115 protein-coding genes, 4 tRNA genes and 1 riboswitch are annotated in these 109,774 nt (G+C 52.3%); of the genes, 96 read left to right on the forward strand and 23 right to left on the reverse strand.

Annotation, left to right across the window (positions count from 1 at the left end; genetic code table 11):
• From tnpA to E0L13_RS03455, 5 genes are all read left to right on the forward strand, one after another.
• Positions 1–402 (forward strand): IS200/IS605 family transposase (gene tnpA / locus E0L13_RS03435; protein WP_168060332.1); only part of this gene is annotated, 402 nt, incomplete at its 5' end.
• Positions 403–715: 313 nt separating this feature from the next.
• Positions 716–1,651 (forward strand): 3-hydroxyacyl-CoA dehydrogenase family protein, encoded by a 936-nt coding sequence (locus tag E0L13_RS03440; protein ID WP_206081495.1) that lies wholly within the window; start codon positions 716–718, stop codon positions 1,649–1,651.
• Between the two features lie 27 nt (positions 1,652–1,678).
• Complete coding sequence (locus E0L13_RS03445; protein ID WP_198947382.1) at positions 1,679–2,527, forward strand: 3-keto-5-aminohexanoate cleavage protein; 849 nt, start codon at positions 1,679–1,681, stop codon at positions 2,525–2,527.
• Between the two features lie 16 nt (positions 2,528–2,543).
• Positions 2,544–2,732: an excinuclease ATPase subunit gene (locus tag E0L13_RS03450; protein ID WP_168060334.1), complete on the forward strand. Its 189-nt coding sequence runs from the start codon at positions 2,544–2,546 to the stop codon at positions 2,730–2,732.
• 38 nt (positions 2,733–2,770) lie between these two features.
• Positions 2,771–4,150 carry a TIGR00366 family protein gene (locus E0L13_RS03455; protein ID WP_168060336.1) on the forward strand — a complete coding sequence of 460 codons (1,380 nt, stop codon included), beginning with the start codon at positions 2,771–2,773 and terminating at the stop codon, positions 4,148–4,150.
• 260 nt (positions 4,151–4,410) lie between these two features.
• Here the strand turns inward: E0L13_RS03455 and rpsD are convergent, their stop codons facing one another.
• Positions 4,411–4,998 (reverse strand): 30S ribosomal protein S4, encoded by a 588-nt coding sequence (rpsD, locus tag E0L13_RS03460; RefSeq protein ID WP_087476848.1) that lies wholly within the window; start codon positions 4,996–4,998, stop codon positions 4,411–4,413.
• A gap of 402 nt (positions 4,999–5,400) precedes the next feature.
• Between rpsD and E0L13_RS03465 the strand changes: the two genes are divergently transcribed.
• Genes E0L13_RS03465 through araA form a run of 4 tightly spaced genes read left to right on the forward strand, consistent with a single transcriptional unit; the run spans position 5,401 to position 10,624 of the window.
• The gene (locus tag E0L13_RS03465; RefSeq protein WP_168060338.1) at positions 5,401–6,792 is read left to right on the forward strand and encodes a sugar porter family MFS transporter; all 1,392 of its coding nucleotides are present in this window, start codon (positions 5,401–5,403) and stop codon (positions 6,790–6,792) included.
• Between the two features lie 36 nt (positions 6,793–6,828).
• Positions 6,829–8,433 (forward strand): FGGY-family carbohydrate kinase, encoded by a 1,605-nt coding sequence (locus tag E0L13_RS03470; protein WP_168060340.1) that lies wholly within the window; start codon positions 6,829–6,831, stop codon positions 8,431–8,433.
• Positions 8,434–8,454: 21 nt separating this feature from the next.
• The gene (locus E0L13_RS03475) at positions 8,455–9,153 is read left to right on the forward strand and encodes an L-ribulose-5-phosphate 4-epimerase (RefSeq protein ID WP_095629212.1); all 699 of its coding nucleotides are present in this window, start codon (positions 8,455–8,457) and stop codon (positions 9,151–9,153) included.
• 46 nt (positions 9,154–9,199) lie between these two features.
• Positions 9,200–10,624 carry an L-arabinose isomerase gene (araA, locus tag E0L13_RS03480; RefSeq protein ID WP_107196562.1) on the forward strand — a complete coding sequence of 475 codons (1,425 nt, stop codon included), beginning with the start codon at positions 9,200–9,202 and terminating at the stop codon, positions 10,622–10,624.
• 66 nt (positions 10,625–10,690) lie between these two features.
• On the opposite strand, the gene E0L13_RS03485 is transcribed toward araA, so the two are convergent.
• Positions 10,691–11,710, reverse strand: a complete 1,020-nt coding sequence (locus E0L13_RS03485) for a LacI family DNA-binding transcriptional regulator (protein ID WP_154877193.1) — start codon at positions 11,708–11,710, stop codon at positions 10,691–10,693.
• 125 nt (positions 11,711–11,835) lie between these two features.
• Here E0L13_RS03485 and E0L13_RS03490 point away from each other — a divergent pair, with 125 nt between their 5' ends.
• Positions 11,836–12,912, forward strand: a complete 1,077-nt coding sequence (locus E0L13_RS03490) for an aldose epimerase family protein (protein ID WP_168060342.1) — start codon at positions 11,836–11,838, stop codon at positions 12,910–12,912.
• 79 nt (positions 12,913–12,991) lie between these two features.
• On the opposite strand, the gene E0L13_RS03495 is transcribed toward E0L13_RS03490, so the two are convergent.
• Both E0L13_RS03495 and E0L13_RS03500 read right to left on the reverse strand, forming a co-directional pair.
• On the reverse strand, positions 12,992–13,954 hold the full coding sequence (locus E0L13_RS03495; RefSeq protein WP_168060344.1) for an exonuclease domain-containing protein: 963 nt from the start codon (positions 13,952–13,954) through the stop codon (positions 12,992–12,994).
• Between the two features lie 2 nt (positions 13,955–13,956).
• Positions 13,957–14,436, reverse strand: coding sequence for a hypothetical protein (locus E0L13_RS03500; RefSeq protein WP_240924649.1), 480 nt, complete (start codon positions 14,434–14,436; stop codon positions 13,957–13,959).
• 226 nt (positions 14,437–14,662) lie between these two features.
• Between E0L13_RS03500 and E0L13_RS03505 the strand changes: the two genes are divergently transcribed.
• The 23 genes from E0L13_RS03505 to E0L13_RS03615 all read left to right on the forward strand — a co-directional run bounded on the left by E0L13_RS03505 (position 14,663) and on the right by E0L13_RS03615 (position 31,681).
• Positions 14,663–15,151, forward strand: a complete 489-nt coding sequence (locus E0L13_RS03505; RefSeq protein WP_087476856.1) for a MogA/MoaB family molybdenum cofactor biosynthesis protein — start codon at positions 14,663–14,665, stop codon at positions 15,149–15,151.
• A gap of 60 nt (positions 15,152–15,211) precedes the next feature.
• Positions 15,212–15,790: a bifunctional adenosylcobinamide kinase/adenosylcobinamide-phosphate guanylyltransferase gene (gene cobU / locus E0L13_RS03510; RefSeq protein WP_168060345.1), complete on the forward strand. Its 579-nt coding sequence runs from the start codon at positions 15,212–15,214 to the stop codon at positions 15,788–15,790.
• Positions 15,787–16,548: an adenosylcobinamide-GDP ribazoletransferase gene (gene cobS, locus E0L13_RS03515; RefSeq protein ID WP_168060347.1), complete on the forward strand. Its 762-nt coding sequence runs from the start codon at positions 15,787–15,789 to the stop codon at positions 16,546–16,548. Before cobU ends, cobS begins: the two co-directional genes overlap by 4 nt.
• A gap of 56 nt (positions 16,549–16,604) precedes the next feature.
• Positions 16,605–17,258, forward strand: a complete 654-nt coding sequence (locus E0L13_RS03520) for a histidine phosphatase family protein (RefSeq protein WP_087476859.1) — start codon at positions 16,605–16,607, stop codon at positions 17,256–17,258.
• A 16-nt stretch (positions 17,259–17,274) separates the two neighbouring features.
• The gene (locus tag E0L13_RS03525) at positions 17,275–17,991 is read left to right on the forward strand and encodes a pseudouridine synthase (RefSeq protein ID WP_168060349.1); all 717 of its coding nucleotides are present in this window, start codon (positions 17,275–17,277) and stop codon (positions 17,989–17,991) included.
• Between the two features lie 63 nt (positions 17,992–18,054).
• Positions 18,055–19,125: a Xaa-Pro peptidase family protein gene (locus E0L13_RS03530; protein WP_168060351.1), complete on the forward strand. Its 1,071-nt coding sequence runs from the start codon at positions 18,055–18,057 to the stop codon at positions 19,123–19,125.
• A gap of 12 nt (positions 19,126–19,137) precedes the next feature.
• A complete protein-coding gene (gene efp / locus E0L13_RS03535; RefSeq protein WP_087476862.1) occupies positions 19,138–19,695 on the forward strand; it encodes an elongation factor P in 558 nt (185 codons plus the stop codon).
• Positions 19,696–19,763: 68 nt separating this feature from the next.
• Complete coding sequence (locus tag E0L13_RS03540; protein WP_095629253.1) at positions 19,764–20,162, forward strand: Asp23/Gls24 family envelope stress response protein; 399 nt, start codon at positions 19,764–19,766, stop codon at positions 20,160–20,162.
• The gene (locus E0L13_RS03545; RefSeq protein WP_168060353.1) at positions 20,149–20,475 is read left to right on the forward strand and encodes an Asp23/Gls24 family envelope stress response protein; all 327 of its coding nucleotides are present in this window, start codon (positions 20,149–20,151) and stop codon (positions 20,473–20,475) included. The genes E0L13_RS03540 and E0L13_RS03545 overlap by 14 nt, the downstream gene beginning before the upstream one ends.
• A 1-nt stretch (position 20,476) precedes the next feature.
• Entirely contained in the window at positions 20,477–20,926 is a 450-nt protein-coding gene (gene nusB / locus E0L13_RS03550; RefSeq protein ID WP_168060355.1) for a transcription antitermination factor NusB, read from the forward strand.
• On the forward strand, positions 20,926–21,873 hold the full coding sequence (locus E0L13_RS03555; protein ID WP_168060357.1) for a peptidase: 948 nt from the start codon (positions 20,926–20,928) through the stop codon (positions 21,871–21,873). The genes nusB and E0L13_RS03555 overlap by 1 nt, the downstream gene beginning before the upstream one ends.
• The gene (gene xseA, locus E0L13_RS03560; RefSeq protein ID WP_168060359.1) at positions 21,870–23,081 is read left to right on the forward strand and encodes an exodeoxyribonuclease VII large subunit; all 1,212 of its coding nucleotides are present in this window, start codon (positions 21,870–21,872) and stop codon (positions 23,079–23,081) included. The genes E0L13_RS03555 and xseA overlap by 4 nt, the downstream gene beginning before the upstream one ends.
• Positions 23,062–23,325 (forward strand): exodeoxyribonuclease VII small subunit, encoded by a 264-nt coding sequence (gene xseB, locus E0L13_RS03565; RefSeq protein ID WP_168060361.1) that lies wholly within the window; start codon positions 23,062–23,064, stop codon positions 23,323–23,325. The genes xseA and xseB overlap by 20 nt, the downstream gene beginning before the upstream one ends.
• Positions 23,322–24,206, forward strand: coding sequence for a polyprenyl synthetase family protein (locus tag E0L13_RS03570; RefSeq protein WP_168060363.1), 885 nt, complete (start codon positions 23,322–23,324; stop codon positions 24,204–24,206). Before xseB ends, E0L13_RS03570 begins: the two co-directional genes overlap by 4 nt.
• Positions 24,207–24,218: 12 nt before the next feature.
• On the forward strand, positions 24,219–25,022 hold the full coding sequence (locus E0L13_RS03575) for a TlyA family RNA methyltransferase (protein WP_087476869.1): 804 nt from the start codon (positions 24,219–24,221) through the stop codon (positions 25,020–25,022).
• A 10-nt stretch (positions 25,023–25,032) separates the two neighbouring features.
• On the forward strand, positions 25,033–25,905 hold the full coding sequence (locus E0L13_RS03580; protein WP_168060365.1) for an NAD(+)/NADH kinase: 873 nt from the start codon (positions 25,033–25,035) through the stop codon (positions 25,903–25,905).
• Positions 25,906–26,481: a class I SAM-dependent methyltransferase gene (locus E0L13_RS03585; RefSeq protein WP_168060367.1), complete on the forward strand. Its 576-nt coding sequence runs from the start codon at positions 25,906–25,908 to the stop codon at positions 26,479–26,481.
• Between the two features lie 6 nt (positions 26,482–26,487).
• Positions 26,488–26,943 carry an arginine repressor gene (gene argR, locus E0L13_RS03590; RefSeq protein ID WP_087476872.1) on the forward strand — a complete coding sequence of 152 codons (456 nt, stop codon included), beginning with the start codon at positions 26,488–26,490 and terminating at the stop codon, positions 26,941–26,943.
• 7 nt (positions 26,944–26,950) lie between these two features.
• Positions 26,951–28,636: a DNA repair protein RecN gene (gene recN / locus E0L13_RS03595; RefSeq protein ID WP_168060368.1), complete on the forward strand. Its 1,686-nt coding sequence runs from the start codon at positions 26,951–26,953 to the stop codon at positions 28,634–28,636.
• An 82-nt stretch (positions 28,637–28,718) separates the two neighbouring features.
• Entirely contained in the window at positions 28,719–29,516 is a 798-nt protein-coding gene (gene dapB / locus E0L13_RS03600; RefSeq protein WP_168060370.1) for a 4-hydroxy-tetrahydrodipicolinate reductase, read from the forward strand.
• A 28-nt stretch (positions 29,517–29,544) separates the two neighbouring features.
• On the forward strand, positions 29,545–30,582 hold the full coding sequence (locus E0L13_RS03605; RefSeq protein WP_168060372.1) for an aspartate-semialdehyde dehydrogenase: 1,038 nt from the start codon (positions 29,545–29,547) through the stop codon (positions 30,580–30,582).
• Between the two features lie 16 nt (positions 30,583–30,598).
• Positions 30,599–31,483, forward strand: coding sequence for a 4-hydroxy-tetrahydrodipicolinate synthase (gene dapA, locus E0L13_RS03610; protein WP_095629232.1), 885 nt, complete (start codon positions 30,599–30,601; stop codon positions 31,481–31,483).
• Between the two features lie 121 nt (positions 31,484–31,604).
• Positions 31,605–31,681: transfer RNA gene (locus tag E0L13_RS03615), tRNA-Arg, on the forward strand.
• Between the two features lie 665 nt (positions 31,682–32,346).
• On the opposite strand, the gene E0L13_RS11735 is transcribed toward E0L13_RS03615, so the two are convergent.
• The 4 genes from E0L13_RS11735 to E0L13_RS03640 form a co-directional block, all read right to left on the reverse strand.
• Positions 32,347–32,637: a hypothetical protein gene (locus E0L13_RS11735; protein ID WP_206081513.1), complete on the reverse strand. Its 291-nt coding sequence runs from the start codon at positions 32,635–32,637 to the stop codon at positions 32,347–32,349.
• The gene (locus tag E0L13_RS03625; RefSeq protein ID WP_206081498.1) at positions 32,529–33,086 is read right to left on the reverse strand and encodes a Fic family protein; all 558 of its coding nucleotides are present in this window, start codon (positions 33,084–33,086) and stop codon (positions 32,529–32,531) included. Before E0L13_RS03625 ends, E0L13_RS11735 begins: the two co-directional genes overlap by 109 nt.
• A gap of 309 nt (positions 33,087–33,395) precedes the next feature.
• Positions 33,396–33,935: a hypothetical protein gene (locus E0L13_RS03630; protein ID WP_168060376.1), complete on the reverse strand. Its 540-nt coding sequence runs from the start codon at positions 33,933–33,935 to the stop codon at positions 33,396–33,398.
• Between the two features lie 626 nt (positions 33,936–34,561).
• A complete protein-coding gene (locus E0L13_RS03640) occupies positions 34,562–34,738 on the reverse strand; it encodes a hypothetical protein (protein ID WP_168060378.1) in 177 nt (58 codons plus the stop codon).
• Between the two features lie 698 nt (positions 34,739–35,436).
• Between E0L13_RS03640 and E0L13_RS03645 the strand changes: the two genes are divergently transcribed.
• The 7 genes from E0L13_RS03645 to E0L13_RS03675 are packed head-to-tail and all read left to right on the forward strand — an operon-like array spanning position 35,437 to position 41,854.
• Positions 35,437–36,150 carry a class I SAM-dependent methyltransferase gene (locus E0L13_RS03645; RefSeq protein ID WP_168060380.1) on the forward strand — a complete coding sequence of 238 codons (714 nt, stop codon included), beginning with the start codon at positions 35,437–35,439 and terminating at the stop codon, positions 36,148–36,150.
• A gap of 12 nt (positions 36,151–36,162) precedes the next feature.
• A complete protein-coding gene (locus E0L13_RS03650; RefSeq protein WP_168060382.1) occupies positions 36,163–36,945 on the forward strand; it encodes a class I SAM-dependent methyltransferase in 783 nt (260 codons plus the stop codon).
• 2 nt (positions 36,946–36,947) lie between these two features.
• Entirely contained in the window at positions 36,948–37,886 is a 939-nt protein-coding gene (locus E0L13_RS03655) for an ABC transporter permease (RefSeq protein ID WP_206081500.1), read from the forward strand.
• Positions 37,886–38,725: a nickel transporter permease gene (gene nikC, locus E0L13_RS03660; RefSeq protein WP_168060385.1), complete on the forward strand. Its 840-nt coding sequence runs from the start codon at positions 37,886–37,888 to the stop codon at positions 38,723–38,725. Before E0L13_RS03655 ends, nikC begins: the two co-directional genes overlap by 1 nt.
• 17 nt (positions 38,726–38,742) lie before the next feature.
• Complete coding sequence (locus E0L13_RS03665) at positions 38,743–40,296, forward strand: ABC transporter substrate-binding protein (RefSeq protein WP_168060387.1); 1,554 nt, start codon at positions 38,743–38,745, stop codon at positions 40,294–40,296.
• A gap of 11 nt (positions 40,297–40,307) precedes the next feature.
• Complete coding sequence (locus tag E0L13_RS03670; protein ID WP_168060388.1) at positions 40,308–41,093, forward strand: ABC transporter ATP-binding protein; 786 nt, start codon at positions 40,308–40,310, stop codon at positions 41,091–41,093.
• Positions 41,094–41,095: 2 nt separating this feature from the next.
• Positions 41,096–41,854: a dipeptide/oligopeptide/nickel ABC transporter ATP-binding protein gene (locus tag E0L13_RS03675; RefSeq protein ID WP_206081501.1), complete on the forward strand. Its 759-nt coding sequence runs from the start codon at positions 41,096–41,098 to the stop codon at positions 41,852–41,854.
• Positions 41,855–41,914: 60 nt separating this feature from the next.
• Here E0L13_RS03675 and E0L13_RS03680 read toward each other — a convergent pair whose 3' ends face one another.
• A complete protein-coding gene (locus E0L13_RS03680) occupies positions 41,915–42,445 on the reverse strand; it encodes a hypothetical protein (protein ID WP_168060391.1) in 531 nt (176 codons plus the stop codon).
• 23 nt (positions 42,446–42,468) lie between these two features.
• A complete protein-coding gene (locus E0L13_RS03685; RefSeq protein WP_168060393.1) occupies positions 42,469–43,728 on the reverse strand; it encodes a DEAD/DEAH box helicase in 1,260 nt (419 codons plus the stop codon).
• Between the two features lie 182 nt (positions 43,729–43,910).
• On the opposite strand from E0L13_RS03685, the gene E0L13_RS03690 reads away from it, so the two are divergent.
• Both E0L13_RS03690 and E0L13_RS03695 read left to right on the forward strand, forming a co-directional pair.
• On the forward strand, positions 43,911–44,342 hold the full coding sequence (locus E0L13_RS03690; RefSeq protein WP_095630219.1) for a hypothetical protein: 432 nt from the start codon (positions 43,911–43,913) through the stop codon (positions 44,340–44,342).
• Positions 44,339–45,199 carry a hypothetical protein gene (locus E0L13_RS03695; protein ID WP_168060395.1) on the forward strand — a complete coding sequence of 287 codons (861 nt, stop codon included), beginning with the start codon at positions 44,339–44,341 and terminating at the stop codon, positions 45,197–45,199. The genes E0L13_RS03690 and E0L13_RS03695 overlap by 4 nt, the downstream gene beginning before the upstream one ends.
• A gap of 54 nt (positions 45,200–45,253) precedes the next feature.
• On the opposite strand, the gene potE is transcribed toward E0L13_RS03695, so the two are convergent.
• The gene (potE, locus tag E0L13_RS03700) at positions 45,254–46,582 is read right to left on the reverse strand and encodes a putrescine-ornithine antiporter (protein WP_168060397.1); all 1,329 of its coding nucleotides are present in this window, start codon (positions 46,580–46,582) and stop codon (positions 45,254–45,256) included.
• Between the two features lie 250 nt (positions 46,583–46,832).
• Positions 46,833–48,014 carry an acetyl-CoA C-acetyltransferase gene (locus E0L13_RS03705; protein ID WP_087476889.1) on the reverse strand — a complete coding sequence of 394 codons (1,182 nt, stop codon included), beginning with the start codon at positions 48,012–48,014 and terminating at the stop codon, positions 46,833–46,835.
• 631 nt (positions 48,015–48,645) lie between these two features.
• On the opposite strand from E0L13_RS03705, the gene E0L13_RS03710 reads away from it, so the two are divergent.
• The 8 genes from E0L13_RS03710 to E0L13_RS03745 all read left to right on the forward strand — a co-directional run bounded on the left by E0L13_RS03710 (position 48,646) and on the right by E0L13_RS03745 (position 56,629).
• Complete coding sequence (locus E0L13_RS03710; protein WP_168060399.1) at positions 48,646–49,233, forward strand: MaoC family dehydratase; 588 nt, start codon at positions 48,646–48,648, stop codon at positions 49,231–49,233.
• Positions 49,211–49,759 carry a biotin transporter BioY gene (locus E0L13_RS03715; protein WP_240924650.1) on the forward strand — a complete coding sequence of 183 codons (549 nt, stop codon included), beginning with the start codon at positions 49,211–49,213 and terminating at the stop codon, positions 49,757–49,759. The genes E0L13_RS03710 and E0L13_RS03715 overlap by 23 nt, the downstream gene beginning before the upstream one ends.
• Positions 49,756–50,892 (forward strand): thiolase family protein, encoded by a 1,137-nt coding sequence (locus E0L13_RS03720; RefSeq protein ID WP_168060401.1) that lies wholly within the window; start codon positions 49,756–49,758, stop codon positions 50,890–50,892. The genes E0L13_RS03715 and E0L13_RS03720 overlap by 4 nt, the downstream gene beginning before the upstream one ends.
• Before the next feature lie 3 nt (positions 50,893–50,895).
• Complete coding sequence (locus E0L13_RS03725) at positions 50,896–52,146, forward strand: AMP-binding protein (protein WP_168060402.1); 1,251 nt, start codon at positions 50,896–50,898, stop codon at positions 52,144–52,146.
• 65 nt (positions 52,147–52,211) lie between these two features.
• Complete coding sequence (gene deoD / locus E0L13_RS03730) at positions 52,212–52,919, forward strand: purine-nucleoside phosphorylase (RefSeq protein ID WP_168060404.1); 708 nt, start codon at positions 52,212–52,214, stop codon at positions 52,917–52,919.
• A 12-nt stretch (positions 52,920–52,931) separates the two neighbouring features.
• Complete coding sequence (locus E0L13_RS03735; RefSeq protein WP_206081502.1) at positions 52,932–53,762, forward strand: amidohydrolase family protein; 831 nt, start codon at positions 52,932–52,934, stop codon at positions 53,760–53,762.
• Positions 53,763–53,917: 155 nt separating this feature from the next.
• A complete protein-coding gene (locus E0L13_RS03740; protein ID WP_240924652.1) occupies positions 53,918–55,234 on the forward strand; it encodes an MATE family efflux transporter in 1,317 nt (438 codons plus the stop codon).
• A gap of 45 nt (positions 55,235–55,279) precedes the next feature.
• Positions 55,280–56,629: an MATE family efflux transporter gene (locus E0L13_RS03745; RefSeq protein ID WP_206081504.1), complete on the forward strand. Its 1,350-nt coding sequence runs from the start codon at positions 55,280–55,282 to the stop codon at positions 56,627–56,629.
• Positions 56,630–56,712: 83 nt separating this feature from the next.
• On the opposite strand, the gene E0L13_RS03750 is transcribed toward E0L13_RS03745, so the two are convergent.
• Positions 56,713–57,894: an MFS transporter gene (locus E0L13_RS03750; RefSeq protein WP_168060408.1), complete on the reverse strand. Its 1,182-nt coding sequence runs from the start codon at positions 57,892–57,894 to the stop codon at positions 56,713–56,715.
• A 209-nt stretch (positions 57,895–58,103) separates the two neighbouring features.
• Between E0L13_RS03750 and E0L13_RS03755 the strand changes: the two genes are divergently transcribed.
• From E0L13_RS03755 to E0L13_RS03835, 20 genes are all read left to right on the forward strand, one after another.
• Positions 58,104–59,291 (forward strand): pyridoxal phosphate-dependent aminotransferase, encoded by a 1,188-nt coding sequence (locus E0L13_RS03755; RefSeq protein WP_168060410.1) that lies wholly within the window; start codon positions 58,104–58,106, stop codon positions 59,289–59,291.
• 147 nt (positions 59,292–59,438) lie between these two features.
• Positions 59,439–59,515: transfer RNA gene (locus tag E0L13_RS03760), tRNA-Ile, on the forward strand.
• Positions 59,516–59,559: 44 nt separating this feature from the next.
• Positions 59,560–59,636 (forward strand) — tRNA-Ile (locus E0L13_RS03765).
• A 99-nt stretch (positions 59,637–59,735) separates the two neighbouring features.
• Positions 59,736–60,665 (forward strand): MBL fold metallo-hydrolase, encoded by a 930-nt coding sequence (locus E0L13_RS03770; RefSeq protein ID WP_168060412.1) that lies wholly within the window; start codon positions 59,736–59,738, stop codon positions 60,663–60,665.
• The gene (locus E0L13_RS03775) at positions 60,662–61,774 is read left to right on the forward strand and encodes a trypsin-like peptidase domain-containing protein (RefSeq protein WP_168060485.1); all 1,113 of its coding nucleotides are present in this window, start codon (positions 60,662–60,664) and stop codon (positions 61,772–61,774) included. Before E0L13_RS03770 ends, E0L13_RS03775 begins: the two co-directional genes overlap by 4 nt.
• A complete protein-coding gene (rlmH, locus tag E0L13_RS03780; protein ID WP_154877228.1) occupies positions 61,774–62,253 on the forward strand; it encodes a 23S rRNA (pseudouridine(1915)-N(3))-methyltransferase RlmH in 480 nt (159 codons plus the stop codon). The genes E0L13_RS03775 and rlmH overlap by 1 nt, the downstream gene beginning before the upstream one ends.
• A 149-nt stretch (positions 62,254–62,402) precedes the next feature.
• The gene (locus E0L13_RS03785; protein WP_087476903.1) at positions 62,403–62,885 is read left to right on the forward strand and encodes a CBS domain-containing protein; all 483 of its coding nucleotides are present in this window, start codon (positions 62,403–62,405) and stop codon (positions 62,883–62,885) included.
• 403 nt (positions 62,886–63,288) lie between these two features.
• A complete protein-coding gene (locus E0L13_RS11740) occupies positions 63,289–63,714 on the forward strand; it encodes a hypothetical protein (RefSeq protein WP_206081505.1) in 426 nt (141 codons plus the stop codon).
• Between the two features lie 856 nt (positions 63,715–64,570).
• Entirely contained in the window at positions 64,571–65,878 is a 1,308-nt protein-coding gene (locus E0L13_RS03795) for an autotransporter outer membrane beta-barrel domain-containing protein (protein WP_168060414.1), read from the forward strand.
• Between the two features lie 116 nt (positions 65,879–65,994).
• A complete protein-coding gene (locus E0L13_RS03800; RefSeq protein WP_168060416.1) occupies positions 65,995–66,618 on the forward strand; it encodes a sigma-70 family RNA polymerase sigma factor in 624 nt (207 codons plus the stop codon).
• Between the two features lie 153 nt (positions 66,619–66,771).
• On the forward strand, positions 66,772–68,307 hold the full coding sequence (gene guaA, locus E0L13_RS03805) for a glutamine-hydrolyzing GMP synthase (protein ID WP_168060418.1): 1,536 nt from the start codon (positions 66,772–66,774) through the stop codon (positions 68,305–68,307).
• A 329-nt stretch (positions 68,308–68,636) separates the two neighbouring features.
• Positions 68,637–68,858: a transposase gene (locus E0L13_RS11745; RefSeq protein WP_277344269.1), complete on the forward strand. Its 222-nt coding sequence runs from the start codon at positions 68,637–68,639 to the stop codon at positions 68,856–68,858.
• A gap of 419 nt (positions 68,859–69,277) precedes the next feature.
• On the forward strand, positions 69,278–69,979 hold the full coding sequence (locus E0L13_RS11750) for a transposase (protein WP_277344270.1): 702 nt from the start codon (positions 69,278–69,280) through the stop codon (positions 69,977–69,979).
• On the forward strand, positions 69,895–70,086 hold the full coding sequence (locus tag E0L13_RS11755) for a transposase (protein ID WP_346766160.1): 192 nt from the start codon (positions 69,895–69,897) through the stop codon (positions 70,084–70,086). The genes E0L13_RS11750 and E0L13_RS11755 overlap by 85 nt, the downstream gene beginning before the upstream one ends.
• 283 nt (positions 70,087–70,369) lie before the next feature.
• A complete protein-coding gene (locus E0L13_RS11945; protein WP_277344271.1) occupies positions 70,370–70,516 on the forward strand; it encodes a DUF6061 family protein in 147 nt (48 codons plus the stop codon).
• Complete coding sequence (locus E0L13_RS11950; RefSeq protein WP_277344272.1) at positions 70,498–70,605, forward strand: DUF6061 family protein; 108 nt, start codon at positions 70,498–70,500, stop codon at positions 70,603–70,605. Before E0L13_RS11945 ends, E0L13_RS11950 begins: the two co-directional genes overlap by 19 nt.
• A gap of 142 nt (positions 70,606–70,747) precedes the next feature.
• Positions 70,748–71,818 carry a DNA adenine methylase gene (locus E0L13_RS03820; protein ID WP_168060420.1) on the forward strand — a complete coding sequence of 357 codons (1,071 nt, stop codon included), beginning with the start codon at positions 70,748–70,750 and terminating at the stop codon, positions 71,816–71,818.
• 13 nt (positions 71,819–71,831) lie between these two features.
• Positions 71,832–72,011: a hemagglutinin gene (locus E0L13_RS03825; RefSeq protein WP_168060421.1), complete on the forward strand. Its 180-nt coding sequence runs from the start codon at positions 71,832–71,834 to the stop codon at positions 72,009–72,011.
• A 20-nt stretch (positions 72,012–72,031) separates the two neighbouring features.
• Positions 72,032–72,910 (forward strand): type II restriction endonuclease, encoded by an 879-nt coding sequence (locus tag E0L13_RS03830; RefSeq protein ID WP_168060423.1) that lies wholly within the window; start codon positions 72,032–72,034, stop codon positions 72,908–72,910.
• The gene (locus E0L13_RS03835) at positions 72,910–73,656 is read left to right on the forward strand and encodes a DNA methyltransferase (protein ID WP_168060425.1); all 747 of its coding nucleotides are present in this window, start codon (positions 72,910–72,912) and stop codon (positions 73,654–73,656) included. Before E0L13_RS03830 ends, E0L13_RS03835 begins: the two co-directional genes overlap by 1 nt.
• 541 nt (positions 73,657–74,197) lie before the next feature.
• Here E0L13_RS03835 and E0L13_RS03840 read toward each other — a convergent pair.
• Entirely contained in the window at positions 74,198–74,407 is a 210-nt protein-coding gene (locus E0L13_RS03840) for a helix-turn-helix transcriptional regulator (protein WP_168060427.1), read from the reverse strand.
• Between the two features lie 89 nt (positions 74,408–74,496).
• On the opposite strand from E0L13_RS03840, the gene E0L13_RS12010 reads away from it, so the two are divergent.
• From E0L13_RS12010 to E0L13_RS03855, 3 genes are all read left to right on the forward strand, one after another.
• Positions 74,497–76,140, forward strand: a complete 1,644-nt coding sequence (locus E0L13_RS12010) for an AAA family ATPase (protein ID WP_168060429.1) — start codon at positions 74,497–74,499, stop codon at positions 76,138–76,140.
• Positions 76,133–77,248: a UvrD-helicase domain-containing protein gene (locus E0L13_RS03850; RefSeq protein WP_168060431.1), complete on the forward strand. Its 1,116-nt coding sequence runs from the start codon at positions 76,133–76,135 to the stop codon at positions 77,246–77,248. Before E0L13_RS12010 ends, E0L13_RS03850 begins: the two co-directional genes overlap by 8 nt.
• Positions 77,249–77,558: 310 nt before the next feature.
• A complete protein-coding gene (locus tag E0L13_RS03855) occupies positions 77,559–78,122 on the forward strand; it encodes an RNA 2'-phosphotransferase (protein ID WP_206081508.1) in 564 nt (187 codons plus the stop codon).
• Positions 78,123–78,193: 71 nt separating this feature from the next.
• Here E0L13_RS03855 and E0L13_RS03860 read toward each other — a convergent pair whose 3' ends face one another.
• The 3 genes from E0L13_RS03860 to E0L13_RS03870 form a co-directional block, all read right to left on the reverse strand.
• The gene (locus E0L13_RS03860) at positions 78,194–78,763 is read right to left on the reverse strand and encodes an NAD(P)H-dependent oxidoreductase (protein WP_168060435.1); all 570 of its coding nucleotides are present in this window, start codon (positions 78,761–78,763) and stop codon (positions 78,194–78,196) included.
• Positions 78,764–78,854: 91 nt separating this feature from the next.
• Entirely contained in the window at positions 78,855–79,397 is a 543-nt protein-coding gene (locus tag E0L13_RS03865) for a hypothetical protein (RefSeq protein WP_168060437.1), read from the reverse strand.
• Positions 79,398–79,558: 161 nt separating this feature from the next.
• Complete coding sequence (locus E0L13_RS03870; protein ID WP_168060489.1) at positions 79,559–80,338, reverse strand: basic amino acid ABC transporter substrate-binding protein; 780 nt, start codon at positions 80,336–80,338, stop codon at positions 79,559–79,561.
• 670 nt (positions 80,339–81,008) lie between these two features.
• Between E0L13_RS03870 and ilvA the strand changes: the two genes are divergently transcribed.
• The 13 genes from ilvA (at position 81,009) to E0L13_RS03935 (ending at position 92,941) form a co-directional block, all read left to right on the forward strand.
• Positions 81,009–82,229, forward strand: a complete 1,221-nt coding sequence (gene ilvA, locus E0L13_RS03875; RefSeq protein ID WP_168060439.1) for a threonine ammonia-lyase — start codon at positions 81,009–81,011, stop codon at positions 82,227–82,229.
• 22 nt (positions 82,230–82,251) lie between these two features.
• Positions 82,252–83,646, forward strand: a complete 1,395-nt coding sequence (locus tag E0L13_RS03880) for an amino acid permease (RefSeq protein WP_087476910.1) — start codon at positions 82,252–82,254, stop codon at positions 83,644–83,646.
• A 171-nt stretch (positions 83,647–83,817) separates the two neighbouring features.
• Entirely contained in the window at positions 83,818–84,204 is a 387-nt protein-coding gene (locus E0L13_RS03885; RefSeq protein WP_087476911.1) for a RidA family protein, read from the forward strand.
• A gap of 172 nt (positions 84,205–84,376) precedes the next feature.
• A tRNA-Lys gene (locus tag E0L13_RS03890) sits at positions 84,377–84,452 on the forward strand.
• 161 nt (positions 84,453–84,613) lie between these two features.
• Positions 84,614–86,065: a leucyl aminopeptidase gene (locus tag E0L13_RS03895; protein ID WP_168060441.1), complete on the forward strand. Its 1,452-nt coding sequence runs from the start codon at positions 84,614–84,616 to the stop codon at positions 86,063–86,065.
• Positions 86,062–86,868, forward strand: coding sequence for a PHP domain-containing protein (locus E0L13_RS03900; protein WP_168060443.1), 807 nt, complete (start codon positions 86,062–86,064; stop codon positions 86,866–86,868). The genes E0L13_RS03895 and E0L13_RS03900 overlap by 4 nt, the downstream gene beginning before the upstream one ends.
• Before the next feature lie 9 nt (positions 86,869–86,877).
• Complete coding sequence (locus E0L13_RS03905; protein WP_168060491.1) at positions 86,878–87,702, forward strand: hypothetical protein; 825 nt, start codon at positions 86,878–86,880, stop codon at positions 87,700–87,702.
• A gap of 13 nt (positions 87,703–87,715) precedes the next feature.
• A complete protein-coding gene (locus tag E0L13_RS03910; protein WP_206081510.1) occupies positions 87,716–88,534 on the forward strand; it encodes an MBL fold metallo-hydrolase in 819 nt (272 codons plus the stop codon).
• Positions 88,535–88,570: 36 nt separating this feature from the next.
• Positions 88,571–88,918 (forward strand): hypothetical protein, encoded by a 348-nt coding sequence (locus E0L13_RS03915; RefSeq protein WP_168060445.1) that lies wholly within the window; start codon positions 88,571–88,573, stop codon positions 88,916–88,918.
• Positions 88,919–88,947: 29 nt separating this feature from the next.
• On the forward strand, positions 88,948–89,571 hold the full coding sequence (locus E0L13_RS03920) for a DUF1847 domain-containing protein (RefSeq protein WP_168060447.1): 624 nt from the start codon (positions 88,948–88,950) through the stop codon (positions 89,569–89,571).
• Positions 89,572–89,651: 80 nt separating this feature from the next.
• A riboswitch (ZMP/ZTP riboswitch) is annotated at positions 89,652–89,729 on the forward strand.
• A gap of 61 nt (positions 89,730–89,790) precedes the next feature.
• The gene (locus E0L13_RS03925; RefSeq protein WP_168060449.1) at positions 89,791–90,966 is read left to right on the forward strand and encodes a phosphoribosylaminoimidazolecarboxamide formyltransferase; all 1,176 of its coding nucleotides are present in this window, start codon (positions 89,791–89,793) and stop codon (positions 90,964–90,966) included.
• 123 nt (positions 90,967–91,089) lie between these two features.
• Positions 91,090–92,214, forward strand: a complete 1,125-nt coding sequence (locus tag E0L13_RS03930) for a DUF362 domain-containing protein (protein ID WP_168060451.1) — start codon at positions 91,090–91,092, stop codon at positions 92,212–92,214.
• A 265-nt stretch (positions 92,215–92,479) separates the two neighbouring features.
• Complete coding sequence (locus tag E0L13_RS03935; RefSeq protein WP_087476919.1) at positions 92,480–92,941, forward strand: hypothetical protein; 462 nt, start codon at positions 92,480–92,482, stop codon at positions 92,939–92,941.
• 61 nt (positions 92,942–93,002) lie between these two features.
• Here the strand turns inward: E0L13_RS03935 and E0L13_RS03940 are convergent, their stop codons facing one another.
• Together E0L13_RS03940 and E0L13_RS03945 are read right to left on the reverse strand one after the other, a co-directional pair.
• The gene (locus E0L13_RS03940) at positions 93,003–94,448 is read right to left on the reverse strand and encodes an amino acid permease (protein ID WP_168060453.1); all 1,446 of its coding nucleotides are present in this window, start codon (positions 94,446–94,448) and stop codon (positions 93,003–93,005) included.
• Between the two features lie 141 nt (positions 94,449–94,589).
• Positions 94,590–95,360, reverse strand: a complete 771-nt coding sequence (locus E0L13_RS03945) for an IclR family transcriptional regulator (RefSeq protein WP_087476921.1) — start codon at positions 95,358–95,360, stop codon at positions 94,590–94,592.
• Positions 95,361–95,604: 244 nt separating this feature from the next.
• Here E0L13_RS03945 and E0L13_RS03950 point away from each other — a divergent pair, with 244 nt between their 5' ends.
• The 7 genes from E0L13_RS03950 to E0L13_RS03980 all read left to right on the forward strand — a co-directional run bounded on the left by E0L13_RS03950 (position 95,605) and on the right by E0L13_RS03980 (position 101,741).
• On the forward strand, positions 95,605–96,141 hold the full coding sequence (locus E0L13_RS03950) for a 2-oxoacid:acceptor oxidoreductase family protein (protein ID WP_168060455.1): 537 nt from the start codon (positions 95,605–95,607) through the stop codon (positions 96,139–96,141).
• A gap of 12 nt (positions 96,142–96,153) precedes the next feature.
• Entirely contained in the window at positions 96,154–96,420 is a 267-nt protein-coding gene (locus tag E0L13_RS03955) for a 4Fe-4S dicluster domain-containing protein (RefSeq protein WP_168060457.1), read from the forward strand.
• A gap of 3 nt (positions 96,421–96,423) precedes the next feature.
• A complete protein-coding gene (porA, locus tag E0L13_RS03960; protein WP_168060459.1) occupies positions 96,424–97,605 on the forward strand; it encodes a phenylglyoxylate dehydrogenase in 1,182 nt (393 codons plus the stop codon).
• 12 nt (positions 97,606–97,617) lie between these two features.
• Positions 97,618–98,526, forward strand: coding sequence for a thiamine pyrophosphate-dependent enzyme (locus E0L13_RS03965; protein ID WP_168060461.1), 909 nt, complete (start codon positions 97,618–97,620; stop codon positions 98,524–98,526).
• Positions 98,527–98,671: 145 nt separating this feature from the next.
• Positions 98,672–98,941 carry a chorismate mutase gene (locus E0L13_RS03970; RefSeq protein ID WP_087476926.1) on the forward strand — a complete coding sequence of 90 codons (270 nt, stop codon included), beginning with the start codon at positions 98,672–98,674 and terminating at the stop codon, positions 98,939–98,941.
• 2 nt (positions 98,942–98,943) lie between these two features.
• Entirely contained in the window at positions 98,944–101,106 is a 2,163-nt protein-coding gene (locus tag E0L13_RS03975; RefSeq protein ID WP_168060463.1) for an ATP-dependent RecD-like DNA helicase, read from the forward strand.
• The gene (locus E0L13_RS03980; protein ID WP_168060465.1) at positions 101,100–101,741 is read left to right on the forward strand and encodes a ComF family protein; all 642 of its coding nucleotides are present in this window, start codon (positions 101,100–101,102) and stop codon (positions 101,739–101,741) included. Before E0L13_RS03975 ends, E0L13_RS03980 begins: the two co-directional genes overlap by 7 nt.
• Here the strand turns inward: E0L13_RS03980 and E0L13_RS03985 are convergent.
• Positions 101,736–102,344 (reverse strand): HD domain-containing phosphohydrolase, encoded by a 609-nt coding sequence (locus E0L13_RS03985; protein WP_095629935.1) that lies wholly within the window; start codon positions 102,342–102,344, stop codon positions 101,736–101,738. The two genes, E0L13_RS03980 and E0L13_RS03985, sit on opposite strands and share 6 nt — an antisense overlap.
• 29 nt (positions 102,345–102,373) lie before the next feature.
• Positions 102,374–102,880 carry an S-adenosylmethionine decarboxylase gene (locus E0L13_RS03990; RefSeq protein WP_087476930.1) on the reverse strand — a complete coding sequence of 169 codons (507 nt, stop codon included), beginning with the start codon at positions 102,878–102,880 and terminating at the stop codon, positions 102,374–102,376.
• A 309-nt stretch (positions 102,881–103,189) separates the two neighbouring features.
• Here E0L13_RS03990 and nadA point away from each other — a divergent pair, with 309 nt between their 5' ends.
• The 3 genes from nadA to nadC are packed head-to-tail and all read left to right on the forward strand — an operon-like array spanning position 103,190 to position 106,292.
• The gene (gene nadA, locus E0L13_RS03995) at positions 103,190–104,098 is read left to right on the forward strand and encodes a quinolinate synthase NadA (RefSeq protein WP_095629934.1); all 909 of its coding nucleotides are present in this window, start codon (positions 103,190–103,192) and stop codon (positions 104,096–104,098) included.
• A gap of 26 nt (positions 104,099–104,124) precedes the next feature.
• Complete coding sequence (locus E0L13_RS04000) at positions 104,125–105,435, forward strand: L-aspartate oxidase (protein ID WP_168060467.1); 1,311 nt, start codon at positions 104,125–104,127, stop codon at positions 105,433–105,435.
• On the forward strand, positions 105,432–106,292 hold the full coding sequence (gene nadC, locus E0L13_RS04005) for a carboxylating nicotinate-nucleotide diphosphorylase (RefSeq protein WP_233127939.1): 861 nt from the start codon (positions 105,432–105,434) through the stop codon (positions 106,290–106,292). Before E0L13_RS04000 ends, nadC begins: the two co-directional genes overlap by 4 nt.
• Before the next feature lie 65 nt (positions 106,293–106,357).
• Here the strand turns inward: nadC and E0L13_RS04010 are convergent, their stop codons facing one another.
• Complete coding sequence (locus E0L13_RS04010; protein WP_168060469.1) at positions 106,358–106,933, reverse strand: PepSY domain-containing protein; 576 nt, start codon at positions 106,931–106,933, stop codon at positions 106,358–106,360.
• Between the two features lie 123 nt (positions 106,934–107,056).
• Positions 107,057–109,648: an ATP-dependent chaperone ClpB gene (gene clpB, locus E0L13_RS04015; protein ID WP_168060471.1), complete on the reverse strand. Its 2,592-nt coding sequence runs from the start codon at positions 109,646–109,648 to the stop codon at positions 107,057–107,059.
• Between the last annotated feature and the right edge of the window lie 126 nt (positions 109,649–109,774).

Below are 109,774 nucleotides of genomic sequence, written 5' to 3' on the forward strand. Positions count from 1 at the left end.
GTATTCGCGCCTAAATATAGACGGCAGGTGATCTATGGAAAAATCAAAGCAGATATTGGGAAAATACTGCGACAGCTATGCGAGAGAAAAGGGGTAGAGGTGATTGCGGGAGAATGCTGTCCGGATCATATTCATCTCTTAGTTTCTATACCGCCGCATCTGAGTATTTCACAGTTCATGGGATATTTAAAGAGTAAAAGCAGCTTGATGATATTTGATAAACATGCAAACTTGAAATACAAGTATGGAAACCGGCATTTCTGGTGTAGAGGATATTATGTGGACAGTGTAGGAAAATATGAGGGAGCAATCAAAGAATACATACGTACCCAACTACAGGAAGATATGATGATGGACACATTAGATTTTAAGGAAACCAAAGACCCGTTTACGGGTAGATAAGAAATAAAGGCTAAAAAAAGAAGCCCCCGAGTAGGGGGCAGCCCGTGGTAGGGATGTGATTGCTGGATGTATTCAGTGCACTCTTTAGAGTGCAACCACAAGAAGTAGGCCCTTATAGGGCCTGATCAAACCACCAGTTCTACTGGTGGTTTTGATTTCGTAAAAAAGTGTAAAATGCTTTTACAGTGTAAATGAAGTGTAAAAGTATTTTACACTATAACGATGGAAAAATGCCTGTTTTACGCCCTTTTATATGTGGCATGAAAATTTCATATATATTTTCAAATCGAAATTCAAGGAGGCAATACGCATTATGGAAGTAAAACAGATTTTAGTGTACGGCGCCGGCTTGATGGGCCGGGGCATCGCCCAGGTATTTTCCCGCAATCCGGAATATTCCATCGTTTTATATGATATCGCCGACAACGACGTTCTCGGCCAGGTACGCAAGGAAATGATGTCCTTTGTAGCGCAGGGAATTGTCGATGCCGATACGGCGGAACAGCAGCTGAGCCGCATCAGCTTTACGACGGATTTGAGCCCCGAACTGTGCCAGAAGACAGATTTAGTCGTCGAAGCCGTGTTTGAAAACATGGAATTGAAGCAGTCGGTCTTCGAAAAATTAGAAATCCTGTGCCGCCCCGACACGATTTTCTGCACCAATACGTCCGTCATGAGCCCGACGGAAATCAGTGCCCGCGTGAAACATAAGGAACGCTTCGTTGGCACCCACTTCTGGAATCCGGCGACGCTGATTCCCCTGGTAGAAGTCGTCAAAGCCAACGGCTCGTCTGATGAAGTAGCCCAGCAGGTATACGACATTTTGGAAAAGGTAGGCAAAAAGCCGGTTATCTGCCAGCGCGACGTGCCGGGCTTCATTGCCAACCGCATGCAGCATGCTTTGTGGAGAGAAGCGATTTACATCGTAGAACAGGGGATTGCCGATGCCGAAACGGTCGATAAAGCCGTTAAATACAGCTTCGGCCTCCGCCTGCCCCAGCTGCCGCCGCTGGTGAACTCCGATTTGGTCGGCACGGACTTGACCTACAACATTCACGAATACATCTTGAAATATCTGTGCAGTGACACGACGCCGTCGCCCCTGCTGGTCAAGATGAAGGAAGAAAACAAGATGGGCTTCAAGAGCAGCGAAGGCTTCTTCAAATGGGACGACGAATCCATCGCAGCAGAACGCAAGGGGCTGAACGACTATTTAATTCACATGCTTTATAAAAAAGATAAAGAATAAGAGCGTATTTTAAGGAGGAAACATATCATGAGCAATTTGAAAAACAAAGTTATCATCACTGCAGCTGTAACGGGCGCATGGCCCAAGAAAGAAAACAATCCGAACGTTCCCCTGACGCCGCAGGAAATTGCCGATGACGTCTATCAGTGCTGGCAGGCCGGCGCTGCCGTCGCTCACCTTCACATGCGCGACGACGAAGGCAACGGTACCATGAGCGCCGATAAATTCCGCGAAACCGTACAGACCATCAAGACAAAATATCCTGACTGCGACATCGTCCTGAACCTTACGACGTCGGGCGACCTCCACGCGACGGAAGAAACGCGCCAGCTCCATTTGAAGGAATTAAAGCCGGAAATGGCGTCGTACGACTGCGGCTCCATGAACTGGATGAACAGCGGCCTGTTCCTCAACCCGCCGAAATTCCTGGAAGATTTGGGAACGCTCATGCAGGAACTGAATATCAAGCCGGAAATCGAAGCCTTCGACCCGGGCATGATCGCCAACGCCGCCTACTACCTCAAAAAAGGCGTATTGAAAGCGCCGCTCCACTTCCAGATGTGCATGGGTTGCGCCAACGGCATTCCCGGCTCGGTTAAGAACCTCGTATTCATGAAGGAAACGATGGATACCCTGTGCCCGGGCTCTACCTGGTCGGCCTTCGGCGTAGGCCACAGCGCTATGGAAATCATGTACGCTACCATCGCTTTGGGCGGCCATCTCCGCGTCGGCATGGAAGACAACGTCATGTATGCTAAGGGCGTGCTGGCAGACAGCAACCGCCAGTTCGTAGAACGGGCTCGCCGCTGCATCGAAGAATACGGCAAAGAAGTCGCGACGCCGGCAGAAGCGCGCGAAATTCTGGGGCTGAAATAATAGGAGTGTGACAGGTATGACGTGGGGACCTTGTTTTATGTATTATCGTTGTCCGCAGTGCGGCAAGAAATTTAAATACGCTATCGATTTGATTCCGGAATTCGGCGACGCCTTCGGGACCTGCCCTGACTGTCATGTCGGCGGCGTACTGGAGGGAGAAGGCGCACGGACGAAAGACGACGGGGCGTATGAAGAAGTAGAATGAGGTTCCCGTCATGCCGGATTATATAAAGGAGGCTTATTATGGCGCAAGCAAATTCGCAAAACGCACAGAAGAAGACGATTACCGATAAGTTTATAGAATTCAGCTTAAACTATATTCCCGACTCCATGGTATTCGTATTGGGGCTGACTGTATTTGTCTTTGTTCTGGCGCTGATTTTTACTGATTCGACGCCGTGGGGATTGGTTGAAGATTATGCAAAAGGATTCTGGGAATTATTAAGCTTTTCCATGCAGATGTGCTTGATGATGATCAGCGGCTTCGTTATTGCTAACGCAAAACCGGTCCGCAGAGGTATCGTCCGTTTAATTGACTGGCCGAAGACGCGCGGCGGCACCATCGCCCTGTTTGCCCTGATTACCGGCGTTATTTCCTGGCTTCACTGGGGCGTCGGCCTCATGGCTACGATTATCATGGGCAAGGAAATCGCTATCCGCAAACGAGGCCAGGGTTTCCATTATGCTTTTATTGTTGCCATGGCCTATACGAGCATGAATATCATGGCCAACGGCATCTCCCAGGCTGCGCCGCTGCTGTCGGCGACGCCGGGCAACTTTATGGAAAAGATCATGGGCGGCATCGTGCCGATCAGCCAGACGTCCCTGTCCCCGTACATGATGACCTTCCTCGTATTGGAATTACTGGCTTTGCCCGTCGTATATTACCTGCTCATGCCTAAGAAGGAAAAGGCCGTAGAAATCAGCGACGAACTGTACAAGGAATTTACGGCAGAACCGGAAAAAGTTGATGCGTCGAAGAAATTGACGCCGGCTGAACGGTGGGAACGGTCCCGCGTGTTGAACACCCTCATCGCTTTATTGATTCTCATCTGGTTCGGCGACCACGTCATTACAGAAGGCGTCAGCAAGATCAACCTGAACACGATCAACTTCGCCCTTTTTGGCTTGGGCTTATTATTCCACGATTCGCCGCACAGCTATATTGAATCGGTAAAAGAAGGGGCGACGACTGTATACGGCGTCATCATCCAGTTCCCTTTATACGCCGGTATTTTCGGCCTGATTACCTTCTCCGGCCTGGCCGACGAAATTACGGAGCTGTTCATCTCCATCGCAACGCCGGGAACCTATCCGTGGATCGTATTCATTTACACCGGCATTATGGACTTCTTCGTCCCGTCTGCAGGGTCTAAATTCGTTATCGAAGCGCCGTATCTGGTTCCGGCGGCGCAGCATTTAGGCGTTCCCGTTTCGCAGGTTATCAACGCCTACGGTACGGGTGCCCAGATGGCCAATCTGATTCAGCCTTTCTGGGCTATTGCCTACCTGGCGGCCTTCCGCCTTCGCTTCCAGGAAATCCTGCCGTTTACGTTCATGCTCTGGCTGTTCGTATTCATTGCCGGCAGCCTGTGGTTCCTCATTTTCCCCTTTGGATGGTAATGTAACTTAGCTGCTAACTCAATTTACTATACTCTCATCTCAATATGAAACATGCAAAAGACCTGCCGTGAGGAGATATTCTTGTCTCCGGCAGGTCTTTTGCATTGCAGGCGAAATCATATGGCCGCCAAGGGCGGAGCAAAAACGGGGCAAAAAATTTATTTCATTTGCGTTTAGAAGACTTGATGAGAAATAAAAAAACAAGGAAGCCTGCATATAACAGGGTTCCTTGTTTTGGTGTTGTGCTATTGTGCTCGTTATTATTTCGAATACAATTCGACGATAAGCGTTTCGTTGATTTCTACAGGAATTTCGGAGCGTTCGGGCATACGTGTCAGCGTGCCTTCGAAGCCGTCGAAGTTCTTTTCGATGTAGGGAACATCGAAGGTTTTCAATTCCTGGAAGGATTTTTTGTACATTTCGTTAGCGCGGGAAGCTTCCTTCAGCGTGATAACGGAACCTACTTTTACGTGTGCCGACGGAATGTCGCAACGTTTGCCGTTTACCAAGATGTGGCCGTGGTTGACCATCTGGCGGGCCTGACGAATGGAGTTTGCAAAACCGATACGGTATACCAGGTTATCCAAACGGCATTCCAACAATTTCAGCATGTTTTCGCCAGTAACGCCTTCCATCTTCTTGGCTTTATCATAATACCGGACAAACTGGCGTTCGAGCAAATTGTAGTATGCGCGAAGCTTCTGTTTTTCCAGTAACTGTGTGCCGTATTCAGACATCTTTTTCTGACGCTGTTCTTTCTTCACACGTTTTAATGCCTTAGGATGTCCGTACACATTGAGTCCGAACCGGCGACATTGCTTAAAACGTGCTTCTCTCCTCGTTGCCATTTTCTACATCACCTCATATAAAAATTTAATAAAACATAACAATAGAAATTCTATCACGGTTGCAGGGCTTTGTCAACGGATAGGCAGGGAAAAGTGCCGGCGTTTTGGGCGCAGAGCCTGAACAATACATTTTTTTGCCGGCGCCGCGTAAAGAATGCGTAAACTGCAAGTCGTGAAAGACGGCGTAAAATAGGGGGATTCCTCCTACTGGTTATGGTTAACAATGCGCTGTCCTGTGCGATTGGCGCCGTCTTATGAGAAAATGTGCTCGTGAACACTATTGACAAAAGGTTTACAAAGGGATAGGATATACATAACAAAACTGTGTTCGAACACAATTTATAGAAAGTAAGAAAAATCCATATTTTAATTGTATTTATTGCTGAGTGGAGGAATGGAGAAATGAACACGAGCACAGCGGAAAAAGATAATAAAAAGATATCCAGCTCTTTTATTTACTTTTTCGGCTCTTTTGGCGGTATTTTGTTTGGGTACGACATCGGCGTTATGACCGGGGCGCTGCCCTTCCTGCAGGACGACTGGGGGCTGCACGGCAATGCCAGCATCATTGGCTGGATTACGTCGGCCGTCATGTTCGGCGCTATTTTCGGCGGCGCGCTGGCAGGCCAGCTGTCCGATAAATTGGGCCGCCGCAAGATGATTTTGATTTCTGCGCTGATTTTCGTCGTCGGTTCTGTCTTGTCGGGGATTGTTCCGGACAACGGCCAATATTACCTGATCGGCGTTCGTATTTTACTTGGTTTGGCCGTTGGCGCCGCGTCGGCTCTCGTGCCGGCTTATATGTCGGAAATGGCTCCGGCTCATCTGCGGGGGCGCTTGTCCGGCATCAACCAGACGATGATCGTATCGGGCATGCTGCTGTCGTACATCGTCGACTATTTGCTGAAGGATTTGCCTGAAATGTACGCTTGGCGCTTAATGCTCGGCTTAGCTGCCGTTCCGGCTATTATTCTGTTCTTCGGCGTCCTTCGCCTTCCCGAATCGCCGCGTTTTCTCGTCCGTCATAACTTATTGGATGCAGCCCGCCGTACGCTGAGCTATATCCGTCCCAGCGACGAAGTAGAACCGGAATTGAAACAAATTCAGGAAACCGTCGCCGCCGAAGCCCATGCTGCGCAAAACAGCTCCTGGGGAATGTTGTTCAGCGGCAAATACCAATATTTGGTTGTCGCCGGCATCGGCGTCGCCGCGTTCCAGCAATTCCAGGGGGCTAACGCGATTTTCTATTACATTCCCCTGATCGTCGAAACGGCGACAGGACATGCCGCCAGCTCGCAGCTCATGTGGCCGATTATTCAGGGCGTTCTTCTCGTTTTGGGCTCCCTCGTCTTCCTGGTCATTGCCGATAAGTTCAACCGCCGCACGCTGCTGAAAGTCGGCGGCACGATTATGGGCCTGTCCTTTATCCTGCCGGCTATCATCAACAGCATCATGCCGGGCACGAACCCGATGATGATCGTATTCTTCCTGTGCATTTACGTTGCCTTTTATTCCTTTACATGGGCCCCGCTGACCTGGGTTATCGTCGGCGAAATCTTCCCGCTGGCTATCCGCGGCCGGGCGTCCGGCATGGCTTCGTCCTTTAACTGGATCGGTTCCTTCCTGGTCGGCTTGCTGTTCCCCATCATGACGGCTTCGATGCCGCAGGAAATCGTCTTCGCTATCTTCGGCGTCATCTGCATGCTCGGCGTATGCTTCGTGACGAAATGCGTTCCCGAAACGCGCGGCCATACGCTGGAAGAAATCGAAGCCCAGGGAACGAAGAGAAGATAATTAGTGTATTCCTTTACGGGAGAAAGGATTTGTCTCATGGATTTATTAAAGGTTGCAGCGAACATTAAAACCGGCGAAACGGCCTTAGGAATTGAACTCGGCTCGACCCGCATTAAGGCGGTTCTCGTCAATTACGACTGCCAGACCATCGCTTCGGGCAGCTACGGCTGGGAAAACGCCCTGCGCGACGGCGTGTGGACCTATTCGCTGGATGAAGTATGGAAGGGGATTCAGGCCTGCTATGCCCAGCTGGCCGCCGACGTGCAGAGCCGCTACCACGTGCCGCTGACGCGCATCGGTTCTATCGGCGTCAGCGCCATGATGCACGGCTACCTGGCCTTTGATTCGCAAGGCGAACTGCTCGTTCCCTTCCGTACGTGGAGAAATAATATTACCAGCCAGGCTGCCAAGGCGCTGACGGATGCCTTCCATTTCAATATTCCCCAGCGCTGGAGCATCGCCCACTTGTATCAGGCTATCCTGAACGGCGAAGACCATGTGCCGCAGATTTCCTTCCTGACGACCTTGGCCGGATACGTCCACTGGATGCTGTGCGGCGAAAAAGTCCTGGGCATCGGCGACGCGTCGGGCATGTTCCCAGTTGATGAAAGGACAGGCACGTACGACGCGAAGATGCTGTCCCTGTTCGACGAATTGGAAGCGGTAAAGCCCTATTCGTGGAAGCTTGCCGACCTCCTGCCGAAGGTACTGCGGGCCGGGGAAGGGGCCGGTACCTTGACGGAAGAAGGGGCGCGCCTCCTCGATCCGGCAGGCCGTCTGGAACAGGGCAGCCATATGGCTCCGCCTGAAGGAGACGCCGGTACGGGCATGGTCAGCACGAACAGCGTCCGCAAACGGACCGGCAACATTTCTGTCGGCACGTCGGCTTTTTCCATGAACGTATTGGACCGGCCGCTGCAGGGCGTCCATGAAGATATTGACGTCGTCACGACGCCTGACGGGGCTCCTGTCGCCATGGTACATACGAATAACTGCTCGTCGGACATCAACGCCTGGGTGGACCTGTTCGGCCAGTTTGCCGCGGCGACGGGCCTGGCGATCGGGCCGGACAAGCTGTATGAAACGCTGTTCAACCTGGCCGGCACGGCCGACAAGGATGCAGGCGGACTGGTCAACTACAGCTATTTGTCAGGCGAAAACGTAACGCGCATCGACAACGGCCGGCCGCTGTTCGTCCGTACGCCGCACAGCCGCTTTACCTTGCCGAACTTCATGCTGTCCCAGCTGTACGCAGCCTTTGCGCCGTTGAAAATAGGCATGGACATCCTGGTTCAGGAAGAAGGCATTGAAACGGACGTCATGATCGCCCAGGGCGGCCTGTTCAAGACGCCGGTCATCGGGCAGCAGGTATTGGCCGACGCCCTCAACATGCCGATTACCATTATGGATACGGCAGGCGAAGGCGGCCCGTGGGGCATGGCCGTACTGGCCGTATACATGGAGGTCCGCCAGGAAGGCGAAACGCTGGCCGACTTCCTCGATGAACGGGTATTCCGCCATCCGAAGAGCGTCACCTTGACGCCGAACGCCGAAGGCGTAGAAGGCTGCAACGCCTTTATTGAAAACTATAAGCGGGCCTTGTCTGTCGAAGCAGAAGCGGGCCGCACGTTGGCAGAGTAACCCTGCCGGGAGGGATATAGTATGTTAGAAGAATTGAAGCAGCAGGTCTATGAAGCGAATATGCGCCTGCCGAAATTGGAGCTCGTCACCTTTACGTGGGGCAATGTATCGGGTATTGACCGGGAACAGGGCCTGTTCGTCATCAAGCCGTCGGGCGTAGAATATGAAAAGTTATCGCCTGCCGATATGGTCGTCGTAGATTTGGACGGCAAGGTCGTCGAAGGGGACTTAAACCCGTCGAGCGATACGATGACTCACGCCGTATTGTACAAGGCCTTTCCGAATATCGGCGGCATCGTTCACGCCCATTCTCCCTGGGCCGTATCCTTCGCCCAGGCCGGCGTAGACCTCGAAGCTATGGGCACGACTCATGCCGATACGTTTTACGGCGACGTGCCCGTGACCGACGCGCTGACAAAGGAAGAAATCGAAAGTGCTTATGAAGAAAATACGGGCAAAGTCATCGTCCGCACCTTTGCCGAACGGGGCATCGACCCCGACGCCGTTCCGGCCGTACTGGTAAAACAGCACGGGCCCTTTACGTGGGGACCGACGGCGGCGAAGGCCGTAGAGACGGCCAAGATTCTGGAAGTCGTCGCTGAAATGAACTACCACGCGCTCCAGCTCACGCGCGCCGATATCCGCGTGCCCCAGTACCTGCTGGATAAGCATTACTACCGCAAGCACGGGGCCAACGCCTATTACGGACAGAAAAAATAAAGAATATCTATTATCAGTATTTCACATATATAAGGAGGAACCATCCATGTTACAAGTAAAAGATTATGAATTTTGGTTTGTCGCCGGCAGCCAGTATCTGTATGGCGAAGAACAGCTCCGCAACGTAGACCGCGATACGGAAGATATGGTCAACAAGCTCAATGCCAGCGGCAAGCTGCCCTATAAGGTCGTATACAAAGGCGTCATGACGACGGCCGACGGCATTACGCAGTTCATGAAGGACGTAAACTACAACGACAACGTAGCCGGCGTCATCACCTGGATGCATACCTTCTCGCCGGCGAAAAACTGGATTCGCGGCACTATGCTCCTGCAGAAACCGCTTCTCCATCTGGCAACGCAGTATTTGAACAACATCCCCTACGATACGATCGACTTCGATTACATGAACCTCAATCAGAGCGCTCACGGCGACCGTGAATACGGTTACATCAACGCCCGCCTGAATCTGAAGAACAAAGTTGTATACGGCTACTGGGAAGACGAAGACGTACAGGATGAAATCGCCAAATGGCAGGACGTCGCCGTTGCGTACAACGAAAGCTTCAACATCAAGGTATGCCGCTTCGGCGATACGATGCGCGACGTAGCCGTCACGGAAGGCGACAAGGTAGAAGCGCAGATTCGCCTGGGCTGGACCGTCGACTACTGGCCTGTCGGCGACCTCGTGCCGGTTATTAACAGCGTTAGCGACGAAGACGTACAGGCCGTATACGACCAGCTGAAGGAAGAATATACGATGGTCGTAGGCGACAACACGCCGGAAAAATTTGAACACAACGTCCGCGTGCAAATCAAGGAATATCTGGGCATCAAGCGCTTCCTGGATAAAGGCGGCTATACGGCGTTCTGCACGAACTTCCAGGATCTCTGCGGCATGGAACAGCTCCCGGGCCTGGCTGCGCAGCTGCTCATGAAGGAAGGCTACGGCTTCGCCGCTGAAGGCGACTGGAAGACGGCCGCCCTGACGCGCCTGCTGAAGATCATGGCGCACAACGACCGCACCGTATTCATGGAAGACTATACGCTGGACCTGCGCAAAGGCCACGAAGCAATTTTGGGCGCGCACATGCTGGAAGTCGACCCGACCATTGCCAGCGACAAGCCGCGCATCGAAGTGCATCCCCTGGATATCGGCGATAAAGAAGACCCGGCCCGCCTCGTTTTCACAGGCTCGGAAGGCGATGCCGTCAACCTGACGGTAGCCGATTTCCGCGGCGGCTTCCGTCTCATCAGCTACCCCGTAACGTGCCGCAAGCCCGAAGCGGAAACGCCCCACCTTCCCGTGGCAAAACAGCTCTGGACGCCGAAGGTCGGCTTGAAGAAAGGCGCTACGGCTTGGATTCACGCCGGCGGCGGCCACCATACCGTATTGAGCTTCCGCCTGACGGAAGAACAAATCCACGACCTGGCCGTCATGTTCGACTTGGACTTAGTAGAAATCTGCTAATCGTCAGCTTATAGTGTTACATCAATAAAAAAGAGAGGCTCGCGAAAGCCTCTCTTTTTTATAAGATTACATATTTTCTGCAATGCGTATTTCGTTGTTCATGATATACCGCTCCCGGTCGGGAACGATGCCGTTGACCAGGTAATCGAAGACGAGCTGCATCGCCTTTTGGCCCTGCTGGTGGGGATGCTGGTAGATGGCGGCCTTGATGTCGCCGGCCTTCATCATTTCCCGCGTCGTCGGGATGGTGTCGAAGACGAGGATGAGCAGGTCGTCCTTGCGGGGGCTGGCCAAGGCTGCCCGGCAGGTGCCGTAGGAGCCGCCGGAGGACAAGATGAGGAGGACGTTGATGTCCGGATACTGGTGCAGCAGGTTTTTCGTCGCGTCGTACGACGAAATATCGTCGTCATTGTCTTCGATGAGGGCTGTGATTTCATACTGCCCGTCGGTTCCCAGTATTTCCTTGAGTCCCTGCAGGCGGTGGCGGTGGCCTAAGATTTTCAGCGAGCCCAGGACGACGCCGATGTGGCAGGGGCCGGGGGAAAACATCTTCAGCAGCGCCCCGATGGTGCGGCCGCCGTTTACGTAGTCGCTGCCCACATAGTAGTGGGTGCTGGCCTGCTCGATGTCGTTGTTGATCGTGACGACGAAGATGCCGGCGGCGATGAGCTCGTTCAGCTTGGCCGCTATTTTCGGATCGTTGATGGGATTGATGATGAGGGCGTTGATCTGCCCCTTGATCTGATCGAGGATATGGCACTGTTCTTCTACGTCGTAACCCCGTACGGTGTGCCAGACCGTGCGCATGCCGTAGGACTCGTATTTCCGGGCCGCCTTTTCCAGGGCGTCGATGATGTCGTCGAAGAAGCGGATGCTCTTGGAGGGCAAGACGACGGCGACGACGGGATTGCTCTTCTGCGCCGCCAGGGCCTTGCCGGCCGGGTTAGGCCTGTAGTGGAGCTTCTTGGCCATTTCTAGGATTAATTCGCGCTTTTCCGGCTTGACGTTGCCGCGGTTGTTTAAGACGCGGTCTACGGTGCCGCGGGATACGCCGCAGAGATCGGCGATTTGTTTTATCGTTACCATATATTTCCCTCCTGGGAATTACGAATGATGTAAATATATAATGTACACTAATTTTGTTTTCCCTATTTTAACACAAGGTGTGCGCGTGAACAAGTGCGCAAAAAGTCAAAAGAGGAGTGAATGCCATGAGTGTTATTTCTAAAAAAGATTTCGGCTGCCTGGCCGACGGCCGGCCCGTCTTTCTCTATACCTTGACCAACGCTAACGGCACGGCCCTGTCCATCTGCACGTACGGCGGCCATGTCCAGGCTCTGCGGACGAAGGACGCCGACGGGGCTGAGGTCGACGTCGTCCTGGGCTATGACGACGTCGAAACCTATGTGAGCGAAGACAAATATATCGGAGCTCTCATCGGCCGCTGCGGCAACCGCATTGCCCGGGGCCGTCTGCACATCGGCGGCAAAGACTATCAGCTGGAGTGCAACAACGGACGCAATCACCTGCACGGCGGCACCCTGACCGGCTTCAATAAAAAGCTCTGGCAAGCCGAAGAAACGGCAGAAGGGCTGAAACTGACCTATACGAGCCCTGACGGAGAAGGGAATTATCCCGGCGCCCTTCAGGTCGCCGTCTGGTATGATTTGACGGACGACGACGCTGTTACCATCCGCTACGAAGCAGTCAGCGACGCCGATACGGTGTGCAACCTGACGAACCACACCTATTTCAACCTGGACGGCTGCGGCAGCGGTTCCGTCCTCGACCAGGAAATCCAGCTGTTCAGCGATTTCTTCACGGAAAGCGATGCCGAATCCCTGCCGAACGGCAACATCGTCGCCGTCGCGGGCACGCCGATGGATTTGCGGGAGCTGACGCCGATTGGCCGCCATATCGACGACGACTACGTCCAGCTCCGCCAGGCCCACGGCTACGACCATAACTGGATTGTCCGCCGCGATGAATCCCAGGCCGTGCCTACGCCCTATGGCACGGTATATCCCATGGCCCATGCCGTAGGCAATCGGACAGGCATTACGCTGACGGCCTATACGAGCCAGCCTGGCGTGCAGTTTTATACGGGCAATTACCTCGACGGCACGCCCTTGGGGAAGGGCGGCGCAGTCTTTGACCGCCGCAGCGGCTTCTGCCTGGAAGCGCAGTATTATCCCAATGCGCTGGAGCATCCGGAATTTCCCCAGCCCATTTTGAGAAAAGGCGATGTGTGGAAGGCCCTGACGATATACAAATTGGGACGAAAATAAAGACATACAAAAAAGATGAGACTGCGCTGCAGGCAGTCTCATCTTTTTTATATGTCAGTATATACGTGTGCGTTGGTTGTCAGGGCAGCGATTCGGAGAAGTCGAGGCCGGCGTCTGTCGCGTAATACGTCCCTTCCTTGTCTCCGTGCTCGATGTATTTTTTATCCAGCAAGGTCTGAATGACGTCCATGTCGGCCGGGTTCGGGGCGAAGATTTCTTCGGCCGTGCATTCTTCCCGTTCGACGGCGGCGACGACGGCGGCGAGCCGTTCGTCCTGCGTCGGCATGCCGTAGGCGAAATGGATGTTCGGCAAATACAGGGGATAGTCCTGCTTGGCCTTGATAAGGAACTGGCCGGCGGCCATGGCGGCGCTGAGGGCGTTTTGTTCGTCCATTTCAATGTTCATTTCCTCGCTGATCGCTGTCAGCTTATTAGACGGGAAATGGTATAATGTCTTGGCTGCTTCCATCGTGTCGATAAAGCGCAGGCACGGCGCGTCGATGCCGTATATTTTCAGCGCATGAGCGATGCAGCCCATGACGAAGGGCGCGTTGTGGGCGACGAGGGTGCGGCCGACGAAGTAGTCTTTCATGCCGGCTTCCCAGTATTCGCCGAATTCGTCGGCTTTGCGGAGAACATCCCAGGTCAGTTCGGGATATTTTTTATTGGTAATGTTGTTTTCCGGCGGGCGGACGTAAAAATAGTGGGTGTTTTTCAGCTGGCCCTTTTCAAACTCGGCGAAGCCGATGAGGCAGACTGAGTAGGGCTGCTCGTTGGCCAGGACCAGGGACAGGGCCGTAAACTGCTGGGGATAGCGGCGAAGGGCGTCCGAGGCGTCGATGGGATAGGCGTAGTAGCCCTTCTGCGGCTGGACGTCGTATTGGTGCAGGTTTTCTACCTGTACGTGCTGTTTTGTTTCCAGGTCCTTTTGCCGGGCCGCTTTTTTGCGCTTTTTGCGAAACGACGAAAGCAGGGAGTAGAGGACGGCGGCGATGAAGAGAATCGTGAGCAAGGTGCCGCCGGTGTGAAGCAGTGAATCCATGGCTATTCATTCCTTTTCGTTGAAGATGGGGGCTGTTTAGTAAAGGTGTGATAAAATGTCATGCTGTAGCAGGTAAAGAAGGCGTTGTCGGCAGCCTTGCCGTTTACGGAATAGCGGTCGCAGGCGTTTACGGCCGGGTCGGGCAGTATGATCTGCTTGGTCGGCAGGCCTTTGTCATCGTACAGCAGCGTCGACAGCGTTTGCGCTTTGACGGTCTGGGCTTTAAAGTTGTAGAAAAACTTGTTTTCATATCCCGAAGCGACGTTCGTCGTGTAATCGTACGTCACGACGGTGGCCTTGATGATATAATACGGCGGGTCATAGCGGATAGACTGGATGGAGTTCATGTCGACGTAGGATTCCGTCATGTCGTCATGGCCTACCTGGATATAGCGGGGATTGTCGTCGAAAAACATGGCCGCCGCCAGGGCTGTGCCGGCCATGAGAAAGACGGCCAATAACGCGGTTATTTTCTTTAGCAAACGAAACGCTCCTTTCCATAACAAGGTACCCTTTTATTATACGAAAAAGGAAAAAATTTACAACAGGCGGAGGGGCAGAATAGGCAGGAAGGCGTAAATTTTTTAAAAATCCCCGGTAGGAATTTGTCTTCTGAAGGTCGAATTAATACTATAGTAAGAGCATGTCGATTTGTTTTCGTTCGTGATAAGGTCTGATTGGCATGTATAACTGTAAGGAGGGATTACGTTGGGAAAGAAAATTGAAGAACGTCCTTTGCGTGCGGCTATTTTGACTATCAGCAATAGCCGGACTTTTTCGGATGATACAAACGGCCTGATGATTCAGTCGGCTCTGACAAACCGGGGGCATCAGGTCGTCGATTACGCTATCGTAAAAGATAATAAAGAGGATATTACCCGTCATATCCACGAATGGGTGTGCAGCGTCGACGTCGTCATTACGAGCGGCGGCACGGGCATTGCCAAGCGGGACGTGACGCTGGAGGCGATAGAGCCTCTCTTTGAAAAGAAAATTCCCGGATTTTCCGAAATGCTCACGTATTTCGCCTATCGCCGCGTCTGCGGCGTGCAGGCCATGGCTTACCGCTCGACGGCCGGCCTGGTCCATCAGTGCATGGTATTTTGCCTGCCCGGCCTGCCCAGCTTGATTAAAGTAGGCATGGAAAAGATCATCCTGCCGGAACTGTTCCACTTATATACGGAAATTAAAAAGTAAGAGCCTTAGTATGGAAGGGCGTGTCTGCGGCACGCCCGATTTTTATGAGGGGAGGCAGCTATGAAATCGAAGCTGATTGTCGTGACAGGCGGCGCGCGCAGCGGCAAGAGCCTGTTTGCAGAAGAATATATGACGTCCTGTTCCGGCCGCAAATCTTATGTCGCGACGGCCCAGATATTAGATGAAGAAATGAAGGAGCGAGTTGCCGAGCACCGCCGCCGCCGTCCGGAAGACTGGCAGACGCTGGAGATATCCTCCGGCCTGAGCGCGGCGTTTCCTGCCGTATTGGAGCAGGCCGACGCCGTCCTCGTCGACTGCCTGACGCTGTATCTTTCAAATTATCTGTTTGCCCATGAAACGGATGGGGACGAAGAGATCCTGCAGGGAGCGCTGCAGGAGATGGAGAATATCGTCGGGGCCGTCCGGCAGACGGCGGATAAGACGGTGATTTTCGTGACCAACGAGCTGGGATGCGGTATCGTGCCGATGAGCCACATAAGCCGCCTGTACCGGGACGTCGTCGGCAAGGTCAACCAATACGCCGCCGGTCAGGCCGACGAGGTGTACTGGACCGTCTGCGGCATTCCCGTAGAGCTCACGCGGCTGAGAGCGTCCATTCCGCAGGGAGGCTGCCGATGAAATCTTTTTTTATTGCCCTGCAATTTTTATCGCGCATCCACGTCGTGACCCAGACTGTCTGGACGGAGGCGGACTTTGGCCGTTCGGTCATATTTTTCCCCCTCGTAGGGACCGTTATCGGCGCCGTCCTTTGCTTGGCCTGTGCCGGCATATCCCTGTGGTTTCTCCAGCCCTATACGGCTGTTCTCCTGGTACTGTGCTGGCTGTTTGTCACGGGAGGCCTTCATGCCGACGGCCTCATGGATATGGCTGACGGGCTGTTTTCCGGGCGGAGCCGCGAGCGCATGCTGGAAATACTCAAGGACAGCTGTGTCGGCTCGAACGGCGTCGTCGCCTTTGTTTCCTGCATGGCCCTGAAGGTCTGCTTTCTGGCGAATCTGCCGCAGCAGTCGGTCTGCGCCGCGCTGCTGGCCGTGCCGACGGCGGCCCGTTTCGGCGTGCTCATCGGGATCTTTCAATTTCCCTATGCCCGCCAGCAGGGATTGGGACAGGCCTTCGTCCAATATGCGCCCCGCCGCGCCCTGGTCAAGGCCTTCCTGTGTGCCTTGCTGCCGCTGGCAGTCGCCGGCTGGAGTTATTGCCTGCTGTTAGGCGCGGCGATGCTGATTTCGCTGGGATTGAATACGTATATCGCCCGGCGGCTGGGCGGCGTGACGGGCGATACGTACGGCGCCGTCATCGAATTAAGCGAAATGCTGCTGCTGGGTCTGGCCTTTCTTGCATCCGGAGCTGTTCAGACGGCGTGTATTTGGATATAATGGAAAGGGACGGCCTCAGGCTGTCGCCAAGGACATGAAACGGTAGGAGGAACATCATGATAAAGTTATATGTAGTGCGCCACGGCGAAACGGACGGCAATGTGCAGCAGTGGTATCAGGGTTCTACGGACGTGCCGCTCAACGCCCGCGGCATCGAGCAGGCGCAGTGCCTGAGCCGCTTTTTGAAGGACGTCCCCTTCAGCGGCATATACAGCAGCACGCTGCAGCGGGCCCGCCGAACGGCGGAAATCGTCGCCGAACCTCACGGCCTGCCCGTGTATTCCTACGACGAGCTGAAGGAAATTGATTTCGGCGTATGGGAAGGCCATACGTACAAGGAAATTACCCAGATGTGGCCCGGCGAAATCGAGGCCTTTTACGATTCCAACGGTACGCTGCGGGCGCGGGGCGGCGAATCGTTCTGCGAAGTAGAGCGGCGGATTACGGCCAAGACGAAGGAGCTGCTGAGCCGCCATAAGGACGGCGACACGGTGCTCATCGCGTCGCACGGTGCGTCTATCCGCTGCCTGATCTTCGGCCTGCTGGGCTTGGAAATGAGCCGCATCTGGTGTTTCCAGCAGTACAATACGGCCTTTAATATCATTGAATACCACGGCGACAAGAACGTCATGACTCTCATGAACTGCACGCAGCATCTGGAAGGCATGGCGGGCTATCAGGCCCAGTGGGCCAGCATGCCCAGCTTGTGAGCGGAAAGGACGGCATATGGCAAAATCAATGCGTCTTGACAAGCTCCTGGGCCACTGTGGCTGGGGAACGCGCCGCCAGCTGAAAGAGCTGTGTAAGGGCGGGCACGTCTTCGTCAACGGCCAGTGCTGCCGCGACAGTGCGGCGAAGGTCGATCCCGAAGGAGACCAGATTTCCGTAGACGGAACGCCCGTCGTATACGAAGCGTTCTATTATCTGATGATGAACAAGCCTGCCGGCGTCTTGTCGGCTACGGAGGACCGCTGCAGCTGCACGGTTCTCGATTTGCTGCCTCAGCAATACCAGGGGGCCGGATTATTTCCCGTCGGACGTCTGGACAAGGATACGACGGGGCTGCTGCTGCTGACGAACGACGGCGTGTGGGCTCACTGCATTACGGCGCCGAAAAAGCATATCGATAAGATATATATCGCCGAAGTCGACGGCTCTATTCCCGACGATATAGACGATGTCTTTCAAGGCGGTATCGTGCTGGCCGACGGGCTGCAGTGCCTGCCGGCGCGGGCGAGAAAAATAGAGGAGCAGACCGTCGAGGTGACGGTTCAGGAAGGGAAATTCCATCAGGTAAAGCGCATGTGCGCCGCCGTCGGCCTCAGCGTCCGCGCGCTGTGCCGCCATACTATCGGCGGGCTGCGCCTCGACGAAACGCTGCGCCCCGGCGAATTTCGTCCCCTGAAGGAAGAGGAAAGAGAATTCCCCTTTATGAATAAATAACCTGTTCAAATGGCCTGTAATATGGTATCATAAAATGTAATCCAAATACGGTGGGGGATGATTGTGATGGAAGAACGGATTTCTCGCCTGCGGCAGTTTCTGCATGAACATACTGCCGACGGTATAATCATATTGCAGCCGGAAAACCTTCGGTACTTCAGCGGCTTTACGGGCGGCGAAGGCGCGCTGGTCGTCAGCTTGTCCGACGCCGTGCTGTGGACCGACTCCCGATACACGGAGCAGGCGGCGCTGCAGTCCGGCCAATGGTATGCCGTGAAAAATCACGAGGGAAAGCTGGCCGGTTCCATCTGCGATTCCCTGAACGGTATGGGCGTACAAGCCGTTCTGTATGAACGGGACTTCTTGACCCATTCGCTTTACGAAGCCATTTCATCGGGCTTGGAAGAATGCTGTTTCTCGGCTCAGGATTTATCACAGCTGCGGGCGGTAAAGGAGCCCTATGAGCTGACGGCGACGCGCCGGGCCAGCGAGATTGCCGATCAGGCCTTTGCCCAGCTGCTGCCCTATATCCGTCCCGGCGTGATGGAACGGGAATTGGCGGCGCGGCTGGAAAGCGCTATGCTTCTTCTCGGCTCGGAAGAACGATCCTTCGCGACCATCGTGGCTTCAGGCCGCCGGTCGGCTATGCCCCACGGCACGGCGAGCGGCAAGGTCGTTGAAGCCGGCGATTTCGTTACCTTTGACTTTGGAGCCGTATGGGAAGGCTATCATTCCGACATGACCCGCACCGTCGTCGTCGGCAAGGCATCGCCGGAGCAGAAGGCGTTTTATCAAACCGTATTGGAAGGCCAATTGTTGGGATTAGGCGCTGTCCGGGCGGGAGCGTCCTGCCGCGACATCGACGCGGCTGTCCGCCAGTATTTTTCCGAACGGGGCGCAGACCAATACTTCACCCATGCCCTGGGCCATGGGACGGGGCTGGAGATCCACGAACAGCCCGTGCTTTCGCCGCGTGCGGCCGGCACGCTGCAGGAGAATATGATAGTCACGGTTGAACCGGGACTGTACATAGAAGGCAAATACGGCGTCCGCATAGAGGATTCCGTTGCCGTTACAGCTGATGGCTGTGAAATACTAACTAAGACATCAAAAGAATTGATGGAGCTGTTATAGGAGGAGTAAACTATGATTACAAGTAATGATTTCAGACCAGGCGTAACGATTGAAATTGACGGCCAGGTATGGCAGGTCGTCGAATTCCAGCATGTAAAACCCGGTAAGGGCGCAGCTTTTGTCCGCGCTAAGATTAAAAACCTCGAAACGGGCGCCGTTATCGAACGTACATGGAACGCCGGCGAAAAAGTCCAGGACGGCCGCGTAGACCGCCGCCAGATGCAGTACCTCTATGAAAACGACGGCATGTACTGCTTCATGGACAATGAAACGTACGAACAGATCGAACTGAACAAAGACAACCTCGGCAACGCCGTAAACTTCCTGAAAGAAGACATGACGGTTACAGTTATGCAGTTTAAGGGCAAGGTAATCGGCATCGACTTGCCGGCAGCCGTCGAACTCAAGGTCGTTGAAACCGATCCGGGCGTCCGCGGCGATACGGCTACGGGCGGCAGCAAACCGGCTAAATTGGAAACAGGATACGTCGTTAAAGTGCCTCTCTTCATCAACGAAGGCGAAGTTCTCCAGATCGATACGAGAACGGGCGACTATATCGGCAGAGCATAAGCATACGGACACTGGAAAAGCGATGAGTTTCTCATCGCTTTTTGTGAATTTTATCAATGGTGGTCATCATGGAAACGACGGAAACGAATGCGTTAGGAAGCGTACATATTTCACAGCGGGCGATTTCCGTACTGGCGTCCCAAACGGCAGCCGCCGTCAGCGGCGTAGCTTCGCTGGGCGCGTCTATTGCGGAAACGGCGGCCCGGAAGATCGGGCGGACCAGCCTGGCCCAGGGCGTAGACGCGGTCATCGACGGCCGGGAGGTCGAGCTGACGGTGCGCCTTGTCGTGCAGTATGGGTATCGGATTCCCGATATTGCCCTGGCAGTGCAGAAGAAGGTCAAGGACGCTGTAGAATCCTCGGCTGGATGCAGCGTGACGGCCGTCCATGTCGTCGTTCAGGATATCGCGTTTTCCGACGGCGAGGGAGACGGGGCGGAAAGGAGCGGCAGTCATGACGGAGCATAGCGATAGTTTTGCCTATACGATCAGCGAAAGCGCGCTGGCTAAGATTGCGGCGACGGCGGTCTTGGGCACCAAAGGCGTGGCCGGAAAAAAAGGCCGCGGCATCGTCGTCAAATATCTGGACGGCATCGTCGTGGCAGACGTGCACATTCAGGCCTATTACGGCGTACAGCTGCGGACGCTGGCCCTGACGGTGCAGCAGAACGTCGCCAAAGCCCTTACGGTGATGGCTGATCCTAAACACTTAGAGGTCCACGTTACGATTGAAGACGTAGTCATGAGCCCCCATGAGGGCCAAAACCATACAGGAGGTTAGCGTGAGCAGACATAAAGCGCGCCAGCAGGCGCTGGAACTTTTGTTTTCCCGCGAATTCCACGGCGAAAACGACATACAATATAAAGAGAAAGAGATTTTTGAAGAAGATGGCGCGGCGCCTGACGATGCAGCCGATAGCGCGGCGGAACTTGGCGACGGCGGCGACGAAGGTGCCTATTGCGACTATCTCGTGCAGACGGTTACGGCTCATAAGGAAGAGCTGGACGGCGTCATTCAGTCTTTTGCCAAAGGCTGGAACGTATCCCGCATGAATCATACTGATAAAAACATCATGCGGCTGGCCTTGTGCGAGCTCGTATACCCCAAGGAGGAAACGGCTCCGTCCATCGTGCTGAACGAGGCGATCTTGCTGGCCAAAGAATACAGCGGCGAAAAAGCGGCTAAATTCATCAACGGCATTTTGGGCGCCTATGTGAGGTCCCGGTCGTAATGGACGCGTTTTTGGGCATCGACACGAGCTGCTATACGACGTCGCTGTGCGTAGTCGACTCGCATTTCGACGTCGTTGCCGACGAACGGATTATTTTGACCGTGCCCCAGGGCGGGCGCGGCTTATCCCAGTCGAACATGGTATATCAGCATATGCGGAACCTGCCCGTGCTGTTCGAACGGCTTGCGCCGCAGCTGGAGTCCTGCGTGATTCGCGCCGTCGGCGTCACGGACAAGCCGCGGCGGCGCGAAGATTCGTATATGCCGGCCTTTTTGGCCGGATTGGGCTACGGCCGTTCGCTGGCGGCCGTTCTCCGCGTCCCGCTGTATACCCTCAGCCATCAGGAAAACCACTTGCTGGCGGCGCTGCGCGCGACCGGCTGCATTGGACAGGAGGCCTTTTACGGCCTTCATCTGTCCGGCGGCACGACGGATTTGCTCAAAGCCGTTCCCGACGAAATGGGACTCGATATCGAACGGGTAGGCGGTACGAGCGACATCAGCGCCGGCCAGTTCATCGACCGCATCGGCGTCGCCCTGGGCCTGCCCTTCCCGGCTGGCGTTCATGTGGATAAAATGGCTCAGACTGCGGCAGTTCCGGCTAAGCCGTCGCACGTGTGGTGCCGGCAGGGAGAAATCAGTTTTTCCGGTCCGGAATCGCAGGGGCAGCGGCGTATTGCCGGGCGCAGCGGCACGGCTGCCGAAATATGCAGCTGGACGCTGGCTACGGTCTGGGACGGCCTGCGCCGCATGCTGGACGACAAGGAGGACATGCAGTCTCTCGTCGCCGTAGGCGGCGTCATGTCGAACGCCTATTTGCAGGGCGAATTGGCGGCTTACTGCCGCCGCCGTCATGTCAGGCTGCTGCTGGCTCCGGCCGGCTTTAGCGCGGACAACGGTTCCGGCGCGGCCTTTTGGGCTGCCTGGCAGGAAAGGAAGAGCAAATGAAGTATGCCTCAGTGACAGACGTCGTCCGGCGTATCAAGGACGATATACAAAAAGACTTTCGCCTCCAAAGCGTAGCGATGGAAGGGAATATCATCGGCCTGAAGCGGGCGTCCAACGGCCATTACTACATGAATCTCCACGACGACGCCTGCTCGATCAGGGCCATCTTATTCCGCAATCGCGCCGGGAGGATGATGGACGGCATCCGCGAAGGCGATCATGTCGTCGTCATCGGCTCGGTCAATGTGTACGAAAAAGGCGGCGCTTTGTCATTTATCATCGAGCGCCTCTTTTCGCAGGGCATCGGTTCGCTGCAGGCTGAATACGAACGGATAAAGAATGAACTGGAGCGGGACGGGTATTTCGACGCCGCCCACAAACAGGCGATTCCCCGCTTTCCCTGGACTGTAGGCGTGCTGACGTCGCGTACGGGCGCCGTGCTTCACGATATCCGCAAGATAGCCGCCGAACGCAATCCCTACGTGGATATCCGCCTGTTTCCCATTCCCGTGCAGGGCGCAGGAGCTGAAGAAAAAATTGCGGCCGCCGTGGCAAAAGCCGGAAAGCGCAGGGATTTGGATGTCCTCATTCTGGCGCGCGGCGGCGGTTCCATGGAAGATTTGTGGTGCTTCAACAGTCCCGCCGTCGTCAAGGCTATTTACGGCTCGGCGGTGCCGGTCATTACGGCTATTGGCCATGAGACGGATACGACGCTGGCCGATTACGCGGCAGACCTCCGGGCGGCGACGCCGACTCATGCGGCCGAACTGGCTTTTCCCGACGTAGAGGAAATCGAGCTGGACTTGGCGGCTATGAGCCGTCAGGCCTGGGACATGCTGATGGACGCGATTGAAGGGCGGCGCCGCGATACGGCCAACCTGGCCGCCCGCATGCAGCCGAGGCGGTACGGCGCCTTTTTGACGGAAAAACGAGACCGCATCCGCCAGATGGTGCAGACGGGGAGCCGCCGTCTCGACGTGATTTTAGCTGAAAAAGGCGGGCGCATGGCCGGTCTGCAGGCTGCGCTGCAGGCCCTGAACCCGGCGGCTCTCGTGCGCCGCGGATACGGGCAGCTGGAGCAGCAGGGACGCATCGTCGCGGATATCCGCCGGCTGGACAAAGAGTGTCCGCTGCGGATACAGCTGGTAGACGGCGCAATTACGACGGAAATCAAAGAGGTAGACATATATGGCAAGAACGACGGATAAACTAAAGAATTTTGAAGCGAACTATGAAAAGCTGGAAGAAGTGGTCAAGGCCCTGGATTCGCCGGACTTGACGCTCAAGGAATCGCTGGACTTATATGAAAAGGCCATCAAGCTTTCCGAAGCTTGCGAAAGCGCGCTGGAATATGCCAAACAGCGGGCCCAGGCTCTGGCAGATATTCACGAACGGGCTGAAGAGGACGATTCGTCAGACCAAACCTTGGAAGAAGGGACGTTAGGCTTATGAATTTTGCAGACTATATGAAGGAACAGAAAGGCCGCATAGACAGCCGGCTGGAAACGCTGCTCCAGACGGACGTGCCGCAGTTTGCCCAGCTGTATAAGGCGATGAATTACAGCCTGCTTGCCGGCGGAAAGCGCATCCGGCCGATATTGCTTCTGGCTACGCTGGAAGCCCTGGGCAAGGATTCGGAACCGTATATAGATCTGGCCTGCGCCTTGGAATGTGTTCATTCCTATTCGCTCATCCACGACGACTTGCCGGCCATGGACGACGACGATCTGCGGCGTGGCAAGCCGACGAATCACGTCGTGTTCGGCGAAGGCACGGCGATTTTGGCCGGCGACGGCCTGCTTACCTATGCCTTCGAGCTCATGGCGGCGCAGACCCATATTGACGCGGCTAAATTGGCGCGGTGCATCGCCATCTTTGCCCATGCGGCCGGACCGGCCGGCATGGTAGGCGGCCAGGCCTTTGATCTGGCGTCGGAAGGCAATACGTCCATTGGCCGCGAAGGCTTAGAGCTTCTCCACTATTCTAAAACCGGCATCATTTTTAAAGCGGCGATTGAATTGGCAGCTGTACTGGGCGATGCCGGCGAAGCGCAGAAAAAAGCTCTGGATACATACGCCTTTTACATGGGCCTGACCTTCCAGATTACCGACGACATTCTCGACGTCGTCGGCGACGAAGCGGCGCTGGGGAAACCTGTCGGCAGCGATGCAAAAAACGACAAGGCTACGTATGTTACGATTTTTTCATTAGACGAAGCGCGGCGCATGGCAGAGGAAGCGGCGGAAAAAGCGACGGCCGCCGTAGAACCGCTGGGGCCGAAGGCCTGGTTCCTGCGGGACCTCGTGTCGTATATGCTCGTCCGTACGAAGTAAGGAGAGGAAAGTATGCAGCAAAAAGAACGGCTCGACGTGCTGCTCGTCGAACGAGGGCTGGCGGAAAGCCGGGAAAAGGCGAAGGCGGCTATTATGGCAGGCCTCGTATTCGTTAAAAATCAGCGCGTCGACAAGGCGGGAACGAAGATTTCCGTCGACGCCGAAATAGCGGTGAAGGGCAATCCTATTCCCTACGTCGGCAGAGGCGGATTGAAGCTGGAAAAAGCGATGGAAACCTTTCCTATCGACCTGACGGGCGTGACGATGATGGATATCGGCGCGTCGACTGGCGGGTTTACGGACTGCGCCCTGCAGAACGGGGCGGCCAAGGTATTCGCCGTCGACGTGGGGTACGGCCAGCTGGCCTGGAAACTGCGCACGGACGAACGGGTCGTCAATATGGAGCGGACCAATATACGCAACGTCACGGTAGAAGACATCGGCGAGCCCGTTGATTTTATTTCCATCGACGTGTCGTTTATTTCCCTGCTCAAGATCATGTCGGCCGTCGCGCCGCTGCTGGCTGACGGAGGCTCTATGGTCACGCTGATCAAGCCCCAATTTGAAGCGGGGCGCGAGCATGTCGGCAAGGGCGGCATCGTCCGGGACAGCGGCGTGCACCGCGACGTCATCCGCCGCGTGACCGACGGCATTGCAGCCTGCGGCATATCGCCCCTGGCCCTGACCTTTTCGCCAATCAAAGGGGCCGACGGCAATATCGAGTATTTGCTGTACAGCAAAAAAGAAGGGGCCGTCCGCAATGAAATAAGCGACGACATGATCGAAGACATCGTAACCCGTTCTCATGAAATGTAGGTGATAGCGTATGCGCATTGGCATATTTCCCAATCTGGTAAAACGAGAGAGCGCCGATATCGTCCGGCAGATCATAACGATTTGCGAGGACCAAGGCGTCGAATACTACTTGCCGGCCTATGTCGGCGAAAGCCGGCAGGCGCTGTACCGCCATATCGGCGCGTCTCATTTGCGGCCGCAGAAAAAAATATACGAATCCATCGACGTGGCTATGGTGCTCGGCGGCGACGGCACGATTCTGAAAATGTCGAAGCAGTTTGCCGAGGCCGGCGTGCCGATTTGCGGCGTCAACCTGGGCTCCCTGGGCTTTTTGTACGAAGTTGAGACGAGTACCTTGGAGCAGCGGATTGCAGACCTCATCGCCGGCCGGTATTTCATGGAGGAGCGCATGATGCTTCAGGCTGATTTGTGCTACGAAGACGGCACATGTCAGCATCTGCCGCCGGCGCTGAACGATATTGTCATCGGCCACGGCAACGTAGGCAAGCTGATCCGCGTCGACATGAGCATTAACGGGCAGTTTATCCAGCAGTTTCCCGGCGACGGCCTCGTCGTGTCGACGGCGACGGGCAGTACGGGCTATACCTTTTCCAGCGGCGGCCCCATCGTCTCCCCCCAGGTCAAGTGCATCATGGTGACGCCCATCTGCCCGCACCTGCTGCTGAAAGTGCCGCTGGTGCTGAGCGACAGGGACGAGCTCAGCTTTACCGTCGACAACAGCCGCAACAGCGTCCGCATTTCCGTCGACGGCATGATGGACCAGGAGCTGCTGCGCTCCGCTGTGCTTCACGTCAAAAAATCCGACGACGTGCTGAACATCGTGCGGTTTAACCAAAGCTATTTTTACGGCAATTTGTTTAAAAAGATGATGGGAAATGAGTAAATGAAAGCATATCCGTTTAAAAATGTCGTAGCTATGTCCCACATGCTGCTGCAGCCCTACGTGCCGGAGGCGCAGGTCCTCGTCGATATGACCTGCGGCAACGGGCACGACACGGCTTTTTTGGCCTCCTTGATGAAGGACGACGCCGTCTTGTATGCCTTTGACATCCAGGCCTGTGCCGTCGCCAGGACGAAAGAGCGGCTGGACAGCCTGGGATTGTCCCATAAGACCGTCGTGTATCGGCAGGGGTCTCACGACGACTTGGTCGGGCGCATTGACGAGCCCGTCGATATCGCCGTGTTTAACCTGGGATATTTGCCTTCGGGGGACCATGAGATTCATACGAAAAGTGAAACGACGATAAAAGCTATAAAAATATGCTTGCATAAAATTGCGATAAATGGGATAATTATGATAGCGGCTTATCCCGGCACCGAGGCCGGGGCTCAGGAGGAAAAGGCTCTTCGCCGCTTTCTCCAATCCGTGCCGCAGCGGGAATTTGACGTGTCCCTGTGGCGGCCAATCAACCAAATACATTGTCCGCCTGTTTTATATATTGTACAGAAAAGAGGGTAAGCTAACATGAAACGATTTCGCTATACGAAGATAAAGGAAATAGTGCAGTCCCGTCCGATTGAAACGCAGGAAGAGCTGGCAAAGGCCCTGCAGGAAGAAGGGATTGAAGTCACGCAGGCGACGGTGTCGCGCGATATTAAAGAACTCATGCTCATCAAGGTTCCGACCAGCGACGGCCATTATCGGTACGCCCTGTCGCCGGAACAGAACATGCTCATGTCCAAAAACCGCATGGCCCGCCTGTTCCAGGATTCTATCGTCCGCGTCGACTCGGCCTTTAACCAAATCGTCGTGCATACGCTGCCGGGCTCGGCCAGCATGGTAGCTTCGGCTATCGACCACGCGAAATGGGAAAGCATTATCGGGACCTTAGCCGGCGACGATACGATTCTCATTATTACGAACAACGCGGAAACGGTGCCGCAGCTGGTAAAATTAATCGTGTCGCTGATGAAAGAATGAGGCGCTTATGCTGCAATCGCTGCACATACATAATTTTGCGTTAATAGAAGATCTGCAGCTTTCTTTCGGCGAAGGCATTACGATTTTTACCGGTGAAACCGGCGCCGGCAAGTCTATTCTTCTCGATGCAATCGGCATGTTGGCGGGAAAACGCGCTTCAGCATCGTTCGTGCGGCAGGGCACGGACGCCTTTCGTGTTGAAGGCGCGTTCTTTTTTTCTGTTATAGGCGAACATTTGGCCCGTTTGCTGGAAGAAAACCACATCGAATGCGACGACGGGCAGCTTGTCATCTGCCGGCAGTTTTACCGCAGCGGCAGGGGCACAACGCTGGTGAACGGCACGCTGGTGCCGACTGCCGTCGTCAAGCGCATTGGCGAATACCTTCTCGACATACACGGCCAGTTCGACAACCGCCTCATCTTTGACCCGGCCTACCACGTCGGCATACTGGATTCGCTGACGCCGGAGCTGCAGCAGGAGCGGCGGCGGTATGACGAAATGTACGGCGCGTGGCGTTCCCTGTGCCAGCAGGCGCGCAAGCTGCAGCACGACGAAGGCGAAAAGGCGCGCATGACCAGTATCCTCGATTTCCAAATCAAGGAAATCGAGAGCGCCCAGCTGCAAATCGGCGAAGACGACGAGCTGGAAAAGAAGGTGCGCGCCGCCTCTCATGCCGAGCATATTAAAGACAATCTAAAAGAAGCCGTATTTTGCCTGGAAGGGGGCGAACGGCAGAAGGGCATCGTCGAACAGCTGGAGACGATACATCGCTGCCTGGAAAAGGCCTCCGCCTACGATGCGGCCTTTGCCGACTTAGCGTCTAAGGTGGAAACGCTGTCCTACGAGGTGGAAGACGTGCATGACGGCCTGATGCGGTATGCCGATTCCTTTGAGTTTGACGAACGGGCTCTTGACGCCATGCAGTCCCGCCTGGCGGCGATCGACAAGCTCAAGCGGAAATACGGCCTTACGATTGAAGAAATACTGGCCTTTTTGGCCAAAGCCAAGGGCGAGTACGAACGGCTCGACCAATCGGAAAGCCTGCTGGCAGAGCTTCAAGCCGACATCAAGCGGCAGGAACAGGGCCTGCGCCGCCAGGCCGAACGGCTGCTTTCGCTGCGGCGGGAAGCAGACGCCTCCTTCCGTCAGGCCATGGAAGAGACCCTTCATCAATTAGGAATGCCGAACAGCCGCATCGCCTTTCACATCGAGCCTATGGAAAAAATCCTTCCTGACGGGGCGGCTTCCATCGAATTATATTTCTCGGCCAATACGGGCGAAGCCATGCAGCCTCTGGCGAAAATCGCCTCGGGCGGCGAAATTTCCCGTATTGCCCTAGCCCTGAAGTCGAGCGCGGCCTCGGCCGGCGGGCAGACGATGATCTTCGATGAAATCGACGTCGGCATCAGCGGGCAGACGGGATTGAAGGTAGCCGAGCACATCCGGCGGCTGGGACGAGACAATCAGGTCTTGTGCATTACCCACCTGCCCCAGACGGCGGCCATAGCCGATCACCATTACTTCATCTATAAAAGGGAAGCCGATGGTCGGACCGTTTCGCAAGTTCGCCCGTTGTCGGCAGAAGACCACGTCTTGGAAATCGCCCGCATGTTTGCCGGCGACGACGCGACGGAGGCCAGCATCGAGGCGGCCAAGCAAATCGTGCGTCAAGTGCGGGACGACAAGATTTAAAGTGATTCTATTGACGAATTTGCATAATAGGTATATATTAATGGTAATCTTTAATTAAGTAAAATTAGGATGGTGAACAAACATGATTCGCGTATTGGTAAACGGCGCGGACGGCCGCATGGGAAGCCAGGTCGTCAAAGCCGTATATGAAGATAAGGATTTAGAATTTGTCGGCGGCGTCAGCGTGACGAATATCGGCAAAGACGCCGGCGAACTGGCCGGCGTCGGCGCGCTGGGAATCGCTATCCGCGAAGGCTTAGGCCAGGCCCTGGACGACATTAAGCCCGACGTCGTTGTAGATTTTACGACACCTAAGGTTATCTTTGAAAACGCCAAGACATGCATTGAACACGGCGTCAATATGGTCGTCGGCACGACGGGCCTGACGGCAGAACAGCGCGGCGAATTGGCCGCCTTGGCAGAACAGCGCAAGACGAGCATTTTCATTGCGCCGAACTTTTCTATCGGCGCCGTTTTGATGATGAAGCTGTCGGAAGAAGTGGCTCCTTATTTGCCGGATGTAGAAATCATCGAACTTCACCATAATAATAAGCTGGACGCTCCGTCCGGCACGGCCATCATGACGGCTAATAAAATCGACGCGGCCCGCAAGGCTGCCAATGCCCAGCAGGCTCCGGATAAGACGCATGAAAGCCTGGACGGCGCCCGCGGCGCAAAAGTGGACGACATTCCCATTCACAGCGTCCGCCTTCCCGGCTACGTCGCCCATCAGCAGGTACTGTTCGGCGGCTACGGCGAGCTGCTGACGATCCGTCACGATTCTATCGACCGCAAATCGTTCATGCCCGGAGTCATTTTGGCTGTAAAGAAAGTAAACTCTCGGCCGGGCCTGACCTTTGGCTTGGAAAATTATTTATAAGACGTAAGATGTTGGAGGGGTTTTTAGTATGGCAAAAGAACCGGTAGTAGCGATTTTAGGCGCCACAGGTGCAGTTGGACAAGAATTTATCCGCCTGATTGAAGAACGAAATTTTCCGTACAGCAAGCTGAAGCTGCTGGCGTCGGCCCGTTCGGCAGGCAAGCCGCTGACCGTTAACGGTCAGGAATACACGATAGAAGAAGCGAAGCCCGAATCTTTCGACGGCGTAGATATCGGCTTGTTTGCCGGCGGTTCTATCAGCAAGACCTTGGGGCCTGAAGCTGCTAAACGGGGCTGTATCGTCATCGATAATTCCAGCACGTTCCGCATGGATCCGGACGTGCCCCTTGTCGTTCCTGAAGTCAATCCGGAAGACATTGCCTGGCATAAGGGCATCATAGCCAATCCGAACTGCTCGACGATCATCATGCTCATGGCTTTGAAGCCGATTCACGACTTGTCGCCGATCAAAAAGATTATCGTCAGCACCTATCAGGCCGTGTCCGGCGCCGGCAAAGAAGGCATCGACGAGCTGCAGGAAGAAACGCAGGCCTACCTCAAGGGCGAAGCCATGAACCCGCAGATCCTGCCGAGCAAGAGCCTGCCGAAGCACTATCCCATCGCGTTTAACCTGATTCCGCAGATTGATAAATTCATGGAAAACGATTATACGAAGGAAGAAATGAAGATGGTCAATGAAACCCATAAGATGCTTCACGACGATACTATCGCCATTACGGCGACAACCGTCCGCGTTCCCGTTTTCCGCAGCCATGCCGAATCCATTTACGTAGAAACACAGGATGAATTGACTGTCGACGCGATCCGCAAGGCTATCGACGCCTTCCCGGGCGCGCAGGTACAGGACAATCCGGCCGAAATGGAATATCCCATGCCCATGTATACGTCGGAACAATACGACTGCTACGTAGGCCGCATCCGCAAGGACCTGTACAATCCCAAAGCCGTCAACTTGTGGGTATCGGGCGACCAAATCCGCAAGGGCGCCGCACTGAACGCCCTGCAGATCGCCGAATATATGCTGGCTCATGATATGGTAAAGTAGAGAGGAGCGAATTGGTATGTTAACATTTGGCAACGTTATCACGGCTATGATTACGCCGTTTCATGAAGACGAGTCCGTCAATTACGAAGGCGCCGTCAAATTAGCACAGTATTACTGCGAAAACGGCTCCGATGGCATTCTCGTAGCCGGTACGACCGGCGAAGGCGCTACGATGACGGAAGAGGAAAAATTAAAGCTCTTTACGGACATCTCCGCCGCCGTAGGCGATAAAGTGATGGTCATGGCCAACGTAGGCACGAACAATACGGCGCAGACGATCGAATTCATGAAAAAAGCGGAAAAGACGGGAGTAGACTGCTTCCTGGCCATCGTTCCCTATTACAACAAGCCGAATCAGGACGGCTGCTACGCCCACTTTGCGGCCCTTGCGAAGGCGACGGATATGCCGATTCTGATCTACAATGTACCGGGCCGTACGGGCGGCAAGATTGAAGCGGCTACGGTCGTCAAGCTGGCCCATGACTTCAAGAATATCGTCGGCATCAAGGAAGCCAGCGGCGATTTGAACGCAGCTACGACGATTGCCCGTGACACAGACGACGACTTCTACGTATACAGCGGCGAAGATAACCTGACCCTGCCGATTTTGTCCGTCGGCGGCTGCGGCGTTATCAGCGTTGCGTCCCATATCATCGGCAAGGAGATGAACGAAATGGTTCAGGCCTATAAAGACGGCGACATCAAAAAGGCCATGGAACTGCATCAGAAATACCTGCCGGTTATGACGGGTATCTTCTGCACCGTAAACCCGACGCCGATCAAGGCCTGCTGCAACATGCTCGGCCTGCCGGCCGGCGCATTCCGCCTGCCTATGGTAGACGCCAGCCCGAAGGTAAAAGAATTCCTGACGCAGATGATGAAGGATGCCGGCGTCATGTAACTGGAAATCATCAATACGATGGAGCAAATGGGGAAGGAGCGCCGCTCTTTCCCCATTTTATATAAAAAACGTATTGACAAATAATAAAAAATTTACTATACTATATAAGTCGTTAAGATATGACTCGGTAGCTCAGCTGGATAGAGTGACTGACTACGAATCAGTAGGTCTAGGGTTCGAATCCCTACCGGGTCACCATAGAACAGCTCATGCAATTTGCATGAGCTGTTTTTTTTGGTTCTATAATAAATGTTGGGGTAACGACAGACATCGTATATCTGCCGCTGCCCCATTTTACAAAAAAATGGACATACGACGTATCCCCTGTTACTATTAAAGCGACCAAACCCAATAGAAAGGAAAATGTCTATGTCCAATTCTTGTTATATCGAAAAGAGCTCTCTTTAAAAGAGGTTGAGGTAACTTCTTTGGAACTGCTGGAAGACAAACAGATTCTACATCTGGCGATTCCAAAGAAAGAGCAGCGCTGCCCTCATTGTCATACACGTACTTCACGTATTAAGGATTACCGGCAGCAAACTGTATGTATTGCCATTGCAAATGACATTCCCGTATATGCGCAGTTTCGTAAACGGCAGTACAGCTGCCCGGCCTGTCACTATCCGTCACGTCGTTTACAGACTGGTTTGAGGAAATTGTCAACGTCCTGAAATTCCCATGGTCCAATGGGTATACAAGGGATGCACCAATAAAATCAAAGTGCTAAAACGGATCAGCTTTGGGATTCGAAAGTATAGCCGGTTCAAGAAGCGAATTTAATATATCGCATCATTAACAAACGGGAATGGGACGCAAAATACTGTAACAAGAGAATATACTCCAACATTTGACAAAGACTCGTTTTATTGCTTGATAATTTTGATATATCGTTCTAATTCGACCTTTTCATATTCTGCGATAAGCGATACCATCTTTTCAGGATTTTTATTATCGGCATGGTATGCGTCGAAGCAGTCGTAATACTTGCGGCGGTCTGTAAATTTAATGTCGATGGGCAGCAGGCCGTTTTTTATCAGCTCGAAATTCAGCAGCAGGCGGCCTGTGCGGCCGTTGCCGTCGATGAGGGGTGAATGGACTCGAATTCGAGGTGAAGCAGGGCGATGGCTTCGATGATGTGTTTTTCCTGTTTCCATTCCTCATACTGTCGGATCAGCTGCTCGACGGTCGGCTGTACCATGTACGGCTGCGGCGTATGGAGCGCGCCGAGGATGCGGACAGGGACGCTGCGATATTTGCCGCGGTTTTCCCGGTCATTCATCAGGACGAGGGAATGGATCGTCTTGACCGTTTCTTCTGTCAGCGGTGTATTATGTGATGCCAGGTCGATGATGTAATAGAAGGCGTCCTTGAAGCCGATGACGTCGAGATGGTCGCGCAGAGGCTTTTCGGCAATGGTAATGCCTTCCTGCAGGATAAGGGCTGTTTCACGAAGCGTTAGTGTATTGCCCTCGATGGCATTGGAATTGTAGGTCGTTTCGATGATAAATTCATTGCGCAGCCGCTGCAGCTCGGCTTTGCTCAATGGACGTAGGCCGCGCAGCGTATTTTTTAGCGTATCAATTTCAATTAGAATAGGATTCATAGTATGTACCTTTCATTATATCCGGCTGGCAACAGGGGGAGTTTTTTATTTTCTACAAAGGTTACAGATAAACATTTGGATTAAAACATCTGTTATATGCTTTATAAAATACGAAATTGGCGGCGTTATATGAAGAGCTTCTATATCCGCACATACTTTGCATGTTTATTTCTGAAGGATCAATAGTTATAGAATTTCCACGAGCGGTTCTATTCATATGGTGTATTTCAAGTTTTTGAGGACGCCAAGTTATGCCGGTATTTAATTTTATTTTGCGAGCGAAGTTATTGTCTTTTTTATACTGTCTTCTTAGAATAACTCCATGTTAAAATAAACACCATATAATCCACTGGCGATAGAGTAATCAAGAGAACGCATATCTGCTGTCATTGTTTTTTCATATCCGTGCAGCTTCAAAGGTGTGATGTCTTTGCCTGAAAAATTGAATACCTTAAAATTGTATTTGTGGACTTTTACGCCGGAATCTAATGCTTTTAACTGATTAACAAAATATTCTGGCATTGCCCGTGCTTCCGGCTTTGACATAACTAATTCTGTCAAATTTTTAGTGCTGCGCTCTTTATTATAAATAAAGTCATAATCACACGTAGTAATCATTTGTTTAGTATTAAATACTTGGTATATTTTTGTTTTAATGGTTGCTGTAGTATCCGTATTGGCAATAACTTTAGTATTGCTGTAGTCACAGTATCCGTTCCCGTCAGTAGATTCAGAAATGATGATATATCTTTCCGGATTGCTTTCTAACTCTGTCTTAGAAATAGCGAATACAGAAATAGCGTTAAACGTTATCATTAATGATAGAAATAATGTACAAATTCTTTTCATGGCGTTCACATTCCTTTCAGTTTAATAAATTGGTACACTGCGATTATTTGCTAAATCATACATACTACAGCCTGGATTATCTTATATACCTATCGTGTAGAAGTAATTCAACTGTAAACATATTTGTCAGCCCTTCGATTTTTTCAACGCTATACAGCGTATAGACGCTTAGGAACGGCATGTTGACTTTGGCGTGAAATATTGCGTGCCCTAGTTCGTGCGCACAGATGCATCTCTTCAGCTCTTCCCGTGCATTTTCATTGAGATGGATTGTCTTCATCCGAAAATGAGCGGCGAAATATCTCAAAATACTATCCAGATCTTCATATACAACGAGTATATCTAACTAATTTTAATGGAGCGTTTTTATGTTTTCTGGATAACTTTTGTGCTGTACTCTTTATAGCCGCTGGTTACCACGTATTTCTTGTACTTTTTAGGCGTAAATTTTCCTTTGCTCGTATTTTTGCTGCTTCGATAGAGTGCTGGAGGGATGTCCGAAGAAAATCTTTTGTTTCCTCAGTATTCATGTCGTTTAAAATTTCTTGTAGACGTTTTTGAAGATCTCTTTTATCGCGAGAATTTAACGCTATAATTTTTTTTGTTCATTATCAGTTGGTAGTTCATCAAGTGTGTATCCCATAAATGCCGATAATTTTTTTAGTTGATAAGTTAGTATTTTCATCCCCTTTTTTAAATAACCCGTCAATCGTGGCGTATGGTATGCCGGAAAGTTTAGCAACGTCAGCTTTAGTATAGTTATGTTCTGGCATCAAAGCGGAAAGATTGTCGATTATAGCCATCTTTTTCACCTCAAAAATAAGAACTTTTATTTACTATCATTAAACCATACAAAAATTACTTTGTAAAATAATTACATTACAACGTAAAAAAGTTCCCGTTGATATTGGTAATTGCAATGCAACATAATATGGTCACGCTATAAAATTGCCCCCGCGGGGAAATATCGAGGAGATGAAAATTGCGATGTATCCTAATTTAAAGACAGAAATGGCCAGAAAAAAGCTTACAAATGGTAAATGCGTCTCTGTTTGCAGCATAAGCAAAAGGCGTTTTTCAAGTAAACGATGTGGGCGTACAGATTTTACGCTGCGGAAAATAAATATACTTCAGAAGCATTTTTCCCAACTGTACGCTCGAATATCTTTTTTCTGCTGAAGCCGCATATTAAAGACAGGAGGTGGCAGAGCTGAAGGTAATAAAAAAATGCCTTGCCGCAGTGCAATGCCGTAAGGAAAAAATATTTCTTCCGTATATAGCTGTAACTTGTGTTTATATGCTTGTGGTTAACCAAGTAAAAACAGTTCATGCATTTTGCGTGGGCTGTTTTTTTGTGCGCAGTATAAATGATGAGCATATAGTTATGAAGGTTTGTATGGACTGTGCGGTAATTTCTATCCCCATAGGGGGCTTAAAAGGCCATATATATTTTTGTATAATAAAATTACTTTAAATTACGAAATATAGAAAGGCTTGACAGATGGAACATATTAAACGTGAAATGATAGAATATTGGTCGCAGCGGGTCGACGAGTTTTCGGCGCAGCGGTGCCGGGAGTTTCAAAGCCCGAAGCGGCAGTTGTGGATAGAGGAGTTTCAGCGGTATTTTTCGATGGAAGCGCCGCTGCGTATCTTAGACGTCGGCACGGGAACAGGATTTTTTGCCAATATCCTGGCCCTGGCGGGGCACGACGTCGTCGGCATCGATCTGACGGAGCACATGATTGCCGAAGCGAAGCGGAAAGCGGAGCTATACCATGTGCCGTCGGCGTTTTTCGTTATGGATGCGGAACGGCCCGAGTTTCCCGACGCTTCTTTCGACGTCGTCATTTCGCGCAATCTGACCTGGGCTCTTCCGAACTTGGGCAAGGCCTATAGGGCGTGGCGGCGCGTGCTGAAGGACGGCGGCCTGCTGCTGAATTTTGACGCCGATTATTGCCATGAAAGGGCGGATATGCCGCTGCCGGCTGCCCATGCGCACCAACGGATTGCGCCGTCGCTGCTGGCTGACTATGAACGGATGAAGACGGTCCTGCGCAGGCCGGAGCTGCGTCCGCAGCGGGATTGCGAGTTATTGGCCGAGGCGGGATTCCGCGATGTCCGCGTGGATCTGTCCGTTTGGAAGCGCATATATCATGACGTAGACGAATTTTATAATCCTACGCCCATATTCTGTATTGCGGCGTATGTTTGACGAGGGATGACTATGGCGGCTTATGAAAGCTATGAACAAGAAAATATGGCCTATTGGACAAACCGCGCGCCGGGATATTCGGCAGTCCATCAAAACGAGCTGAGCTCAAGCCAGCGGGACGTCTGGAGACGGACGCTGCTGCAGCACATAGACGCGGCCTGCGGTAAAGAGAGTGCTTCATCAATCCGCGTGCTGGACGTCGGCACGGGGCCGGGATTTTTCGCCATTCTGCTGGCTGAACGGGGCTATGAGGTGACGGCCGTCGACTATACAGCGTCTATGCTGGAAGAAGCGAGATACAATGCCGGACGGCTCGGCCGGTCTATACGGTTTTGCCGCATGAACGCGGAGCAGCTGGCCTTTGCCGACGGGTATTTCGACGTCGTCGTCACGCGGAACCTGACGTGGAACCTTCCGCACCCTGACAAGGCCTATGGCGAGTGGCGGCGCGTCCTGAAACGAGGCGGCCTGCTGCTGAACTTCGACGCCAATTGGTATCGGTATTTATACGATGAGGAAGCGCGGCGGGGATATATGGAAGACAGGGAGCACATCCGCCGGAGCGGCGTAACCGACGAGACGGACGGGACAGATATACCGGCTATGGAAGCGATTGCCGGCAAAGCTCCTCTGTCGGGACGCGTGCGCCCGCAGTGGGATTTAGATATTTTGCGGCGCTTAGGGATGGATGCCGTTGCCGATGAGGAGATATGGAAGACGGTATGGACGCGGGAAGAACGCATCAATAACGGCTCGACGCCCATGTTTATGATAAAGGCTGTGAAGCAGCTATGACGATGTATGTGATAAAGCGGCTTTTGCAGCTGATTCCGATTTTGCTGGGAATTACTTTTCTGTCCTTTGCCATGATGCATATTGCCGGCAGCGATGCAGTCGTTCAAAAATATGACCGGGCAGGCATAGCTGTCGCTGCGGAAGTCGTCGCGGCCGAACGGGCGCAGCTGGGATTGGACCGGCCGTTTCTGACGCAATATATCGTTTGGCTGGGAAATCTGCTGCACGGTAATATGGGCGTCAGCTTCATGACAGGGCGTGACGTTTTTGCGACTTTCATGGATAAGCTGCCGGCGACGCTGCTTCTCACGGCGTCGTCCGTCCTGCTGACAGTCGCCGTTTCGGTTCCGCTGGGCATTGCGGCAGCGGTCCGGCGCAACTCGCCTGTAGATTACGTCATACGCTTTTTCAGTTTTTGCGGCAACAGCATGCCTAATTTTTTTCTGGCTTTGGTTCTGCTGTATTTGTTTGCCGTCCGGCTACCCTTGTTTCCCGTCCTTTCCTCGGGAATGGGGATAGAGCATCTGGCGCTGCCGACGGCGACACTGGCCATTGCGATGTCTGCCAAGTATTTGCGGCAAGTGCGGGCGGCCGTGCTGGAAGAGATGGGCAAGGACTATGTGCTGGGGGCGAAATCGAGGGGCGTTCCCTTTTCCTGGACGCTGCGGCGCAGCATTCTGCGGGCTTCCTTCGGTACGATTTTGACGCTGCTGGCTCTTTCTATCGGCAGCCTGCTGGGCGGGACTGCCATTGTAGAATCCATTTTCATGTGGGACGGCGTAGGAAAGCTGGCCGTCGATGCGATTCACGGACGAGATTATCCTATGATTCAGGCCTATGTCGTATGGATGGCCTTCATATACGTCGTCGTCAATTTGCTGACTGATATCGTCTATCGGATAGCGGACCCGCAGATTGGCTGGAAAGCGGGGCGGCGTTGATGATACCGGAAGCTCTCGTTTTTCACAAGACGCCGAAGCGCCGCCTTATCTTGTTTTCGTTCTGCGCCGCCGCGTTGCTGTGCGTTGCGGCCTTCGGTGCGTATTTGTGTCCCTATGATCCGTATGCCCAGCAGTATGACGCGGCTCTTCAGGCTCCTGGGTGGGAACACTGGCTGGGAACGGATCGGTATGGCCGCGATATGTTGTCCCGGATTCTAGCCGGCGCGCAGCTCAGCATTTTTTCGGCACTGGCTCTCGTCGCCATGATTGCTTTTATCGGTACGGGCGTCGGACTGCTGTGCGGATATTACGGCGGGAAGGCGGACGCTCTGTGCATGCGCCTGGCCGACGTTTGCCTGGCCTTTCCCAGCTTGATTTTCGCCATGGCCATAGCGGCTGTGTTACACGGCGGGATTCATAATGCCGTTGTCGCCTTGGCGGCCGTCAGCTGGCCTAAGTACGCCCGTTTGGTCCGAAGCCGGACCTTGGCATTGAAGGATCAGAAGTTTATTTTAGCGGCTCAGATGGCCGGTTCTTTGCCGCGTCAGATCATGGTCCGCCATATATTGCCGAATTGCCTGGGAACAATCGTCGTTACGGCAGCCCTGGACATCGGCACGATGATGATGGAGCTTGCGGCCCTGTCCTTTTTGGGATTAGGCGCCAAGCCGCCGGCCGCCGAATGGGGCAGCATGATGAGCACAGGCCGAAGCATGCTGCAGACCTATCCCTGGGTCGTCCTGTCTCCCGGCGCGGCTATTTTTCTTTCTGTCGCCGTATTTAATCTGTGGGGCGACGCGCTGCGTGATTATATAGACCCGAAAGAGCGGGGGCGGTAATGGGGAGGTTTGAGAGGATGAATAAAAAACGTTTTATAGCGTGTATTGCGGCGGTGCTCCTGCTGCTGACGGCGGCCGGCTGCGGCGGTACGGAAGAGGCGAACCGTTCCGCTGGCGGAAAAACCTTTGTTATGGGCGATACGACCTTTAACCCTGAAAACAACGAGCCTGACATCAATCCGCACAACGACAACAGCGGCTGGGCCTGCATCCGCTACGGCGTAGGGGAGACGCTGTTTCGCTACTCCGATACGATGGAAATCGAGCCGTGGCTGGCGGAAAGCTATAAGCCTGTCGACGACGTGACGTGGAGAATTGTTCTGCGCAAGAATGTGACCTTTACCAGCGGCCGGCCCGTAGATGCCCAGGCTGTCAAGGAATGCCTGGAGCATTTGATTGCCGTCCATACACGGGCGGCCGGCGATTTGCACATCGCCTCTATGGAAGCGGACGGACAGGTGCTGACGATTCGGACGACGGTCCCCGTGCCGGCCCTGCCTAATTATCTGTCCGACCCATACGGCTGCATTATCGACATGCAGGCCGGCATCACCAGCGACGGCATGGTGACGGCAACGGGGCCGTATAAGGCCGTGTCCCTCGTGTCCGGAGACCATGTTGACCTCGTAAAAAATGACGCCTATTGGAACGGCGATCCCAAGCTGGATTCGATTACGATACGGACTATTTCCGACGGCGATACGCTGACTATGGCCCTGCAGTCCGGCGAAATCGACGCGGCCTACGGCATGCCCTATGCCAGCTATCCCCTGTTTCAAAACGACGAGTACACGATCAGCAGTGCGGCTACAAGCCGTACATTCTTTGTCTGGATGAATTTCGACAGTCCTCTGATGCAGGATGAAGCCGTCCGCAAAGCGATTTCTATGGCCATTGACAAGCAAGGCTTTGTCGACGCCTTGCTCCATGGAAACGGCTACCCTGCCGCCGGTCCTTTTCCCGATACGTTTGTTTTCGGCGGCGATGCGGCGAAGGCCGAGCTCTACGACTTAGACGGGGCCAGACGTGTATTGGATGACGCCGGCTGGAAGGATGAAGACGGCGACGGCGTTCGGGAAAAGAACGGGCGCAAGCTGGTTCTCCGCTGGCTTACCTATCCGAGCCGTCAGGAATTGCCTTTGCTGGCCGAATCGGCCCAGGCGACGCTGAAGCAGATCGGCGTTGCCGTGGATATCCAGTGCACGGCCGACCACAACCGTGTGAAAAAAGACCGCTCCGCCTGGGATGTCTATGCCAGCGCGATGGTGACGGCTCCGTCGGGAGACCCGCAGTATTTCTTCACCTACTGCTGCCTTGACGGGTCGGACAGCAATACGGGCCGGTATCACAGCGACGCCCTGGAAAAATTAGCCCGGAAGATGGAAGGAACCTTTGACTCTGACGAACGGGGAGCGTTGGCCGTGCAGATGGCGCAAACTATCCTGGACGACCACGCCTATGTATTTTGTTCTCATTTGAAGATGAGTATGATTGCCAGAAAGGGCGTCACGGGCCTTACGGCTCATCCCTGCGATTTTTATGAAATTACGGCGGATTTAGACAAGACGTGAGGATGATGGGTATGAAAGAGGCGGTTATTGCCTATGACAACATAGAAATCTGCTATGACGGCCGGCCCGTCGTACGGCAGGCGACGTTTTCGCTGCAGCCGGGAGAAATATTGGGTATCGTCGGCGAGTCTGGCAGCGGCAAGAGCACTATTCTTCAAAGCGCTATGAAGCTCTTGGGGCCGGGCGGTGCCGTCACGCAGGGACATATTTGGTTTCAAGGACAGGATATACTGACTTTATCGGGCGAAGGGATGCGGCGTCTCTGCGGCGCGCAGATGGCAATGGTTTTTCAGGATGCAGCGGCGTCGCTGTGTCCTGTACGGACCATAGGCAGCCAAATCTGCGAAGCCGCGGCGGCCCATTGGGATATGGGAAAGGAGGACGTCCGGCGGCAGGCTCTGGAGCTTTTCGCGCGCCTGGGCTTTTCAGACGGCCGGCGCGTATGGGAAAGCTATCCTTTTGAGCTGTCAGGAGGCATGAATCAGCGCGCGGCCTTAGTCCTGGTCATGCTGCTGAAGCCGGCCCTGCTGCTGGCTGACGAACCGACAAGCGCTCTCGATGTCTGCGCGCAGAAGCAGGTGCTGGATGAGCTGCTGTATCTGCGGGAGCAGTACGGCACGGCGATTATGCTGGTCACTCACGACATGGGCGTCGTGTCCCGCATAGCCGATTACGTGCTGGTTGTAAAAGACGGCCAGATAATAGAATATGGCTCGGCTAAAGACGTACTGACCTCTCCGGCCCAGGCGTATACGAAGGAATTGCTGGCTGCCGTGCCGAAGCTGCGGAGGGAATGACGATGGCTTTTTTAGAACTGCAAGAGGTGACGAAAGAATTTGCAGGAAGAAAGGGCGCACAGGTCAGGGCGCTGGATAGGGTTAGTTTTTGCATAGAAGAAGGCGAAAGCGTCGGCCTGATTGGCCCGTCCGGATCGGGAAAGAGCACCGTTGCCAACGCGGTCTGCCGCTTTATCGACGTAACGGCGGGACGCATTTTTCTGAGAGGCTGCGATATTACGGCGGCCAGGGGAAAGGCCTTGCGGCAGGTGTATAAAGAGCTGCAGATGGTATTTCAGTCGCCTCGGTCGTCTTTTGACCCGCGGCGGACACTGGGAGACGGCGTCGGAGAATGTCTGAAGAACAGCGGCGTCGTCAAAGCCGACCGGCGGAAACAGGTCAGGGAGCTGCTGGAACGATGCGGATTGCCCGCTGCCGCTGCCGACTGGTATCCTCACGAGGTCAGCGGCGGCCAATGCCAGCGGGCGGCCATCGCCCGCGCCTTGGCGGTACATCCGCGGCTGCTTGTTTGCGACGAAGCGACGAGCGCCTTGGATGTCATGGCGCAGCGGCAGATTCTCGAACTGCTGATGGGCCTAAAGGCCGAGGGGCGTTTTCAGCTCCTGTTTATTACGCATAATTTGGCCGTAGCGCAGCAGTGCTGCGACCGGCTTGTCGTCATGGACAAGGGCCGGATTGTAGAAGAAGGACGAACAGACGACGTCGTTTGCCGTCCTCAAAGCGAATACACGAGGCGGCTTATCGAGGCCGTCCTATACTGACGAAAACAGCTCCTCCATAGCCTGCATGGGACTAGGGAGGAGCTGTTTTGTATGGTTTATTTATTTTTTCAAATTAGGCGTGCAGTCGACGACGATGCTGTCATATTCTTTGCCGTTCCTATTTTTCATGACCGTATAGGTTCCCTTCGTATCGGGAATCGCTTTTTCCAGCATATCGCTGTGCCATTTTTCCACGGTCATGGTCATGCCGCCCGTTTGCTGGCTGTTTTCCGACTGCTTCTTGCCGTCGCGGGGAAGGAGCGTATCCGTCGCCGGTTCTTTACCGTCTTTCGCCGGCAAGGTAATGGTAACGGCCCGGTCATTTTCGAATACGACTTCGTAGAGGCCGCCCTTGTATACTTTCAGCGTGTCGCCTTGCGCGTAGGGATGGCCGAATTCGGCTTCCCAATCCTGGGCCGTATCGCCGAGGCCGGCGACTTCGCCGATCGTGGCTTTTTCGGCTTTGCTCTTATCGACCTGCTGTTCCTGCGTGGTCTTGGCCTTATTGGCGTCCTGCGTGTCCGCCGGGGAACAGCCGGCGCTGACTAACAGCGTCAGAATCGCCAGGACGACGGCTAATTGTTTTTTCATATCAAGTACCTCCTTGCTGTATGTTACCGCCGGCGGCGATTGTCCCCGCCCTTATGCAGCGTTTTGTGGCGCTTGCTTTTTGTAGGCTGGTACGTGCTGGCCGGCAGCTTGTCCTTGTATACTTTTTTCTTTTTGGGAGGCCGCGCGCTGGCCTTGACTTTGATTTTGCCGCTCGTCGTATATTTGGTAATCGTAGCGTGAATGCTGTGTTCGATGCGGCGGACCCAGTCTTCGTCGGCGCCGGTGGCGAACATGACGGACAATCCTTCGTTGCCGGCCCGGCCTGTCCGGCCGATGCGGTGGATATAATAATCTACGTCGCGGGGGACGTCGTAGTTGAATACGTGCGTAATGCCTTCGATGTCGATGCCGCGGGCGGCGATATCCGTCGCGACGAGAATCTGCGTCTTAGCCCGGGCGAAATCGCGCAGCACCTGGGTGCGGCGGCCTTGGGACATGTCGCCGTGGAGCTCGCCGATATTGAAGCCGGCGGCGATGAGCTGACCGGCCAGCTGGGCTGTCCGCTCCTTAGTGTTGCAGAATACGACGGCCAGGTAGGGATTCATTTCCTGCAGCATCTGGCACAGCATGCCGAATTTTTTGTCCTCACTGGTCATGTAGATGCGCTGTTCAATTTGCTCCAGGGCGATGGTTTCGCCTTCCAATACGCGGAGCGACAGGGGATTCTGCATGTGTTTTTTTGCCAGACCTCTGATTTTGTCCGGTATCGTGGCGGAGAAAAACAGAAGCTGACGGCGCTTGGGCGTCATGCTGATGAGGATGTCGACGTCTTCTAAAAATCCCGACTGCAGCATTTGGTCCGCTTCGTCGACGACGACCCGGCCGACGCCGCTTAAATCGAGGGAATTGCGGCGGCAGTGGTCTAAGAGGCGTCCCGGCGTGCCGATGATGACATGGGGATGACGGTGCAGCTTCTGCAGCTGGTTTTCGATCGTCTTGCCGCCGATGAGGCTGAGGACGTCGACGCCAAGGGCCGGCGCCAGGGCATCGGCTACTTCGGCAATCTGCCGGGCCAGCTCGCGCGTCGGCGCGATGATAAGCACCTGCTCCATGTGGATGTTCGGCTTGACCTGCTGCAGCGACGGCAGGAGGAATGCGTAGGTTTTTCCCGTACCGGTCTGGGCCTGGGCCAATATATCGCGCCCTTTAAATACAGGCGGAATTGCCTGTTCCTGTATGGCCGTGGCCTCGCGGATGCCCTGCTTGCGCAGCAGTTCGCAAAGCTCCGGCGTAATACCTAGGGATTGGAATGTTTTGGACATGATTGTGTAAATACCTTTCTATGTAAATATTTGCGTAATTATTATCTATTGTACACAAGAGCCGTCTTTTTCGCAATAGAAGATTGCGCCGGCCGGTAATAACGACTACCCATATAGGCCCTATATGTGGTATACTTAATTATTAAGCAAGATAGTTCCTGTAATGGAGGTACAGAAAAGAAATGAGTGGCTGTTGCGATGTAATTCGTCAGTGCGTGTTCATGTGTTTTTTTATTATCCCGATTCCCATTGGAGCGTATACGATACATAACGGTTCCAGCGCCGTCGTGGCCCTGGTAAGCTATACGGTCTTGTCTTTTCTGGTTCCCTGGGCTTATTTGGGCAGCGCCGAAGCGCGGTTCGGCCCGGAACAGCGGAAAATAAGCAGGGCTGCCTTTGTCGTCATGTGGCTGGCCGTCGCCGCGGCCTTTGCCGTCTTCAGCGCCTGTATGGGTGATATTTGGAAATCGTCATCCTTTTGGGAATGGCCGACCGTTGGCCGGGATATCGTATTCATCGTCGGCATGTACGGCAAAGTATGCGTCACGCTGCTGCTGGCCTATGGCCTGGCCTGCCTGACCGGGTCGGATACAGCGAAGGGAGGGAGCCTATGACGGCATCTGTGACAGATCGTGTACGGGCTGTTCTGCGGCTGGCTCTTTGGACGGTTCCCATTCCCTTCGGCGCCTTTGCGTCCGATAAGGGACTGTTCGTATCTCTGTCGGTTCTGGTGTTCATTTTAGCTTCGCTGAGCCTGCCTATTACGGTGCGCCGCCGGCAGATGAAGGGGACGGGAACGTCGCAGTATGCGGCTGCAGGCGCGATACTATATGGCGGTATCGTCGCCTTGTGCGTTGCCGTCGCCATTCTTAACGGCCTCATGGCGTATCCGTTTTGGCAGGAGTACGCCTTGCGGGTCGCAGCCTTTTTCGTATGGATGCTGGGGACTTTGGCCTTGCAGTCCCTGGCGGCCTGGGGCGTGGACTGGTGGCTGAAGCGCCGCCGGACCTACTGGTTTTCCGAATTTTTAGATACGATTTTGTATAGCCTGCCCCTGCCTTGTGCCGTCATGGGCATGCTCTTGTTTCCGGCTATCGGTGACGACAAAGTAACGACCAGCCTGGTCGTCGGGGTGATGGGCATCATAGGCTTTGGATTTATCGCCATGGGTATATGCGTCATCGCCGTGTTCGCCTTTTATTTTTTTCCATCGAAAGGCCTGCCGGGGAAGGAGCGGATTATCCAGTGCCTGCGCATCGTCGTGATGACGGCTGTCTGGCTGGGGGCGAATTCAATTATCTTCGACAGCCGCCTGCAAATTTTCAGCTCCCTTATTTTCCAATGCATGCCTGTCGTGCAGAATAATTTCCTCGTATTCATTACGCCGTTTGTCGTAGAAAGCTGCTTGGTCGTCGCCTCTGTCGCTGTTGGCAACGTATTCGTTATGGCTGTGTATAAATTCATAAAGTAAATACGACTGATATAAAAAGTGCCGATCCGTAAGGACCGGCACTTTGGCATGTGTTTATTTATTTTGCAGCGGCAGGGGCTGTTTCAAGAGATTGAAACGAACCATGTAAATCATCCAGCCGATGAAGACTGCCAGACAGCCGCTGAAGAAGGTTGCGGCATCTGTCGTCGTCAAGGCGTAAATGCAGTAGATAATAGATACGCCGGACAGGAAAATAGACGTATTTCTGTTGCAGACGGCGTTGGAAATCTGTTCTTTTTCCAAGATAGATTTCAATGCGAAGGAGCAGAAGATGTAGGGAATAACATTCGTCACGACGGCCAGATTTGCCAGGAGCTCGAACTGTTTGGCCAGCGTCGGGCTGATGGTCATCAGGGCCAGGCAGCTTTGCATAGCCAGGATGAGGATCATGCCTTTGACCGGAACGTCGGCGTTGGTGACCTTGGCAAATACCTTCGGGAACAAGCCCCGCTGCGCGCTGGTCTTAAAGACGCGGGCCAAGGTAAACTGCCACGACAGGAGCGAACCGGCGCAGGAAAAGACCATTAAACCCATGACGACCTTGCCGGCCGTGGAGCCGAGCATGTACGAAAAGGCTAGGCCGAAGGGGGCGCTGGAGCTGAGAATTTCCGCATTGGGAACAATACCGGCGATGACGTTCGTCGAGGCGACGTAGATAAAGGCTACGCCCAAGGTGCTGACGAAAGTAGCGATGGGAACGGAACGCTGCGGATTTTCTACGGCGTCCATGTTGACGGCAGCCGATTCCAAACCCAGGAAAGACCAGAGGGTCAGGGCGATGGAATTGCCGACGGCGTCGATGAACCCGACGTCGTTCGGATTCCAGGAAGAAATCCACGTAGACGGATCAAACCAGTACCAGCCGATGAGGGAGATGCCCAAAACGGGGATAATCGCGCCCCAGATTGTTATCGTACTGAGCTTGCCCGAATAACGGGAACCGCTGAAATTTAAAGCGGCCGCGATCCAGAGCAAGGCAATTGTATATAAACATGTTTGCAGCGGCGTAAAGGAGGTCCCTAAGAACCCGGCGCCATATCCTACGGCAGAAATGGCGATAGCCACGTTTGCAATGACGATGGAAACTGCATAGGCATAATTTGCCATAAAATGTCCTATTCGCCCGAAGGCGTATTCGGAATAACCGCCCATTCCGCCAGGCTTCGTAGTAAACATGCCGCATCGGGCGAAAGTCATAGCCAGGGCGAGCGAGCCGAGAGCCGTAATTAACCATGAAATAATGGAAATCGTACCGACTTCAGCAAGTTTGGTCGGCAGCATGATGATGCCTGCCCCCAACATATTGGCTGCAGTGACGAAAGTCAGCTGAACCAAAGACATTTTACGACGTGTAGTTTTCATTATCAGTCCTTCTTTCATTGTAAAATTTTAGTATAAATAACTATTTATTTTGGCTAGTTCATTCTATCATTTTTGTGAAGAAAATAAAATAGTTTTTGAAAAATAATTATATGAAAATAGTACGTATAGAGAACGTCATATACCGTAAAGATATAGTAAAAAACTTTCCCGTTTTTTACATTGTCAGGCATGCAAAAAAACGCATGGACAGAAATGCCCATGCGTTTTTTTACGACAATATCAATTAAAATTAGTCGATGTTTTCTACGATGCAAGCCGTGCCCTGGCCGCCGCCGATGCAGAGAGTAGCCAAGCCGTATTTGCCGCCGACTTCTTTCAAGCCGTAGAGCAATGTAACGAGGATACGAGCGCCGGAAGCTCCGATCGGATGGCCGAGAGCGATAGCGCCGCCGTGGATGTTGACTTTGCTCATGTCGAGGCCGAGTTCACGAACGACGTATACGGACTGTGCTGCGAAAGCTTCGTTAGCTTCAACGAGGGAGAGATCGTCAGCTGTGAGGCCGGCTTTTTCCAAGGCTTTGCGGGAAGAAGGAACAGGTCCGATACCCATGATGGAAGGATCAACGCCTGCGGAAGCGTAGCTTACAACTTTAGCCATCGGTTTGAGGCCGAGTTCAGCAGCTTTTTCAGCGGACATGACTACGAATGCAGCTGCGCCGTCGTTGATGCCGGAAGCGTTGCCAGCCGTTACGGTGCCGCCTTTTTTGAAGGCCGGTTTTAATTTAGCGAGGCTTTCAACCGTTGTGCCTTCGCGCGGGAATTCGTCTGTATCGAAAACAGTGTCGCCTTTTTTGCCATGGATGACAACGGGAACGATCTGATCCTTGAATGCGCCGCTCTTAATAGCTTCGCAAGCTTTCTGCTGGGAACGAGCGCCCAAAGCGTCCTGATCTTCACGGGAAACGCCGAACTGTTCAGCTACGTTTTCAGCCGTGATGCCCATGTGGTAATCGTTGAAAGCGTCCCACAAGCCGTCTTTGATCATCGTGTCGACCAATACGCCGTTGCCCATGCGGTAGCCATAACGAGCTTTAGGAATAGCGTACGGAGCTGCGGACATGTTTTCCATACCGCCTGCTACGATAACGTCGGCGTCGCCGGCTTTAATCATCTGAGCAGCGAGGGATACGCAGCGAAGACCAGAGCCGCAGACTTTGTTGATCGTCATAGCCGGAGTTTCAACGGGGAGACCTGCTTTGATCATAGCCTGACGAGCCGGGTTCTGGCCCTGAGCAGCCTGGAGAACGTTGCCCATAACGACTTCGTCAACGATAGCTTTGTCGATGCCGGCACGTTTGATGGCTTCTTCAATAACGATAGCGCCCAAATCTGCTGCAGGAACGTCTTTCAGGGAACCGCCAAATTTACCAATAGCTGTACGGCAAGCACTTACGATTACTACTTCTTTCACAGAAAATCACTCCTTATGGTTTGAATGTAATAGTATGTCCGGATAAGACATACATGTTGCAAATGTATCATCAGTATGAATGATATATTGTTATTATAATCATAACAAACTTTTCAACATAAATGCAAGAGGGTATACAAAGTTATTACAAAAAATAATACCTTATACATATATTTTTGTTTGCTATGATTCATAATCGAAAAATAATTAACGATGACCTGAAACGCTGCTGCGGCTGATATAGCGTTACAGCCTATAGCAAATTTTGGAACATCATCGGTATAACGGGAAAGATGAGTTCTAAATTTCACAATCTCGTTATACATATAGTACATTTTTTCACAAATAAATGCAAGAGGAAAAAGGCGTTTGCTTATATTAAATACTCATATTTGAATATGATACAGCTAAAAAACGCATAATACATGGATAAGATGAAAAAATATATTTATTATAATGTTTTAATTATAAATAAAATAACAAAGGTATATTGCTCAAAGCGTATAGTTTGTTATGTGAAATAAATAACGATAGCTCAACTTATTGTTAACTTAAAATAATTTATATAGTTGACACTGGCGGGTGAAGTTGCTATAATCCCATACATACTGAACAGAAAGAAGGGATGCCGATGATGCAGCTGATTCAGCAGCTGGCTGCCTGCCGACACTATGATTTTTCCGGCTGGTTTCTGGCGGAAGCCTCGTTGTGCCTGGAAAGAAAGGCCTGTTCGTTTTCATTGGAGGTCTGCCGAAAGACGGCGCGGCGGGCCGTACTGCAAGTGCTGGGATGGGACGAAGACGGAAGGTACCGTCAGTCGCTGACGGTATTGCTGGTCAAGCCCCTCGACCTTCCTGGGAAGGCCGTATCTGTTGGAGCCGGTAGTATTGTCTCTGACGGCGAAGCGCTGTGGCGTCATGTTTTTTCTGATGAAGAAATACAGGCATACCTAGCCGTCAGCGGCGACTCTAACGAAATACATCGGGGAAAGGATGCCGTCGTTCCCGGATTGTGCTTTCTGGGACGACTGCTGTCGTCGCTGGATGAGGACGACCTTCGCTGGCGCTGCAAATTTCGAAAGCCCGTATATGCCGGCGAGGAGCTTTGCCTCGTGGGGACGCCTGCCGGTATGGAAGGATATGTCGGCGGCCGCCTGGTCAGTACGATAGAACGATTACCGCATAAGGAGCGTGTATATGATGAAATCAACAACGTATAATGCCGGAACGCTGACGCGGCTGGCCTTGCTCATCGCCATGAACTGCGTGTCGGCGTATATGATTATTCCCCTGCCCTTTTCCCTGTCGCCTATATCGCTGCAGACGCTGGTTGTCAATTTGGTGGCCTATCTGCTGCCGCCGAAACAGGCCTGCGCCGCCATGCTGGCGTATGTCTGCATCGGCCTTATCGGCATCCCCGTGTTTACGGGCGGCGCGTCCGGCCCGGGAAAAATGTTCGGCCCGACGGGCGGATATATTTGGGGGTATGTCGTTGCCGTGACGCTGATTGCCTGGCTGAAAGGGAAGGAGTACAATTTCAAGCGCTTCGTCATTGTCGGCGTCTGCATTGGCTTGCCCGTCATCGACGTGCTGGGATGCATTCAGCTGAAGCTCATTACGGGCATGACCTGGGAAGGGGCCGTGCTCAGCGGCGTGCTTCCCTTTATTCCCCTGGATATCGTCAAGTGCCTGGGGGCGGCGGCCTTGGCCCGGCCTTTGTATAAGATCCTGGGAGCTATGCGATGAACGACGTGTATATTGTCGGCGGCCTGCGCAGCTATATCGGCGTGTATAACGGCATGTACCGCTATGTGCCGGCAGAGAAACTGGGCGCAGCCGTTTTGCAGGAAGTGGTCCGCGCATACGGGCTGGTCTGCATCGACGAAATTATCGGCGGCAACAGCGTAGGCTGCGGCGGCAACATTGCCCGTCTGGCTGCGCTGGAAGCGGGACTGGATCTATCGATACCGGCTGTGACTGTCGACATGCAGTGCTGCAGCGGCCTGGAAAGCGTCGCCATCGCGGCGGCAAAGGTGGCTTCGGGACAGGCGGAATGTATTCTGGCCGGCGGATTTGACAGTGCGTCTACCCAGCCGCGGCGAAGCTGTCATCCCAATCATCCGGCCTACCGCGGCGATGGGGAATGGTATATGACGGCTCAATTCAGCCCGCAGGCATGGAGCGAAGACTCCATGCTCCGCTGTGCTGAATACACGGCGGAACAATTCCAAATTACGCGGGAGATGCTGGATGCCGGGGTTCTTCGCAGCCATGCTCTGGCCGAAGAGGCCGAGAGGCAAGGCGTGTTTCAGCCATGCATTGCCCCAGTATGCGGCGGTGCGCGGGATGAAGGGATTCGTCATGCCATGCGTCCGCAGCTGCTGCGGCGTTTGAAGCCGGTATTGCCGGACGGAACGGTGATTACGGCGGCCAACACCTGCCTCACCAACGACGGCGCGGCCTTTGTGGTCGTATGCTCTCCTGCGTACGCCCGCCGGTACGGACTGCAGCCGGCTGTTAAAATACGCGGCGTTGCTTCCTGCGGCGCAGACCCGCTGCTGAGTCCCGTCGGAGCGGTGAAGGCCGCAGAAGTTGTGCTGACACAATGCGGATTGCACGGCGAAGACATAGATATTTTTGAAATCAATGAAGCCTTCGCTCTGATCGGCGAGCTATTTGCTCGCCGATTTCCCCGCTGCGCGGCGGCGTACAATCCCTTTGGCGGAGCCTTGGCATACGGCCATCCTTATGGGGCGACCGGAGCCGTGCTGCTCCTGCACGCTATCGAAGGGTTGCGGGTCAGGGGCGGCGCGCTGGGCTGCTGCAGTATTGCCGGCGCTGGCGGCCTTGGCAAGGCGATGATTATAGAAAGAGTGTAGACTATGGATTACTTATCGCTTATTCAGGCGCAGGACGCTGAGAAAACGGCTCTCGTTACGGAAACCTGCCGGTATACCTACGGCCAGCTGGCGCGCCGGGCTCAGGCGCTGCGGGACGCCGTCGGTGGAGAGCGTGCCTGCCGATGGATTTATGCCGATACGATTGCCAGACAGATGATTGAGTTTTTGGCTTATGCCGGCACGAACTGGGTACCGGTCATCGCTCCGCAGCCAAGAGGCGAGCGGCGTGATTGTTCGCAAATACCGCCGGAAGGTGCCTGCATGGGCGTTATGACGTCCGGTTCGTCAGGCTGTCCGAAGCTGTGGTGGCGGACCTACGACAGTTGGGCGGCCTTTTTTCCCGTGCAGAACGGCGTATTCGGCATCGATGAAAACACGGTCATGCTTTGCCAGGGAAGCCTGGCCTTTACGGGAAACTTAAACATGTATCTCGGCGTATTTTCCGCTGGAGGTACTGTCGTAGGGGCCGACGGCCTGCATCCTAAGCAGTGGCTGACGATGATGGAAGCGTACCAAGTCAACGCGCTGTATATGATTCCGGCGAAGCTGTTTCTCTTGATGAAACAGATGAAAGCCTCCGGCTGTGCTGCCGATATGATGAAGCATATTGTCAGCGGTTCCCAGGCTTTGGGAACACGGCAGGCCGGACAGCTGAAGCAGGTCTTTCCTGGAGCGGAGATTGTCTTGTACTACGGTTCTAGCGAATTGAACTATATCACTTACATCAGGGATGAGGACATGACCGATGACGACACCCTCGTAGGCCGCCCCTTCGCAGGGATTCATGTCGCAGTACAGGAGGACACGCAGAAAATTACCGTCTGCACGGCAGGCCATGTGCTGGGCCTATCCATGCCTTATGTGACTCAGGACCGGGGATATATAGACGACGGCATGCTACATTACCTCGGCCGCAGCGACGAGATTTGCCGGATTAACGGCGACAGCGTTTCGGCCTATAAAGTGGAAAGGGCGCTGCAGGAATGTATTCCCGATGCGGAAGGGGCCGTCGTCGTCCTGCGCCGGCCTCACCGGGATGAGCTTGTCGCCTATATTTCTTCGTCTGATACATGGAAACAGGGGAAGACTCTCTGCATAGCGGCGCTGCGGCGACGGCTGCTGCCTCAGGAGATTCCGGACCGTTTTATAGAAATAACGCATTTACCCAAAAATGAAAGCGGAAAAATTGATAAAGGACGTCTATTATCTATGACGAGCTCTTTGCAAGTGTGATATAATAAAGGCGATATTCGATTATAGACTAACAGCGATAGGGCTGTACAAAGGAGGTCCTTGTTATGAGTTTGCACATTGAAGCCAAGGCCGGCGATATTGCCGATAAGATACTGCTTCCCGGCGACCCGCTGCGGGCTCAGTATATAGCGGAGCATTTTTTGGACGGCGCCGTTTGCTACAACCGCGTCCGCAATATGCTTGGATATACGGGAACCTATAAGGGGCACGCCGTTTCCGTCCAGGGCACGGGGATGGGGATTCCATCTATTTCCATATATGCGACGGAGCTCATGCGCGATTACGGCGTCAAAAAGCTGATCCGCGTCGGTACCTGCGGAGCGATGCGCAAGGATATCCGGCTGCGCGACGTCGTCATTGCCCAGGGGGCTACGACGGACTCGTCCATTATACGCAACATCTTCGGTCCCTCCATCAATTACGCGGCTCTGGCAGATTTCGAGCTGTTGCGGACGGCCTACGACGCGGCTGTGCGGCAGAGCATCCCCGTCTGCGTCGGCAACATCGTCTCGGTAGACCGGTTTTATGACGATGAAATCGATAATGATAAACTGACGGCGTACGGCATCATGGCCGTGGAAATGGAAACGGCAGGGCTGTACGTGCTGGCGGCGAAATACGGCGTTCAGGCCTTGGGCTTGTTTACCGTAAGCGATCACTTGCTGACGAAGGAAGCTTGCACGGCAGAGGAACGGCAGACGTCCTTTGACGACATGATCCGCATTGCTCTGGAAACGATTGCAGCCGAGTAGGGAGTGCAGACGATGAAGGGTAATACATTGAAAATCATCGACAGTCATTTCCATTTCCGCGATTTTAAGGGATTTAACGAGCTGGCCCTGGCGGCAGGCCACGTCAATTCGGCCGAGCACCTGCGGCAGGCCTACGCCCAATACCATTATGTTCACGGCGTCGTCATGGGAAACGGGACGCTGGACCCGGAGGGGCACGTCTATCCTGAATTCATGAGCTACTGCATCGGCCTTGACAGCAGCGGCTGCAACGACCATATTGAGGAATCGCTCCCTTTGATTGAAGAAAACCTGAAGCGGAAGCAGTGCTGCGGCATCAAGCTCTACCCGGGGTATAACCACGTCTATATTTACGATCCCATATACGACCCCGTATATGAGCTGGCGAAGACATACGACAAGCCCGTAGCCGTTCACACGGGCCTTACGGCGACGGCCAATGCCCTGCTGAAATACAGCCATCCCCTGACGCTCGACGAGGCGGCTGTCAAGCACCCGGACGTGCAGTTCGTCATGTGCCATATCGGCAATCCGTTCCTGCAGGACGCCATCGCCGTGCTGGAAAAGAACCGCAACGTCGCCGTCGACTTGTCGGGGCTGCTTGAGGGAAAAATTCACGACATGAACGGCTTTTTGAAGGCCAAGGAAGGCTATATTTCAATGCTGCGCGACTGGCTGTGCTATTTGAACCGCTACGACAGCGTCATGTTCGGCACGGACTGGCCGTTGGCCAATCTGGGCGATTACGTCGCCTTCGTCAAAGCCTTTATTCCCGAACAGTATTGGCAGGCCGTTTTTTTCGACAACGCCAACCGCTTGTACCGCCTGGGGCTGGAAGTGTAATTCAATTTATTTTATAAGTATAAATAAGAATGACCGGCAGACAGAAAATGCAACGTCTGCCGGTCATTTTTGTATTGACGGGAGCATACTTTAATGTGCATAATTAAATTGATATGGAACAAATAAAACAAGAAAAACGAACAAGAAAAGTGAATATGCTGGAAGGCTCGCTGTGGGATAAAATCCTTATCGTAGCCCTGCCCTTCGCCTTTACAGGCATTATGCAGCAGCTGTTCAACGCTGCCGACATTGCCATGCTCGGCCAGTTTGTCGGCAAGGAGGCTATGGCGGCCGTCGGCAGCAACAGCCCGATTATCGCCATGGTGCTGAGCTTGTTTATCGGCGTGTCCCTGGGGGCAAACGTCGTCATCGCCCGGTTTATCGGCAAGAAAAATATCCACGGCGTCCACGCTGCCGTCCACACGGCCATACTCGTCGCCCTGGGAAGCGGCGTAGTTATGACGATTCTGGGGGAAATCGCAGCGGCTCCCCTGCTGCGGGCTTTGTCGGTGCCCGATGAAATTTTCGACATGTCCGTGCTGTACCTGCGGATTTTTCTCTTAGGCATGCCGGTTATCCTGCTGTATAACTTCGAGTCGTCTATTTTCCGCAGCCAGGGCGATACGCGGACGCCTCTGTACTGCCTCATCATTTCCGGCGTAGTTAAATTCTTTTTGAACCTCTTTTTTATCCTCGTCCTCGGCATGTCTGTCGAAGGCGTGGCCATCGGTACAGTCGTTGCCAGCACGATCAGCTCGGGACTGCTCTTTTATTTCCTGTGCCGCAGCACGACGGATATCCGCGTCCATCTGCAGGATTTCCATGTAGATAAGCGGATACTCATGCCCATGCTGCGCATCGGCCTGCCGGCAGGCGTGCAGGGTATGGTCTTCGCCTTGTCGAATTTGTGCATTCAGTCAGCGATTAACGGCCTGGGGCCTGACGTCATGGCCGCCTCGGCGGCGGCGTTCAACGTAGAAATTTTCATCTTTTTCATCGTCAACGCCTTCGGACAGGTCTGTACGACCTTTGTCAGCCAAAATTACGGCGCCCGCAAGCTGGACCGGTGCAAGCAGGTGCTGAAATGGTGCCTCGTACAGGATATAATCATCGGTTCGGCCTGCGGCGTCTTCGTGTACGCCTTCGGCATACCGATTTTAAGTATTTTCAACAGCGACGCCGCCGTTATTGCCTACGGCATGATACGGGTGACCTACGTCGGCTGCCTGGAGGTCATCGAATCGCTTATCGATGTATTTTCCGGGGCCATGCGCGGCTACGGCAGCTCGCTCATACCGGCTCTCATTACGCTGTTCGGAATCTGCGGCACTCGAATTGCCTGGGTATACACGGTGTTTTCCTGGGAGCCTGATTTTGAAACGCTGATGATGGTCTTTCCTATTAGCTGGGGTGTATCAGCAGTCATTCTCATCGCGGCGTATCACTGGTTCGTCAAGCATCTGCGGGCATAGCTGCGGAGAGCTCTGTTTTGTCCGTAAGGTCAGGTGTGCGGCAATATGAATAGGATGAATAATACGAGAAGCGTCAATATGCTCGAAGGCTCGCTGTGGGATAAAATCCTCGTCGTGGCCTTGCCCTTCGCCTTTACGGGCATTATGCAGCAGCTGTTCAACGCCGCCGACATCGCCATGCTCGGCCAGTTTGTCGGCAAGGAAGCCATGGCGGCCGTCGGCAGCAACAGCCCGATCATCGGTATGGTGCTGAGCTTGTTTATCGGCATATCGCTGGGAGCGAATGTCATCATCGCCCGCTTCATCGGCAAGAAGAATATCCACGGCGTCCACGCCGCCGTCCACACGGCTATCCTCGTCGCCCTGGGATGCGGCGTCGCCATGGCCGTCGCAGGCGAGCTCCTGGTCGAGCCGCTGCTGCGCCTCTTATCGGTGCCGGAAGAAATTTTCGATTTGGCAGTCTTGTATCTGCGCGTTTTTTGGCTGGCCATGCCCTTTATCCTGCTGTACAATTTTGAATCGTCTATTTTCCGCAGCCAGGGCGATACGCGGACGCCCCTGTATTGCCTGATTGCGTCGGGCATTACTAAATTTTTCCTGAACTTATTCTTCATCCTCGTCCTGGATATGTCCGTCGAAGGCGTGGCCATCGGCACGATCGTCGCGACGGCCTTGAGCTCGGCCATGCTGTTTTATTTCCTGTGCCGCAGCCGGACGGAAATCCGTGTCCGCCTGACGGAGTTTCATGTAGATAAACGGATTCTCCTTCCCATGCTGCGCATCGGCCTGCCTGCGGGGATGCAGGGCATGGTATTCGCCTTATCCAATCTTTGCATCCAGTCGGCTATCAACGAATTGGGACCCGACGTCATGGCGGCGTCGGCAGCGGCCTTCAACCTGGAAATCTTTACCTTTTTTCTGATCAATGCCTTCGGACAGGTCTGCACGACCTTTGTCAGCCAGAATTACGGGGCCCGGAATATAAAACGGTGCAAACAGGCGATGAAGTGGTGCCTGTTCCAGGATCTGCTGCTGACGGCCTGCATTTGCGCACTGCTGATTCTGTTCGGCGTGCCCTTGCTGCATATTTTCAGCGACGACAGTACGGTCGTCGCCCTGGGCTTTATCCGCCTGAAATACGTGGCCGGCCTGGAAATTATCAACACTGTCATCGAAGTGCTGTCTGGAGCGATGCGCGGCTATGGCAGCTCGCTTATACCGGCGTTGATTACCCTCTTCGGCATCTGCGGCACCCGCGTGACCTGGGTGTATACCGTCTTTGCCTGGGAACCCGATTTTGCGACGCTCATGATGGTATTTCCCGTCAGCTGGGCCGTCACGGCGGCGATTCTCTGCGTGGCTTACGCCTGGTTTATTAAGCAGCTGAAAGCCTGACGGATTACGTCTGCCCATTCAAAAAGCCCCTCGGCACGCTGGAGAGCGTCGAGGGGCTTTGCTGTGTCTGAAATGGTTTTTTCTTACTTCATGCCGCTTTGCTTCCATTGCTCCGGTGTGGGAACGAGGAAGGCAAAGATGGCGCCGATGAGCGCGCAGACCCATAATACCTGCAGGGCCGGGGTCAGGCCCCATGTGTCGGCTCCCCAGCCGACGAGAGGAGAGAAGAGGCCGCCCATCGTCGTGCTCAGGCCCAGCGTGACGCCGGAGGCGAAGCCGACGTTTTTGCCCAAAAAGGTTTGCCCCAAAATGACGATGGGGCTGTACGGGGCAAAGAGGGAAAAGGCCACGGGGATGAGGAGCAGCGTCGACAGCCATAAATCGGTGCTGTTGACGAAAAAGAACATAGCCGGCACCATGATGAGGAAGGAGCCCCGCATGATGCGGATAAAGCCGAAGCGGTCGGCCAGGATGCCGCCGATAAAGGTGATGACCACACCCATAAAGAATAGTATGGACAGGGCGAAGCTGCCTTGGGACGGCGAAGCCTGCAGGACGTGAATCCAATAGATAGGGATAAAGGTATTGCAGAGAGTAAAGCCGATGGAACGGACGAAGATGACGACGGTAAGCTTGCTGAACGAGCGCCAGTCGTTGTGCTTTTCTTCGTTCGGATGGGCTTTCGTTTCGGCGATATCGGCGTCGCTTACCTGATGGAGTACCTTCGGCATGAAATGATAAATCAGTGCGGCAATGATGAAGTTGATAAGGCCGAATATGACCAATCCGTAAATGTGGAAGGTATAAGCGCAGAAGCCGGCGACGATGGGGCCGACGGCAAAGCCGGCGTTGCCGCCGACGGAAAAGCTTCCCATGGCCTGGCCTTTTAAGGGGCCGGAAATTTTATTGACCATGCGCGCCGCTTCGGGGTGATAAATAGACGAGCCGAAGCCGCAGAACATGGAGCAGAGGAAGATGAGCCAGTAATTGTCCGTAATTCCCAGCAGCGTAATGCAGATGCCGCAGAGGATCGGCCCGAGAGGGACGAACCAGGGCTTGGATATCTTGTCGGAATAATAGCCGAAAATGGGCTGGGAAATAGAGGATAACAGCATGTTGGCAAAGATGAGCGTCGCCGCATCCTGATAGCTGAGATTATACGTCGCGATAAAATACGGCAGCAGAGCGGGGATAGCGCCTTGCGACCAGTCTACGGAAAAATGACCCATCGTAAATAAATACACGTAAGGGTTCAATTTCTTCATATAGAAACCTCCTGATATAAAGATGTTGGAACACCTTATTATGACATAAGATGTAAGGGTTTTCAAATTATAGGGACTGAATTTGACCCTGTCTTAAAAAATATTTTATCGGCCAGTTCGAAATATGCCTAAATTTTTACTATAATCAGGCCATACATAGGCATGAGCTGTGGTATAATAAAACTATTACGAAAAAGGGGTTGATTATTATGCCATCAAAAGAAATGTACGCCTTGGGCTCGCAGGCTTCAGTCATCCGCGACTTGTTTGCTTACGGGCAGGAACAGGCGGCTGTCGTCGGCAAGGAAAACGTCTTTGATTTCAGCATTGGAAATCCGACCGTTCCGGCTCCGGCATGCGTCAAAGAAGCGATTGAAGAAATCGTCGCGACCCGCCAGTCCGTCGACGTGCACGGCTATACGGCCGCTGCCGGCGATTTGGCAGTACGCCGCGGCCTGGCTGACTACATGAATCAAACCTACGATGCCGGCGTTTCGGCCGATAATTTTTATATGACCTGCGGTGCGGCGGCATCCCTGACGGTTACGCTGAAAGCCTTGGTCGAAAGCCCGGAAGACGAGGTTATCGTCGTGGCTCCATTTTTCCCGGAATATACCGTCTTCATCCATAACGCCGGAGCCAAGGACGTCGTGTTGCCTCCTGATACGGAGCATTTCCAGATTTCATTGGAAGCGATGGAACAGGCCATTACGCCTCATACGCGGGCGATTATCGTCAACTCGCCGAACAATCCGGCCGGCACGGTGTATTCGGCCGACACGTATACGAAGCTGGCAGCCTTGCTGACGAAAAAATCGGCCGATATAGGTCATCCCATCTATTTGATTTCCGATGAACCGTACCGCGAAATCATTTATGACGGCCTGCCGATTTTATATGTACCAAAATTCTACGCCAATACGATCATCTGCTATTCCTACAGCAAGTCCTTGTCGCTGCCGGGCGAACGCATAGGCTACATTCTCGTGCCGGACTGCGCTGCCGACGCCAGGGACGTGTATACGGCGGTGTGCGGCGCCGGCCGGGCGATGGGCTTCGTCTGCGCGCCTCATTTGTTTCAGGATGTCGTGCTGAAAAGCCTGGGCAAGCTGTCGGATATGAATATATATGACGAAAACCGCAAGCTGCTGTATAACGGGCTGAAAGAGATGGGCTACGAATGCGTCTATCCCAGCGGCGCCTTTTACTTGTTTGTCAAATCGCCGGAGCCTGATGCCAACGCCTTTTCCGAAAAGGCCAAGAAGCTCAACCTGCTCATCGTACCGGCTGACAGTTTCGGCTGCCCCGGTTACGTCCGCATTTCCTACTGCGTAGACCCGGATATGATCCGGCGCTCCTTCGCAGCCTTCAAGACCTTGATAGAAAGCTATGCATAAGGCTGGACGTTAATTTGTTTTCCCCTTCGCCTGAAAAACATGCCGGCGAGGGGAAAATTTATAAAGAAACAGAAATTTTAAAAGAATTTACGGAAAAATCTTGACACTTCGGTGAAATGTGGTATACTAAGCAAGTCACAAAGATATGGGCCTATAGCTCAGCTGGTTAGAGCGCACGCCTGATAAGCGTGAGGTCGGTGGTTCAAGTCCACCTAGGCCCACCATTATCTTGACATTTGACAACTGTATGGTATACTAAATACGTTATGGGCCTATAGCTCAGCTGGTTAGAGCGCACGCCTGATAAGCGTGAGGTCGGTGGTTCAAGTCCACCTAGGCCCACCAAATAAGCCATCGTTAAGGAGAAATTCCGATACGATGGTTTTTTTTTGCCAAACCTATGCTATAATAGCACGAAGAGAAGGACTACAAGGGGGGAAATCTATGACGGAAAGCGAGCTTCGCTTGGAACAGCTGGCCGCGTCGATCGGGCGGGCCAGGCAGCGGGCCGGATGCGCCGTTCTGCCGGAGAGCGGGCAGCGGGAGGAGATTCCGGTCATGGGCGGTGAAGCGCGCCACAGAGACTGCTTAGTCAGCATGCTGGCCAGCGGGAGCAAGGGAAACGCCGCGTTTATCCGCTGCGGCCGCACGAAGATACTCATCGACGCTGGCATCAGCTGCCGCCGTATCGAAAATGGATTAAAAACGTACGGATGCTCCCTGTCTGAGCTGGACGCCGTCTTTATCACCCACGAGCATGCCGACCACGTAAACGGTCTGGCGACGCTGCTGAAAAAGACGGATATTCCCGTATATACGACGAGGGAGACGTGGAGCTGTCTGGGCAGAAAAGCCGGCGAGTATGCCGGCCGGTTTGTTCGCCTGCCGCGCCGCTTGGGCCTGAGGGAGATACAAGTCGTGCCGTTTTTGATTTCCCATGATGCGGCCCGGCCCGTAGGCTATACGATTTATCACGGTGACAGCAAGATTACCCTGGCTACGGACTTGGGATATGTCAGCCATGATGTGGAACTGGCGGCGGCCTATTCGGACATCCTGATTTTAGAAGCCAATCACGATGAGGAAATGCTGAAAAACGGGCCCTATCCCTACGCCCTGCAGAACCGCATCTTGAGCCGGTGGGGCCATTTGTCCAACCGCGACGCGGCGGAATTTCTGGCCCGCGTCCCCTCGAAAGGGCTGATGAAGGTACTGCTGGCTCATCGAAGTGAAAAAAATAATACGCCCGCCCTGTCCCTGCACACGGTACGGACCGTGCTCAGCCGGGGCGGCCGCGTCGTCGGACAGGATATATTGCTGCGCCTGGCCTGTCAAAACGGCCATGTCCGCTTTCAAGAAGGAGGTAATGCCTGATGCAGCGCAAACACATGCTAACCGCCGCCGTAGGGATCGTACTGATCGCCGTCGGCGTCGCCGGAGGATTTAAAATTCACGACGTTTTCTTCGCGCCTAACCGCACGTACCAGGGAACGATAGAGCAGCTGGCCGAGCCGGCCCCGTCCGGCGATATTTCCGACGCCCGCAATACGGCCGTCGTACGGGCGGCTAAAAAGGCGTCGCCTGCTGTCGTCGGCATTACGACGAAGGTCTATGACCGCGATATTTTCAACCGCCGCGTCCTGGTCGGCGAAGGCGTCGGCTCCGGCATTATTTTTGATAAAGCCGGCTATATTGCTACGAATCAGCACGTCGTAGGCAACAGCAAGACCGTCATCGTATCGCTGGCCGACGGGCAGAGCACGGAGGGCACGGTCATCGGCCGCGATGAAAAGACCGACTTGGCCGTCGTCAAGATCAATGTGGATAACCTGCCCGTCGCAGAATTCGGCGACAGCGACGCCCTGCAGGTCGGTGAGCCGGCCATCGCCATCGGCAATCCCTTGGGACTGGAATTTCAGGGAACCGTTACGGCCGGCGTCATCAGCTCGATGAACCGGACCCTGGGCGCCGAAGGACAGAGCATGAAGCTGATTCAGACCGACGCGGCCATTAACCCGGGCAATTCAGGCGGCGCGCTGGTCGACGCTGACGGCAAGGTCATCGGCATCAACAGCGCGAAGATTTCCAAGGAAGGCGTAGAGGGCCTGGGCTTTGCCATTCCCATCAATGCGGCCCGGCCGATCCTCGACGCGCTGATTAAAAACGGCAAGGTCGTCCGGCCCTATCTCGGCTTGTATGGGCTGGATCAGCAGATGGCAGCCCGCTTCGGCATGAAAATCGACGTAGAAGGAATTTTCGTCTATAAGGTAGTGGCCGGCGGCCCGCTGGATCAGGCCGACATTGGCCGCGGCGACATCATCCTGTCGATTAACGGCACGAGAGTCAAAGATTTTACAGTGCTGCAGAATGTGCTGGACAGCTGCCAGGTCGGCGAGTCTGTTTCCATTACCTACATGCGCGGCCAATCGGAACAGACGGCGACAGTCGTCTTGCAGGCAAGCCCGGAGAATGAAGAAAGCTGATGAAATATCATATTATTACCATTGGAAAAATAAAAGAGAAGTACCTGACGGCGGGCATCGATGAATTTCTCAAGCGGCTGCGGCCGTACGGGCAGGTGGAAATTACGGCGCTGCCGGAAGAAAAGATGCCCGATAATCCCTCGGAAGCCCAAAAGCGGCAGGTATTGGAGAAGGAAGGGGAAAAAATGCTGCGCCACGTCCGCCAGGGATCGTACGTATTCGTGCTGGACGTGCAGGGGACGCTGATTTCGTCGGAAGACATGGCGGCGAAATTCTCCGAAATAGCCCTCCACGGATGCAGCGAGCTGACCTTCATCATCGGCGGCCCCTTCGGCTTGTCCGACGGCGTGCGTCGCCGCGCCGACAGCCGCATATCCTTCGGGCGGATTACGCTGACCCACCAGATGATCCGCATGATCTTGCTGGAGCAAATTTATCGGGCTGTCAAAATTCAGCGCCATGAGCCCTATCATTGGTAAAGGCGAGTAAAAAATTTCCGTGTCAAGCAGGAATTTCCCTTGCGTATGTGTAATACTTATTATATACGATATATCATATAGCATTTATACATACTCGATTTGTAAGCTAGGATATGGTTTGCATTACATCGGAAAAAGGGGTTGAGATTATGGAAGAACGTACTGCGTCTGATATCATGGAAAAGAATTTTGTGACGGCAAGTCCGTCTACGTCCGTTTTCAGTTTGGTCCACATGTTTGTAAAAAATAAGGTGGCGGCGATTCCTATCGTAGACGAAGAAGAGCAGCTTATCGGCATCATTACCGACGCAGATTTGCTGTACAAAAAAATCAAGCCTCACGTTCCTCACTATGTCAACTTACTGGGAGCCAGCATTTATTACAACGGCATCAGCGAGTACGACAAGGGCTTTAAAAAGCTGATGGCCTGCACGGCAAAGGAAATGATGACCAAGAACGTCATCATCGCGGCTCCCGACGCCGATGTAGAACAGCTGGCCGGCGTCATGGTAGCGGAACATTTGAAGGTTATTCCCATCGTAGACGGCCGCCGCGTCGTGGGAATTGTCACGCGGTATAATATTTTGGACGAATTGTACAAGGAATACGGCACTTCGGAAGAAAATAAATAACGACGACAACGTGCGTAAAGCAGGTCAGCAGACAAGAGAGGCTCTGCCGGCCTGCTTTTTTGTTTCCAATCCTGCATATATGTTGCAAATAGTCCATATATTTGTTACACTAAAATTCAAGAATCGACGAGAGGAGGTGAATTGGATGAGCACGAAGTGGAAGCGAAACGACGCAGTATCGGCATGGAACGGCGCCGCAAACAAATTACATACCGGGGGGGGGGTATGGATTAAAGCGTAATATCTCCTTGAAGACACAAACACAGGGACTCGTATATCCTGTTATAGACATATATAGAAGACAGCATACAGGCGAACGATGTAGGCTGTCTTTTTTGCGCGCTTTTTTCAGGCCCTATCGTTCATGGCGCGGTGATGCGATATGTGCTCGTGCGGCAGCGTCGTGAAACGGCCGGCAGTCTGCCCGGTCTGCGGCAGGGAATTTACTGCCGTTAGGATCACGCAGAAATACTGCAGTACGGCGTGTCGGCTGTGGGCCTATCGGCATCGGCCGAATGTCCATGCGTCCATCCCTGCTAAGGGGAAGATACTGCGGACGTTCCGCTGTCTGCGCTGCGGCGAGGTCGTCAGCGTAAGAAGCGCAGCCGACAGGCGGACGAAGTTCTGCTCGCCCCACTGCGAGCGGCTGTACTGGAAGCACTCCAGGACTAAGGGAGTAAAATCCCAGTCAGTCAGCCGAGCCTTCCGCTGCCGATACTGCGGCCGACTGGTAACTGTCACGGAGCCGAAGGATCGGCGCATGGCCTTCTGCTGCGACGAATGTCGGAAGCAGTGGACGTATAACGCAAGAAAAAAACAATATGTCTAAACTCACAAGAATAGAAAATAAGTACAACGGATATACGTAGGAGGAACCTATCATGAAGAAAACGATGAAAACGAAGATAGTCTTGGCCCTGTTGATGTCTGGCGCAGTCTGCATGTCCGGCATATACGGTGCGCAGGCACAGGATATTACGATAAATGGCAATGAGGAATATAATGAAGTGAATTTATCTGGTGATGGAAATACGGTTACTATCAGTAACGTAACTCAGGAAAATGATGAGGTTATTGCCGGTACTGGTACTGGAAATAACGTAGAGATTGTAAATAGCGAGTTTAAGGCAGTAAATGGTGCTACATCTAGTAGTGCGGGAGCTAGTTTTAATGCTAGTGGTAATGAGGTACATATAATCAATAGTAGTGTGGCGGAGGCTACAGGAGGTACAGGAGAGCACAGGGCCAATGATAATGTAATATATTTTGATGAAAGTTCAGGTCGCCAAATATATGGAGGATATAGTGGTGGAGGTGAAGCGAATGGCAATAAGATGTATGTTAATGGAAATGTTTCTTATCAGGTAATTGGCGGATTTGCATATAAGGAAGCGAGTAATAATGAGGTCTATATTCTAGGGGGGAATTATTGTATTGGTAGTGATAATGTGCCATTTTTTATGGTTGTTGGTGGAATGACTTGTTGGATAGGGGGAATAGATACAATAAATGCAGAAAATAATAAAGTGGTTCTTGCAGGAGGAAGAATAGAAGGGGACGTCTACGGTGCTTTAAGCGATGTTCAGGGAGTATTAGCAAATAACAGTATTACTTTAACTGGAATGGCAGATGTGTCTAAAGCCAATTTATATGGCAGTGGATCCTACGGGACTGTAACTATTGAAATGAAGGGTAATAAACTTATTGTTGATGGATGGCAGGGAGCGACGAGAAGTGTTAATAATTTCAACAGTGTCGATTTTACCAATATACTCTGGAAGGATGGCGGAACGATTCTCTCCATTGCGGAAGGCAAGGAAAATGCGCTGAATAATGCAGCCGTCAACGTGACAGAAACAAATGGTGTGAAGCTGCAAGGGGGACAACAGCTTCATGCTGGTGAAACGATGACCTTGATTAAGAGCAATGTTGATATCGGTACTATAGCTGGTCTGAATGACGATGGGAAAAAAGAATTTACAACGACGGCCGGCGTGGCAGCAGAAGTGCAGGGGAGTATTGCACAGCCTAGCAGCACGGAGGTTACCATGACGGTTCAAACTGTCGATTTGGCGGATCAAACTATGCTCGTCGCCGAAAACCGCGCCGTTGCCGCAGCCTTTGTCAATCAGGGGACGGACCTCATCAGCGACAGCCTCGATACGCTGAGCCATGACGGCCGCTACGGCACGAAGACCTTTGCCGCAGTTTACGGCAACCGCAGCAAGTACGACGTAAACAGCGACCTGAAGATCAACGGCTGGAGCACCATCGTCGGCGTCGGCAATACGCATAAGGTCAAAGACGGCGACCTGAGCTGGGGCGTGTTCTACGAAAACGGCACGGGCAATTACCGCACGTATAATTCCTTCAACAACGAATTCTTCCGCGGCGACGGCAGTCTGCTATACAACGGCGGCGGCGCAGCCGTGCGCTACAACCGGGACAACGGCTGGTACTACGAAGGCTCCCTGCGGGTCGGCACGCTTAAATCGGATATGGACAATGCCTTGATGGACGGCGAGGGGAACCATTACGGCTATAGCAGCGAAAGTAATTACTACGGCGCCCATATCGGCGTAGGCAAGGTGTTCAGCCTGAGTGCTGACAGGGAACTGGACGTATACGGGAAGTTCTTCCATACCTATACGGACGGCGACAGCTTTGACGTAGCAGGCGATCGGTTTGAATTCGACGACATTACGAGCGACCGCCTGCGCATCGGGGCGCGTATCCGCACGAATCCGGAAGAACGGGTCAGCACGTATTACGGCTTGGCTTATGAATACGAATTCAACGGCGACGCTGACATGCGGGCCGCCGGACTGGACGCGCCGACACAGAGCCTGCAGGGCAGTACCTGCATGGCTGAGCTGGGGCTGAAATACCAGCCGTCGGAAACGAGCCCGTGGAACTTTGACCTGAACGTCCGGGGCTATGCAGGAGAACGGGAAGGCGGCAGCTTCCACGCCCAGGTATCGTATTTATTCTAGGGGGATTCGTATCCATACCCTTTGCAGTACCTGAGTTTAATATGACAGAGCCGGGGGGATGTCCTTCGGCTCTTTATGTTTTATAGCAGAGTATATTTATCAAGGAGGCGATACCTATGAACAACATCATTCGGAAGTGGATTCGGCAGGCCCAGGAAGGAGACTCCGATGCAGTCGTGATGATATTGCAGATTTTCCGTCCCCTTTTATATAAGTACGCGCGGAAGTACCGCTACTGTTACGACTCGCTGGACGAGGCCCTTTCGACGGCCCGTATGGCTGTCATCGAGCGCATTTATGCCATAGATACGGACTGCGAAGACGACGTGCCCAGGGAGTTTCGCCGGGCTGTGGAGACGATGTTCCGCAGGGAGAGCCGTCATTTTGTCCTATATTGGCAGTCTGTGGAACGCATCCTGTTTCCTGACGATGCCGGCGTGGAAGCGGCACTTCAGCGGCAGAGAGACTGTCCGTTTCATCGGGAAGCGCTCCGAATAGAAATGCGCGACGAGCTGTCTCCCTGCATGAAGAAGCTGACCGAGCAGGAACGGCGTTTCTTGTACCTGCGCTACGTTAAGGATTATACCTTCGATACAATTGGCGCGCTCCATGGGATGTCGGCGCCGCAGGCTCATAAGATCGTCGGCCGCGCCTTGGACCAGATGAGACAGCACGCTGCCGGCATTTCCCTGTGGCCGTCGGCAGGCTTGTCCGCCAGACGGAGAACACGAATTCATTAGTAGGCCTTCTGCAAGGCAGGCTGTCGTCAATTTGACGCAGTTCTTCGCGTCTTTCCTCTTTTTCTGCGCGTCCATTCATGATATAATAACAGAATCATAAAACCATGACTGCACTGCAGCTTGGGAGATTTTATCGTAAATGAGGAGGAAGAAATGGATAACAAAGAACTCGTTATTGTTGTCGATTTTGGCGGTCAGTATAATCAGCTTATTGCGCGCCGCGTCCGTGAAAACCACGTGTACTGCGAAGTATACCCGTATCAGAAGGCTCTGGCAAAAATAAAGGAAATGCAGCCTCAGGGCATTATCTTTACAGGCGGCCCGGCCAGTGTGTATGAGGACAATGCGCCGAAGATTGAAGAAGAAGTATTTCACCTGGGAATCCCTGTCCTCGGCCTGTGCTACGGCATGCAGTTCATGGCTCAGACCCTGGGCGGCAAGGTGCAGTCTGCGGAAATGCGCGAATTCGGCAAGACGCCGGTTACCGTCAACACGTCTTCCCCGTTGTTTAAAGGCCTGCAGGAAAAGGAAATCGTATGGATGAGCCATACGGACTATGTATCGGACATTCCCGAAGGCTTTGAAATCGTCGCCTATACGGATAACTGCCCCGTAGCGGCTATGCAGAATCCGGCGAAAAAGCTTTATGCCATGCAGTACCATCCGGAAGTGCTCCATTCGGAACACGGCAAGGAAATGCTTCATAATTTCCTCTTTGAAGTCTGCGGCTGCACCGGCACCTGGACGATGGCTAATTATGCCAAGACGGCTATCGAAACGATCAAGCAGACCGTCGGCGACGGCAAGGTCGTACTGGCTCTGTCGGGCGGCGTAGACAGCTCCGTTGCGGCGGCCCTTATTTCTAAGGCCGTAGGCAGCCAGCTGACCTGTATCTTCGTTGACCACGGCCTCATGCGCAAAAACGAAGGCGACGAAGTCGAAGCGGCTTTCCAAGGCTCGGGCATGAATTTTATCCGTGTCGACGCGTCGGAACGCTTCCTGTCGAAGCTGGCCGGCGTCAGCGAACCGGAACGGAAGCGCAAGATCATCGGCGAAGAATTTATCCGCGTATTTGAAGACGAAGGCCGTAAAATCGGCTCCGTCGATTTCCTGGCGCAGGGCACGATCTACCCCGACGTCATCGAATCGGGCGCCGGCGACGCCGCCGTCATCAAGAGCCACCACAACGTAGGCGGCCTGCCGGCAGTCGTCGATTTCAAAGGCCTTATCGAACCGCTGCGCAACCTCTTTAAGGACGAAGTACGCGAACTGGGCGAAGAACTGGGCCTTCCCGATTACCTCGTATGGCGTCAGCCCTTCCCGGGACCGGGCCTGGCTATCCGCGTCATGGGCGAAATCACGAAGGAAAAACTCGCCATCCTCCGCGATGCCGATGCGATCTTCCGCGAAGAAATTGCCAACGCCGGACTGCAGCGCTCCATTAATCAGTACTTTGCTGTCCTCACGAGCAACCGCACTGTCGGCGTTATGGGCGACTTCCGCACCTACGACTATACCCTAGCCCTCCGCGGCGTCACGACGACGGACTTCATGACTGCCGACTGGGCTAGAATCCCCTACGACGTCTTGGATAAAATCTCCAGCCGCATCGTAAACGAAGTAGACCACATCAACCGCATCGTGTACGATATTACGAGCAAACCGCCCGCGACGATTGAGTGGGAATAATAATTTAATGTTGGATTTATTAAATCTCAGAAGTCTGTATATTAAGATTTCTGAGATTTTTTCTCGCTGAATAGGCATGATAAAGGGGGTGTCGCACGTTAACAGTGTGGCAGCCCCGTTTTCTAATATAAAAAATGCTCCTGAACTTCACATGGTTCAGGAGCACGTGTAGAATAGAAATATGCACACTGCCCTATTCACACATACAGAGTATACAATGTTAGGGACGCCATATCAACTATCTCTTCCCTTAAATATTGAATTTGAAATTCATCAAAAAAACTGTCTGCTTGGTTTGCTTCTTCACAGAAAGGATGGATCTGTCAACAATGTATCGCACCTACTCTCGCAGAGAGAGATATCAGGTGAGCCTGCGGCAGTTATTGGCAATTGTGGTATACGCTGCCATGAACGGCATCTTTAGTTCCCAAAAGATTGAGGAGGCCTGCCGCAGGGATCTGAATTTTATGTATTTGCTGGAAGGAAAGCATGGGCCGGACCAGGCTACCATTGCCCGGTTCCGTTCTTTGCATCTGGCGGCCTTAAAGTAGTACTGGCTCGGATGATGGACATGCTGGCCGGGGTAGGCGCCATATCCGGGTAGTTTCTCTTTTTGGACGGAAACCAATATACCTTTGTCTGGAAAAAATCCGGTACCCAATACCAGACAAAGCTGATGCAGAAATTTCTCGCATTTGTATCCCGGACAGAAGAAGCGTTCGGTTTTCGTATTGTCCATCAGGCGACGATTTACCGCTATCACCTGCGCCGTTTGCATAAAAAGCTGAAACAATTGCAAGGACAGGAACATATTGTCTTTGTATATGGACGAGGAAAGTGCAAGACACCGCTGTAGCGGGTGATAGAACAAACAGAATACTATCGGGAATGGACAAGAGAATACGCTCATCAACTGCATACATGCGGTACTCGGAACAGCTATGCGAAAACCAACTCAGATGCCACCTTTATGCGGATGAAGGAAGATGCCATGAAAAACGGACAGCTGAAGCTGGCCTACAATATCCAGTACGGCGTAGATTCGGAATTCGTCGTTTGGGTAGCCGCCGGACCGCAGACAACAGATACGCCTATTCTAATACCTTTTCTGACAGACATGAAACGCTATTTCTGCCAGTCGTATGCAGCCCTGGCTGCTGACGCGGGGTATGAAAGTAAAGAAAACGATGCCTGGCTGGCAGCCCATGGATGGACTGCATACATCAATCCGACAAATTACGAGAAGCAGAAAACCAAACGCTACAAAACAGACATCAGCCGCTGGGAAAGCATGGCCTACGACGAAGAAACGGATACGTTCCGCTGTGCTCAGGGAAGAATCCTGTCTGTCAGCGGCATGAGAAAACACCGAACAGTTACAGGCTATATCGTCTGCCGCACGCAGTGTACGTACCAGGATTGCAGCGACCACCCCGTGAAGGCGAAATGCATCCGCAGCCGAAATCCCAAGCCGCTGGAAGAGCGAATGAAGAGAAGCGAACTTTCTAAGCTGTTCCAGCAATACCGCAGGAAATCGCAGGAACGAATCACAACGCCCTTGGGATCCAGCTACGGGCAAACCGGAGTATCCAGGCCGAAGGTGCGTTTTTCCGCATTAAAGACAACCTGTCGTTTCGCCGGTTTCTCAGTAAAGGCCAGGCCAACATTCTGACAGAAAGCATTGTGTTGGCAATGGCGCATAATGTAGGAAAACTGCATTACAAACTACAGGCGGGACGACTCGGCCAACCTATGCTTCCGGTTTCTAAAACTGCATAATGGCTGGTGTATCTACAAACAAAAGGACACATTGAAACGACCTGAAACGGCCGTTGTATTCGTGTACCCGGTGCTCCCGCCGATGAGGAATTTCCTCAGACATACGACAGAAAGGCTGCCGCCGAAGAAGAATGATATCCTTTTTGTGCGACAGCCCCATTGCTTGCCGGATTTGTGTGTGGATAGCCATACGCATTGCTTGCTGGATTCTATAATAGGGCAAAACGGCCCTTGAGTCGCTGTGGAAAATCAACCGAAACTTAATTATTGGGAGGTAACGGCTATGAGAAAAATTCTGTCCTGTGAATTCAACCTGAACACCGCCCGCGTGGAACTGCGTCTGGATGATGGGACGCTGCTCTCCATTTACTGCACCGCCGTGGAAAATGAGGTAGCTAACAGTATGTATCAATGGTTAGCACTAGGCTAGCTAATCTACAATGCTCCGATTTGATACTGAATGGCGACCTGAAGAAGTATCTGAAAGCAGTCACGCAGTATAAGCCGATGGATAGTTAATCACTGTATCGCCCGTGGGAATACAAAATTCCTGCGGGCGATACCTATAGTTACAAAAAGATACAAATTATTTTCAAAACGGTATTGTTATTATTCGAATTATGGAATATAATGATTATCACCTACACATGGAGGTGTCATTATGGAATTTATGTCTGCGAGAGAAGCTGCCGACAAATGGGGAATTTCCCAAAGACGAGTTGCGGTTCTTTGCTCTGAAAACAGAATTGACAATGCCACTATGGTCGGCAACATGTGGATTATTCCCACCACAGCAGAAAAACCTATTGATGCAAGAAGCATCCGATATATACAGAATGATGGCAAGAAAGTGAAACCGTTTCTAAAATGGGCCGGCGGCAAAGGTCAGCTTCTTTCCGTGATTGAAAAATACTATCCATTTTCAGATGGAAAAATCACAAAATATGCCGAGCCATTTGTCGGTGGTGGTGCTGTCCTGTTTGACATTTTAAGCAAATACGATTTAGACGAAATTTATATTAGTGACATCAACGCAGAGCTTATCAATACTTACCGGATTATTCAAGATGATATTGATGAATTGATTTCGATGCTTTCCGTTATGCAAAATGAATTTGTTCCGATGGATACGGAACATAGAAAAGTATATTACCTCGAAATGCGTGAACGCTTTAATGATTTGAAGGTAAATGGAGATGAAACTATCAATATTGAAAAAGCGGCATTGATGATTTTCCTTAACAAGACTTGTTTTAATGGATTGTTCCGTGTTAATAAAAAGGGCTTGTTTAATGTACCTATGGGTTCTTACAAGAATCCTATGATTTGCAACGAAGATAATTTGCGAGCTGTATCTGAAAAACTCCAAAATGTGACAATTATTTGTGGAGATTACAGAGAGTCTGCCAATTTTATTGATGAAAATACTTTTGTGTATTTCGACCCTCCCTATCGTCCTATTACAGATACCGCAAGCTTTACTGCATATACTAAAAACTTGTTTAACGATGAGGAGCAAATTGAGCTTGCGAAATTTGTTGATGATATGCACAAGAAAGGTGCAAAGATGGTTATCAGCAATTCTGACCCCAAGAACTCCAACACTGAAGATAATTTCTTTGAAAATATCTACTCCTCTTATAAAATTAAGCGTGTTGAAGCTACTCGTATGATTAACTGCAACAGTGAAGCGAGAGGAAAAATAAAAGAGCTGCTAATTAGCAATTTTTAAGGAGGACAAAATTATGCCATATGGAGAATATGCACAATGCCCTTGTTGTGGAAAAACAGCCTATGGCAAGGATGAGATAGAACAAGAATTTGGTTATAGAAATATGGGTGATGGTCGGTATATTCCGCAATCATATTGCCGGAAGTGTCGTGCTGCTCACTGTGAAACAGAAAAGCCTTGTAAGGTAAAATAACTGTTGAAAGGAAAAGAGTTATGGCAAGAAATTTTAATACATGGTTGTCCAGCTTTCGTGACAGCATCGCAGATTACGGATACTATATTGATTTTGGAAAAGTCCATCGCAATGTTGATGGTATCAAGGTAGAGCTGAATATTCTCAATTCCCTTATTGGCTCTAAGAATATCAAGGATGAGTTCAAGGCTCTTATAAAGAAATATCCCGAAATATTGAAGTGCATCCCTTTGTTGCTTGCAGTCAGAGCCAATGAAATCTACTGCCAGGATGAAAATGGTGGTCATTTGTATCAGTTTGATTTTAGTAAATACCCTCCGAACAGCTATGCCTATTATGAACGTTATACTTACTTTATGGAGCATACTGGACTGTTTGATTTGCTTGAAAACCACATCATCAATAACCTTGTTGACTATGCAACTGGTGTAGAAACAGGTCTGGATTCCAACGGACGAAAAAATCGTGGCGGTCATTTGATGGAGGACTTGATAGAAAGCTTCATCAAAAAAGCTGGCTTCGTAAGGAATGTAAGTTACTTCAAAGAAATGTACATACACCAAATTACCGATAAGTGGGGCATCGACCTTTCCGCAATATCCAATCAAGGTAAAATGGAAAAGCGTTTTGATTTTGTTGTAAAAACGCCTACTATGATTTATGGCATTGAAACCAATTTCTATGGCAGCGGCGGAAGCAAACTCAACGAAACTGCCCGTAGCTATAAAACTCTTGCTACAGAGGCCGACACGATAGATGGTTTCACTTTTGTTTGGTTTACTGACGGTAAGGGTTGGACAAGTGCTCGCCATAATCTCGAAGAAACCTTTGATGTGATGGACAATATCTATAGCATCAAGGACTTGGAGGACGGCATTATTACAGAGGTTTTCAAATAATGGCAAAGAAAATCACAAAATGGGAGCCGGAAGACTTTGAGCTTGAAATGACTACGCATTGGTCTTTTTCAAAACGTGGCGATTGGGCAACTCACGACGCAAAGTGGCGTGGAAATTGGTCTCCGTATATTCCTAGAAATATAATACTAAGATACTCCAAAGAAGGAGATTTGGTGCTTGATCAGTTTGCAGGCGGTGGGACAACTCTTGTTGAAGCGAAACTGCTCCGCAGAAATATTATTGGTGTTGACGTCAACGATGTCGCTCTTAACAGATGCAAAGAAAAGGTTGATTTTGAACACGAAGGTGCAGATGGAAAGGTATATATCCATAAGGGGGATGCCCGTCACTTGGATTTTATTTCGGACGGTAGTATTGATCTTATATGCACCCATCCTCCTTATGCTAACATTATTCAATATAGTGAAGACATTGATGAAGATCTATCGCATTTGAAAGTCAAAGATTTTCTTGAAGAAATGAAAACGGTAGCCAAAGAGAGCTACCGTGTGCTGAAAAAAGATAAGTTCTGTGCCGTGCTGATGGGAGATACCCGTCAGAAAGGGCACATGGTACCGATGTCTTTTGATGTAATGCGTATTTTTGAGGATGCTGGATTTAAGTTAAAAGAGCTCATCATCAAAGAGCAGCATAATTGCAAGGCTACAGGGTATTGGAAAACAAACAGCGTGAAGTATAATTTTTTGCTGATTGCCCATGAGTATCTGTTTGTTTTCCGAAAGTAAGGATCAGACTAAACCAGACTCAGAAAGTCCTTCAAAAAGCATTCTGCGACCTGAGTAGTTCCAATAAGCACAATCCTGTTCTATAAACAACCGTTTAATGGCTAACAGAATGATTTGAATTGGATGTGGGGTACTTTCAAAGTCGAGGAAATATGCGTTGATATGCGATAAATCAATATCTTCACATTCGTAAATGGAGATTAGCCTCTCTGACAGCATTGTATTCATCGGGGCACTCATTTCTGCAGCAGATCAAAGCTTCAAAAATATCATTGTGGTTGGGATTTCTGTATCTTCGATGCTTTTTGAAGTACATACCCTGCACATTTACTGTGAAATCGAATCCCTTGTTAAGTTGTGTTGGACGCTTCAAAAAAATTCCATAATCGCCGTATGACTCAACATTGTACTGATAACGAGAGGCATCGTCACCTCTGCCAATTCCCGCTTCTTCATTCAAGAAACAGGAAATAAGAGCTTGTCTCTTTTGAGCGCGATTACCAGATGATAATCTATAATTGCAAGTGTAAGTAGGTATAACTTAATCCTTCAAAAACAGTTTATATGTTTCAATTCCAAGCGCATCAGCAATGCGTTGGATGTTTTCAAGAGAGATACTTCTGCGATAACATTCGATTGCACTGATATAAGTCCGGTGCATACCGCATTTATCTGCAAAAGCCTCTTGAGATATACCCATTGCGGTTCTATATTTCTTCAAGTTAGAACCAAAAACTTTCACAATATCCATAGTTGCAATCCTCCATAATAAACATTATGATAACTTTGAATACAATAAATCTACAGGCAATAAGTAACTTTGAGAGGGGGTAAATAGAAGTGGCAATTAAGAAGATCAAAATTAGAAATTTCAAGTGTTTCAAGGGGCTCTTTGAGCTTGAGTTAAATACGGGCTTAAACATTTTGGTAGGTAACAACGAAACGGGAAAATCTACGATTCTAGAAGCTATACATATTGCATTAACAGGCTTTTATGGCGGGAGAAACATTAGAAACGAATTGTCACAGTACCTCTTTAACAGAGATGTCGTAGAGCTATATATCAACTCCGTCAATAGTGGTACTGCATCACCACCCCCCTCTATTATCATTGAGGTTTTCTTCGATGGCTCAATTAACCCCGAGTACGAAGGAAATGATAATTCCGAACGGGTTTCCTGCGAAGGATTAAGATTCCAGATTGCGTTCGACGAGAAATACACAGACGAATACAATGTTCTTGTCTCAAAAAAGAATATGATGAGTCTTCCGATAGAGTATTACGAAGTGACCTGGACAACTTTTGCTCGTCAAGCGGTTACCATTAGGGGCATTCCAGTTAAATCTGCGATGATTGACTCCTCAAATTATCGTTATCAGAATGGTTCGGATGTATATATTTCCCGAATTGTAAAGGACTTGCTTTCTCCTGAAGAAGTTACCGCAGTTTCGCAAGCACATCGTAGAATGAAGGATACTTTCATTGGTGATGATTCCATTAAGGCAATAAACGAGAGAATCAGAAAAGAATCCATGATAGTTGATGGGACAGTATCCTTAACGGTTGATTTGGGGACAAAAAATGCTTGGGAAAATAGTTTGGTTACTCAGCTTAACGAGGTTCCGTTTGGATATATCGGAAAAGGTGCTCAATGTGTTATGAAAACAGAATTAGCATTGACACATAGAAGTGCGCAAAATGCACAAATCGTGCTTTTAGAAGAACCAGAAAGCCATTTGTCTTTTTCCAAATTAAATCAACTTATTAAAGCTATCGCAGAAAAATATGGAGATAAACAAATCATCATTTCAACACACAGCAGTTTTGTTGCTAACAAGTTGGGATTGGAAAATCTATTGCTGCTGGAGAACCAAAAGATAGCTCGAATAACAGAACTCCTGTCGGCAGAATTTTTCAAGAAGGTATCCGGCTATGATACACTTAGACTTATTTTGTGCAAGAAAGCGATCTTGGTAGAAGGAGATTCTGATGAGCTTGTTGTTCAGAAAGCGTATCAATCCCAAAATAATGGCCGATTACCTATAGAAGACCAAATAGATGTAATTTCCGTGGGCACCTCTTTTTTGAGGTTCTTGGAACTTGCTGATGCACTCAATTTATCTGTTGCGGTTGTAACCGATAATGATGGTGATGTAGCAGGCCTTGAAAAGAAATATGCTGACTATATTAAAGAAAATAAAAAAGATAAAATAACAATCTGCTACGACCAAGTGGAAGACACTGGCACGCTTAAGATCGGTAAAAAGCCGTATAATTACAACACCTTGGAGCCAAAGATTTTGAAAGCTAACGGGAACAATATCACTCTATTTAATTCTATTTTGGGAACAGATTACAGCACAATTGAAGATTTGCAAAAGTATATGAAGCATCACAAAACTGAGACTGCATTAGCAATTTTTAACACGGACGAAGAGGTTGTGTTCCCAGCATATATCATGGAGGCAATTAGAAATGAGTAACAAGCTAATTGTTGCAGCCGCTGGCTCTGGCAAAACGACGCATCTTGTCAATGAGGCTCTAAAAATTGCTGATGAGAAAGTCTTGATCACTACATTTACAGAAGCGAATGAAAATGAGATTCGGAAAAAGTTTTATAAATTAAAAGGATATATACCAAACAACATTACCATTCAGACTTGGTTTTCGTTTCTTATCCAGCATGGTGTAAAACCGTATCAAAGCGTGATTTACGATGGCAATGTAAGGGGGTTATTGTTGGTTAATCAAAAGTCTGGATTGCGTGGCTATAACAGATATAAACGGCCAGTGTATTTCGGAGAAAACGACCCGAGCAAGTATTATTTCAGCCAATCTCATCTAATATATTCAGATAAACTTGCAAAATTTGTAGTGAGAGCGAATGAATTAACTAATGGACTTGTAATAAAAAGAATCGGGAAAATATATTCTCATATTTTCATAGATGAAGTCCAAGATATGGCTGGATATGATTTAGAAATAATTAAGTTGCTCTTTGGCTTGGACACAAACATATTATTGGTGGGCGACCCGAGACAGGTTACATATCATACCCATGATGAAGCTAAGTATAGACAATACGCTGATGGAAATATTGTGGGATTTATCGAAAAAGAATGTGCTGGCTACTTAGTTGAAATTGATGATACAACTCTCAATAAAACGTACAGAAACAACAAGGACATCTGTTGTTTTGCAAATTCCATCTACCCGCATTTTAAGCCATGTGAATATGAAGGACAAGAGTTAACAAATCATGATGGAGTGTTTTTTGTTTCGTCGGTAGATGTCGATGGCTATTTAGAAAAATACAATCCGGTGCAGTTACGAAACTCAAGGAAAAAAGTTGTTAATCAGAATTATCCCGTGATGACATTCGGAGAGTCTAAAGGATTGACATTTGACAGAGTTTTAATTTACCCGACAACGCCAATGGTTCAATGGCTTTTTGACCGCAAAAAAGAATTAAAAAACCAAAGTCGTTCTAAATTATATGTTGCAGTAACTCGTGCAAAATACAGCGTGGCAATAGTCCTTGACAACACGAAAAATCAAGTTGCTGATGGAATATCCAAGTACCAAGTCTAATGCTTTTGAATAATGTCGTGGCAACACCATGGGAACAAAAAATCAGATAGCCCCTACTATCTGAATAATGAAAAGAATACCAATACTCAGGGCTAAATCTCATAAGCAAATCTGTTTAGAAAACATCTAACAGGAGCGAGTGGGAATAATAATTTGATTTGGAGTTTAGTGAATCTCAGAAGTCTTAGTATATTAAGATTTCTGAGATTTTTTACTTTTGAACAAAATAGTTGTACAATGCAGAAGATAAGTTAATTTTCCAGTAATTTGCATAGTATGTTGCGCCATTATGTGGCAGGAGGATGATGAAATGAGTAATGCGAATGGCTGTAAACTTAGCAAATTCATCGCTTTAATTTTGCGGCATAAGCCGGAAGTCATTGGGATTTCTCTGGACGAGCATGGCTGGGCTGAGGTCGATGCATTGGTTGCCAGTATTGCGGAGCGGCAGCCTTTTACGAGGGAAATGCTGGAAGACATCGTGAAGACCGATAGTAAAGGACGATATTCTTTTAATGAAGACAAGACGCTGATTCGAGCTAACCAGGGCCATTCTGTTTCCGTCGACGTGGAATTGGAACGAAAGCGGCCGCCTGTCGTATTGTGGCACGGGTCGGGAGAGAAATACGCAGCAGCTATCGACGTACAGGGATTGATTTCTAAGTCGCGTCTGTACGTGCATTTATCTGCTGATTACGAAACGGCTGTCGCCGTAGGCCGACGGCACGGCCGGCCTGTTGTATATCAAATCGATACGAACGCCATGGCGGCGGACGGCTATGTATTTTACCTGTCCGTCAACGGCGTGTGGCTGACAAAGGCCGTTCCTGCAAAATACATAAAGCGCGTGCCGGATGGTAAAAAGATTAAATAGCGATAGAAAAAATCTCCTCGTGAAGCTGGTTATCAGTTCATGAGGAGATTTTCGTATTGAGATGCAGCGTGTTAAATGGGACTGTTTTTTATATTTGCAATAGCCTGCTCCATAATTCCCGGCACGTCGGCGCCGACGATATCCAGATTTTCTGCCGCAAAGCAGAGGACTTGAGGAATGCCGTAATAAAGCGTGGCTAAGGCTTTTACGTAGTCGTAGCCCAGGTTGTATGGGCCGATGGGGCCGCCGGCTGTCGTCACGTAGAGGATGCGGCCGGCCCGGCACAGGCCGACGGGAATTCCTTCTGGCGAATACGTGAAAGTGACGCCCAATACGGTAATCTGCTCAAAGTGTACGCGCAGGATAGAAGGGAAGGCCAAGTCCCAATAGGGGGCGGCAATGACGATGTCATCTGCTGCGGCAAACTGACGGGCGTAGTCGAACATTGGCGACGACATAGTATGAGAGGCGATAAGGGCGTCTCTTTCTTTCAGCTGTTCCCAGTCAAGGGGGTGAAGGGGTTCCTGATACAGATTGATTTCCGTTACCGTTCCGGATACTTTTTTCAATACTTCCTGAGCCAATGCAAGAGTACGGGATTGGGGGCGGGGACAGGCATTGATGAATAAAATGTTTTTCATGAGATATCTCTCCTGTTCATAAGATTACCTTTACTATAATATACTATATACTGCCGGTGCGCATGAGCTTGGGTATGCAAAACGCGGTGCGTCAGACCGAATCGGGAAACAGGCTGGCGATCAGTTCTTCGATTCGCTGGGCGTCCCTGGTTTTTTCCGCTTTCTTTTGCTGTTTGAGCAGGGCGCGCCGTTTATGGCGGCGCATATGCCGGTCCGGCCTTTCCATGCGGCGCTTCGTGTAGGTCAGGAACTCCTGCATGACCGGCGGCAGCTGCTCGAAGGGGATTTCCTTTCTCGACGTGCACAGCTCGTGCAGATATACGTAACCCAGGGCGTAGCAAATCGATTCGACGTAGAAGTCTTGAATATGGTAGCGGGCGTACTGCTCATATATCGCCGCCTTGGGCCGAGCCAGTATATCCTGCGTATTTTTGTGATACAAGAGAATCGTGTCGTCCAGGGCGGATTGATGGAGAGCCCACGATTCCGCGGCAGTTTTTATGATGATAAATCCCAGCTTACAGCGGCACGTCACGCCCGTTTGCCGGCAAAAGAGGTCGATGTCGTCTTTTTCATGCTGAAAGAGAGCTGCTAACGATTCGGGATAGGTTGCGTAAGTGGATCTGTACTGCATAGCCCTCGTGCCTCCCTGTGACGTATTTCTGATAGATATATTCTGATTCCATCGTACCAGCCGGAGAGGAAAATAGCAAGGCCGGATATGCCGTTTTTGAAAGCTGAAAGCCCCTGCGTCGAGGAGGAAAACTCTTGACGCAGGGGCTTCTGCATGTCGGATTACTGCAATTCTTCGGGTGTCGGTTCTACGCCGAACCATTTTTGATACAGCTTCGTATAGGTGCCGTCTTTTTTCATCGCTTGCAGCGCGGCGTTGATTTCTTTCAGTTCTTTTTCATTGCCTTTGTTGATTGCCATGGCGGAGCCGGCTAATTTCTTCGGTTCGCCGACGACTTTGAGATCGGAGAGGCCGCCTTTGGAAATATAGTACAAGGCTACGGCTTTATCGAGGGCTGCCGCTTCGCTGGCTCCTACCTGCAATTCCTGCAGGCATTGGTAATTGGCGTCGAACTGCTTTAATACGGCTCCTTGCTTTTCAGCGAAGTCCGCCGGCTTGGAGCCTGCCTGGACGGCGACGGTTTTGACGGCAATGTCGTCCCAGCCGCGGATGTCGGTGTTGTCCTTACGGACGACGATGACGGAGCCGCCGATATAATAGGGATCTGTAAAGTCGACCTGCTTTTTGCGCTCTTCCGTTGCGGACATAGCCGAAGCGATGAGGTCGATTTGGCCGCTCTTCAGGGCCGGAATCAGGGCGTCGAAGCCCATGGTCTTGATTTCCACTTTGCGGCCGAGTTTTTCGCCGATGGCGTTGGCCAAGTCGATATCAAATCCGACGTAGGTGTCGTTTTCCGTCATTTCGAAAGGCGGAAAGGAAGGCTCCGTACCGACGATCAGCGGCTTGTCGGAATGCGTTGCCGTTTCGCTGCCTCCGCAGCCGGTAAGGGCAGCTGCCGTTGTCGTGACCAGCAGCGCCGCAGTAATCCACTTTTTGTTTATCAACATAGTTCATACACCCCTTTTTTAGAACATGAAATAATTATACACTTATTTTGAAAAAATACAATAGCCTGCGGCAGCTGTTTTGCCGTGCAGCCCTTATTTTTCAACGTAATGGGATGCCGCCCTTAAGAGTTTGGTTTTATCGACTCGCCGTTTCATAAGAAGATATTTCCAGAACGTAATGTATATAAACATTTATTGAATATTTTATCTCTACCATAGGGCTGCCTTGACGAGTAATCCAGCAATATATGCCCCATTAATATGATAATAATTTTCTAAAAACGGCAAAATAGAGGCGCTATGTTGATGAAAATAATGGAATATAATGAAAATACATGGGAGTATAAGTATGTGTACGAATATGACATATATCCCGTAGACACATTTATGTGTATTTTTACAAGAGACATAAAGCTAAGAGAAAGTGTAAAAACTTTTAAATTTTAAACAGCATATACCTTAAAATAACGAATATAGGCCTTGAAACGTAAGATAATAAAGCAATAACGAGCATATTTTGAGAATGTTAAAAATGTAACAAATCTGTTGACAGTGGACAGAAAAAAAGGTATAGTGAGGATGTAAAAAGCGAATTGCTCATTACGGATAGATGCAATGAGCATTATGCATATCTCATGTCTTTATATATTTAGGAGGAATAATTATGAGTGAAGAACGAGTTACCCTTGCGATGGTCAAGGAAGCGCAGGAACGGTTGAAAGGCGTTGCCCAGAAGACTGGCTTGTCTTATGCGACATCTGTCAGCGAAGTGGCTGGCTGCGACGTATGGCTGAAATTGGAAAACTTACAGCGTACCGGTTCCTTCAAGCTGAGAGGCGCGTATAACAAAGTTGCTTCCCTTACGCCGGAAGAACGTGAAAAAGGCGTTATCGCCGCATCGGCAGGCAACCATGCACAGGGCGTGGCATTGGCCGCCAGCGTATACGGCTGCCAGTCGACGATCTGCATGCCTAAACATGCTCCTCTGATGAAAGTAGCCGCTACGCGCGGTTACGGCGCAAACGTCGTCCTCCACGGCGATTTCTTCGACGAAGCTGCCGCTAAAGCCGTAGAATTGACGGAAAAATACGGCTACACCTTCGTACATCCCTTTAACGATCCCCAGGTTATCGCCGGCCAGGGTACGATTTCTCTGGAAATTCTCGAAGATATTCCCGATATCGACGTCATCGTAGCTCCTATCGGCGGCGGCGGATTGATTTCCGGCCTGGCTGTCGCAGCTAAAAACATCAACCCGAAAATCAAGATTATCGGCGTACAGACGGCGAACATGCCTTCCATGAAAGAATCCATTGAAAAAGGTCAGATTTTAACTGTCGACGGTAAAGCCAGCTTAGCCGACGGCATTACGGTAAAAACGCCGGGCGACTTGACCTATGAAATCTGCCAGAAATATGTCGACGACATCGTAACGGTCGACGAAACGGAAATTGCCGCAGCAATCCTCTGGCTCATCGAACGCGTTAAGACTGTTGCAGAAGGCGCCGGCGCCGTACCGGTTGCCGCTCTCATGAACGGCAAGGTTTCCGGCATCCGCAACAAGAAGGTAGCGGCTCTGGTCAGCGGCGGCAACATCGACGTCAACAGAATGTCCCGCGTCATCAACAGCGGCCTGCTCCGTTCGTGGCGCAAGGTCTTCTTCGAAACGGTCATTCCCGACCAGCCGGGCGAATTGGTTAAATTGATTTCCATCATTTCCAATTCCAACGCGAACATCCTCTCCATTACGCATGAACGCAGCCAGCACAACATCGGCATGGGCTATACGGCAGTTTCGTGTGAACTGGAAACGGCTAACGAAAAACATGTAGAAACATTGTTCGAAACGCTGAAAGACAACCACTATCACGTTACGTTGAAATAAGCCCTAAAAGGAGGTCTTTATCATGGAAGACAACAGCAAATTAGAGCGTGGGTTAAAGCCACGCCACGTGGAAATGATCGCCTTGGGCGGTACGATTGGCGTCGGCCTGTTCATGGGCTCGGCCAGCACGATTCAGACTGCCGGTCCGTCCGTATTGCTCTGCTATGCATTGGCAGGCTTGGTTATGTTCTTCATCATGCGTATCATGGGCGAAATGCTCTATCTGGAACCGGTAACGGGCTCCTTTGCTACGTATGGTCATAAGTATATTTGTCCCTTTGCCGGCTACTTGACGGCATGGTGCTATTGGTTCCTGTGGGTTACGGTAGGTCTTTCGGAAGTAACGGCCGTAGGCATTTATGTTCACTTCTGGTTCCCCGACGTTCCCCAGTGGATATCGGCCTTAGGCGGCATGCTCATCGTAACCTTGGCTAACATGGCTGCCGTTAAATACTATGGCGAATTCGAATTCTGGTTTGCCATTATCAAAGTTACGACTATCGTCGTCATGCTCGTCGTCGGCGCGATGATCATTCTGTTCGGCTTCGGCAACAACGGCGTGCCCCTCGGTTTCTCCAACCTCTGGTCTCACGGCGGCTTCTTCCCCAACGGCTTCGGCGGCATGATCAGCGCAATGTGCGTCGTCGCGGCGGCCTTCCAGGGCGTCGAACTAGTCGGGATAACGGCCGGGGAAGCGCAGAACCCGAAAGAAACGCTGCGCAAAGCTACGAAAAACATCGTTTGGCGTATTCTTATCTTCTACATCGGCGCTATCTTCGTCGTCATCACCTTGTATCCTTGGGATGAACTGGGCATGCTCGGCAGCCCCTTCGTAACGACCTTCGCTAAAGTAGGCGTTACCTCCGCCGCCGGTATCATCAACTTCGTCGTACTGACGGCTGCATTGTCCGGCTGCAACAGCGGTATTTACAGCTCCGGCCGTATGTTGTACACCTTGGCTGAAAACGGCCAGGCTCCGAAATTCTTCGGCAAATTGTCCTCTCACGGCGTACCGCAGCACGGCATCATGGTCACCTTAGCCTGCTTGCTCTTCGGTGTTGTTTTGAACTACCTCATTCCTGATTCCAAGTTGTTCCTGTACATCTACAGCGCCAGCGTATTCCCCGGTATGGTTGCCTGGTTCGTACTGGCTTACTCGCAGAAGAACTTCCGCAAACGCTGGGGTGAAAAAGCGATGGCTGAACACCCGTTCAAATCGCCGCTCTTCCCGTACGCTAACTATTTCTGCCTTATCTTCCTCGTTCTCGTTACCATCGGCATGTGGGTCAACCCGGATACGCGTATGTCCCTTATCGCCGGCTGGACCTTCATGATCATCGTTACGGCCGGATATTTCCTGGCTGGATATCGTAAGAACGAATATAATGAAGACGGCACCTTAAAAGCAAAACACTAATTCATACTAAAAGGAAGCATGCGTCTGCGTGCTTCCTTCTGTATGATACTTGCTTTAATTGGATTTAAATTATGACAGATATATTTATTTTACTGTCTAGTCAAAACGGACAAAGTAAGATATAATATAGAATACTCACAGTAATAAATCAAAAGGAGATGTTGTATCATCATGGCAGTAGAAGTTATTAGCACGACAAACGCTCCGGGCGCAGTAGGCCCGTACTCCCAGGCTATCAAAGCTGGTGATTTCCTCTTCGCATCCGGTCAGGTTCCCCTCGTTCCGGAAACGGGCAAAATCGTAGCAGGCGGCGTTACGGCTCAGGCTGAACAGAGCATGAAAAACGTCGGCGCTATCTTGGAAGCCGCTGGCCTTTCCTATGACGATGTCGTTAAAACGACGGTATACTTGGCTAACATCAGCTTCTTCGGCGCTGTTAACGAAGTATACGCTAAATATTTCAACAAAACGTTGCCGGCTCGTTCCTGCGTAGAAGTCGCTGAACTCCCGAAGGGCGCTCTCGTAGAAGTCGAAGTTATCGCATACTGCGGCAAATAATCTGACATAGCCTTGAAAAAAGTCTCCGGCGCGCAGCCGGAGATTTTTTTGGTCAAAAGCAGAGAGGCCTTTGGATGTGAGAAAAATTTTTTGATAAATTTTGAAAAAAGGCTTGCATTTTCTTATCAGATGGTGTAATATATAAAACGTCCTTTGGAGAAAGAAATGACATGGACCGTTAGCTCAGCTGGCAGAGCACCTGACTCTTAATCAGGGTGTCCAGGGTTCGATCCCCTGACGGTCCACCACATACTACCTATGCAGAACATCACTGCATAGGTATTTTTTTTGCAGAAAATGCTCTATTCTTGATTTTACAGGCGGCAGGACGGTATAATGAATCTGTATATATAATGTTTATAATAAAATCATACGGACGGCTATATGATGGATTGAGGAGAGATATACCATGATCACTTGCAACAGTAACGGCAGTATGGATGTCGTGGCGATTGGCATCGATACGCGGATGCTGGCTTTATCCCGCATTCCTAAGGAAGACGGGGAGCTGATTCGGGCTTACGTGGAAGCGCATGAAGACGTCATGCATTATACGTCCCTGCGCGTGTTTCACTGCCTGACGGAAGGCCGGAGTAAGACCTATTTTTTGATTGGATTGCATAAGAAGCCCATACGGTACGCTACGTATGAAGATTTTCTGACGGCGAAGCGTCTCATGGCCGCGGCGATGGCTGAAGGCGTATCGGAGCTGGCCGTTATGGTCGACACGCTGGAGATGGATATCGGTGCCTTAATCGACGGTTTATTATATCGGAACTACGAATTTCTTCATTATAAGAGCGACGCGAAGGGGCGGACTGTCCGCAGCATCAACCTGGTTACGTCGAGCTTGGAAATCAAGGCCTTCAATACGATGTGCTACATGTATTCCGCCATATACGAAGGCGTGTACATGGCCCGCAATTTGGTCAACATGCCGCCGAACGAGCTGACGCCGCGGCGGTTTTCGGAAATCGTATCGGCCGTCGTCAAGGGCGACAATATTACCGTCGAGATGCTCAATAAATGGGCGCTGGAAAAGCGGAAGATGGGCGGTATCGTCGCTGTCGGCAAGGGCAGCATGAACCCGCCGCAGCTCATGACGATAACCTATAAGGGCGACCCGGACAGCAAGGACATGCTGGGCATCGTCGGCAAGGGCGTGACCTACGACAGCGGCGGCTTATCCATCAAGAGCCAGGCTAATCAGGAATTCATGAAGGACGACATGGCCGGCGCGGCTGCGGCTGTCGGCGTCATACGGGCTCTCATGTTGCTGAAATATCCCGTCAATGTCGTCGCTGTGATTCCGCTGGTAGAAAATATCCCGTCGGGCATGGCGTACCACGTCGACGATGTCTTGACGATGTACGGCGGCAAAACGGTGGAAATCAAAAATACCGATGCCGAAGGCCGCCTGATCCTAGCCGACGCCGTGTCCTATGCCCAGGAGCTGGGGGCGACAAAGCTCATCGACCTGGCTACCTTGACCGGCGCCTGCGTAACTGCCTTGGGAACGGTGCGTTCCGGCATGATCGGCAACCATCAGGAATGGATGAACCGCTTCTTCGACGTGGCCGCGGCGGTTCACGAAAAGGTGTGGCAGCTTCCGGCTGACCGGGAATATGAAGACCTCCTCAAAAGCGACGTGGCGGACCTCAAGAATACGGGCGGCCGCGACGGCGGGGCGATTACGGCGGGCTTGTTCATCAAGCAGTTTGTCCATCCCGACATTCCATGGATTCACTTGGACATTGCCGGCACAGCCTTTTGCGAGAAAAAGGACGAAACGGGCTTTTTCGGCGCGACCGGCGTCGGCGTCAAGTCCATTTTGGAATTGTTGAAAGGAGGAGCCAAGTGAAAGTCGATTTGCACATGCATACGACCTGCTCCGACGGCGTGTATACTCCCGAAGAGCTGACGAATCTGGCTGTCCAGGCCGGGTTGGACGTCATGTCTATTTCCGACCACGACACGATCGACGCCTATACGACGGGCTGCCGGCTGAATTCCGGCGTCCGCATCATCCCGGCGATGGAAATGAGCTCCGATTACGACGGCGAGGACGTCCACGTTCTGGGCTATTATCTCAATACGGAAAACGCCGCCTTGCAGGAATACTGCGCGCAGTTTAAGATGCGCCGCCAGATGCGGGCCATGGAAATCGTCGAGCGCTGTGAGTCCTTAGGATATGTCCTCGACAGGGAGCAAATCGAAGGCGTATTAGCCCGCGGCGGCACCATCGGCCGCCCCCACATTGCGCGCATGCTCGTGGCGAAGGGATACTTTCCCGACGTGACGGCCGTCTTTGATACGATATTATATCGCGGCGGCCCGGCTTACGTGCCCTATCGCCGTAAGTCGATTGACGAATGCATCGAGCTGATCCATCAGGCCGGCGGCTTAGCCGTACTGGCGCATCCGGGCCTGCTCCATGCGGCGCTGCCCCACGTACTGACGCATTCCTTCGACGGCATCGAGGTATATCATCCGAAGAACAGGGGACGCTATGAAGAATTTTTAGCCGTCGCCGAAGAAAAGGGCTGGTATGTCAGCGGCGGCTCGGATTTCCACGGTACGACGGGACGCTATCCGGAGCAGGTCGGCGTATTTTCCTTTGATTCGGCGCGTATAGAGCCTTTGCTGCAATATAAGAAGAAATAGGTGAACGCTATGAAAGTCATCGGATTTATCGGAGCCAGCGGTACGGGAAAAAGTCATCACGCCCTGGACGTGGCGTACGACCATCATATTTCCTGCATCATTGACGACGGCCTGCTGATTTATCAAAACCGCATCGTCGCCGGCCGCTCGGCTAAGGAAGAAACGAACCGCATGAAAGCCGTCCGCCGGGCGATTTTTCTGCAGAAGAAGCATGCTCAAAGCGTAAAAGACGCCTTGGACGAGCTGCAGCCGGATCAGCTCCTTATTTTAGGTACGTCGAAGCACATGATACACCGCATCTGCGAGGCCTTGGGGCTGCCCGAAGCGGACTCGTACATTCGCATCGAAGACGTGTCGTGTCCTGTCGAAATTGAAAAGGCCCGGACGATTCGCATCAACGAGGGAAAGCACATCATTCCCGTGCCGACGATGGAGCTCAAGCCGCGCTTCCGCGGGTATTTGCTGGCGCCCATCCACTCCCTGCTGACCCGGCGGAATCAAAAGGCTCCGGATTTCGAGCATTCTGTTGTGCGTCCCGTTTTCAGCTATTACGGGAAATTGACCTTTTCCAACGAAATGCTGGAGCATCTGATTATCCACCGCCTGCGGCAGATAGGCGGATTGGCAAAGGTCAACCGCCTGCGGATCGATAAAAACCGCGAGTCGGAAGGGAACGGGCTGGCCGTATTTTTAGTCGTAACGGTATATTACGGCGAAAATCTGAAAAAACTCATGAGCACCATCAAAAAGGGACTGCAGCAGGATATAGAATATACGACGGGCATGTCCTTTGAGATTTTGAAAATTACAGTTCGCGGCGTCGTACTGCGATAGAAGGGGAGATAGCGTGTCAGGTACAGAATTATTGATGTTGGGAACGGGAAATGCGATGGCTGTGCGCCGGTATAACACGTGCTTTGCCGTCCGTACGGCTGAGGGACAATGGTTTTTAACCGACGCCGGCGGCGGAAACGGCATTTTCAAGCGCTTGGAAGACGGCGGCGTCGCTTATACGGATTTGCATTATATGTTTGTAACCCACGGCCATACGGACCATATCATGGGCGTCCTCTGGGTCATGCGCAAGATCGCTTCGCTGATGGGATCCGGAGCATACGACGGGCAGTTCCACATTTATTGTCACGACGTGGTGAAGCAAATGCTGCTGTCTATGGCGGAAATGATGTTTAAAAAGAAGGATTTTGCCTGTATTGGCAAGAACATCTGCATTCACGAATTGAAAGACGGCGACACGGTGGAGTTTCTCGGCCTGTCCCTTACGGCCTTTGATATCTGCTCGACCAAGGCCAAGCAATTCGGATATCTATTGACCTTCCCCGACGGCATGAGGCTGACCTGTCTGGGCGACGAGCCGTATAACGAGCGCTGCCGGCAGTACGCCGAAGGAACGGATTGGCTGCTGGCCGAGGCCTTTTGCTTATACGAGCATAGAGATCTGTTCCGGCCCTATGAGAAGAACCACAGCACGGTAAAGGACGCGGCGGAAACGGCGGCTTCTCTCGGCGCGGCGCGTTTGGTGCTGTACCACACGGAAGAAAAGACCGGCAGCAGCCGGAAGGGGCTGTATACGGAAGAAGCGAAGGCCTATTACGGCGGCGCCGTGTACGTCCCCGAAGATATGGAGCGGATCGCGCTCAGCCGCTGAAGCGCAGACTGATGGATTATATAAAGGAGTCGTTCGATGATACAGCTTATACTTTGCGGATTGGTAACGGGCTTATTATATTTTTGGAATTATAAATACTGCAAACTCAGCGCGGACCCGGCCTATGCGCTGCAAAACCCGATTATGCTGCGCATCAGTTCTATAGCGCGCAGCGTCGGCACACCGGCGTTTCTGGCCTTTCTCTTTTATACTGTGGAGTGGAGCGCCGTCTATTATCTGGTCAGCCTGTTTGTCGGCATCCTTGCGGCCGGCTTGGCTTATAAAGGCGGCAAGGGAAGGGGCTTCATGCATTTTATGGGGATTATCGCCTGGATTCCCTGGGTGTGCCTCAACGGAATGCTGTTATATTTGATTATGAAATAGTTATAGTAAACGGAAAGGTTGTGAAGACAATGGCAGAACGAACCCTTTCCTGCGCCGACTGCGGCGTAGTGAACTGCAACGTCATGAACAAGGAATATCCCGATTTCTGCGTGACGACGCACATGGATGAAGACGTGAAACGAGAAGCCCTAGCACTGTATGAGCAGGACGACAATCAGCAGGTCATGCAGACGGCGGCTGGCGTCGAATGCGACGGCTATTTAAAGTGGTGCCGCGTCCAGGAGACTATTGAATTTGCCAAACGCATGAATTTCCATAAAATCGGCATTGCGACTTGTGTCGGCCTGATACAGGAAACGCGGATGCTGGCAGGGATTCTGCGCAAGCACGGCTTTGAAGTCTTCGGCATGGCCTGCAAGGCCGGCGCCGTTCCCAAGGCAGAGCTGGGAATTGACGAAAAATGCAACGCCGTCGGCGTCAACGCCTGCAATCCCATCCTCCAGGCCAAGATGCTCAATGCCGAGCATACGGATATGAACATCGTCATGGGCTTGTGCGTCGGCCACGACAGCTTATTTTACAAATATTCCGAGGCCTTGACGACGACGCTGGTTGTCAAGGACCGCGTAACGGGCCATAATCCTGTGGCGGCACTGTATACCAGCCAGTCGTATTATAAGACGAAATTATAAGTTGAGCGAGCATATCGCTAAAAGGCGCCGCCCTTGTCTGTTTCCCATTGACACAGGGCGGCTGCGCCTTGTATAATGAAACAGAAGCATGTGACTGACGGAAGTGGAGCTACCACGGGGAGCATGGTTCATTACAGCCGACCGTCTGGGCGAAGGTTCCAGAAGTGTCGGTATTTTTATTTTTGCCAGGAAATTTCTTATTTTCAGGAGGTAATACTAATGAAAGAATTGCAATTGAAATACGGCTGCAATCCGAATCAATCATCGGCAAGAGTATACATGAAAGACGGCAGCGAACTGCCCTTTGAAGTCATGAACGGCCGTCCGGGCTACATCAATCTGCTCGACGCCTTCAACAGCTATCAGCTGGTCAAGGAATTGAAAGAGGCGACAGGCCTTCCCGCCGCGGCGTCCTTTAAGCATGTCAGCCCGGCTGGTGCCGCCGTTGCGACCGACATGAGCGATACGCTGAAAAAAATCTATTATGTAGACGATTTGAAATTATCTCCCCTTGCTTCGGCCTATGCCTGCGCCCGCGGCGCAGACCGCATGAGCTCCTACGGCGATTTCGTCGCCTTGTCGGATATTTGCGACGCTGAAACGGCGACGCTGTTGAAACGGGAAGTATCCGACGGCGTCGTGGCTCCGGGATATACGGACGAAGCCCTGGCTATTCTCAAGACGAAGAAAAAGGGCAACTACTGCGTGCTGAAGATCGACCCCGATTACGTTCCTCAGCCTGTCGAATCGAAGGACGTATACGGCATTACCTTTGAACAGGAACGCAATAACGCCAAGATTACGGCCGACTTGTTCCAGAACCGCCCGACGAAAAATAAAGACATCCCCGAAGCGGCGCAGCGCGATTTGCTCGTAGCGCTGATTACCCTGAAATATACGCAGTCCAACTCGGTCTGCTACGTCAAGGACGGCATGACCATCGGCGTCGGCGCAGGCCAGCAGTCCCGCGTTCACTGCACGCGCCTGGCCGGCAATAAGGCCGATATCTGGTGGCTTCGCCAGAATCCGAAGGTATTGGCCCTGCCGTTCCGCGATGACATGCGCCGCCCGGATCGCGACAACGCTATCGACGTCTATATTTCCGATGACTACGAAGACGTACTGGCCGACGGTGTATGGCAGAATCTGTTTACTCAGAAGCCGGAACCCCTTACGAGAGAAGAAAAGAAAGCCTGGATCGGTCAGCTCCACGGCGTAGCGCTAGGCAGCGACGCTTTCTTTCCCTTTGGTGATAACGTAGAACGGGCCCACCGCAGCGGCGTCGATTACATCGCTCAGGCCGGCGGCTCTATCCGCGACGACAATGTCATCGAAACATGTGACAAATACAATATTGCTATGGCAATGACCGGCTTGCGGTTGTTCCACCACTAAGATATGAAAAGAGCGTCCCCTTAGGGGACGCTTATTTTATAATTTTCTTCTCCTTGACTTAGAGCGTACTTCATGTGATACAATGAAGATGTTTATGAGAATGAGTTTATCGGGAGGTAGGTTATGGAAAAAGCAAAAGTATATTTTACGGATTTTCGCTGTAAAGTAGGTACAAATAATCTGATGAAGCTGCAGAAGCTGTGCAAGAAAGCCGGCATCGAAACGATCGACTTCGAAGGAAAATTCGTCGCCATCAAAATGCATTTTGGCGAATTAGGCTGTCTGGCATCGATTCGCCCGCAGTACGTTAAAGCCGTCGCCGACTTGGTTAAAGAATTAGGCGGTAAGCCCTTCCTGACGGACTGCAATACATTGTATCCCGGCAGCCGCAAGCACGCCCTGGAACATTTGGACTGTGCCAACCTGAACGGCTACAACACGATTACGACGGGCTGTCAGATCATCATCGGCGACGGCCTGCGCGGCACGGACGAAGTGGAAATTCCCGTTAAAAACGGCGAATACGTACAGAACGCCAAGATTGGCCGGGCTATTATGGACGCCGACGTATTTATCAGCCTGGCTCACTTTAAAGGCCATGAAATGACCGGCTTCGGCGGCGCCGTTAAAAACATCGGCATGGGCTGCGGCAGCCGCGCCGGTAAGATGGAACAGCATTCGTCGGGCAAGCCGGCTGTCAAGGCCAAGAAGTGCAAAGGCTGCCGCCGCTGCGCATCCGAATGCGGTTCCAACGCGATTACATACGAAGACAACATCGCCCATATTCACGAAGATTTGTGCAAGGGCTGCGGCCGCTGCATCGGCGCCTGCGCCTTCGACGCCATTCACACGGTGCAGTGGGACGCCAGCGAAAAACTGGATTACAAGATGGCTGAATATGCTCAGGCCGTCTGCCAGGACCGTCCGTGCTTCCATATCAACCTGGTCATGGACATTTCGCCGAACTGCGACTGCCATGGTGAAAACGATGCGCCCGTATTGCCGAATATTGGCATGTTCGCTTCCTTCGACCCGGTTGCCCTCGACCAGGCCTGCGTCGACGCCTGCTTAAAGGCCACGCCGCTGCCGAACAGCCAGCTGTCCGATAATCTGGCGAAACCCGATTGGGAATGCCACCACGACCATTTCCTCGACGTTCATCCGGATATCAACTGGGAAGCTACGCTGCGCCATGCTGAAAAAATCGGCCTTGGCGTAAGAGACTACGAATTAATTACGGTAAAATAAGCCGAAGCCTATGCGGAAGGCCCCGCCTGCATTTGTACAGGCGGGGCTTTTCGTTTATAATGAAAAAAACGGCTTTTGAAGAATTTGTATTTATTTTATCAAAACCAATTGATTTTTCCGGGCACTCTCTATATAATGTAGTTATATATTAAAAAATATTATGAAACCATTAATGTAAATTATAAATATATTAAAACGTACGCTGGTAGTTGACGATGCGGCATGTCGCCGACGGCGTATGACGAGAGAGCGAGGAAGTGAAGCGATGAATTGTGTAATTTGCGGGAAAGAATTTACGCCGCGGCGATCTATTCAGAAATACTGCAGCGCCGAATGCCGGCGGTATGCCAACCGTCATGGCGTCAACGATATCCGGGCCGCCGCTCCGGCTACGGCTCCGGTAATTCGTGAATTCCGCTGTCTGAAATGCGGTACCATCGTCAGAGTACGGGATCATTCGGACGGCAGGATGAAGTTTTGCTCCCAGCATTGCGAAAAGCTGTACTGGAAACATTCGAAGAAAGTAAAGGCCGTCACGGTATACCGCAAGTTTTCCTGTCGGGAATGCGGAAAGCATGTCCTCGTTACGGACCCGCTGGACCGGCGGCGGATTTTCTGCAGCCGCGAATGCCGCATCCACTGGTTCGGCAAGCACAACGCGGAGAAGAGAGCTAAGATGGCTGCAGCTCATGCAGGTGGCGATGTACATGCCGGACAGATGCTGTAGGAAATCAAAAAGAAGGCACGCGAATCATATATAACGTTCGCGTGCCTTCTTTTTGTTTGTCTTATTTATGGCGGGACAAGTCTACTTCGTCCAGCGGAATAATATTCGTATGGTGTTTTACCTTGTGATACAGGTATACGGCGAGGAAGACGGGAATGCCGATGTAGGCGACACTGGCGCCGTACCAGTCAATTTCTGCTCCCGTAAAGGCCGAGTAGTTCTGACCGGCCGTAACGATGATGCACATGAGCAGGGCCAGCAGGGGGCCGAAGGGGAAGAAGGTTGCTCTGTAGGGCAATTCCTTTAAATCCTTGCCTTGGGCCACGTAGGCGCGGCGGAAGCGGTAATGGCAAATAGCGATGCCGATCCAGGTGATAAAGCCGGCCATGCCGCTGATGTTGACGAGCCAGTCGTAGGCCTTGCCTTCGCCGATGAGCGACGTAAGGAAGGCTGCCAGGCCAAAGATAACCGTTGCGAACAGCGCATACGACGGAACGCCGCGCTTATTCAGCTTGAGGAAACATTTTGGTGCCTGGCCGGTCTGGGCCATGGCGTAGAGCATACGCGTCGAGACGTACAGGCCGGAGTTGCCGGCAGATAATACGGCTGTTAAAATAACAGCGTTCATAATCGAGGCGGCGGCAGCCAGGCCGAAGCGTTCAAATACCAGCGTAAAGGGGCTGATAGAAATATTTTCTACGCTCGAATTGAGAAGATTCGGGTCCGTATAGGGAATGAGGAACCCAATGACGACGAAGGCTCCTAAATAGAATAACAAAATACGCCAGAAAATAGAGTGAACGGCACGGGGAACGTTTTTTTCCGGATTTTCACTTTCGCCGGCAGCGATACCGATCATTTCCGTTCCCTGGAAGGAGAAGCCGGCAACCATGAAGATGCTCAGCATGGCGGTAAATCCGCCGACGAAGGGCGCATCGCCGACCGTCCAGTTTACGAATCCCGGCGACGGCTCGGGCCCGAGTCCCAGAATGAGGAAGGCGCCGGCGCAGAGGAAAATTAATACTGTCAGAACTTTGATACCAGCAAAGATAAATTCGCTTTCACCGTACGAGCGGGTCGACAAATAATTGAGGATAAATAAGATAAGCAGGAAAATACCGCTCCATACGGCAGCCGGCACGTCGGGGAACCAGTATTTCATGATCAGGGCGCCGGCAACCAGTTCGGCTGCGACGGTAATAGCCCAGTTGAACCAATAGTTCCAGCCCAAGGCGAAGCCTAGGGATTTATCGACGTAGCGGTTGGCATACGTTTCAAATGAGCCGCTGACCGGCAGGTACGCTGCCATTTCCCCTAAGCTGGTCATAAGGAAATATACCATGACGCCGATGAGGGAATAGGCAACGAGGGCACCGCCCGGACCGGCTGTGCTGACGGTCTCGCCGCCGGCGACAAACAGGCCTGTGCCGATAGCGCCGCCGATGGCGATCATGTTCAGATGGCGGGCTTTTAAGCTACGGCGCAGCTGTTGTTGTTCTTCTTTCATTCAATCACAACCTTTTTTATAGTATTACTATAGTAAAAAAAACTTACCTGTATATTATAGCGAATGTTTTTCTTGTTGACAATTAAAGGTTTCATCAGGGTTTATACCAAATTTGAAAATAAAATACGCTGGAGCAGGCATTTAACGCAATGTCCTGGACAATTCGTCAACCGTATGTTTCAACAGGACAATATGCGATTTTTTATGCGTTTTCATGCGCGTCGTCGGGCCGGAAATGCTGATGGAGGCGACAGCTCGTCCTGTTGCGTCGACGATAGGGACGGCAAAACAGGTCAGGCCGAGTTCGCTTTCTTCGTTGTCGCAGGCGTAGCCCTCTCTTTTTACCTGGTCGAGAAGGTGGAGGAGCTCGCCGGCATCGCCGAGAGACGCAGGGGTCAGCTTTTGGAAGCTGACTCTTTTTATATATTCTCGTATGACCTGGTCGGACTGAAATCCTAAAATCGCCTTGCCCGATGCCGTGTGGTGAGCGAGCTGACGATAGCCCAGGGCCGTTTCCATTTTCAGCTGCGACGTGCCTAAGGCGCGGTCGATGAACATGATGTGAATGCCGTCGTCGACGATGCCTAAATGACTCGTTTCTCCCGTCTGCCGGGCGATGTCCTGCAGGTAGGGATGGATGAGGGCTGCCAGCTCCATGCGGTTATAGGCCAGCATGCCTAGGGAAAACATGTTGAGGCCCAGACGATAGGTGGCGTGGTCGGTCTTCGATAAAAAGCCGCGGTTTTCCAAGGTGACCATGAAACGGAACACTGTGCTGCGGCTGAGGCCCAGCAGCTTGGCCGCGTCGTTTACGCTGAGTTCTTCATAGTCGAAGAAGAGATTTAGGAGAGACAGCGTATTGTCTACAGAGGTGAGTATATATTTTTCTTTATTCGAGGCGTCTTCTTTCATATACAGTATCCTTTGCGGGGTTAGTTTTTTGTGTACAATGTATAAATCATTTTTATTATAGCATACTCACCGTAAGAGACCTATAGATATGACGCGGGCACATCATAAAGAGGCGGAAAATATCGCTTTCTCATGCATCATATTTTTCATTGACATATTGATTTAAACATTCTAACATAGAAATATAAATTTCATATAGAGAAACAAAAGTATCTTTATATGAATAAAAAAAGGAGATGAAACTATGAAGGAAATTCGTTTGCAGGGCCGCGGCGGCCAGGGTGTGGTTAAGGCGTCGCAGCTCGTCGTGGAAGCGGCCGTAGCCGAAGGACTATACGGACAGGCGATTCCCTTTTTCGGTGTAGAACGGAAGGGATCGCCTGTATTTGGGTATCTGCGGTTGTCTCACGAACCGATCCGCCGCCGTATGCAGGTCTATGAGCCGGATATCTTGATTATATTTGACGATTCCCTCGTGTCGGCGCCGGAGACCTTCGACGGCTTGAAAGCAGGCGGTATGGTGATTCTCAATACGACTAAAACACGGGAAGAGCTGCCCCTTCCGCCTCAGGCCGGCAGCGTATGGCTCGTCGACGCCGCGGGAATTTCGGAAGGCCTGTTAGGCCGCAACATGCCGAATACGGCCATGCTCGGCGCTTTTGCCAAGGCGACAGGCTTGGTGGATAAGGATACGCTGTTGGATAAGATTGAGCATACCTTTGGCGCAGAGAATAAGGAAGCAGCTGTCCGGGCTTACGACAGCGCTGCGGAATACAAGTAAGGGGGAGAGAGTATGAGCGAACGTCTTCATATTACGCCGGTCGGCGATACGGGGATGTATATTTTGGATACGGCGTCGTGGCGCGTATTCCGCCCGGTTATGGACAAGGAAAAATGCGTAGAATGCGGCATGTGCCTGACGTACTGTCCGGTGAACGCCATCGTCGGCCGTGAAGATAATACGTACGAAATTACCTACGATTACTGCAAGGGCTGCGGCATCTGCGCTCAGGAATGCCCGCGCAAAGCGATTGATATGGCGCCGGAAGGAGGAATTTAGACGATGAGCAGAAAAGTAGTATTGACGGGAAACGACGCGGCGGCGGAAGCGGCGGCTTTGTGCCGTCCCGATTTAATAGCGGCGTACCCGATTACGCCGCAGTCCAAGGTCGTAGAACATTTAGCTGATATGATATACGACGGCCGGCTGGACTCGGAAATGATTCAGGTAGAGAGCGAGCATTCGGCCATGAGCGCCGTCCAGGGTGCGTCTGCCGGCGGAGGACGGGTCTTTACGGCGACGAGCGCCCAAGGGCTGGCCCTGATGTTCGAGCCCTATATGCGGCAGGCTACGCTGCGCCTGCCCATGGTCATGGCCTTGGCAACGCGGGAAATGACGTCGCCTGAAACGGTGTGGAGCGGCCAGCAGGACGCCATGTCCGTCCGTGAAGCCGGCTGGATGCAGGTATTCTGCGAGAGCAATCAGGAAATCATCGACATGATCATTCAGGGCTACATGCTGGCCGAAGATCCGCGGGTCTTATTGCCTATCAACGTGTGCTACGACGGCTTTTACAGCTCCCATCTGACGGAGGGTGCGGAATTGCCTGATCAGGAAGACGTCGATGCATTCCTGCCTCATTACAGCGCAGATTGGAATCCTATTTTAAATCCCGATAAGCCTCTGGCTCTGGACCCGCTGACGGCGGGCCCGCTGCTGATGAAATACAGAAAGAGCCATTTGGATGCAATGGAACGGGCCCTAGCCGTACTGGAAGAGGTAGACGCGAAATTCGCCGCCGCCTTCGGCCGGTCTTACGGCGGCGCGATTGAAGAATACCGCCTCGACGACGCCGACGTCGTTTTGATTACCATTGCCGGCATGAGCGGCACAGCGAAGGACGCCGTTGACATAGCCCGTGAAAAGGGCGTCAAAGCCGGCCTCATCCGCCTGCGCTTCACGCGGCCCTTCCCGGGAAACCGCATTGCCAAGGCTCTTCTGGGCAAGAAGGCCTTCTGTGTCCTCGACCGAAGCGTATCCTTCGGCTGGAGCCAGGGGCCGATGCATGTGGAAGTCAAGGCGGCCCTTGCCGACCAGGGGGCGTCGTACTGTCATTTTTCGGCTATCGGCGGCTTAGGCGGCGCCGATATTTCATTGACGGAAATTTCAGGACTTATAGATGAATTAGAAACCCATAAAGATGAAAAAGGCGAACGGCCCGTCAAGTGGCTGCTGAAGGATTGAGGAGGGAATCGTATGAACTATGTATCATTGCTGAAGGACGCGCCCGATCAGATTACGCCGGGCATGTCGGCCTGTCAGGGCTGCGGCGGCGAATTGATCCTGCGGCGGGTCATGCAGGTCGCCGGAAAGAATACTATTGTGGCGATTCCGCCGGGATGCTTGGCCGGCGCCGGCGTCGTCGGCTGGAACTATGCCAACGGGCAGAAAACGCCGGTTCACATTACCCTTCTGGACAACACGGCGGCCTTTTTAAGCGGCTTGTCGCGCATGTACGAACGGAAGGGACGGAGTGATGTCAACATCGTCGCCGTCGCAGGAGACGGCGCGACAGCTGACTGCGGCTTTCAGAGCTTGTCGGCCGCGGCAGAGCGCGGCGAAAAGATGCTGTATATCTGCTACGACAACGAAGGCTATATGAACACGGGGTATCAGCGCAGCTCGACGACGACGCTGGGGTCCCGCACGTCGACGACGCCTCTGGGCAGCAAAATCAGCGGCAAGGAACAGCAGCAGAAGTATGTGCCCCTCATCATGGCTATGCATCAGATCGAATACTGTGCTACGGCCTCGCCGTCCCATATGAAGGACATGGTGGAAAAAATCCAGAAGGGGTTGGCGGCCAGCAAGAAGGGCTTCGCGTACCTGCATGTTTTCTCGCCCTGCCCGACGGGCTGGGGCTATGGTAGCCACATGAGTATTACGATGGCTCGCCGGGCTGTAGAGTCCAATCTGTTTCCTCTGTGGGAAATGGCCGAAGGCAAGCTGACCGTAAACGTCAAGCCGGCCAATCCCCTGCCCGTAGCCGACTTCGTCAAAGCCATCGGCAAGTTCAAAGCCCTCAGTGACGAAGCGATCGCGGCGATTCAGCGGCGGACGGACCAGCGGTTTCAGCTGCTGCTGACGTTGGCTGGAAATGAATAGCGACGCGTCATACGTATTTTATCTGCCTGAGGCAGCGCTGCGCTGCTTCAGGTTTTTTGCTGTCTATTTCCGCCTAGCCAGGGTATGACATATATCGTATAATAAGTACATATGTACCATCTTATTTGCGTAGAAGGAGACACTTATGAATTTGGAAGAATGCCGGAAGGAAATCGACAGGCTGGACAAAGAGCTGACGAATTTGCTGGAGCAGCGCATGCAGGTAGTGGCGAAGGTAGCCGCATATAAAAAGGAAAATCACATGGAAATATTCGACCCGCGGCGGGAGCGGCAGGTCCTCGACAAGATTGCCGCCATGGCGCAGTATAAGGAGTTGGCTCCGTACTTGCAGAAGATTTATCAATGCATTATGGATGAAAGCAAAAACTATGAACGGGAGTATATGAAGTTATAAATATGACAGATATGGAAACGGTGCAGGGGGCGGTAGAACGCGTTTTGTTTGAGGCCCCCGATTCGGATTATATAGTTTTCCGCATTCGGCGCGAAGACGACGAGTCCCTGCTGACGGTTACGGGAAACGGCCCGAAGCCGCTGGTTGGAGACCGCATAGAAATCATGGGCCGGTGGACCCAGCATAAAAAGTATGGCCGCCAAATGGCGGCGTCGGCGTGGAAGCGCCTCATTCCCGATACGGCCGACGGCATCGAGCGGTTTTTGGCGTCGGGCGCCGTCAAGGGCATCGGGCCGTCTCTGGCTCGCCGTATCGTATCGGCCTTCGGCAGCCAGACGATGGCCGTCCTGGAAAAGGAACCAAAACGCCTGCTGGAAATCGAAGGCATCGGCGCGAAAAAGCTGGCCGTCATTACTGAATCGTTTTATGAAGAAAAGCAGGTCAACGACCTGGCCTTGGATTTGGAGACCCACGGCGTGTCGGGGCGCTATGCGGCGCGGCTCGTGCAGAAATACGGCGAAGAAGCCCTGTATGTTCTGACAGAGGAGCCGTACCGCATGATTGCCGAAATAGACGGCATCGGCTTTAAAACGGCCGACCAGATTGCCTTGGCGTACGGCATGGACCCGCAGTCGCCGGAGCGGCTGGCGGCGGGCTTGACGTATGTCCTTCAAGACATGACACAGAACGGCCACGTATGTATTCCTGATAGGGAGCTCGTCTACCGGGCGTCCCTCATCTTGCGGGCGGAACAGCTGATGCTGCGGGATGTGCTGACTGAAGCGCTCGCCATGGGGCAGCTTTGTGCCGATGACTACGGCGGCGAGACCTATGTGTATACGCTGCAGGCCTATGAAGAAGAACGGGGCGTTGCCGAGCGGATACGGGAAATGGCCGCGTATACGCCGCCTAAGCCGCGGCGGCATGTGGAATTGTTTTTAGACCGCTGGCAGGAGTCGTGCCAGTTCCAGCTGGCCGAGGGGCAGCGCGAAGCCGTATCCCAATCCCTGCAGTCGGGAATGCTGGTCATTACCGGCGGCCCGGGGACCGGCAAGACGACGGTCGTGCAGGCAATCATCCGCCTGGCCGAGCAGGAAGGGCTGCGCATCGTCTTGTGCGCGCCTACGGGGCGGGCGGCGAAGCGCCTGGCCGAAACGACGGAGCGCAAGGCTAAGACGATTCACCGCCTTCTCGTGCCGGAAGGCTTTGCCGGCGGCCGGCAGGTTTTCGAATACAACGAAACGAAGCAGCTGCCCGCCGATTTGGTCATCGTCGACGAAGTTTCCATGCTGGATATGGAAATGCTGTATCACTTGCTGCAGGCACTGAGCCCGCGCTGCCGGTGCATCCTCGTCGGCGACGCAGATCAGCTGCCGTCGGTCGGAGCCGGCGCCGTCCTTCACGATATTATTCAGTCCGAAATACTCCCCGTCGTGCGGCTGCAGACGATTTTCCGCCAGAAAGAAGGGGGACGCATCGTGACGAACGCCCATCTCATCAACGGCGGCCGCCTGCCCGTAGTCAATGAAGACGAGGAATTCCGATTCGTGGAAATTGAACGGGAAGAACAGGGCGCGGACGTGATCTGCCGGCTGTACGCGGCAGAAACGGCGGAGGCCGGCGACAAGTTCGCCGTGCAGGTGCTGTCGCCTATGTATAAAAATCCCTGCGGCGTCGACAACTTAAACGCCGTCATACAGTCCGCCGTCAACGGACCCCAAAAAGGAAAAGGCGAGCATAAGGCGGGAAAGATGACCTTCCGTACAGGCGATAAGGTCATGCAGAAGCAGAACAACTATGACAAGGGCGTATTTAACGGCGACATCGGTGAGATTTTTGCCGTGCAGGACGACATCGTGTACGTGCGCTATCCGGAGCAGGACATCAAGTACGAAGGGCAGGAAATCGATGAAATTACCCTGGCCTATGCTATAACGGTTCATAAGAGCCAGGGGAGCGAGTACCATACGGTTATCATGACGCTCGTCAACAGCCATGGCATCATGCTGCAGCGGAACCTGCTGTATACAGCGGTTACGAGGGCCAAGGGCAAGGTTATCCTCGTCGGTACGAAAGCGGCCCTGCGCACGGCCGTTCAAAACGTGCGGACGAGCCGGCGCTTTACCTTGCTGGCTCAGCGGCTGAGGGAGGAAGAAATATGCTGAAGGAATGGCTGCTGAACCTGTTGTATCCGCCGCGCTGTCCTGGCTGCGGCGCTGCCGTAAGCCGTCATGGCCAGTGGTGTTCTTCCTGTTTTGGGGCAGTCTGGCGTCCGCGCCGGCTCGCGCGGAAACGGGAAAGCCGCCTGACAGCCTGTTACTGCCTGTGCGATTACCGCGGGCCTGTCCGGACGATGCTGCAGCGGCTTAAATATGACGGAGCCGTGCGCTACGAGCGGGCTGCGGAGGCACTGCTGACGCAATTTCCCTGGCCGGAGCGGCTGGGGCATATCGACTGCGTCGTGCCGGTGCCCCTGGCTCCGGAAAAAGAGTGCAAGCGGGGATTCAACCAGTCGGAAGTATTGTTCCGCTCCTGGGCGGAACGGCGCTGGCCATGGAAAGACGGCCTGCAGCGCGTCCGTTCGACTCAGGCCCAGTGGCATCTGGACAAGGCGGACCGCGCTGACAACGTAAAACGAGCCTTTGAAGTCAAAGGCTCGTTTGAGGTACGGGGAAAGCATATTCTGTTGGTCGACGACATTTATACGACGGGAACGACGATGGAAGCCTGCGCTTACGCGCTGCACAAAAAAGGCGCTGCCAGCGTGACGGGATTCGTCGTTGCCAGCGGCGCCTTATAATTGACCTAACGTTTCGATAAATGCCTTGACGACTTCCGGGTCGAAGAGGATGCCTGAAGCGCTGAACATTTCGCGGACGGCCTGCTGCTTCGTCTTGGCCCAGAGCTCTGTCGACGGGTTGATGATGCGGTCGTAGTAGTCTGCGACGGCGATGATGCGGGCGCCGAAGGGAATATTGGCCCCGCGCAGGTGCTTGGGAAATCCCGAGCCGTCCCACCGTTCGTGGTGATAGCGGATATACGGCACGATATCCTGGCAGCAGGGAATGTTTTCCAGCATGTTGCCGCCTGCCGCGGCGTGGCGCTTGTACTGGGCATTTTCCCGGCGGTTGAGATAGGGGATTTTTGCCAGCAGCGTATTGGAAACGAAGAGAAGGCCGACGTCGTGCAGAAGGGCTGCGTGCTTGATCTGCTCAATTTCACTTTTGGGAAGAGCCAGCTTGGCGGCGATGCTGACGCTGTAGTTGGCAACCTGGAGGGAGTGCATATACAGCCGTTGGTTCTTCAGTTGTATGAATTTGAGCAGCTCCGCCGTAATCGTGTCGAGGGAATTCATTTCCTCCATCCCGATGCCGGCGGCCTGTTTCAGCGATACCATGTACATGACGGACAAAACCTTTCTTCAATACTATATTACTTCTTTTTTATGCGCCGGGAACGGCGCATTTTTTGCGGATGGCGCAGGATATTAAACATCCTGGCGCTCGTTTTTTTGATGCGGGAGCCCGTGTTCTTCATGCGGCGGACCGTCGTAATCTTCGATTTGCGGGCAGGCCGCATGTCGCGGAGCGAGCCGAAGTCGCCGCGGCGGATGCTCGTAGCTTTGATGCGGTCGGAGCCTAAGATGACCTTCAGCGTGCTCATGACGTGGCTGGCGTTGAGGTCGTTGTTGAAGCTGTAAATGTCGACGGCGACGTAAGCCAGCTGGGGATAAATGTGGATGCAGAGATGGGCGTTTTTCGACACGCCGATACAGACGAGCTCCTCCGCGTCGTCATGGTACAGCGTGATGCCCTCGATGGGCGCGCCGACAGGCTCGAAGGCCTTTTTTACCAGATTCTGCAGTTCGTCGTTCGTCGTCAGTTCTGCCTTGCAGTTGTAAAAGTCTATCAGTAAATGTTTTCCTAATGTATTAGCCATGAATTTCCACCCGTTAGTTTAGTACAGCTCATTATATACTGTTTTTTCCGCCTTGTAAACGCAGTTTTCCAAATGGAAATAAGGACGGAGATACTATAAGTATTTTCTATTATCGTAAAATATACGTAAAAATGCGACCTCCGAAGCTATCGGGCAAGAGATGCTCATGGTTAACATATCAAAATGTCATAAAACTATGCTGAATATGCCTTCTGTTTTACGGCAAAAGAAATATCATTCATTGTCTTGTCAGCTGTAAATGCTTGATGCTATAATAGCAGGTAAACGATGAAGAGAAAGGGGATTGCAATGGAATTGATTGAAAAGGAAATTGCCCGGCTGAAAGAGGAGCGACGCGCCGTCATATTGGCTCACTACTACGTGCCCGACGACGTACAGCGCGTCGCCGATTACGTCGGCGATTCTTTTTACTTGAGCAAGAAGGCAAAAGAGACTGACGCCCAGACGATCGTGTTCGCCGGCGTACGTTTCATGGGAGAAAGCGCAAAAATCCTCAATCCGCAGAAACGGGTCCTCATGCCGGACAGCACGGCCGATTGCCCTATGGCGCACATGGTCACGGCGAAGGCCGTAGAAGACATGCGCCGGCAGTACGACGACCTGGCTGTCGTATGCTACGTGAACTCCACGGCGGAGATTAAGACGCACAGCGACGTGTGCGTTACGTCGTCCAATGCGGTGCACATCGTCAAAAAGCTGCCGCAGCGCAATATATTCTTTATTCCCGATAAAAACCTGGGGCATTACGTGAGCACGCAGGTTCCGGAAAAGCATATCCTGTGCAATGACGGCTACTGTCCCCGGCACAACGGCGTCCGCCCGGACGTCGTACGGGCCTGCAAGGAACAGCATCCCAAGGCCCTGTTTTTGGTTCATCCCGAATGCCCGGAAGAAGTTTTGGCCTTAGCTGATTACATCGGCAGTACGGCCGGCATTATCGAGTATGCCGGAAAAGCCGGAGCCGACGAATTCATTATCGGGACCGAGGACGGCGTTATGTACGAATTGACGAAGCGGTATCCGGAAAAGACGTTTTATTCCGTCATGGAAGGCCGGGTCTGCGAAGATATGAAGAAAGTGACGCTGGAAAAGGTACTGCAGTGCCTGCGCGACGGGACGGGAGAAATTACCGTGTCCGACGAAGTGCGGGAAAAAGCGCTTCGTTCGCTGGACCGTATGCTGGAATTAGCTGAATAAGGCGATTTGATAAAGAGGGAATAGGTATGAAGATAATAAATACGGACGTGCTGATCGTAGGGACCGGCGCCAGCGGGCTCTTTGCGGCGCTCCACCTGCCGACGGACAAGCAGGTGCTGATGATTACGAAAGACCAGACAGAAAACAGCGATTCCTATTTGGCTCAGGGCGGCATCTGCGTGCTGCGCGACGAAGACGATTATGACAGCTTCATGGAAGATACGCTGAAAGCCGGCCATTATGAAAACCGGCGCGAGTCTGTCGACATCATGATTCGTTCCTCGCGCAGCGTCATCGACCAGCTTATCCGCTGGGGCGTGGATTTCGCCATGAAGGACGGGCAGCTGGATTACACGCGGGAAGGATGTCATTCCAAAGCGCGGATTCTTTACCATGAAGACGTGACGGGGAAAGAAATTACCAGCAAGCTGCTGGCCGCCGTGCGCGGCCTGCCGAATGTGACGATTCTGGAATATACGACGATGATCGATTTGGTAGCCAAGGATAACCGGTGTCTCGGCATTATCGCCCGGGATGAAGCAGGCGGATACAGGGCTATTGAAGCTGCCCAGACGATATTAGCCAGCGGCGGCGTAGGCGGATTGTACGAACGGTCCACGAATTTTCCCCACCTGACGGGCGATGCCATTGCCATTGCCCGCCGGCACGGCATCGCTCTGGAGCATATCGACTACGTGCAGATTCACCCGACGTCGCTGTATACGACTCATCCCGGCCGAAGCTTTTTGATTTCCGAATCTGTCCGCGGCGAGGGGGCCAGGCTGTACGGCAAGGACGGCCGGCGGTTTGCCAGCGAGGTGCTGCCCCGCGACGTGATGACGGCGGAAATCCGCAAGCAAATGGCTAAAGATGGCATGCCCTACGTATGGCTGGACATGACGGTCCTCGGAAAAGACACGATTTTCCGTCATTTCCCCAATATCTATCAGAAATGCCTGGAAGAGGGCTTCGACGTAACGAAGGACTGGATTCCCGTCGTGCCGGCCCAGCATTACTTCATGGGCGGCATCCACGTCGACTCTTTCAGCAAAACGACGATGGATGGATTATACGCCGTCGGCGAAACGAGCTGCAACGGCGTGCACGGTAAAAACCGCCTGGCTAGCAATTCGCTGCTGGAAAGCCTGGTCTTTGCTGAACGGGCGGCCGGGCAGGTTAGCCAGCAGATACGGCGTCCGGCGGCGCGTCCAGAGGGAGAATTTGAATGGCTCGGCGAACGGGCTGTTCAGGCGCTGAAAAAGGAAGAACGTACGCTGGCGGCGCAGTATAAGGCCGAAGTATTACAAGAAATGGAACGGGAGCGGAGCGCACAATGAACGAACTGAATTCGATTACGATGAAGCTGCATGTAGATCCGATATTGATGATGGCCCTGCAGGAAGATATCAGCAGTGAGGACGTGTCGACGAACGCCGTCATGCCCGAAGCCTGCCTGGGCGAAGTAGAGCTGCTCAGCAAGGCCGACGGCGTCATCGCTGGCTTGCCGGTCTTTGCCAGAGTGTTTACGCTGCTGGATGAAGAGACGGACTTTACCTTTTATGTCAAAGACGGCGATAGGGTGTCCAAGGGGCAGAAGCTGGCCGTCATCCGCGGCGATATCCGGGCGCTGCTGTCGGGCGAACGGGTGGCGCTCAACTACCTGCAGCGCCTGAGCGGCGTGGCTACGTACACAAACCGGGTCGTCAAGCTGCTGGAAGGAAGCGGTATTAAGCTCCTCGACACGCGCAAGACGACGCCGAATATGCGGCTTTTGGAAAAATACGCCGTTACCGTCGGCGGCGGCTGCAACCACCGCTACAATTTGTCCGACGGCATTTTGCTGAAGGACAATCACATCGGCGCGGCCGGTTCGGTGGCGAAAGCCGTCGCCATGGCCAAGGCCTACGCACCCTTCGTCCGCAAGATAGAAGTGGAAACGGAAACCCTCGACATGGTGCGCGAAGCCGTCGAAGCCGGCGCCGATATTATCATGTTCGACAACATGACGCACGATATGATGAAGGAAGCTGTGGCTATCATCGACGGCCGGGCGGAAACGGAATGCTCGGGCAACGTAACAGAAGAAAACATCAGCAAGCTGAAGGATGTAGGAGTAGATTATATTTCCAGCGGAGCCTTGACCCATTCTGCGCCGATTTTGGATTTGTCCTTAAAGCATCTTCATCGCCTGTAATTTCATCTGCATAGTAAAACAGCGTCTCGGCGAAAGGAGCGGAGACGCTGTTTTTATGTGCCGGCCTATTTTCTCTTGTCGGCATTCCAGTCCAGTATAATGCCCGTGTCCGGGTCGATTTCAAACTCGTAATACATCGTGCCGGTGAAAAGCCGTCCTTCATAGCGCGGCGCACCGTCGTCGGACTCGCGCCAAATCTGCACGTCCTGCGGCGAAGCGCCGGGCACCTTGGATAAGACGATGGCCTTCGCTTCGTCCATGGAAACGGGATGCCTGTCCTGACGGCGGGTCCATTCGTCCTTGACTTCGTAATCGGAGCCGACGATGTTTCCGCTGCGCATGTCGATTTCAAAATCGTAGTCGCCGTAATCCGTTTCAAATTCCACGTCGTATACGGGAATGGAGGCGTCCCTGTCGCGGTCTATTTTTACGTTGTACGCCTGATTAGAAGAAACGCCGGCATGGTCCAAGGCGATGGACAGGGCGTCATCAGCGCTGATGTCGGCGGCGCGCTGCTGCGATGCGGGAGCTGGCTGCGCTGCCGGCTTTGCCGCTGCAGATTCCGCCGTCTGGCCGCAGCCGCTCAGGGAGAGCAGGGCGGCCAAGGCCAGGAGACAGCAGGCAATAGTGCTTCGATTCATAATCATTCCTCCTCGTCAACATATACTTTTATTATAGCCCCATAGGGAAAAAAGACAATGCGTATACAGCAAAAGGCCACAGCATCAGTTAGGATGCTGTGGCCTTTCTTGTCCTAGTCTTAGTTAGTTGTCTTCGTGGCGGCGCATAGGCGTGAAGGTAAATTCACTGCCGTCGAAGCCGATGGCGACGGTATCGCCTTCGCGTACCGTACCGGCGATGATGTCGTGGCTCAGCGCCGTTTCTACCGTATGGGTAATGAGGCGGCGGAGCGGACGGGCGCCGAACTGCGGGTTGAATCCCTGATCGCCCAGGGCCTGCAGCGCTTCGTCGCTCCACGTAAGGTGAATCTTAACCTGCTTTTCCAGCCGTTCGCCCAAACGTTCCAGAAGGATGGAGGCGATATCTTTGACCTGTTCTTTCTGCAGGGCCTTGAAGACGACGATGTCGTCGACACGGTTGAGAAATTCCGGGCGGAAATACTGTTTCAGCAAGTCGCGGACCTTGTTGTCGGCTTCTTCGAAATTCTGCGATTCGAGGATTTCATGAGAGCCTAAGTTGCTGGTCATGATGATGATGGTGTTCTTGAAGTTGACGACCCGGCCCTTGCCGTCAGTCAGCCGGCCGTCGTCGAGAATCTGCAGGAGGACGTTGAAGATGTCCGGATGGGCCTTTTCGATTTCGTCGAGGAGGATGACGCTGTAGGGACGGCGGCGAACGGCTTCGGTCAGCTGGCCGCCTTCATCGTATCCGACGTATCCCGGAGGCGCCCCGATGAGGCGGGACACAGTGTGTTTTTCCATGTATTCGGACATATCGATGCGGATGATGTTCCGTTCGTCGTCAAAGAGGGCTTCGGCCAGGGTTTTTGCAAGTTCGGTCTTGCCGACGCCTGTCGGGCCGAGGAAGATGAACGAGCCGATGGGGCGGTTCGGGTCCTTGATGCCGGCGCGGGCCCGCATGATGGCATCGCTGACGACCTGGACGGCCGCGTCCTGTCCGACGACTCGTTTATGAAGGGTTTCGTCGAGGTGGAGCAGTTTTTCCCGTTCGCCGGTGAGCATCTTGGTGACGGGGATGCCTGTCCAGCGGCTGACGACCTGGGCAATGTCTTCTTCGCCAACTTCTTCTTTTAAGAGTTGCGAATCCTGATGTTCTGCCAAATAGGCTTCCTGGTCCTTCAGCTTTTGTTCCAGTTCAGGCAGCTTGCCGTATTTTAATTCCGACGCCTTGGCGTAATCGTAGTTGTGTTCTGCCTGTTCCATCTGGCCTCTGACGGAATCGATTTCCTTTTTGATGGCCTGCGTGCGGAGGATAGACTGCTTTTCTTCATCCCACTGGGCTTTGAGCTGGCTTTCTTTTTCTTTCAGCTCGTCTTTTGTTTCGACGATTTTGGCCAGCCGTTCTTTTGAAGCTTCGTCCGTTTCTTTCGTGAGCGATTGTTCTTCAATTTCCAGCTGCATGATCTTATGGCGCAATTCGTCGATAGGCGTCGGCATCGATTCGATTTCCGTGCGCAGCTTGGCGGCGGCTTCGTCGACTAAGTCGATGGCCTTATCGGGGAGGAAGCGGTCGGAAATGTAGCGGTCCGACAGTACGGCGGCGGCTACGAGGGCCTTGTCGCGGATGCGGACGCCGTGATGGATTTCATACCGTTCTTTCAGGCCGCGGAGGATGGTAATCGTGTCTTCCACGTTCGGCTGGTCGACCATGACGGGCTGGAAACGCCGTTCCAAGGCGGCGTCCTTTTCGATATACTTCTGGTATTCGTTCAGCGTTGTCGCGCCGATGCAGCGCAGGTCGCCGCGGGCTAACATCGGTTTCAAGATGTTGCCGGCATCCATGGAGCCTTCGGATGCGCCGGCCCCTACGACCGTATGGATTTCATCGATGAACAGGAGAATCTGGCCGTCCGATTTGGCGATTTCGTTTAAAACCGATTTAAGCCGTTCTTCGAATTCGCCGCGGTATTTGGCTCCGGCGATCAGAGAACCCATGTCGAGGGAGTAGAGAGTCTTGTTTTTCAGCGATTCCGGCACGTCACCGCTGGCGATGCGGCGGGCCAGCCCTTCGACGATAGCCGTTTTGCCGACGCCCGGTTCACCGATGAGAACCGGGTTGTTTTTGCGGCGGCGCGACAAGATTTCGACAGTGCGGCGGATTTCGTCGTCACGGCCGATGACCGGGTCCAGCTTGTTCTGACGTGCGGCCGCCGTCAAGTCGCGGCCGTATTTTTCCAGGGCCTTATAGTTGCCTTCCGGGTTGTCCGTATTGACGTTGCTCTTGCGGTTGGCCTTCACGGCGGTCATAATGTTGTTTTTCGTCAGGCCGAATTCGCGGCACAAGGACTGCATATCGTCGCTGCTTTCTTCGACGATGCCCATGAGGAGATGTTCCGTGCTGATATAGTCGTCGTGCATGGATTCGGCCAGTTGCTGAGCCTTGCCGATGACCCGGACCATTTCCGTCGACATGGACATTTGGCTTTGTCCTTTGACGGAGGGAATCTTTTTCAGCATTTGTTCCAAACGGGCCTGCAGCATGGGCAAATCCGTATGGCATTCGGAGAAAATCGTGGAGAGAAGACCTTCCGGTTCCTTTACGAGCCCCATGAGCATGTGGACGGAAGAAATTTCCTGATTATAGTGCAGCGCGGCGATTTGCTGGGCTGACTGAAACGCGTCGATTACTTTCTGCGTGTATTTTTCGTTTCCCATAATAAGACCTCCTTATATTACAGGCGATTCATAACGTAATATGGTGTGCGAGTATTTGTATATGCTCAAGTATCATTATACCCATAAAAGTCAAAAAGTCAATAGAACAAAAGATAAAAACGAAGA

Source organism: Megasphaera sp. SW808, assembly GCF_012027795.1.
GTDB classification, from domain to species: domain Bacteria; phylum Bacillota; class Negativicutes; order Veillonellales; family Megasphaeraceae; genus Megasphaera; species Megasphaera stantonii.

What these genes read in the sequence shown, in the direction of transcription:
- E0L13_RS04010 (WP_168060469.1), bottom strand. Translation starts at nt 106,933, where the DNA reads ATGAATCGAAGCACTATTGCCTGCTGTCTCCTGGCCTTGGCCGCCCTG.
- guaA (WP_168060418.1), top strand. Translation starts at nt 66,772, where the DNA reads ATGGATAACAAAGAACTCGTTATTGTTGTCGATTTTGGCGGTCAGTAT.
- E0L13_RS03920 (WP_168060447.1), top strand. Translation starts at nt 88,948, where the DNA reads ATGGCAGAACGAACCCTTTCCTGCGCCGACTGCGGCGTAGTGAACTGC.
- E0L13_RS04000 (WP_168060467.1), top strand. Translation starts at nt 104,125, where the DNA reads ATGAAGATAATAAATACGGACGTGCTGATCGTAGGGACCGGCGCCAGC.
- E0L13_RS03575 (WP_087476869.1), top strand. Translation starts at nt 24,219, where the DNA reads ATGCAGCAAAAAGAACGGCTCGACGTGCTGCTCGTCGAACGAGGGCTG.
- nadC (WP_233127939.1), top strand. Translation starts at nt 105,432, where the DNA reads ATGAACGAACTGAATTCGATTACGATGAAGCTGCATGTAGATCCGATA.
- E0L13_RS11745 (WP_277344269.1), top strand. Translation starts at nt 68,637, where the DNA reads ATGTATCGCACCTACTCTCGCAGAGAGAGATATCAGGTGAGCCTGCGG.
- E0L13_RS03940 (WP_168060453.1), bottom strand. Translation starts at nt 94,448, where the DNA reads ATGAAAGAAGAACAACAACAGCTGCGCCGTAGCTTAAAAGCCCGCCAT.
- clpB (WP_168060471.1), bottom strand. Translation starts at nt 109,648, where the DNA reads ATGGGAAACGAAAAATACACGCAGAAAGTAATCGACGCGTTTCAGTCA.
- E0L13_RS03525 (WP_168060349.1), top strand. Translation starts at nt 17,275, where the DNA reads ATGGCAAAATCAATGCGTCTTGACAAGCTCCTGGGCCACTGTGGCTGG.
- E0L13_RS03495 (WP_168060344.1), bottom strand. Translation starts at nt 13,954, where the DNA reads ATGGATTCACTGCTTCACACCGGCGGCACCTTGCTCACGATTCTCTTC.
- E0L13_RS03630 (WP_168060376.1), bottom strand. Translation starts at nt 33,935, where the DNA reads ATGAAAAGAATTTGTACATTATTTCTATCATTAATGATAACGTTTAAC.
- E0L13_RS03605 (WP_168060372.1), top strand. Translation starts at nt 29,545, where the DNA reads ATGGCAAAAGAACCGGTAGTAGCGATTTTAGGCGCCACAGGTGCAGTT.
- xseA (WP_168060359.1), top strand. Translation starts at nt 21,870, where the DNA reads ATGAAGTATGCCTCAGTGACAGACGTCGTCCGGCGTATCAAGGACGAT.
- E0L13_RS03835 (WP_168060425.1), top strand. Translation starts at nt 72,910, where the DNA reads ATGGCAAAGAAAATCACAAAATGGGAGCCGGAAGACTTTGAGCTTGAA.
- E0L13_RS03880 (WP_087476910.1), top strand. Translation starts at nt 82,252, where the DNA reads ATGGAAGACAACAGCAAATTAGAGCGTGGGTTAAAGCCACGCCACGTG.
- dapA (WP_095629232.1), top strand. Translation starts at nt 30,599, where the DNA reads ATGTTAACATTTGGCAACGTTATCACGGCTATGATTACGCCGTTTCAT.
- araA (WP_107196562.1), top strand. Translation starts at nt 9,200, where the DNA reads ATGTTACAAGTAAAAGATTATGAATTTTGGTTTGTCGCCGGCAGCCAG.
- E0L13_RS03720 (WP_168060401.1), top strand. Translation starts at nt 49,756, where the DNA reads ATGAACGACGTGTATATTGTCGGCGGCCTGCGCAGCTATATCGGCGTG.
- E0L13_RS11735 (WP_206081513.1), bottom strand. Translation starts at nt 32,637, where the DNA reads ATGGAAACAGGAAAAACACATCATCGAAGCCATCGCCCTGCTTCACCT.
- E0L13_RS03745 (WP_206081504.1), top strand. Translation starts at nt 55,280, where the DNA reads ATGAATAGGATGAATAATACGAGAAGCGTCAATATGCTCGAAGGCTCG.
- E0L13_RS03985 (WP_095629935.1), bottom strand. Translation starts at nt 102,344, where the DNA reads ATGTACATGGTATCGCTGAAACAGGCCGCCGGCATCGGGATGGAGGAA.
- E0L13_RS03750 (WP_168060408.1), bottom strand. Translation starts at nt 57,894, where the DNA reads ATGAAGAAATTGAACCCTTACGTGTATTTATTTACGATGGGTCATTTT.
- porA (WP_168060459.1), top strand. Translation starts at nt 96,424, where the DNA reads ATGAGCAGAAAAGTAGTATTGACGGGAAACGACGCGGCGGCGGAAGCG.
- deoD (WP_168060404.1), top strand. Translation starts at nt 52,212, where the DNA reads ATGAGTTTGCACATTGAAGCCAAGGCCGGCGATATTGCCGATAAGATA.
- E0L13_RS03450 (WP_168060334.1), top strand. Translation starts at nt 2,544, where the DNA reads ATGACGTGGGGACCTTGTTTTATGTATTATCGTTGTCCGCAGTGCGGC.
- E0L13_RS03895 (WP_168060441.1), top strand. Translation starts at nt 84,614, where the DNA reads ATGATCACTTGCAACAGTAACGGCAGTATGGATGTCGTGGCGATTGGC.
- E0L13_RS03670 (WP_168060388.1), top strand. Translation starts at nt 40,308, where the DNA reads ATGAAAGAGGCGGTTATTGCCTATGACAACATAGAAATCTGCTATGAC.
- E0L13_RS03935 (WP_087476919.1), top strand. Translation starts at nt 92,480, where the DNA reads ATGAATTGTGTAATTTGCGGGAAAGAATTTACGCCGCGGCGATCTATT.
- E0L13_RS03520 (WP_087476859.1), top strand. Translation starts at nt 16,605, where the DNA reads ATGATAAAGTTATATGTAGTGCGCCACGGCGAAACGGACGGCAATGTG.
- E0L13_RS03710 (WP_168060399.1), top strand. Translation starts at nt 48,646, where the DNA reads ATGATGCAGCTGATTCAGCAGCTGGCTGCCTGCCGACACTATGATTTT.
- E0L13_RS03990 (WP_087476930.1), bottom strand. Translation starts at nt 102,880, where the DNA reads ATGGCTAATACATTAGGAAAACATTTACTGATAGACTTTTACAACTGC.
- E0L13_RS03440 (WP_206081495.1), top strand. Translation starts at nt 716, where the DNA reads ATGGAAGTAAAACAGATTTTAGTGTACGGCGCCGGCTTGATGGGCCGG.
- E0L13_RS03840 (WP_168060427.1), bottom strand. Translation starts at nt 74,407, where the DNA reads ATGGATATTGTGAAAGTTTTTGGTTCTAACTTGAAGAAATATAGAACC.
- E0L13_RS03485 (WP_154877193.1), bottom strand. Translation starts at nt 11,710, where the DNA reads ATGGTAACGATAAAACAAATCGCCGATCTCTGCGGCGTATCCCGCGGC.
- E0L13_RS03650 (WP_168060382.1), top strand. Translation starts at nt 36,163, where the DNA reads ATGGCGGCTTATGAAAGCTATGAACAAGAAAATATGGCCTATTGGACA.
- E0L13_RS03655 (WP_206081500.1), top strand. Translation starts at nt 36,948, where the DNA reads ATGTATGTGATAAAGCGGCTTTTGCAGCTGATTCCGATTTTGCTGGGA.
- E0L13_RS11750 (WP_277344270.1), top strand. Translation starts at nt 69,278, where the DNA reads ATGCGGATGAAGGAAGATGCCATGAAAAACGGACAGCTGAAGCTGGCC.
- E0L13_RS03735 (WP_206081502.1), top strand. Translation starts at nt 52,932, where the DNA reads ATGAAGGGTAATACATTGAAAATCATCGACAGTCATTTCCATTTCCGC.
- E0L13_RS03925 (WP_168060449.1), top strand. Translation starts at nt 89,791, where the DNA reads ATGAAAGAATTGCAATTGAAATACGGCTGCAATCCGAATCAATCATCG.
- E0L13_RS03675 (WP_206081501.1), top strand. Translation starts at nt 41,096, where the DNA reads ATGGCTTTTTTAGAACTGCAAGAGGTGACGAAAGAATTTGCAGGAAGA.
- E0L13_RS03975 (WP_168060463.1), top strand. Translation starts at nt 98,944, where the DNA reads ATGACAGATATGGAAACGGTGCAGGGGGCGGTAGAACGCGTTTTGTTT.
- E0L13_RS03970 (WP_087476926.1), top strand. Translation starts at nt 98,672, where the DNA reads ATGAATTTGGAAGAATGCCGGAAGGAAATCGACAGGCTGGACAAAGAG.
- dapB (WP_168060370.1), top strand. Translation starts at nt 28,719, where the DNA reads ATGATTCGCGTATTGGTAAACGGCGCGGACGGCCGCATGGGAAGCCAG.
- nadA (WP_095629934.1), top strand. Translation starts at nt 103,190, where the DNA reads ATGGAATTGATTGAAAAGGAAATTGCCCGGCTGAAAGAGGAGCGACGC.
- E0L13_RS03695 (WP_168060395.1), top strand. Translation starts at nt 44,339, where the DNA reads ATGACGGCATCTGTGACAGATCGTGTACGGGCTGTTCTGCGGCTGGCT.
- E0L13_RS03930 (WP_168060451.1), top strand. Translation starts at nt 91,090, where the DNA reads ATGGAAAAAGCAAAAGTATATTTTACGGATTTTCGCTGTAAAGTAGGT.
- E0L13_RS03955 (WP_168060457.1), top strand. Translation starts at nt 96,154, where the DNA reads ATGAGCGAACGTCTTCATATTACGCCGGTCGGCGATACGGGGATGTAT.
- E0L13_RS03490 (WP_168060342.1), top strand. Translation starts at nt 11,836, where the DNA reads ATGAGTGTTATTTCTAAAAAAGATTTCGGCTGCCTGGCCGACGGCCGG.
- E0L13_RS03455 (WP_168060336.1), top strand. Translation starts at nt 2,771, where the DNA reads ATGGCGCAAGCAAATTCGCAAAACGCACAGAAGAAGACGATTACCGAT.
- E0L13_RS03580 (WP_168060365.1), top strand. Translation starts at nt 25,033, where the DNA reads ATGCGCATTGGCATATTTCCCAATCTGGTAAAACGAGAGAGCGCCGAT.
- E0L13_RS03785 (WP_087476903.1), top strand. Translation starts at nt 62,403, where the DNA reads ATGGAAGAACGTACTGCGTCTGATATCATGGAAAAGAATTTTGTGACG.
- E0L13_RS03915 (WP_168060445.1), top strand. Translation starts at nt 88,571, where the DNA reads ATGATACAGCTTATACTTTGCGGATTGGTAACGGGCTTATTATATTTT.
- cobU (WP_168060345.1), top strand. Translation starts at nt 15,212, where the DNA reads ATGAAATCGAAGCTGATTGTCGTGACAGGCGGCGCGCGCAGCGGCAAG.
- cobS (WP_168060347.1), top strand. Translation starts at nt 15,787, where the DNA reads ATGAAATCTTTTTTTATTGCCCTGCAATTTTTATCGCGCATCCACGTC.
- E0L13_RS03830 (WP_168060423.1), top strand. Translation starts at nt 72,032, where the DNA reads ATGGCAAGAAATTTTAATACATGGTTGTCCAGCTTTCGTGACAGCATC.
- E0L13_RS03905 (WP_168060491.1), top strand. Translation starts at nt 86,878, where the DNA reads ATGAAAGTCATCGGATTTATCGGAGCCAGCGGTACGGGAAAAAGTCAT.
- E0L13_RS03965 (WP_168060461.1), top strand. Translation starts at nt 97,618, where the DNA reads ATGAACTATGTATCATTGCTGAAGGACGCGCCCGATCAGATTACGCCG.
- E0L13_RS03555 (WP_168060357.1), top strand. Translation starts at nt 20,926, where the DNA reads ATGGACGCGTTTTTGGGCATCGACACGAGCTGCTATACGACGTCGCTG.
- E0L13_RS03645 (WP_168060380.1), top strand. Translation starts at nt 35,437, where the DNA reads ATGGAACATATTAAACGTGAAATGATAGAATATTGGTCGCAGCGGGTC.
- potE (WP_168060397.1), bottom strand. Translation starts at nt 46,582, where the DNA reads ATGAAAACTACACGTCGTAAAATGTCTTTGGTTCAGCTGACTTTCGTC.
- E0L13_RS11945 (WP_277344271.1), top strand. Translation starts at nt 70,370, where the DNA reads ATGAGAAAAATTCTGTCCTGTGAATTCAACCTGAACACCGCCCGCGTG.
- E0L13_RS03685 (WP_168060393.1), bottom strand. Translation starts at nt 43,728, where the DNA reads ATGTCCAAAACATTCCAATCCCTAGGTATTACGCCGGAGCTTTGCGAA.
- E0L13_RS03690 (WP_095630219.1), top strand. Translation starts at nt 43,911, where the DNA reads ATGAGTGGCTGTTGCGATGTAATTCGTCAGTGCGTGTTCATGTGTTTT.
- E0L13_RS03640 (WP_168060378.1), bottom strand. Translation starts at nt 34,738, where the DNA reads ATGGCTATAATCGACAATCTTTCCGCTTTGATGCCAGAACATAACTAT.
- E0L13_RS03680 (WP_168060391.1), bottom strand. Translation starts at nt 42,445, where the DNA reads ATGAAAAAACAATTAGCCGTCGTCCTGGCGATTCTGACGCTGTTAGTC.
- E0L13_RS03570 (WP_168060363.1), top strand. Translation starts at nt 23,322, where the DNA reads ATGAATTTTGCAGACTATATGAAGGAACAGAAAGGCCGCATAGACAGC.
- E0L13_RS03950 (WP_168060455.1), top strand. Translation starts at nt 95,605, where the DNA reads ATGAAGGAAATTCGTTTGCAGGGCCGCGGCGGCCAGGGTGTGGTTAAG.
- E0L13_RS03665 (WP_168060387.1), top strand. Translation starts at nt 38,743, where the DNA reads ATGAATAAAAAACGTTTTATAGCGTGTATTGCGGCGGTGCTCCTGCTG.
- rpsD (WP_087476848.1), bottom strand. Translation starts at nt 4,998, where the DNA reads ATGGCAACGAGGAGAGAAGCACGTTTTAAGCAATGTCGCCGGTTCGGA.
- E0L13_RS03585 (WP_168060367.1), top strand. Translation starts at nt 25,906, where the DNA reads ATGAAAGCATATCCGTTTAAAAATGTCGTAGCTATGTCCCACATGCTG.
- E0L13_RS03860 (WP_168060435.1), bottom strand. Translation starts at nt 78,763, where the DNA reads ATGAAAAACATTTTATTCATCAATGCCTGTCCCCGCCCCCAATCCCGT.
- nikC (WP_168060385.1), top strand. Translation starts at nt 37,886, where the DNA reads ATGATACCGGAAGCTCTCGTTTTTCACAAGACGCCGAAGCGCCGCCTT.
- E0L13_RS03755 (WP_168060410.1), top strand. Translation starts at nt 58,104, where the DNA reads ATGCCATCAAAAGAAATGTACGCCTTGGGCTCGCAGGCTTCAGTCATC.
- argR (WP_087476872.1), top strand. Translation starts at nt 26,488, where the DNA reads ATGAAACGATTTCGCTATACGAAGATAAAGGAAATAGTGCAGTCCCGT.
- E0L13_RS03545 (WP_168060353.1), top strand. Translation starts at nt 20,149, where the DNA reads ATGACGGAGCATAGCGATAGTTTTGCCTATACGATCAGCGAAAGCGCG.
- E0L13_RS03825 (WP_168060421.1), top strand. Translation starts at nt 71,832, where the DNA reads ATGCCATATGGAGAATATGCACAATGCCCTTGTTGTGGAAAAACAGCC.
- E0L13_RS03850 (WP_168060431.1), top strand. Translation starts at nt 76,133, where the DNA reads ATGAGTAACAAGCTAATTGTTGCAGCCGCTGGCTCTGGCAAAACGACG.
- E0L13_RS03945 (WP_087476921.1), bottom strand. Translation starts at nt 95,360, where the DNA reads ATGAAAGAAGACGCCTCGAATAAAGAAAAATATATACTCACCTCTGTA.
- E0L13_RS03470 (WP_168060340.1), top strand. Translation starts at nt 6,829, where the DNA reads ATGGATTTATTAAAGGTTGCAGCGAACATTAAAACCGGCGAAACGGCC.
- E0L13_RS03800 (WP_168060416.1), top strand. Translation starts at nt 65,995, where the DNA reads ATGAACAACATCATTCGGAAGTGGATTCGGCAGGCCCAGGAAGGAGAC.
- rlmH (WP_154877228.1), top strand. Translation starts at nt 61,774, where the DNA reads ATGAAATATCATATTATTACCATTGGAAAAATAAAAGAGAAGTACCTG.
- recN (WP_168060368.1), top strand. Translation starts at nt 26,951, where the DNA reads ATGCTGCAATCGCTGCACATACATAATTTTGCGTTAATAGAAGATCTG.
- efp (WP_087476862.1), top strand. Translation starts at nt 19,138, where the DNA reads ATGATTACAAGTAATGATTTCAGACCAGGCGTAACGATTGAAATTGAC.
- E0L13_RS03740 (WP_240924652.1), top strand. Translation starts at nt 53,918, where the DNA reads ATGCTGGAAGGCTCGCTGTGGGATAAAATCCTTATCGTAGCCCTGCCC.
- E0L13_RS03725 (WP_168060402.1), top strand. Translation starts at nt 50,896, where the DNA reads ATGGATTACTTATCGCTTATTCAGGCGCAGGACGCTGAGAAAACGGCT.
- E0L13_RS03855 (WP_206081508.1), top strand. Translation starts at nt 77,559, where the DNA reads ATGAGTAATGCGAATGGCTGTAAACTTAGCAAATTCATCGCTTTAATT.
- xseB (WP_168060361.1), top strand. Translation starts at nt 23,062, where the DNA reads ATGGCAAGAACGACGGATAAACTAAAGAATTTTGAAGCGAACTATGAA.
- E0L13_RS03770 (WP_168060412.1), top strand. Translation starts at nt 59,736, where the DNA reads ATGACGGAAAGCGAGCTTCGCTTGGAACAGCTGGCCGCGTCGATCGGG.
- E0L13_RS03445 (WP_198947382.1), top strand. Translation starts at nt 1,679, where the DNA reads ATGAGCAATTTGAAAAACAAAGTTATCATCACTGCAGCTGTAACGGGC.
- E0L13_RS03980 (WP_168060465.1), top strand. Translation starts at nt 101,100, where the DNA reads ATGCTGAAGGAATGGCTGCTGAACCTGTTGTATCCGCCGCGCTGTCCT.
- E0L13_RS11950 (WP_277344272.1), top strand. Translation starts at nt 70,498, where the DNA reads ATGGTTAGCACTAGGCTAGCTAATCTACAATGCTCCGATTTGATACTG.
- E0L13_RS03885 (WP_087476911.1), top strand. Translation starts at nt 83,818, where the DNA reads ATGGCAGTAGAAGTTATTAGCACGACAAACGCTCCGGGCGCAGTAGGC.
- E0L13_RS03865 (WP_168060437.1), bottom strand. Translation starts at nt 79,397, where the DNA reads ATGCAGTACAGATCCACTTACGCAACCTATCCCGAATCGTTAGCAGCT.
- ilvA (WP_168060439.1), top strand. Translation starts at nt 81,009, where the DNA reads ATGAGTGAAGAACGAGTTACCCTTGCGATGGTCAAGGAAGCGCAGGAA.
- E0L13_RS03465 (WP_168060338.1), top strand. Translation starts at nt 5,401, where the DNA reads ATGAACACGAGCACAGCGGAAAAAGATAATAAAAAGATATCCAGCTCT.
- E0L13_RS03795 (WP_168060414.1), top strand. Translation starts at nt 64,571, where the DNA reads ATGAAGGGTAATAAACTTATTGTTGATGGATGGCAGGGAGCGACGAGA.
- E0L13_RS03820 (WP_168060420.1), top strand. Translation starts at nt 70,748, where the DNA reads ATGGAATTTATGTCTGCGAGAGAAGCTGCCGACAAATGGGGAATTTCC.
- E0L13_RS03540 (WP_095629253.1), top strand. Translation starts at nt 19,764, where the DNA reads ATGGAAACGACGGAAACGAATGCGTTAGGAAGCGTACATATTTCACAG.
- E0L13_RS03625 (WP_206081498.1), bottom strand. Translation starts at nt 33,086, where the DNA reads ATGAATCCTATTCTAATTGAAATTGATACGCTAAAAAATACGCTGCGC.
- E0L13_RS03475 (WP_095629212.1), top strand. Translation starts at nt 8,455, where the DNA reads ATGTTAGAAGAATTGAAGCAGCAGGTCTATGAAGCGAATATGCGCCTG.
- E0L13_RS03715 (WP_240924650.1), top strand. Translation starts at nt 49,211, where the DNA reads ATGATGAAATCAACAACGTATAATGCCGGAACGCTGACGCGGCTGGCC.